General features: G+C 50.0%; 71 protein-coding genes, 2 tRNA genes and 2 pseudogenes. 27 read left to right on the top strand and 48 right to left on the bottom strand.

All coding sequences use genetic code 11. From position 1 onward, the window contains the following. From ACO1NT_RS14145 to ACO1NT_RS14135, 3 genes and pseudogenes are all read left to right on the top strand, one after another. A pseudogene (locus ACO1NT_RS14145) lies at positions 1–420 on the top strand (porin family protein); the annotation flags it as partial. A gap of 27 nt (positions 421–447) precedes the next feature. Beyond that, a complete protein-coding gene (locus tag ACO1NT_RS14140; RefSeq protein ID WP_449049357.1) occupies positions 448–2091 on the top strand; it encodes an NAD+ synthase in 1644 nt (547 codons plus the stop codon). An 87-nt stretch (positions 2092–2178) separates the two neighbouring features. Then, complete coding sequence (locus ACO1NT_RS14135; RefSeq protein ID WP_449049356.1) at positions 2179–2760, top strand: DUF4136 domain-containing protein; 582 nt, start codon at positions 2179–2181, stop codon at positions 2758–2760. Positions 2761–2791: 31 nt separating this feature from the next. On the opposite strand, the gene ACO1NT_RS14130 is transcribed toward ACO1NT_RS14135, so the two are convergent. The 9 genes from ACO1NT_RS14130 to ACO1NT_RS14090 form a co-directional block, all read right to left on the bottom strand. Then, positions 2792–3823, bottom strand: coding sequence for a GntR family transcriptional regulator (locus ACO1NT_RS14130; protein ID WP_449049354.1), 1032 nt, complete (start codon positions 3821–3823; stop codon positions 2792–2794). A gap of 112 nt (positions 3824–3935) precedes the next feature. Then, positions 3936–4250: an L-rhamnose mutarotase gene (gene rhaM, locus ACO1NT_RS14125; protein ID WP_449049353.1), complete on the bottom strand. Its 315-nt coding sequence runs from the start codon at positions 4248–4250 to the stop codon at positions 3936–3938. Between the two features lie 65 nt (positions 4251–4315). Then, a complete protein-coding gene (locus ACO1NT_RS14120; RefSeq protein WP_449049351.1) occupies positions 4316–6037 on the bottom strand; it encodes an alpha-L-rhamnosidase-related protein in 1722 nt (573 codons plus the stop codon). A gap of 110 nt (positions 6038–6147) precedes the next feature. After that, entirely contained in the window at positions 6148–8415 is a 2268-nt protein-coding gene (locus ACO1NT_RS14115; protein WP_449049349.1) for an alpha-L-rhamnosidase-related protein, read from the bottom strand. Next, complete coding sequence (locus ACO1NT_RS14110) at positions 8415–10661, bottom strand: alpha-L-rhamnosidase-related protein (RefSeq protein ID WP_449049347.1); 2247 nt, start codon at positions 10659–10661, stop codon at positions 8415–8417. Before ACO1NT_RS14110 ends, ACO1NT_RS14115 begins: the two co-directional genes overlap by 1 nt. An 87-nt stretch (positions 10662–10748) precedes the next feature. Then, positions 10749–12476: a RagB/SusD family nutrient uptake outer membrane protein gene (locus ACO1NT_RS14105; protein ID WP_449049345.1), complete on the bottom strand. Its 1728-nt coding sequence runs from the start codon at positions 12474–12476 to the stop codon at positions 10749–10751. 19 nt (positions 12477–12495) lie between these two features. Next, the gene (locus tag ACO1NT_RS14100; RefSeq protein WP_449049343.1) at positions 12496–15567 is read right to left on the bottom strand and encodes a SusC/RagA family TonB-linked outer membrane protein; all 3072 of its coding nucleotides are present in this window, start codon (positions 15565–15567) and stop codon (positions 12496–12498) included. Positions 15568–15831: 264 nt separating this feature from the next. Next, the gene (locus ACO1NT_RS14095) at positions 15832–16665 is read right to left on the bottom strand and encodes a sugar phosphate isomerase/epimerase (protein ID WP_449049341.1); all 834 of its coding nucleotides are present in this window, start codon (positions 16663–16665) and stop codon (positions 15832–15834) included. After that, positions 16665–17480 carry a phytanoyl-CoA dioxygenase family protein gene (locus ACO1NT_RS14090; RefSeq protein WP_449049340.1) on the bottom strand — a complete coding sequence of 272 codons (816 nt, stop codon included), beginning with the start codon at positions 17478–17480 and terminating at the stop codon, positions 16665–16667. The genes ACO1NT_RS14095 and ACO1NT_RS14090 overlap by 1 nt, the downstream gene beginning before the upstream one ends. 182 nt (positions 17481–17662) lie before the next feature. Between ACO1NT_RS14090 and ACO1NT_RS14085 the strand changes: the two genes are divergently transcribed. Further along, the gene (locus ACO1NT_RS14085) at positions 17663–18574 is read left to right on the top strand and encodes an AraC family transcriptional regulator (protein ID WP_449049338.1); all 912 of its coding nucleotides are present in this window, start codon (positions 17663–17665) and stop codon (positions 18572–18574) included. Here the strand turns inward: ACO1NT_RS14085 and ACO1NT_RS14080 are convergent. The 11 genes from ACO1NT_RS14080 to ACO1NT_RS14030 all read right to left on the bottom strand — a co-directional run bounded on the left by ACO1NT_RS14080 (position 18554) and on the right by ACO1NT_RS14030 (position 34483). Next, a complete protein-coding gene (locus ACO1NT_RS14080) occupies positions 18554–19906 on the bottom strand; it encodes an alkaline phosphatase family protein (protein ID WP_449049336.1) in 1353 nt (450 codons plus the stop codon). The genes ACO1NT_RS14085 and ACO1NT_RS14080 overlap by 21 nt on opposite strands. A gap of 7 nt (positions 19907–19913) precedes the next feature. Next, positions 19914–21128, bottom strand: a complete 1215-nt coding sequence (eboE, locus tag ACO1NT_RS14075; RefSeq protein ID WP_449049334.1) for a metabolite traffic protein EboE — start codon at positions 21126–21128, stop codon at positions 19914–19916. 1 nt (position 21129) lies between these two features. Beyond that, positions 21130–22290 carry a 3-dehydroquinate synthase gene (locus tag ACO1NT_RS14070; protein WP_449049333.1) on the bottom strand — a complete coding sequence of 387 codons (1161 nt, stop codon included), beginning with the start codon at positions 22288–22290 and terminating at the stop codon, positions 21130–21132. 7 nt (positions 22291–22297) lie between these two features. Continuing rightward, positions 22298–23185 carry a UbiA-like protein EboC gene (gene eboC / locus ACO1NT_RS14065; RefSeq protein WP_449049331.1) on the bottom strand — a complete coding sequence of 296 codons (888 nt, stop codon included), beginning with the start codon at positions 23183–23185 and terminating at the stop codon, positions 22298–22300. Between the two features lie 6 nt (positions 23186–23191). After that, on the bottom strand, positions 23192–24172 hold the full coding sequence (locus ACO1NT_RS14060; protein WP_449049329.1) for a TatD family hydrolase: 981 nt from the start codon (positions 24170–24172) through the stop codon (positions 23192–23194). Then, positions 24172–25092, bottom strand: a complete 921-nt coding sequence (locus ACO1NT_RS14055) for an EboA domain-containing protein (protein ID WP_449049327.1) — start codon at positions 25090–25092, stop codon at positions 24172–24174. Before ACO1NT_RS14055 ends, ACO1NT_RS14060 begins: the two co-directional genes overlap by 1 nt. Before the next feature lie 102 nt (positions 25093–25194). Further along, positions 25195–25638, bottom strand: a complete 444-nt coding sequence (locus tag ACO1NT_RS14050) for a carboxymuconolactone decarboxylase family protein (protein ID WP_449049326.1) — start codon at positions 25636–25638, stop codon at positions 25195–25197. 41 nt (positions 25639–25679) lie between these two features. Further along, on the bottom strand, positions 25680–29153 hold the full coding sequence (locus ACO1NT_RS14045) for a PVC-type heme-binding CxxCH protein (RefSeq protein WP_449049325.1): 3474 nt from the start codon (positions 29151–29153) through the stop codon (positions 25680–25682). A 31-nt stretch (positions 29154–29184) separates the two neighbouring features. Continuing rightward, positions 29185–30414, bottom strand: a complete 1230-nt coding sequence (locus ACO1NT_RS14040; protein ID WP_449049323.1) for a GDSL-type esterase/lipase family protein — start codon at positions 30412–30414, stop codon at positions 29185–29187. A 54-nt stretch (positions 30415–30468) separates the two neighbouring features. Then, positions 30469–31614 carry an FG-GAP repeat domain-containing protein gene (locus ACO1NT_RS14035; protein ID WP_449049322.1) on the bottom strand — a complete coding sequence of 382 codons (1146 nt, stop codon included), beginning with the start codon at positions 31612–31614 and terminating at the stop codon, positions 30469–30471. 58 nt (positions 31615–31672) lie between these two features. Further along, entirely contained in the window at positions 31673–34483 is a 2811-nt protein-coding gene (locus ACO1NT_RS14030) for a family 78 glycoside hydrolase catalytic domain (protein ID WP_449049321.1), read from the bottom strand. A gap of 221 nt (positions 34484–34704) precedes the next feature. Here ACO1NT_RS14030 and dacB point away from each other — a divergent pair, with 221 nt between their 5' ends. From dacB to ACO1NT_RS13995, 7 genes are all read left to right on the top strand, one after another. Further along, positions 34705–36120 (top strand): D-alanyl-D-alanine carboxypeptidase/D-alanyl-D-alanine endopeptidase, encoded by a 1416-nt coding sequence (gene dacB, locus ACO1NT_RS14025; protein WP_449049320.1) that lies wholly within the window; start codon positions 34705–34707, stop codon positions 36118–36120. A gap of 79 nt (positions 36121–36199) precedes the next feature. Next, positions 36200–38506 carry an NADP-dependent malic enzyme gene (locus ACO1NT_RS14020; RefSeq protein ID WP_449049318.1) on the top strand — a complete coding sequence of 769 codons (2307 nt, stop codon included), beginning with the start codon at positions 36200–36202 and terminating at the stop codon, positions 38504–38506. A 6-nt stretch (positions 38507–38512) separates the two neighbouring features. Continuing rightward, entirely contained in the window at positions 38513–39094 is a 582-nt protein-coding gene (gene ruvA / locus ACO1NT_RS14015; RefSeq protein WP_449049317.1) for a Holliday junction branch migration protein RuvA, read from the top strand. 99 nt (positions 39095–39193) lie between these two features. Continuing rightward, positions 39194–46189 carry a T9SS outer membrane translocon Sov/SprA gene (gene sov, locus ACO1NT_RS14010; protein ID WP_449049359.1) on the top strand — a complete coding sequence of 2332 codons (6996 nt, stop codon included), beginning with the start codon at positions 39194–39196 and terminating at the stop codon, positions 46187–46189. Between the two features lie 73 nt (positions 46190–46262). Then, a complete protein-coding gene (locus ACO1NT_RS14005) occupies positions 46263–46364 on the top strand; it encodes an AraC family transcriptional regulator (protein WP_449049358.1) in 102 nt (33 codons plus the stop codon). A 54-nt stretch (positions 46365–46418) separates the two neighbouring features. After that, positions 46419–46628, top strand: a complete 210-nt coding sequence (gene vapB / locus ACO1NT_RS14000; protein ID WP_449049315.1) for a type II toxin-antitoxin system VapB family antitoxin — start codon at positions 46419–46421, stop codon at positions 46626–46628. Continuing rightward, complete coding sequence (locus tag ACO1NT_RS13995) at positions 46625–47008, top strand: type II toxin-antitoxin system VapC family toxin (protein ID WP_449049314.1); 384 nt, start codon at positions 46625–46627, stop codon at positions 47006–47008. Before vapB ends, ACO1NT_RS13995 begins: the two co-directional genes overlap by 4 nt. Positions 47009–47435: 427 nt before the next feature. Here ACO1NT_RS13995 and ACO1NT_RS13990 read toward each other — a convergent pair whose 3' ends face one another. The 18 genes from ACO1NT_RS13990 to ACO1NT_RS13905 all read right to left on the bottom strand — a co-directional run bounded on the left by ACO1NT_RS13990 (position 47436) and on the right by ACO1NT_RS13905 (position 70542). Next, entirely contained in the window at positions 47436–48137 is a 702-nt protein-coding gene (locus tag ACO1NT_RS13990) for a hypothetical protein (protein ID WP_449049312.1), read from the bottom strand. A 134-nt stretch (positions 48138–48271) separates the two neighbouring features. Beyond that, complete coding sequence (locus ACO1NT_RS13985) at positions 48272–49501, bottom strand: DUF4998 domain-containing protein (protein WP_449049310.1); 1230 nt, start codon at positions 49499–49501, stop codon at positions 48272–48274. A gap of 22 nt (positions 49502–49523) precedes the next feature. Further along, complete coding sequence (locus tag ACO1NT_RS13980) at positions 49524–50735, bottom strand: DUF4959 domain-containing protein (protein WP_449049308.1); 1212 nt, start codon at positions 50733–50735, stop codon at positions 49524–49526. A gap of 18 nt (positions 50736–50753) precedes the next feature. Further along, positions 50754–52691: a RagB/SusD family nutrient uptake outer membrane protein gene (locus ACO1NT_RS13975; RefSeq protein WP_449049307.1), complete on the bottom strand. Its 1938-nt coding sequence runs from the start codon at positions 52689–52691 to the stop codon at positions 50754–50756. Positions 52692–52708: 17 nt separating this feature from the next. Further along, positions 52709–56122, bottom strand: a complete 3414-nt coding sequence (locus tag ACO1NT_RS13970) for a SusC/RagA family TonB-linked outer membrane protein (RefSeq protein WP_449049305.1) — start codon at positions 56120–56122, stop codon at positions 52709–52711. Between the two features lie 154 nt (positions 56123–56276). After that, entirely contained in the window at positions 56277–57446 is a 1170-nt protein-coding gene (locus ACO1NT_RS13965; protein ID WP_449049304.1) for a FecR family protein, read from the bottom strand. A 94-nt stretch (positions 57447–57540) separates the two neighbouring features. Beyond that, the gene (locus tag ACO1NT_RS13960) at positions 57541–58068 is read right to left on the bottom strand and encodes an RNA polymerase sigma-70 factor (RefSeq protein ID WP_449049302.1); all 528 of its coding nucleotides are present in this window, start codon (positions 58066–58068) and stop codon (positions 57541–57543) included. Between the two features lie 266 nt (positions 58069–58334). Then, on the bottom strand, positions 58335–59849 hold the full coding sequence (locus ACO1NT_RS13955; protein WP_449049301.1) for a GNAT family N-acetyltransferase: 1515 nt from the start codon (positions 59847–59849) through the stop codon (positions 58335–58337). A 100-nt stretch (positions 59850–59949) separates the two neighbouring features. After that, positions 59950–60174, bottom strand: coding sequence for a DUF6814 family protein (locus ACO1NT_RS13950; protein ID WP_449049300.1), 225 nt, complete (start codon positions 60172–60174; stop codon positions 59950–59952). Between the two features lie 2 nt (positions 60175–60176). Beyond that, on the bottom strand, positions 60177–61754 hold the full coding sequence (locus ACO1NT_RS13945) for an MFS transporter (protein ID WP_449049298.1): 1578 nt from the start codon (positions 61752–61754) through the stop codon (positions 60177–60179). Between the two features lie 111 nt (positions 61755–61865). Beyond that, positions 61866–62624 (bottom strand): glucosamine-6-phosphate deaminase, encoded by a 759-nt coding sequence (locus ACO1NT_RS13940; RefSeq protein ID WP_449049297.1) that lies wholly within the window; start codon positions 62622–62624, stop codon positions 61866–61868. A gap of 8 nt (positions 62625–62632) precedes the next feature. Continuing rightward, positions 62633–63823 carry an N-acetylglucosamine-6-phosphate deacetylase gene (gene nagA / locus ACO1NT_RS13935; RefSeq protein ID WP_449049295.1) on the bottom strand — a complete coding sequence of 397 codons (1191 nt, stop codon included), beginning with the start codon at positions 63821–63823 and terminating at the stop codon, positions 62633–62635. A gap of 30 nt (positions 63824–63853) precedes the next feature. Next, the gene (locus ACO1NT_RS13930; RefSeq protein ID WP_449049294.1) at positions 63854–65167 is read right to left on the bottom strand and encodes a sugar MFS transporter; all 1314 of its coding nucleotides are present in this window, start codon (positions 65165–65167) and stop codon (positions 63854–63856) included. 9 nt (positions 65168–65176) lie between these two features. Then, positions 65177–66529 carry a Gfo/Idh/MocA family oxidoreductase gene (locus ACO1NT_RS13925; RefSeq protein ID WP_449049292.1) on the bottom strand — a complete coding sequence of 451 codons (1353 nt, stop codon included), beginning with the start codon at positions 66527–66529 and terminating at the stop codon, positions 65177–65179. A 163-nt stretch (positions 66530–66692) separates the two neighbouring features. Next, on the bottom strand, positions 66693–67658 hold the full coding sequence (locus tag ACO1NT_RS13920; protein ID WP_449049291.1) for a Gfo/Idh/MocA family protein: 966 nt from the start codon (positions 67656–67658) through the stop codon (positions 66693–66695). Positions 67659–67901: 243 nt separating this feature from the next. Then, positions 67902–68975, bottom strand: coding sequence for a LacI family DNA-binding transcriptional regulator (locus tag ACO1NT_RS13915; RefSeq protein ID WP_449049288.1), 1074 nt, complete (start codon positions 68973–68975; stop codon positions 67902–67904). A gap of 120 nt (positions 68976–69095) precedes the next feature. After that, a complete protein-coding gene (locus tag ACO1NT_RS13910; RefSeq protein WP_449049286.1) occupies positions 69096–70187 on the bottom strand; it encodes an SGNH/GDSL hydrolase family protein in 1092 nt (363 codons plus the stop codon). Between the two features lie 278 nt (positions 70188–70465). Continuing rightward, positions 70466–70542: transfer RNA gene (locus ACO1NT_RS13905), tRNA-Pro, on the bottom strand. Between the two features lie 108 nt (positions 70543–70650). Here ACO1NT_RS13905 and ACO1NT_RS13900 point away from each other — a divergent pair. The 7 genes from ACO1NT_RS13900 to ACO1NT_RS13870 all read left to right on the top strand — a co-directional run bounded on the left by ACO1NT_RS13900 (position 70651) and on the right by ACO1NT_RS13870 (position 77440). Then, on the top strand, positions 70651–71283 hold the full coding sequence (locus ACO1NT_RS13900) for a hypothetical protein (protein WP_449049285.1): 633 nt from the start codon (positions 70651–70653) through the stop codon (positions 71281–71283). 74 nt (positions 71284–71357) lie between these two features. Then, positions 71358–71660: a winged helix-turn-helix domain-containing protein gene (locus tag ACO1NT_RS13895; RefSeq protein WP_449049284.1), complete on the top strand. Its 303-nt coding sequence runs from the start codon at positions 71358–71360 to the stop codon at positions 71658–71660. A gap of 80 nt (positions 71661–71740) precedes the next feature. Further along, the gene (locus ACO1NT_RS13890) at positions 71741–72979 is read left to right on the top strand and encodes a hypothetical protein (RefSeq protein WP_449049283.1); all 1239 of its coding nucleotides are present in this window, start codon (positions 71741–71743) and stop codon (positions 72977–72979) included. 135 nt (positions 72980–73114) lie between these two features. After that, entirely contained in the window at positions 73115–73972 is an 858-nt protein-coding gene (locus tag ACO1NT_RS13885; RefSeq protein ID WP_449049282.1) for a helix-turn-helix domain-containing protein, read from the top strand. A gap of 124 nt (positions 73973–74096) precedes the next feature. After that, positions 74097–75446 (top strand): amidohydrolase, encoded by a 1350-nt coding sequence (locus tag ACO1NT_RS13880; RefSeq protein WP_449049280.1) that lies wholly within the window; start codon positions 74097–74099, stop codon positions 75444–75446. Positions 75447–75515: 69 nt separating this feature from the next. Then, positions 75516–76178 carry an ankyrin repeat domain-containing protein gene (locus ACO1NT_RS13875; protein ID WP_449049279.1) on the top strand — a complete coding sequence of 221 codons (663 nt, stop codon included), beginning with the start codon at positions 75516–75518 and terminating at the stop codon, positions 76176–76178. Between the two features lie 14 nt (positions 76179–76192). Next, positions 76193–77440, top strand: a complete 1248-nt coding sequence (locus ACO1NT_RS13870) for an amidohydrolase (protein ID WP_449049277.1) — start codon at positions 76193–76195, stop codon at positions 77438–77440. A gap of 102 nt (positions 77441–77542) precedes the next feature. On the opposite strand, the gene ACO1NT_RS13865 is transcribed toward ACO1NT_RS13870, so the two are convergent. The 3 genes from ACO1NT_RS13865 to ACO1NT_RS13855 all read right to left on the bottom strand — a co-directional run bounded on the left by ACO1NT_RS13865 (position 77543) and on the right by ACO1NT_RS13855 (position 79537). Continuing rightward, positions 77543–77616 (bottom strand) — tRNA-Pro (locus ACO1NT_RS13865). Between the two features lie 167 nt (positions 77617–77783). Continuing rightward, positions 77784–78503, bottom strand: a complete 720-nt coding sequence (locus tag ACO1NT_RS13860) for a LytR/AlgR family response regulator transcription factor (protein ID WP_449049275.1) — start codon at positions 78501–78503, stop codon at positions 77784–77786. Between the two features lie 17 nt (positions 78504–78520). Beyond that, the gene (locus ACO1NT_RS13855) at positions 78521–79537 is read right to left on the bottom strand and encodes a sensor histidine kinase (RefSeq protein WP_449049274.1); all 1017 of its coding nucleotides are present in this window, start codon (positions 79535–79537) and stop codon (positions 78521–78523) included. A 224-nt stretch (positions 79538–79761) separates the two neighbouring features. On the opposite strand from ACO1NT_RS13855, the gene ACO1NT_RS13850 reads away from it, so the two are divergent. Continuing rightward, the gene (locus ACO1NT_RS13850) at positions 79762–79941 is read left to right on the top strand and encodes a hypothetical protein (protein WP_449049273.1); all 180 of its coding nucleotides are present in this window, start codon (positions 79762–79764) and stop codon (positions 79939–79941) included. A 27-nt stretch (positions 79942–79968) separates the two neighbouring features. Next, complete coding sequence (locus ACO1NT_RS13845) at positions 79969–80607, top strand: ABC transporter substrate-binding protein (protein WP_449049272.1); 639 nt, start codon at positions 79969–79971, stop codon at positions 80605–80607. Between the two features lies 1 nt (position 80608). Here ACO1NT_RS13845 and thrC read toward each other — a convergent pair whose 3' ends face one another. The 4 genes from thrC to ACO1NT_RS13825 all read right to left on the bottom strand — a co-directional run bounded on the left by thrC (position 80609) and on the right by ACO1NT_RS13825 (position 86996). Next, positions 80609–81916: a threonine synthase gene (gene thrC, locus ACO1NT_RS13840; protein ID WP_449049270.1), complete on the bottom strand. Its 1308-nt coding sequence runs from the start codon at positions 81914–81916 to the stop codon at positions 80609–80611. Between the two features lie 11 nt (positions 81917–81927). After that, complete coding sequence (locus tag ACO1NT_RS13835; RefSeq protein WP_449049269.1) at positions 81928–82869, bottom strand: homoserine kinase; 942 nt, start codon at positions 82867–82869, stop codon at positions 81928–81930. A 13-nt stretch (positions 82870–82882) separates the two neighbouring features. After that, entirely contained in the window at positions 82883–85330 is a 2448-nt protein-coding gene (gene thrA / locus ACO1NT_RS13830) for a bifunctional aspartate kinase/homoserine dehydrogenase I (RefSeq protein ID WP_449049268.1), read from the bottom strand. Positions 85331–85901: 571 nt separating this feature from the next. Further along, entirely contained in the window at positions 85902–86996 is a 1095-nt protein-coding gene (locus ACO1NT_RS13825) for a hypothetical protein (protein ID WP_449049267.1), read from the bottom strand. A 279-nt stretch (positions 86997–87275) separates the two neighbouring features. Here ACO1NT_RS13825 and ACO1NT_RS13820 point away from each other — a divergent pair, with 279 nt between their 5' ends. The 5 genes from ACO1NT_RS13820 to ACO1NT_RS13800 all read left to right on the top strand — a co-directional run bounded on the left by ACO1NT_RS13820 (position 87276) and on the right by ACO1NT_RS13800 (position 93514). Further along, the gene (locus ACO1NT_RS13820) at positions 87276–88142 is read left to right on the top strand and encodes a GLPGLI family protein (protein WP_449049266.1); all 867 of its coding nucleotides are present in this window, start codon (positions 87276–87278) and stop codon (positions 88140–88142) included. Next, positions 88135–90840, top strand: coding sequence for a carboxypeptidase-like regulatory domain-containing protein (locus ACO1NT_RS13815; RefSeq protein WP_449049265.1), 2706 nt, complete (start codon positions 88135–88137; stop codon positions 90838–90840). Before ACO1NT_RS13820 ends, ACO1NT_RS13815 begins: the two co-directional genes overlap by 8 nt. A gap of 46 nt (positions 90841–90886) precedes the next feature. Beyond that, complete coding sequence (locus tag ACO1NT_RS13810; protein WP_449049264.1) at positions 90887–91972, top strand: SMP-30/gluconolactonase/LRE family protein; 1086 nt, start codon at positions 90887–90889, stop codon at positions 91970–91972. A gap of 172 nt (positions 91973–92144) precedes the next feature. Continuing rightward, positions 92145–92486, top strand: coding sequence for a hypothetical protein (locus tag ACO1NT_RS13805; RefSeq protein WP_449049261.1), 342 nt, complete (start codon positions 92145–92147; stop codon positions 92484–92486). Between the two features lie 20 nt (positions 92487–92506). Next, positions 92507–93514: an ATP-binding protein gene (locus ACO1NT_RS13800; RefSeq protein ID WP_449049260.1), complete on the top strand. Its 1008-nt coding sequence runs from the start codon at positions 92507–92509 to the stop codon at positions 93512–93514. An 11-nt stretch (positions 93515–93525) separates the two neighbouring features. On the opposite strand, the gene ACO1NT_RS13795 is transcribed toward ACO1NT_RS13800, so the two are convergent. After that, the gene (locus ACO1NT_RS13795) at positions 93526–94386 is read right to left on the bottom strand and encodes a phosphoenolpyruvate hydrolase family protein (protein WP_449049258.1); all 861 of its coding nucleotides are present in this window, start codon (positions 94384–94386) and stop codon (positions 93526–93528) included. A gap of 290 nt (positions 94387–94676) precedes the next feature. On the opposite strand from ACO1NT_RS13795, the gene ACO1NT_RS13790 reads away from it, so the two are divergent. Together ACO1NT_RS13790 and ACO1NT_RS13785 are read left to right on the top strand one after the other, a co-directional pair. Next, positions 94677–94856, top strand: coding sequence for a hypothetical protein (locus ACO1NT_RS13790; RefSeq protein WP_449049256.1), 180 nt, complete (start codon positions 94677–94679; stop codon positions 94854–94856). Next, positions 94856–95101 carry a hypothetical protein gene (locus tag ACO1NT_RS13785; protein WP_449049255.1) on the top strand — a complete coding sequence of 82 codons (246 nt, stop codon included), beginning with the start codon at positions 94856–94858 and terminating at the stop codon, positions 95099–95101. The genes ACO1NT_RS13790 and ACO1NT_RS13785 overlap by 1 nt, the downstream gene beginning before the upstream one ends. Positions 95102–95232: 131 nt before the next feature. Here the strand turns inward: ACO1NT_RS13785 and ACO1NT_RS13780 are convergent, their stop codons facing one another. Together ACO1NT_RS13780 and ACO1NT_RS13775 are read right to left on the bottom strand one after the other, a co-directional pair. Further along, entirely contained in the window at positions 95233–96459 is a 1227-nt protein-coding gene (locus tag ACO1NT_RS13780) for a Tm-1-like ATP-binding domain-containing protein (RefSeq protein ID WP_449049254.1), read from the bottom strand. Further along, positions 96452–96822: pseudogene (locus tag ACO1NT_RS13775) on the bottom strand (gfo/Idh/MocA family oxidoreductase); the annotation flags it as partial. The gene ACO1NT_RS13780 and the pseudogene ACO1NT_RS13775, both read right to left, overlap by 8 nt.

The raw sequence follows: 96822 nt of genomic DNA, 5'->3' as shown, positions 1-96822 counted from the left end.
GGATTGCTTGTCAATACGTTGAATATCGAATCCGATTACACCGACCCCAGGGTGGATTACACACCCGGTACGGATCTGACCAGCAGCTACCGCCTGCAATACGCCGAAATCCCGATAACCATTAAACTGAAAAGCACCATGCGCTATTTCCGCAGCTATTACGGTCAATTTGGTTTCACCGGGGGCGTGAAACTCAATGCAAAGGAAAAACGGCCGGACAGCTCCACGCGGACATCGATGGGCGACGATGCCGATTTTTTCAGGCTGGCCCTGCAGATCGGCGGCGGTGTGGAATGGCAGCTCGACCACAACATGGTGATGGTAACCGGATTGAGCTTCAACAATGGCTTTACACGGGCCATCAAGGCGGGTGAACCCCGCAATTCGTACGTGGCATTTAATTTCGGCATCTTTTTCTGACCCATAACCGACAACTGCAAAGAACCCATGATCATCGCGCTAGCTCAACTTAACTACCACATCGGCAACTTTGACCGGAACACCGCAGCCATCACCGACGCCATCGATACCGCAAAGGCCAAGGGTGCCGACCTGATCGTATTCGCTGAACTGGCCATCGGCGGCTACCCCGCCAAGGATTTATTGCGTTCACCGGCATTTCTATCAAATTGCGAGTCGGCGGCCGCCAAAATTGCCAGCCATTGCAAAGATATCGCCTGCATCATCGGTTCGCCTGTCCGCAACACGAGTGGAAAGGGTAAACCGCTGCACAATGCAGCGTTGTTCATCCAAGGGGGGCGTGTGCAGCAAGTGGTCTGCAAAGGCCTGCTTCCTGACTATGATGTATTCGATGAATACCGCTATTTCCAGCCAGCCGAAGCCTTTGGCTGCGTAAACTATGGTGGCAAGAAAATCGCGCTGACCATCTGCGAGGATCTGTGGAACATTGCTTCACCTCAATTGTACCGCCGGAACCCCATGGATACGCTGGCGGAGGAACATCCTGACTTCATTATCAATATCGCTGCGTCGCCGTTTTCGTACAACCACCTCAACGCGCGGTTGGAGGTATTGCGGGCTCATGCCAAAGACAACGCAATGCCCTTGTTATACCTCAACCAGGTAGGCGCTCACGCGGACATCATTTTCGATGGCAGGTCTATCGTCCTCTCGCCCACGGGAGAACTGGTTGATATGATGGCCTCTTTCGCCGAAGCGATCAACTACTATGAAATAGGCGACAACGGCGTCAACCCACTACAGCCGGCAGATGCCGTCCACCATCCGCTGGATACACCGTTGATCCATCAGGCGCTCTTGCTCGGCATCCGTGACTATTTCGGAAAATCGGGCTTCCATAAAGCCGTCGTCGGACTGTCGGGGGGCATCGATTCGGCGGTGGTAGCAGCGCTGGCATGCGAAGCCCTGGGCCCCGAAAATGTCATGGCCGTACTGATGCCTTCGGTGTATTCGAGCGACCATTCCATTACCGATGCATTGGCTTTGGTGCACAACACGGGTTGCCAGCACGAAATCATCCCCATACAACCCATGGCTGAAGCCTTTGCGGACGGCTTGGGCACAGCATTCGAGGGATTGGCGGCGGATGTAACCGAAGAAAATATCCAGGCCCGTATCCGGGGCACGCTGTTGATGGCCTTTTCCAATAAATTGGGGCATATCCTGCTGAATACGTCGAATAAAAGCGAAGCTGCCGTGGGGTACGGCACCTTGTACGGCGATATGGCCGGTGCGCTGGGCGTCATTGGCGATGTTTATAAAACGCAGGTCTACCATTTGGCGGGCTACCTTAACCGCCATGGGGAAGTTATCCCCCAGCACACGATTACCAAGCCCCCTTCTGCCGAATTAAGGCCGGGCCAGAAAGATAGCGACTCCCTTCCCGACTATGAGCTATTGGACGCCGTGCTCTTCCAATACATCGAGAACGAAAAGAGTGCATCACAGATCGTTGCCCTCGGATTCGAAGAAGCGTTGGTACACCGGGTGCTGCGTTTGGTCAACAGAGCCGAATTTAAGCGTTTCCAAGCGCCGCCCGTATTGCGGGTGAGCAGCAAAGCGTTCGGCGCGGGACGGACCATGCCGCTGGTAGCGATGTATCCATTGTGACCCTAGCGGCTGCACCCCTATCCAATTAAACCATCGGGGCCGGGCGTTGTCTAACCTTTATAAACAAATTTTCAGGAGACTGTAGCCATGAAAAAATTCATTCTATATTTCGTCCCCCTGATGGTGTTGGCATCCTGTTCGGCCTATCAATACCATACCACAAAAATACAAAGCACCGACTTTTCACGCTACCAGACCTACGGCTGGCTGCCACCGGTGGATTCGTTGTCTAAATCGTATTTCGACAATGATATTGCCAACGCCAATATCTTGGAGACAGCCAACCGGGAGTTGGAAGCGCGTGGGTTGACATATAGTAAGGACGACCCCGATTTACTATTCCGCTACATCGCGATTGTCAATAACAAAAGCCGACCGCTTTACGGCGGGTACCCGTACGGCGCGTGGGGCATGTGGGGATACCATCCGTGGATGTGGGGGCCCCGTTGGGGGTATTACGGCTACGGCTGGAACCGGTCCATTGGAGAAGAACGCTACCGTGCTGGCCACATCATTATCGAAGCACGCGACCGGCAGTCCAACACCGTTATCTGGCAAGCTCGCGGCAGCGGACAGGTACGTTCGCCTGAAGAAGCGATCAATAAATTACCTGAAATCGTTACGGGTGTAATGGATCAATTTCCGTTAGGCAAAGGCAGGGAAAAGTAGTGGATGGGGTAGAAAAACCGTACATCTAACATCAGATCGACGGCCTTAGTGTCAGGTAAAACGGCACTTCCTCATGTTGTTTCGAATCCTCCAAAATAAGGCGGGCAGCCGTCTCCCCCATTTGCTTGAAATCGGTGGAAATGGTGGTAATCCCGTCGAGGATGAATTTTTTCAGGGGCGTCTCATTATAGGAAATGATTCCCACGTCCTTGCCTATTTTCAGCTTGAGCGAAATCACACGATCGAGCAATTTCACCAAATCGTCTTCCATCAAGTTTATATATATCTCGCCTGATGATATGGGTTCTTCCGATATATCACTCACCAACAGGTGGTTAAAGGCATATTGCTGGCAGAAACGGTAGAACCCCTTGATGATGCCCTTTGGAAAATAACTTTTGTCGGGAAAAATCAACTTTAACGTATGGTACTTGCTCAATTGTTCTTTGGCCTGTTCCAACGCTTCGTAGATATCTTTTTCGAAATTTTCATATACGGCCGCATATTCACCACCAACCCCCGGCACCAACTTATCAACGAGCACCAGTTTATCCTTGGGAATGCTGTTGATTATTTCTCCGGCCTTATCCCGTGCCTCGATAAAGTGTGGAATAATAACGTAATGGGTATAGTTCTGCTTCAGGTTCTCGAGCAGTTTACGGAAGAGTGACAGATCGTTATTATATACATAGAAATCGACAGAAGCGTCGGCGCCGATGGCATCCACAAAAGCATCGTATACGATTTTCTTGTGTGCACTCAGCTTATTAAAAAACAAGACGATTTGCAATTTCCGCTTGAAATTTGCGTCCGCTATGTAATAGCCCTTCCCTGGTACCGATCCCAGCACGCCGAGTTGTTTGAGGTGCTTGTACCCTTTCTCAGCGGTATCGCGCGATATTTCCAATACGTAACTCAGCTCATTGATGGAAGGGAGCATATCACCCTTTTTTATCTTCCCGTTTTCAATGGCGTTGATGACCGCATTTGCCAACTGCTGGTACTTGGGTGTGGCGGAGTACTCGTTGATATATATATGTTCGAACACAGATACGGGTTTCATGCTTGCATTTTTTTTATACCCGGCGCTAAAAGTAAGCGGATAAATCGATATAACGGCGATATTATCGTCATTTTTATATTACAGCAACTACAAGGCTGGCTACGGTAACGCGTTACGGCAAATAAAACACCTCGGTAAGGGGAATGCTCACCGGCGAATTATCGGCGTTGGTTTCCATCAAATCGGCCATATAAGCCCACCAACGCTGCACAATGGGATGGCTACCCATATCCTGCGATGACTGGTCTCCCTCCTGCCCCTGCACGGCAAAAAGCGTGTGGGTCTCTTCATCCAAAAAAATGGAATAGTCACAAACACCGTTTTCCTTCAACAACGCGGCTAATTCCGGCCAGATGGCGTCATGGCGTCTTTTGTATTCCGCCTGGCAACCCGCCATCAGTTTCATTTTAAAAGCTATCCGTTGCATCGTATAAGTTCATCGTTAATTTAACCGATGTTGCCGTTGGCCAGCAGGCCCACAGGTCATAACCGTTACCGGCTACGTATGATATTGACCTCTCTGGGTGCAGCAATCTCTGATACGACCTTGCCGTTTTTGTCTTTCCGGTGGCTAACGCGTATCACCCCATAAGGCGTGGGGTAGGTCCCTTCGGCATACTCCAGGTCGCCTAGGTGCGGATCGACCAGAATCGTCTTACTTCCCGGGGCTACCACTTTTATGCCCAAAACATGCTCCGTGAGCCACGAGGTAGGGCCCGATGCCCATCCATGGCACAAACTATGGCGAAATCCTACGTAACAATAGGCACCGTAGTCGCCATGGATATCTTTTTTACCGGCAGGCAGGAGCTCATCTATCCGGGCAGCATTCGGCAACCATTCCATATTGAAATCTTCCCAGAAGGTGGTTGCACCCAAATCGAGCATGGCTCCCCAGTAGTTGCGGATCACATCCAATGCACCCCCATAATTGCCCGCTTTGGCCATGGCCTGCAGCATATAGTAGCCATAAAACGTAGAGAAATTCTTCGCACCGCCTACCGCCAACACTTCGTCATTGGCTTCCTCGGGGTCTACCATACCCGTCAGTGCCATGAGCGCCGCCGCTTGCTTCGAGTGGCCCATTGGCGGGGTATATTTTTTCAACCGTTTCACGGCTTCATCGGCTATGCGACGCGTTTCCTTATCGCCCATGATTTCGCTTAATTTGGCGGCTGTCGATAATGACCAGATGCTCATCGCCTGCAGGCCGGCATGTACAGCGGCTTCATCTTCGCTGGATGGCCAATCGAGGAACCGGTTGCCGTCCATCTGTTCTTTCCCATCGGCGCCGATCTTAGAAACGATCTGTTTGACCAAACCAGCGAGATAAGGTTGCTGTTCCTTGAGATAGGCCAAGTCGCCGTGATGCAGATACCAGTCGTGATGGAGGATAATCCACCACATGGAGTAGGTGCTGATACCGCTCATCCAGCCCGGCAGGGGCGTCACATCCCGAGCTAAATCCAAGCTTTTGGGCACCACTTCATTATAGCCAAACACCGTATTTACCGTCGCCACTTCGGGATGTAGGTCACCCACCCACACGAGGCGGTCACGCTTGATGCCATCCCAAAGGTAGTCCTGCATATTGAGATGGACGGTATACGCACCGGTCTTCCAGATTTCGTTCAGCCGTTCATCGCTGCTGTTGAATGAGCCCAGGTAAGGAATATCGCGATAGGTGAAAATTGCCCTAACTTCTTTCAGGTGCAGTTCGGCATCGGGGTCGAGCAAATCGATGCGAACAAAGCGGAAACCACTTTCGCCCACCTGGATTTTCCCCAACCAAGGCACTTGGATGTTCATATCACGAATGGCGTGGTCATTTGTAGCGCCCTTTTCGCCGATTTCGGCCATCGCCTCATTTGCCGACTCACCAAAACGGACACGGATGTTGCGCGGGACGTTACCCGGCGACCACATGCCGGTAACGATTTCCAGCCCACCATGCAGTTCTTTGCCGAAATCGAGCAATATGCTCGATGATTCATTCCCCTCGTTCTTGAGCACACAGATGCTGGCATTGGTAAGATCGGCCTGCCCATTGCCGGGCTTAAGCAGTTGCTCGGTATTGGATACGGTGCCCGTGTGCCAGAGAACCTTTACAGGCGACACAAAAGTCCGTACGATCTCCGTTTCGCCTTCTGCGAAACAGGGAACTATAAATTGCCATAAAAAAAATACAGTTGAAAAGATGTACAGTCGCTTCATTAGACGTTAGCTTACAATTAAATTAACCAACGCAAGATAAGTAGGATTCAAGTAATCCCCATCCTGTGCTTACCCGATGGCAGCGATGTTGTTGGGCTGGTGGAAATCCGTCAGCGCATGTCGACCGTGATTCGATAGCTGCCGCCCGTGAGCGGTGGCAAGGCCGACAAACCATCCGTACCCTTAACGCGTACGGACTCACCATTGATGGTCATTGCGGGGCGCTTCTTACCTGCATAAGGAAGCTCCACTTGGGCCGTGGTGTTTCCGGGCACGGTCAGCTCGAGTGTATAGGTGTCGTTATCCTGTCGACATGAAAGCCGCACGCTTCCCCTGATGGTTGGCACAACCGCGGTAGCCCACGCCAGCGAACCGATTTGCGGCCGTACGCGGAAGACCCGCCAACCCGGCTCCAACGGCTCCACCCCCATGAGTTTGCGCGGAATGGTGTTGGCGGGAACCGCACCCCATGCATGGTTCCAATCTTGGTTGGGTTTGTACTTATTATCCCATGCTTCCATGGTAATGGTACTTCCAGCCCGGATCATGTTATACCAACTGCGGTCATCCTGCGAAGTAAGTAACGACAAACCATAGTTAGCATCCCCCGCCTCATAAATAGCATCCATCAGGAACTGGCTCCCGTACACGCTGCACGCCAGCCCGCGTGAGCGGATGAATGCCGCCACACGATCGGCCTTGCCATCGGGGACCAGCCCAAATGCCAATGCCATCATATTGGTATGCAAAGAAGCATGGTCGGTATCCGGCCCATCGCGATAGGCACCCGAGCGGTTATCCCATAACAAGGATTGGAAGGCGCGGTACGTTTCCGCGGCCTTCTCAGAAAACGCCTCAGCATCGGCTCCCCGCCCCAGGGCTTCCGCTAGCTTGGCCATGTCGTGCAAGGCTTTGTAATGGAACGCATTCACCACCGCATTATAATCGGTGAAGACAAATCCATCCGTCTCCCCATTGCCGACCATGCCGAAACCGCCGGTGTGTGGCCAGTCCACGATATCGCGTAAAGATTCACCCCGGTAATGGACCGCCTCCATCAACTGCGGCGTTTGTTTGCCCTTACGGGTGCTGATAAAGCCATTGGCCTCGCGTAGCGGCAACAACAACTTGGCCTTCAAATCGTCGTAATGCTGTCGGACCGAGCGCAGATCGCCGGTGTACAGATAGTCATTATAGGCCATCAGCACCGATTGCAGAATCCATTCCGTAGGCCACGTTGCGTGGTGGAGCAGATATTCATGCGACCGGCGCGCCATCGTGTATTCCTTATCCACACTGTAATGGCCGAGTTGATTAATATAAGCATCTGCCTCATACGGGATGCGCTCGCGGTCGCCATCTACGTAGATACCAGCAAACGAGGTTGCTTTGATGCTGTATTTACAAAGTTCCCATACGGCATTCAACACCGAATCGGAACTCTCAAAGTGGGAGGCAAAATCGTCGAATGGATAATGGACGGTAGCGCGGACGATATCGCCGGTTTCCATTTTGCCGGCATACCCTTCCAGTGCGACGTAGCGGAACGGCATCACTTCCCCGATATATGCGGGCATTTTGACTGCTTGCCGGCCCGTATTTCGCTTATCGGGCACAAATTGCAGCCGATACGTATGCCGTCCACGCTGCAAGGCAAGCCGGTATTCGGCGTAGCGGATGGTCCCACCCGGTCTGCGGTTGATGGTGCCATCGGCGTTTACCGCCTCACCGAGCCTTACCGTGACGGTGTCCGCATCCACAGATGTCAGCGTAAGCCGCAGTTGACCAAAGGACGCCTTTCCAAAGTCGGCCTGTATTTCGTTTGGAAGCACCGAAAGCCGTTGGGGCCACTCATCGGTTTTCTGCAACGGGTAGAAAGCGGTACGGTATTCGTGCAGGGTGTCTGCCGTGCGGAAATGCCCCACGGGCGACCATCCCGTAGGTACACCGTCTTCGTCCCAGAGCATCACCTGCCAAGCATAGTCGGTATGGGGTTCCAGCGGGTTGCCGGCATAACTGATAGCGGTAGATGCGTCAGATATGACCTTCCCCGAGTCCCAAACGTTGCCAATACCCTTTGCAAGACTATCCTTATCGGTGGCCATGATAATCCGGTAAGCGGACTGCATGGTACCTCCGCCGGTATCGGCCAATTCCCATCCGAATGCCGGCTGTTTGTTGGCAATCAGCGGCTGATTCCCGTCATTTACGTGGTAACCAACCACGGGATACCCGTTCACCACCTGTAGCATCGGGTATTGCAAAAGGTCTACCTTGAGGTTAACCGCCCGGGGGGATTCCTGTGCATAGACTGTAATCACAGCGGACGATGCCCACAAACACCATACGAAAAAGGAAACCAATCGAAATCCGCGCATCAGTAATTCAGTTTAAATTCATGCCTTCCGGCACCGACGTTTTGCAGCAACACGCGATTTCCGCTTCGTACTGCCCCATCCGTTGGCACACCGTCCCGCAACAAGGTAAATTTATCGACTTCAGCCGGTATGGGCAAATAGATGTCGCCCCGCATATTCGCCGGCAAGGATACCACCAGCATAAAACCATCGCGTTGCTGCTCGAACGCAGCCTCTATCGAACCGCGTATGGTGGGCAATTTTGCTTTGGCCCATGTTAACCCCGCCGGTTGCGGCATGATGGTTACCCGCCTAAAGCCCGGTTCCGCAGGTTCGATCCCGATTACTTTCCGCGGCAAAATATGGGCTGGAGAGGCGCTCCAGGCATGGCTCCAACCGTTGTTATTCTTGTACTTTGTGTCCCACGCCTCGGTGGTCATCGTTGCACCTACGCGCAACATATTATACCAGCTCCGATCGCTTGTCGATGTCAAAAGCGACATGGCGTACCTTCCCTCGCCGGCATTGAATAGGCCTTCCAGCAGATAATTGGCGCTGTACACACCGCAGGCCATGCCTTTTGTCTTGATGTATGCCAACACCCGCGGTTTCGCCTCCTCGGGGACAAGCCCAAAGACGAGGGGATATAAATTGGCGTGAAGTGACGCATGGTCAGTGCCGATGCCATCCATGTATACCCCTGCCCGGGCATCGAAGAAATACCGTTGGAATAGCTTAAAAAACCGCGTAGATGTTTTCCTCAATCCGTCGGCTTCACGGTCTTTGCCTATGGCCCGCGCCATCTTTTCCATCAGCTTCAACGTATGGTAGTGGAAGGCATTCACCACCGTGTTATAATCGGTGAACACGTAGCCATCGGTTTCGCCCCCTTCGGGAATAGCGGGAGACCGTTGCGGCCAATCCACGATGTCGCGCAACGTCTCGCCATTGAAAAAGATGGCTTTTTTGAATTCATCGGTAACCAGGCCGGTCGTTGTCGATACCAAACCATTGGGCATGGTCAAGGCTGTCATCAATTTCGGCTTGAGGACTTCATAATTTTGACGGATGACACTGGTGTCTCCCGTATGCAGGAAATCCATCCATACCATCATAATCGAGTGCGATATCCATTCCGTTGGCCAAGTGGCATGGTAAATCATATTCTCCAAGCTATACCGCGCGGGGGCGAATTGACGATCAACAGCATAGTGGCCAAGCTGGTGTATATATGCATCGGCCTCGTACATCATCCGTTCACGCTGGCTGGCGGCGTAATCGCCATTAAACGTATTGGCAATGATCGAATAACGGCACAGGTCATAAATGTTGTTCAGCAACGTATCGCTGCTCACAAAATAAGATGCATATTCGTCGAAGGGCACGTGCAGACTCAACTGCTCGGCCGATACGACGGAAAGGTCCAGCCCGGCACCCGAAAGTTCAACGAACCGGAACGGGATCACCTCCATCATATGTTCGGGCATGGTCTGGCTATGCGGATAATGTGGTTTGAACCGGGGGATATCCAAATAATAAGTGTGTGTTCCGGCACGGATGGACAAGGGGTATTCATTGTAAATCACACCGCCACCCGGCTCGGCATCAATGGAGTCACCGACATTTTTTTCGCCGATACGAACCTGCAAGGTGGTATCCGTACGTTCGCCCGGTGCAACCTTCCAATCCAATGTAAGTGCTACGTTGGCAAATCCGGCCCGTTCGAAAGCGATAAACCACTCGCCATCGGGTTTGCGGTCTACCCGGATGGGATACGCGGGATGGTACTGGATGGGGGGGCGGTCCTCAAATGTCCACATCTTTTCAGTCCCCCCCGTATCCAACTGTACCCACCGGCTTTCCCAGGGCCATTGCTTTTCGCGCACCGCATCGCCGATATGGAATTGTTGGACTTCGCTATAGGCGGAAGCTTTTCCTCCTTTATTCCATATCCGCACCTTCCAGTAGTAGGTATGATAAGAGGACAAGTCGGCACCTGCATAGGCAATATGAAGGCTGTTTCCGGCCTTGATTTTCCCACTGTCCCACAGATCGGCCTGCCCCTTCTCCAATTCGGCCGGAGATGAAGCGACCAACACCTGATAAGCCGTCTGGACGTCGTCAGGCTGCTGGGTGGGCACAATCCAACTAAACGTCGGCACCAAGGTGGTGATAACGGACTCTTCGGGCTTCGTTAGTAAGTTCGTCATCAAACCCGTGGGCGCTACAATGGTATCCGCCATAGCCACCTGAACAGTGACCATCATAATCACTAACCAACTCAATTTATGCAATCTATACCCATTCATCACCAATTCTCCCATTTCAATTTAGCACTGTCTTTCCCTCATTAATTACCTGTTCTTCCAACCGTCGTTTTGTTCCAACGGCACATCTTTGTTGGTGTCTATGACCGTATTGGGGATGGGCCACAGGTTATAATCAAACGTCAACGTAGCTTGCGCTTCCGGCCAAAAAGCATACGTACGGATACGGTCAACCGCGACCGTGCCGCCCATACGCAACAAGGTGTTCCAGCGACTTTCTTCGTAAACCAGTTCCCTTGCGCGTTCGTCCAAAATCAGGTTAAACTGATCATCAACATCGGCCGCGGTAACCATATAGCCACACTGTGCACGCGCACGCAACAGGTTGATATCCGCAGCCGCTCCCGCTTTGTCCCCCAGGCGTTGTTTCGCCTCCGCCCGCAACAGGATGGTTTCCGACAGGCGGATGAAATAGTCGTCGCGGAACAGGTTGCTCCTGTTTTCCCCTTCGTCCAAACCGGTGTACTGGTCGGTAGCGATTTTGCAGGAAACGGGATAGCAAAGGCTCTGGTTGGCCTTATTAGTATTCGCGTCATCGCTCCCATTATACATCACATCCCACGGCACAGGTTGGCCGAAATAGGGAGATGAAGGAACATTTCCGAGAAACTCCCGGCGGAAGACGATATCGGAATTCCTCATGTCGTCGCCCCATTTGTCGGCATAGATGGCATCGCGTGTATACATGGTGGGAATCATCTGCGCAATGCCCCGCCCGCCCACGTCTTCCAGCGTACCCGTCAGGTGATCTTTCGCACCATCGCGGAATACCGGTCCGTAAGTACGGGAATAAGGTAGTTTAGACTTGCCATCTTCCGCCCGATAGGCGGCATAGTCGATCTGGATCGCCCAAATGCACTCGGAATTCCCATCCTGATAGTTGACATTATCTTCTTGGAACAGGTCCCAGTATACGTTACCCTGTTCCTCATGCTGCCGCGAGCCGAACCGCGACGTCATCAATGAAAATGTGCCCCCGTTGATCACATTATCCGCGCTGGCTACTGCCTGGGTAAACGCGGCCTGTGCAGCGCCCCCATCCCCATCGGCCGCAAGCTGGATTCCCTGGGCAAGGTACGCCCGTGACAACATGTGCTGGGCCGCACCACGCACGAGGCGTCCGCCCTCACCGGTGGTGGGCGGTAGATCGTTTTCAATGGCCGTCAACTCGTCGATGACAAATTGATAGGTTTCCACCCGCGTGGTGCGCGAAAAATCATATTTTGGTTTCGTGGTAATGTCCGTCACAATGGGTACGCCACCGAACAGTTCGCCCAGGTTCAGGAAAGCAAAGGCCCGGAAAAACCGTGCCTGGGCCAGTGCATAGGCCTTTTCTTCGGCACTCGACCACGTAATCTGTTCCAAATCGGCCGAATAGATCGCCAGGTTTGATTTGGCAATGATCTGGTACCAGGTGCTATAGATGTTATAAAACGTGGTATTGTCGGGATTGATGTTCCCATAGTTATTGAACGAGTTCCCCCGCCGGATGCTCGGCACATCGTACATGTCTGTACCATTGCCACGCAGCACGAAAATCCATCCCTCTTCACCCGGGTTCGCCCATAGGTCGCGTAGCTGCGAATAAACAGCCACCAGAGCCTGGTCGATCTGCGCCGAGGTACTGAACGCATTGTCAACGGTATAGAACGTGGGGGGGGTCTCCGTTAAGAAATCCTTGTCCGATTCGCAACCCACCGTACCTAATAACAAGCCAAATACTACGCCGAAGCTATATTGATAGATCCTTTTCATTTCTTTCATCTGATAATGGTTAAAAACTCAAGTTTACGCCGAGCGAATAGGTGGAAAGCACGGGCATCACATTGTCCCTGATACGCGCCCCCGTTTCCGGGTCACCGCCAAACCAATTGGTAAAGGTACCCAGGTTTTTCGCCGTGGCAAACACTTTCAATGATCCGATATGTGCTGCCGACATCCACGGCTGATCAAACGTATAAGACAGCGTCACATCCTGGACACGCACGAAGCCCCGGCTTTGCAAACCAAGGAAGCGCCCATCCCCAGCAAACGTAGCCGATGGATAAACGTTGCTTGGGTTTTCTGGTGTCCAATAAGGAATGGAATGCAGGTTATCGTTAAACCTCCCCGTACCGCTGCTCATGTAGGACGATGGATTGGAACGCAGGTACCTGTTATTGCCACCGAACGTACCCGTAACCATTACATAAAAGCCAAAATTCTTATACGAAAGATTACTACTGAAATTCAAACGGAAGTTTTCCATTTCATCGCCCAGGATTTTCCGGTCGGCCGCGGTAATCCCCGGCTCGCCGTCCAAATCGCGATACTTGGGGGCACCTGGCGCTGCGCCGGTCAGTTCGATGTATTCAGTATCACCCTCCTGCACGATACCGATTTGCTCATAGCCATAGATCGCACTTATCGACTCCCCGATAAACAAGCCGTTCGCGATATCGTCGTCTTCTACCCCATCCCCATCAAGATCTTCACCATACAGGGAAACCAGTTTATTGTTGTTTTTCCAGAACGTAACGGTTGTGCTCCACGTTAAATCGGGCTTTTGTATATTGATCGAACGCACCGTTGCTTCAATACCGGTATTGTTCACCTGGCCCATGGAGGTCAGCATGGTTTTGAAGCCAGTCATCACGGGAATCGTACGAACAAAGATCTGATCGGTGGTTTTGGCGAAATATAAATCGACATCCGCAAACAGGCGATTATCTAACCAAGCCGATTCGAACCCGGCATTCCAGGACGACGTCTTTTCCCAGCCGAGCGAGGCGTTGCCAAGTGAGCCTTGATACAGCCCATAGTAAATTTTGCCCGGCTCATCGGAAAACTCATATCTGGCGCCGCCGCTGGCCGCATTGGCCACGGCAGACAACGTACCATAGGGATTCAATCCCTGATTCCCATTTTGGCCCCACGATACTTTCAGTTTCAGATCATCCAGCACGTTTACGGTCTCCATAAATGACTCATTGGTAATCCGCCACGACAAACCGGCGCCAAAAAAATCACCCCATTTTCTGTTTGCGCCGAAAACCGATGCGCCGTCCCGGCGATACGACCCCGTGACGTAATATTTATCAGCGAATGCATAGTTGATGCGGCCGAGATACCCAATATTGGAACGCTCGTAATTACGGGTGTTCATATCATTAAGGTTTGTCCCATCGTAATCGAAGCGCTGCACGGTGGCTTTATGCAATCCTTGGAGGCCAAGTATGGTATTTCCATTGGCGGCAAAGTCCCTTCCGGTAATCAAATAGCGCTCGTAGCTCAACTGGTCGCGGGTGGCGACTAACGTCACATCCAATGCGTGGCGATCGAATGTCCGGTTGAAATTAAGAATGTTATCCCATACGTAGCTGTTGCCTTTTCGCTTTTCAATCGTACCGTTGGCATTGGTCAGCAACCCTTGAATCGTCGCCGGTGCGTATCGATCTGGCGACTCGCCTTCCTGCACATAGTAATCTTCGTAATAAAAATTACCATAATGCGTTTCGTCCTGATTGAGCAGGTAATTAACCCGGTAGCTCAACCCCTCCACCCATGGCAACTTCACTACGGCATACGTGTTCAATCGGTAGTTATACAAAAAATCTTCATTATCGCGGGTATTGTCATCCACTCCCCACAACGGGTTTATGGACGATTGGGTATACGGGTATTTCTCCAGGTTGCCCTGGTCGTCGCGGTACATCACACCATAGGGCGACATCGTCTGTGCGGCGCCCACATTCGCTCGTACCCCCGAATAATCCCGCTTGGAAAAACCTGCATCGATGCCGACTTCCAACCACTTGGTGATGTCCATGTTGATCTTTCCAAGCAATGAAATACGATTGAACTGATCGCCGACGATGACACTTTTGTTATCATCGAATGATGTTGATACGTAATAGTTGATATTGTCGGTAGCACCGGAGACTGCGGCTTGGTAATTTTGCATCACGCCGGTACGGGTCACTTCGTCCAGCCATACCGTTTCATGACCGGCTTCCATATTAGCCAACTCACCGGTTTTCAACCAGTTGGTTGATCCGGGGGTATACTGGTTCCGTGCATTGACCATTTCCAGCCACTCCGCAGCCCGTAGCATTTCCGGCTGGTTCTGCCATTTCTGGAAACCCGTAGAAGCATTAAAAGTAATCACTGGCTTACCGGTACGACCTTTCTTGGTGGTTACGGCAATGACACCGTTGGCCGACTTCGAGCCGTAAACCGCCGCTGAGGTGGCATCTTTCAACACGTCGATCGTCGCAATGTCATTCGGGTTTATATTGCTCAGGCTACCCATGAAAATAACGCCATCCAGAACGATGAGTGGCGAATTATCACCACTGATGGAATTTTCCCCACGGATTTGCATCGATGGCTGTCCACCCGCCGAGTTGGTTGCACCGATATTCAATCCGCTGATGCTCCCTTTAAGCGCTTCGAGCACATTGAGGTTAGGCGCTAAGGCAACGGGTGAATTTTCGAGGTTCAATGACCCCACGGACCCCGTAAAATCCTTCCGTTTCGTAGTGCCATAACCCACCACGACTACTTCATCCAAATCGGATGACGCTGGTTCTAAAACGATATTCACCGTGCGCTGGCTGCCCACTGTCACTTCTTCCGATCGGTAGCCGACTGCGGTGAAGGCCAACACCTCCCCCGCCGACACAGGTATTTGGAATTGGCCGTTGGCATCGGTCGCGGTGCCGCGGGATGTACCCCGTACTTTCACGGAGACACCCTCCAGGGTGCTTCCTGTCGCATCGTGCACCACACCGGTCACGGGTGTCTGCGCCCTTACCCAAGCCACACTTGCAAAGAGTGCAGCCAATAGCATCAGCGTTTTCATCATGGCCGAACAACGCGATGAATGACGAACCGGCTTTTTGCAACCGGTTGATTTAACTACTGTATACATATCACTTTCGGTTATATAGTTATTTATTGGTTATACTTATTGTTGGTTTGTTCAGTACGAAATCGCCATAAAACAATCTCTTAAGTCTCAGTTAGCCATAGCGCGTCCTCCTTTATATCCCGTTTATCTATTTTTTTAAATGTCAATACAACAATATTACAAATATACACACCCATCGGCCTTGCGCGCCATGCGAAATTACGATCTGTACCGCTCTTTAAGCATCGCCATCATCCAGCAATTGATTTCCCATTGGCTGGCAATGGGATTTGTTGTGAACGGTGAATAATGCATATAGGGGTATGGGCCGAATTCCGGCGTAATGGTGGCGCGATCCGTCCCTATTTCCGCGAGGTGTGCTATCCATCGATCCCACCATGCCAGGTGATGGGCCAAAGCAGTCTCGTTTTCCGGCGCCCGTGGATCGGTAACCTGTGGCCCTTCGGGAAAGCCCACCCGGGCGTGCAGATGCTTCCCGTGCCTGATGGCGAGCCCAATGGCATCGTCTTGATCTTCGAGGTAGCTCTCCGAAACACAGACCCAATGCGAAAAATCGAGGGCAAGTTCCAAAGATGGAAATTCCACGAGGTAATCTTTGACAATATGCGCGGCGAATGACCATTTATTGCGGTGTGTTTCCTGGATTATTTTTACCGCAGACTCCCGGCTGATCCGATCACATATAGCGAAGCACTCAGCCATCTGCGCAGGCGTATAATATTCCCGTCCGGTTTGCGAAACGATAAACTGGGGTTTGACATGCGAATTCTGGTATTCCAAGAGGGCGTACAGATTACGCTCCAAGGCAGCCTTATACCGATTGAAGTCCTTTCCCTCCTGCAATTCGGCATGAAGGAGGATATAAGACAGACCCGCATCGCCAAGTGCATCGATCATGTCCGTATTGTTGGCTTTATCACCTAACGGGAAAACCTCCACGCCCACGAAACCGGCCTGCGACACATCCGCCGCAAACTGCCGCCATCCGATATGTTCGGAACCCCAACGTGGACCATAAAAATCGATCTGCATCACCTTTTATATATCAGCGGATTTTGTGCGTCGTTAGCCAGTAAATCACCCTCTTTGAGCGTTTTGAGATATTCGTCGGGCAGTATATTGGGTATGCCGTTGTACCGGTTGCCATCCGGCATGTATGCACAGGTCATGGCCCGCCGGAATCCAGGGGTCATGTTGGCGTGCGCGCCATGTATGGTTAATCCATTGTGGAACGAACAGCTACCCGCCTTCATCACGGCAGCGTGCGAGCCGGTCTGTTTGAACTCGGGGTAAACCTCAAAGATACCCCCCATATTCTTGCCAATCCCGGCATTCTCGAACGTGGTCGTCTTATGCGAGCCCGGAATAAAAAACAAACATCCGTTTTCCAATGTCGCATCATCCAATGCCACCCAGATGGAAAGGGCCCGCCGGTCGGAAAACGACCAGAACGGCGTATCGAGGTGCCAAGACGTCGGGTTGGCCCATGGCCGCTTAATCAACGCTTGGTCATGCCAGATACGGATACCATCCACCCCTGCCAAATCAGCCGCCATTTTGCCGATACGTTCATCGACCATGAGCTGTTCCATTTCTTTATTGGTTTGCCACAAGTTCAGTAACTGGTCAAACACATTATTGAAATAAGCTGCATCTTCATTGATACCGTCGTCGTCGCCAATACGGACCGCTTTGCCCGGCATTTTCACGCCATTGCGCTCGCGCACAGCTTCGGTAACCACACGTCTCCAATGCTCCAATTCATCGGCATTGAGAAAATCCTCGACGATGACATAACCATTTTCACGGTAATCGCTAATCTGCTCTTCACTTAAGTCTGTACGCATAACTCGTTTTCAATTGGTGAACTTACAAAGCAAATATCGGCTTCTGAACGGCCGGCGACATGACTTATTCCGATCTTTCTTTGCACTTTTTGATATTTCTTCTATCGATGGATGAGAACCGCCATCAGTTGCAAATACCTGTCACTTTGGGTATGTTTGATAAATGATAGGGGAAAAATCACATGGAAAATTACCACAAGTACCTACATATAAAGGATATAGATAGAGATTTAGGATTTTACATCAATACGGTCGGTTATACAAAAATCGAAAAACACACCCGTTATCCCGAGGTGGGCCATCCGGCAGACCATGTATTTTCCTGGAACAAAGGACGTATCCTGGATGGATACTACGTGGTTTTCATCACGGGCGGACGGGGTTTGTTCGAATCGGCCAAAACACCACCCCAGGTCGTCGAATCGGGCTCCTGTTTCCTGCTGTTCCCCGGTATCTGGCATCGGTACCGGCCCGACCCCGAATTCGGATGGGAGGAATATTGGGTGGGTTTTAACGGTGAATATCCCCGACAGGTGATGGACCGCTTGTTTCGCCCCGATGCCCCCTTTATCAAAACAGGGTTAAGCAAAGATCTCATCACCGCGTTTACACAGCTATTGCGTACCGTTTCACAGGTAGAAGTGGGGTATCAGCAAGTGATGGCAGGTATTACATTGCAGATCCTCGGATTGATCAACCGGATCAATCTAACCGAGAAGACAGATAATGACCCCGTATCCGTATGGGTTTCCAAAGCCATCCTGAAGCTTCAGAATGAACTCGCGAGCCCCATCCGCATCGAAGACCTCGTTGCAGAATTTCCGATGAGCTACTCCACATTCAGGAAATCTTTCAAACGCATTACGGGTGAATCGCCCAATCAATACCACCTTAATCTCCGGCTCAACAAAGCGGAAGAGTTGTTAAAGACGACCCATTTAACCATTACGGAAATCGGTTACCACACCGGCTTCGATTCGCCGTTTTATTTTTCGCGCTTGTTTAAAAAGAAGTTTGGTGTTTCGCCGAAATCCCTTCGGGCATCACATGCACGTGGCCAACGGAAAAATGATTTAGGTCAACAGACTGGCTAGGATAATATCCTTTATCGAAACGGCTTCCAACTCCGCGTCATACCGTTTCTCTTTACTGATCAGCAACGGGTAGTAGTCCTCCGGGATATCCACCGCCCCATGCGAGCCTTTTACCAATGTAGCATCCAGCGGGATCACATCCATCACATACCGGAAGCCCAGCTTTTTGCGGAGCAGTTTATAGCCGGCGCGTAGTTTAGACGACATAAACATTTCCACGGGATCATAGCCGGGCTTCTTATGGATATCTACCACACGGGCATAATCGGGAGCTACCTTATCATCCAACCAGAAGTAGTAGGTAAACCAGCTGTCGGCTTCGGCGACGGCCACGATATCGCCGGCCCGTTCGTGGTCGATGTGGTATTGCTTTTTCCCTTCATCGTCAAGCAAACGGGCTATCCCATCCTCCCGTGCCAGCAACTCCATCACCTGTTGCTTCACCTTATCGTTCGCGGTGTAGATATGGGCCACTTGGTGATCGGCCACCGCGAACGCTTTCGAAGCGCCGGCATCGAGCAGCTCTAACCCCCTTTCTATGCGGACGGCGAGTAAGCCGGCTTTGCGAAGCATGCGGTTGATATGTATGGGCCTCGAAACAGGTACAATACCATATTCGGAAAGCAATAGGACACTGGCTCCCTTGTCTTCGTAAAAACCGACCAACCTTTCCACTAATGCATCGATTTCACGCAACTCTTTTCCGATTTCCCTGGTATCGGGGCCAAACTTCTGTTGGCAATAATCGAGGTGAGGCAGGTATATGAGGTTAAGCGTAGGGTTATACTTATCGTCCACGTACATCGCCGCGTTCGCAATCCAATCAGACGATGCGATATTGGCGGCAGGCCCCCAAAAATTGAATAACGGGAACTGCCCAAAGCGGTGTTGCAGCTCGTCGCGCAATGTCGCCGGGTGCGAATAACAGTCGGGCACCTTCCGCCCGTCTGCCAGGTAATTGGGCCGGGGGGTTAGGGAATAGTCGGCACCGCAATACATATTATACCACCAAAACAGCTGGGCACAGGTAAATGTGGGGTCCATGCGTTTTGCCACCTCCCAAACGCTTTCGCCCTGCACCAGTTTGTTGGATTGTTTCCAGAACTTTATCTCACTGTCCGTACGGTCATACCACCCGTTCCCCACAATGCCGTGCTGTGAAGGCCATAAACCGGTGAGATAGGTCGTTTGCATCGCCGTGGTCACCGCCGGAAGGTGGGGCTTTATCCGGCTCACATGGGCCTTCTTTATATATTCCGTCAAAAAAGGCGTATGTTCGCCGATCACGGCCGATGACAACCCCACGATATCAATGACAACAGTTTTGTTCATAGCCACGTTATTCACCTAATTGATTGACCACCCAATGCAGTTCGCGCGATATGGATTCGGCAATGGGGAGCTGCAACCGTTTGGGAAGCACCCCCCAGGTATACGTCTCCACTTCCAAGTGCCCCGAAAGTGGCCGATCCTGGTGAATAGCCAGTACCTCGATGATATCCGACTGCGTGGATTGCAACGTCCCCAAGTCTTCCAGGAAAATCGGGATATGGAAATGCGAACGCCATTCGGTGGACTGTTCATCCAACACCGCCGCTTGGGCATCGGGCAAATCCTTGAAACGACGGACTTGACCATCGGCTCGCTTAGCGATAACCTGATGCAGGTAGGTAGGCTCATTGAAAGCCATGAACGCCTCGCCGATCACCTGCCTGGCTGTCGTGTCCGGAGGTAGTGACGCCTTTAATGCCGCGCTGATCTGGAATTTACCTACCTGTATACCGTGTTGTGCCAGTGCGTCGACGACGTGCCGGTGGTTTTCGTAGCCCAAGGCAAAATGGCACACATCATAGCATAGCCGGACATGGCGTTTAATCGCTTCCTCCGCTTCCGTAGCTGTTATCCCCAACACACTGACCAGCAGCTCCCTCCCCAGAGGAACCAACTCGCCGGTGTACCAGCCGATAAACTCCTCACCCGTTTCCAAAACACCATCCGGCTCGGGTTCGATATCCAGGTGCAAAACTTTCTGCTGTTCGCGGTGCAACTGCGTAAGGTATAACGCCACTTCCGCAATCTGCTGGGTGGCACGTTCGCGCATGGCTTGCCACTTGCTTTCAGCATCATTATACCCATGCCGGTACGCCAATGGGGATGTGGAGACACCTCCATCCATACCTTCGGGCAGCAATCGGGCTAAGATATCGAACAGGCGTTTGGTGTAGGCCAACCTTTCCGGCTTCGTCCAGTCGGGCGCATGCACGTGTGCTTTCACGACATCTTCGTGGAAATCGCCGAATGGAAATCCGTTCATCGTGAACACATACCCGCCTTCATCGGCTAGCCAGTTTTGTAATTCTTTGAGCGTGCCCCCATCAAGCAACGCCTTACTTGCCAAATCGGATAGGCGCAATCCCAACCCCATGGGGTGGTGTGGCGAAACATGCTGCTTGATTTGTGGAAAGTGCTTTCGAAGCAGTGTGAAATGGTCTTCCCATTTTTCGCCGCCATGGATATTCGTGCAATAAGTAAGATGTCCGTAACCGGTAACCATATCAATTGACTAAACTAACGCCTTCCTGTAATGCCGCGGCGGCCCGCAGTACTTGTTCCGTATCTAACTCGTGGACTTCTACTCCCTGCCCAATCGCTTGAAGCAGCATAATGGTAAGCCGCCCACCCAAATGCTCGCGGAATTCCTCTAAACCCGCCAGCAACGGATGTGTTCTCTGCTCGCCTTCCAACAGCGAATGGAAAATAGGTAATCCAAGTGCTTGCAATACCGTGAGCACCCGCTGTGCATCATGGGGTGGCAACATCCCCCTGATCGCTGAATATACGGTATCCAGTGCAATACCGATGGCCACCGCCTCGCCATGCAGCACCTCAAAATGAGAGAGCTGCTCTAGTTTATGGGCGCTCCAGTGTCCGAAATCCAAGGGGCGGGAAGAACCAAACTCAAAGGGGTCCGCTCCGGCAATGTGCTGGAGGTGCAGTTCGGCACACCGGAAAATAAGGTAGTCCATGGCTTCGCTATCGCGGCGGCGCAGACGATCGGTATGGGCTTCAATCCACTCAAAGAAAGCAGCATCTTTGATCAGCGCTACTTTCACTGCCTCGGATATGCCCGATACCCATGCGCGGTCATTCAGCGTTAACAGGAAAAGGTTGTCGTTGAAGACCGCCACCGGTGGGCTAAAGGTTCCCACAAAATTCTTCTTTCCGCGATAATTGATGCCATTCTTCACGCCCATGCCCGAGTCGTTCTGGGAAAGAACGGTGGTTGGTACACGTAGGTGGCGAATGCCCCGGTGTGCAATCGCGGCGGCATACCCCACCGCGTCGAGCACCGCACCGCCACCGATGGCCATGATGTATGAATGGCGGTCGATGCCATGCCGGTCTACGGATTCGATAATCCGATCCACACTTTCCTGTTGGTTCTTGATGGCCTCGCCCCCCGGAACCCGTATGACTTCACCAACTAATTGCACGGCGGATTCGGGCTCGAGGTAATCGCGTACCCGCTCGATGAGTGCCGGGTGGCATATGGCTACCCCTTCATCGACCACCACGAGCAATTTAGGCACCGTCGCTCCTAGTCGCTCCACAAAGAAATTGCTCAGCAAACGGTTCTCGGGTGCAAATAGTCCCGATGTAAAATGGATATCGTATTGGTAGGAAACCGAAAATTTCTGCTTAATAATAGCCTTCATAAACAATTCAAGTAACGGCAAACAGCTTTGCCAACCAAATGGACAACGGGAACAATAACAGGGTGGCCAATGTGAGTCCCCACATGCCGGCGGCCGCTGTCCAAGCGGCATTCATAAAAATCAGTCCGATTACACCATGTTTGACAGATTTACGGACATCACCCGCCTGAAGCGTTCGGATGGCCTTGACCAACGGCGGGAATACGAATGCCATAAACGGCAGTACCATCCCAACAGCCAATACGCTGCTTTGGTAATACAGACCGAACGCCGCTATACTGGCCACAACAACACCATATAATAGGACAGATAAATACAGGGGGGGGCGCCGTCCGCCATGGACTTCACCCCGACTGATGGTTGTGACTGCCGCAATATAAACAACAGGCACGAGTGCGATAAACCAAACCTGGCCTAATGCCGCCACCGAATAGCTCATGCCTAGCGCCAGGTTAAGACCACGGCACACCCCCATGGCCAATGGGCCGGCAACAGGGTGATGTTTTGCCCATTTATCATAAAACAAACACATGACCACGATGGAAAAGGCTACCACGGCCGGCAATACACCCACCATGCTAGCGGCTGCCACACCGATAAAGAATAGGGCCATCGCCAGTTTGGTGGCACCGCCTATGGAAACCTTTCCACTTGGAATGGGGCGCTCAGGCCGTTCGCGTGCGTCGAGATCCGCATCAAATACATCGTTGAAAACCACGCCTCCCCCGTACAAACCTATGGTGGCAATAATCAGTGCCGCCAACACGTGCCCATCCAACACCGATCCCTGGGGTACATGCAGTAATGCGATAGCGGTACCGGCAAGCACATCGGAAATCGCCGTAACGATGTTAGCCGGACGCATCAACTGCAGGTACGGTTTCAAATTTGCCATCCCCCGTCAGGATATAATGATTGACCCTGCGTCCCGGCGCGGCTGCTGCCCGCCCCTTAACACCGAATTACCTTCAAATTTCTGCGCCTGGTCGATTTGGACCTTTTCGGAAAACATCGATTCGTCCAACTGACCACTTTGGCCGAATGCGGCGATTGCATTTTTAAAACACACCTGCTCGATCGCTTCCCTGCTTATTCCGCTCTTGACCATAAGGGCTGCCGTTTTGGGCACCGCAAGTGGATCGCTGATCCCCCAATCGGCTGCAGAATTGACCATGATACGTTCAGGCCCGTATTCCCTGACGATTTGCACCATGCGCTCATTGCCCATTTTGGTGAATGGATAGATCGTAAATGCAGCCCAGAATCCTTTGTCGAGCACCTCCTTCACGGTCTCTTCCGTATTGTGGTCTATAATGACCGTCTTCGGGTCGAGACCATGCTCAAGTGCAATATCCATACTGCGGGAAGTGCCACGGGTTTTGTCGCGATGTGGCGTGTGCACCTGCACAGGCAATCCAGCCTCTTTGGCCAATTCCAACTGGAGGCGATAGTACTTTTCTTCCGCGGCGGTTTGGTCATCAAATCCAATCTCGCCGATGCCGACTACTCCCTCCTTATAGATGTAAAATGGCAATAGCTCCATCACCTCTTCGGCTAATGCCTCATTATTGGCTTCGCGCGAATTCAGGCCGATGGTACAGAAATGGCGGATGCCAAACTGCGATGACCTGAACCGTTCCCAGCCTATCAGGCTGCTGTAATAGTCGCGGAAGGTATCGATACCTGTGCGGGGTTGCCCCACCCAAAACGCCGGCTCAATCAACCCCACTATCCCCGCGTCCGCCATTGCTTGGTAATCGTCGGTGGTACGCGAAACCATATGGATATGCGGATCGAAAAACCGGAATCCTTTGACTAGATCTAAGTCCAACGCCACGCGCTGTCCCATAGACGCGCGATCCTGTTCATGATAGCTACACATTATCGATTTGTACGTTTGTTTTTTGTATCTTCAACATCACTTTCCCACGCTTCCCAAGGGGTGCCGCGGTATTCCGAAAACGAATCGGGGAAATTATTTTCCTTGAGATACCGTTGGGCACGCTGGCAACCGCTATGGTTGAGCGCATATGCGATTGCTTTCTGTTCGAGGGGTGAGCGGCTTTCCGCCATGATACGCTCCATCAACTCAAAGGCACGATCGGCCAAGAAAGGTCCGACCAGTACCCACAACATCGGGTTGATTTCTCGTTGGGCCGCATACCGCTCGTATGCATAATCGGTCAACGCCTGTGCCAAACGCAAATTGTTACGCCGTTTCAAGCCAGCGATCTGCGGGATGTCTTCCTCGGTGAAAAACGCTTTAAGCACCAACTGGTTCCACGCCTCGTCATCCAAGAACGCAGCTGGATAGGGATTATTCACCATTACGGCGTGCCGCACGGGACCGATATTGCTCCGAATGCCTTCTTTGCAGCGGGATTGCCAGGCTTCGGGATAATGATAAACCGGCAATGCCGAATAAAGGGCCGTCAATTCGTCCATATCGCCATACTTGAACAATTGCTCTATCAACTGTACATAATGGGCTTCATTATGTTTCGGGATACACATTAACAGCCAAACACGTGCTAGTTTTACGATGGTCCACTCCTTAACAACCAACGAAAGCCGATTGGGGCCTTCGAGCGCATCGTGGAGCGAAATCGTGGATGGCTTACTATCGGATTTGAGTCGCCTTGGCAACGAGGTAAACGTGCGGGCAACCGCACCTGGATTCGGATCGATAGCAAGATTTTCTGCCTGAGATGTTAGCCATTGCCACGCCGATGCGTTTAAGTGCAACTTTAATGCGCGACGGACGGCATCACCGACGCTGACATCGCTTGTATTTACGTCCACAGTATCCCCCTTTCAGTGAAAAAATTGTGCAATCCACAAAATTACGATTTTTGTGCGCTTCATCAAGCCCAAAAGGCAAGCGTTTTGTCACAAAACCAACACTTAAGCAGGTATCGGTTTATGCGTACTCACGGCAAGTCGGTTCCATACGTTTATCGTTGCGATGGCCACAATCGCCTGTGCCAGGTATCGTTCTCCCAATATCTTCAATGCCGCTTCATAGGTTTCCGTAGTGAGGCCCTTTTGGCTGATCAGCGTGACTTCTTCGGTGACCTGTAAAAGGATGCGCTCTTCTTCCGTAAACAAATCGGTTTCGCGCCAAGCATCCAGTAAAAAGATGCGCTGTGGGGTCTCACCGTATTTCAATGCATATTTCGTATGCATATCAAGGCAGAAGGCACAGCCGTTAAGCTGCGACGCACGGATTTTAATCAGCTCCTTATGTATGGGGGTGAGCTGCGATTGGGCCAAATATTTCTCTAACGCGCGTACCGCTTCAAAGCTTTGGGGTTCCAATTGATCGATCGCTATACGTTTTTCCATCATGTGATTGATTTTGTCATTGCACAAAGATATCGACTTTTACATTATTTGCCCATCACCAGCCGTACTTGAGCACTACCATCATCAGTTAGTTGCACCCGCAGTGCCCCGTCTTTGCGTTGATTTCGGTCTATCGCCAGCGTAAACTGGTGTATACCTTTTCCTAACGATGTGGTAAGCCTACCTTCCTGGATCGTTGCCGCGTTGGCCCCAACCCAACTCGTAACACCATTTGCATCGTCGAAACGAAGCGTAAGATTCCCCGGCGTAAGGACTTCGACCTGGAATTTCGCGAAGCTGTATGATTTGTCGTCACCGGCTTCTACCACGGGCAATTCATTAATGGGGAGAGCGCCCGAAACGGTACTGTAATGGGCCGGACCTCCAGGCACATCGTTTCGTGAAACAATGTCGATGCCCGCTTGCTGAATGTTCGCCAACATTTCATCGTTTACCGGTACCGTCTGCCACCGCCTTACGAACCGTGCCGTGGGCACTCGAAAATCACCTGTTTTACCGAGCTTAGAAAGGTAATTAACGAGGTCGATAAATTCCTGCTTATCCAAGCTCGCCGTGAGGCTTGGCGGCATGAGCGAGCCCGGTATTTTTTCCCTGGTCTTTATTTTGTCTTTCGGAACGGCAACCTCATTGCCGGTAACATCTCTCATAATGACTTCACTGGGCCGGTCGGTTACCAAATACCCCATCAGCTCGCTGCCATCTGTACGAACCACCTTTTGCAACTCAAAGCCCTCTTTGATTGATTCGGTGGGGTACAATACGGATTTAATGATGGCCTCCACAGGTAAGCTTGTGCCGAGGCTACTCAAATCGGGCCCGATCAAGCCACCCGCACCACCAATAGCATGGCACGACTGACACGCTATCTCCCGTTTACGGAATACCAGTTCACCTTTTACCGGGTTGCCGCTTTTCTCCGCTTCGGCAGCGAGCGTCTTGATTTGATCATCGTCTAGATCCTGTGGCATGCGTTCGGCCGGCAATACGCCGCCCGAGGCCTCCAAACCTTGGATGAGTAGCTTTACCTCGTCCTTTTCCCGGCGGTCCCATGGGATCGCCGTCTGTAGATGCTGGCGTGCGGCGATGGCCGTCGCTTCGGGTATGCGGGTCGATGCCAACACGGTGGCCAGTGCGTTTACACGTCCATTGTCGGCGAAAAACTCATTGAGCACGCTTTTGGCCTGCTCCATATCGTCCAACTCATTCAGGAGCTCCACGCCAACCTTCGCGGCCGCAGGTGCATTGAGGCGCACCAAATGCGAAACAGCGATTAACCGAAGATCCATCGGATATTGTGCCGTTGTCAGGTTTTTCAGCAATGTTTGTGTGGCGGTCGGGTTTATGGTGGCCATGGCTCCCATGGCCGCCTTCGCATAATCGCGGTTGCTATGGCTTAGGTACTTTTTAAGTTGGGGTTCTAGCGTGTGTACTTTCAGCGCACCGGCAACCTTGATGGCTGCAATGGCTGAGGCTTCGTTTGTCCCTTCAATAATCGTGCGGAGGCGCCCCACTTGGCGATCCACCATTAACTGCCTGTTCCGGGCTGCACTTTCCACCGCCCCGAGTTCCTCAGAAACATCACGCTGTTGGGCGTAGCCGTTGATAGCCACATCGAAAATAGCATTGAGATCTTGCAATTGCCCCCGTTTGGCGATCGCCGATAAGGCATCCTTTTGATATTTTTGCGGCACCTGCCCTTCCTTATAAAGCTGCGTTAAAAGGGTAATGGCATCTGCACCGGCTGCCGATTTTAACGCATAGGCCGTCTTTGCGGCATCGCCAAAGAATTGTGGGTCGCTTTTCACCGCGGCTAGCCATGCAGGTTCGAATTGCCTCAGCGTTTGCCACAAAGCAAAGTTAAGGAACTCGTCCATCGGCTGGTCCAACACATCAAGCGCTATCTTCGCAGGTGTTGCATCCTTTAATTCCCGGAGTGCGATAACGGCCTCCAGGCGCACCTGCGGGTGGCTATCTTTTACTGCCTTTTGTAGGATGGCATCCAAGTGCTCGACTTTGGAGTGCCAAAGTTGCAAGGCACGCAGGGCTCCGCTGCGCACCTGGGGGCTTTGTGCATTCAACAAGCTTTCCAACAGTGGCCCGTTGTACGTATCAATCGACTGGAAGACCCACAAACCTTCGAGCTTCAGCCTTTCATAATCTTCCCCTTTTTTATCAAGCCCATCAATCCATGCCTGTAGCGGGGCAGCGACCGCTTCGGCTCCTTTCTCCTTCAGTAGTCGCCGGGCTTGATCACGTGTCCACGCTTCGGGTGCTTCCAACGCTTCCAGCAGATCTTCGACCGAGGCTCCCACCAATTTCGGCTTCTTTACCAATCGGCTCTTTTTCGCTGTTATACGCCAAATCCGCCCCCGCTCCCTGTCGCGACGTGGATCGTAAAAGTCGACTTCGCCGTGCTGGATAATCGGGTTATACCAATCGGCGATGTAAATCGCACCATCAGGACCGACGGAAATATCGACAGGGCGGAAAGCCACATGGTCAGTCCACAGTAAATCAGGCATTTGTTTGGATGCATATCCACTGCCCTGTTCTTCCAATGCGAAGCGATTGACACGATGGGCACGAAAATCATTGGTAATCAGGTTCCCTTCCATCGAATCGGGCAAATGCCGTCCGGAGACGATCTCCAATCCGGAGTGTTTCGGTTGCCCGGGATTCAGTCCACGAAGTATTTCTTCGGCACCCGGCGACGCCACGAACGTGGCGCCAGGAAAGGCATAGTTAATCCCCTCACCACCGGCTCCATCGGTGAGGAACGATTGCCCATATGGGTCAAAACGCAATCCCCAGGGGTTCACGAGCCCCTTTGCATACACGTCCAGTTCGAGCGTATGGGGTTGAAGTTTCCACACACCGCCGCCTTCAAGGCGCCTGATTCCCCAGGGGGTTTCCACGTGGCTATAGATATAAATCGATTGGTTGAAATATAACCTTCCTTCGGGGCCCCAACGGAAGGTGTGGATCAGGTGATGCGTATCGCCCGTTCCGAAGCCGCTTACGATGGTTTTCCGTGTATCCGCTTTGCCGTCGCCATCGGTGTCCGACAGGTGGAGGATTTCAGTAGCATTCGCCACGTAAACCCCACCGTCGCCGGGCAATATGCCCGTTGGCTGTACCAAGCCCTCCGCAAAAACGGTTGATTTATCGGCAGCCCCATCCCCATCGGTGTCTTCGAGGATATACACTTTATCATTGGCCTCTTCGCCGGTTTTCGAGAGCGGATAGGCGGTGCTGGTGATCACCCACAACCGCCCCTCAGCATCCCAGTTCATCTGGATGGGTTTTGCGATCAGAGGCTCGGCAGCGAATAGGGTAACTTCAAACCCTTCGGCAATCTGGAAGGATGCAAGCTCATTTCTGGGGTCATCTTCCGGATATTCTTTGGGTTCTTCGGGCTGGGTAGAACAAGCGCTTATGAACAACAATGGCGCAACGAATAAACCACGGAAGGCCGATAATACACGTATTAACTTCATTTGTTTGCTTTTTGTTTATGGTGAGCCGAGGTTAATCCTTCAAAGGGCTCAATTCATACGTTTTGATTACCGGTTTCCGATGCAGGTTGATTTGTCCTTCTAACCACGCAATGATGAGGTCCAGGTCTTCAAGGCCTTGCTTGTGCCTGCCCTGCTCGTACGACCTGAATCCCAATATGTACGTTCTGTTCAATGGGCGATACTGCTCAAAAAACAATTCGTTTTTCTTGACGATATAGCCGCTGATTTTTGTTGCCTGTTCTTGCGAAACCCCATGGTCCAACACGATGCCCTTGGCCCAGTCAGCCGCCGATGCCGTAGCCACTTGCCGACCATTTTCCATCAAGGTGTAGTATCCATTTGCCAATCCGTTTACCTGAACAGACACAGATGCTTGTACCGTGGGCTTGCCCAGGCTAGGTACCGGGAGCGGAAGCACAGGTTCTTCGATACTGAAAACAACACGGTTGCCGTCGTCTGAAACGATTTTAGCCGGACCGGAAGCCGTAGCTGTCGATCTAGCGGCGTTAATCGTTACTTTTGACGCTCGTTCCGGCCACCCGAGAGATTGTTCGAGAACCTGGGCTAGGAAATAGTAACCGGCATCATTCAGATGGATGCCATTGTCGAGATAGAGATCGCCGGTATTTTCAGCTAAGGGTGTATAAAAATCAACGTACCTCTTTTTGCGTTTGGTTGCGAGCGACGAAATGGCGTCAGCATATAGCTTCAGGTTTTTGTTTTGGACGACTGTGTTTTCCGGGCTTCCTGCAAGTTTCAGGGGAATCGTAGACACGAGAATCGTCTGTGCGCCCAACGCGTCGACCGAATCGATCAGCACTTCGAGTCCTTTAACGAACTCATTCAGTCCTGCTTCTCCTTTTTGCGATTCCACACCGCCATAAGCAATCAACACGTGATTGGGGGTGGTACTTCTGATCTGTTGAAACAATTGCTGGTAGGGAGTCGGGGGGGTTGTAAAGGTGCTCCGCCCTTCGGCGAATACATTGTCGCCAGTCCAGCCAAGGTTGCGGAACGTGAGGTCCTTATCGGGCCAGCGGCTGGAAATCGCGTACTCGAGATATCCGTTTTTTAATTCATTTTCAAAAAGTGAGCCGCCCAGAAAAAGGATTCGCTCGCCTTGTTTGAATTCCAGCGCGGAGTGGGCACCCATTTTTTGGGCAGGAAGGTCTAAACAGGTACCGGCCAACAGCGTACCGATGATTCCGCTGGCAACCAAAAGCAATTTTATCTTTAACATTTGAAAATCAATTAATATTGTACAATACGGTTGTTGGTGGTGGTGTAAGCCTCGTTAATGAAGCCCCTCGTTGAAAAACACCCAGAGACCGTCTTTTCCCGCTACCACAATATCTTTCCTTCCCGTGCCTCTCAGGTCGACCACTTGCATAAATATACCGGTGCCTTTGCCGATGCCAGCAGGGCCATAAGCGATATTGTTCTTTGTGAATGACTTGCCGTCCCAAGCAAAGTAATACAAACCTACCTGATCATTCGAACCCGGGTCGCCACCGTTATGTGCCCGGTAACGTTTGCCCGTGATCAGTTCGGGTTTGCCGTCGCCCGTAACATCGGTCCATACCAGTTCGTGGTATTGCGAAGCCGTTTCGTCGATCACGTGCTTGTCGAACGACCGTTTTCCGTTGCGATCTACCCCCTGTTCGTACCAATATAGCCCATAACCGTGTGCATTACCCACTATTAAGTCGTTTTTTCCATCTCCATTCAGGTCGGTAACGATGATTGGAATGCTCGCATGTGGTCCCAGATCAACATCTTGATGAAATACCCACTGGTTGTTCCCCTTATTTTCTACCCATCCATTGCCCACGACGAAGTCACCTCTTCCATCACCATTGATATCCCCGTAGCCCAGGCCATGGCTTTTATAATCTCCCACCTCGTAGCGTACCCATTTACTAGGGCCTTCCAGTTTGAAATAATGGAGGGGGGAACCGGGCGTATTCGGCACAATTTCAACCTGCCCATCATTATCCACGTCCCACGCCCTTACGGTTTCCACGTTACCGATCTTCGCGATGACGTGGGCAGGCCATTCGCCGTCCGTCCCCACGTTTTCGTGCCAACGCAGCTCCTCCCCAAACCAACCGCCGGTGATGAAATCCATACGGCCGTCTTTGTTGACGTCCAATGGAATGGTGGCGAAGTCATCGAAGTACTCGCCGTATGCTCTCTGCTGCCCTAATCTGTGGCGCTTGCGGAAGAGGGTGCCGGCTTCGTCGCCGTTGAGATAGAAAAAATCGCCCGAAACAATATCTGGCTTGCCATCATTGTCCACGTCGAACACACCGACCGACTCGAAACTTTCGGCGGCAATGAAATACGGGGTAAACATTACTTTTCCGTTCTGTTGCGCCTGTAAAAAAGTGGTGGTGATGCCAGCGAGAAAGACAGCCAATACAAAGGTTCGGATAAACATTCTACGGGTATCGTTTAGAGATTGGAACATGATGTTATCGGATTATGGAGTATTAATTTTAGGGTGTTGTCTGGTTCAGTCGGTACGTACCGGGCAATACTTTATATTGCGACCATCCGTTTTGCTCGGTTAGTTTCTCCATGCTAGGGTACGCGGAGATATCTACGGCCTCGTCTGCCGCCAATTGTAGCAATGCCACGCTATTAGGCGGCACTGTCAGCTCTAATGCTAACTGGCCATTTTTCCGTGACCAATTCGAGATGATCATACCCACCGGCGATTCAAACGATGTGTTCGCCCATGTCAAATCCGTTGCATCGGATAGCGCCGGACGGATGATAAATTGTTTGAATCCCGGATGTTCCGGATCGCGCTTAATGCCCCCAACACCATCAATATACCATGCCCCCGGGTAAAGATATGAGCTATGCAGCAGCGAGTGGCCCGGTAAATCCTTCTCCCACATTTCCCAAATGGTGGTCGCGTCATTCGCCTTCATATACCCCCAACTGGGATACGTGGTTTGCGATACCATACGGTAAATCAGATCATCCCGGCCTTCCTTACGAAGGAGCTTAAAAAGCAATGCTCCGCCTGTAATGCCTGCATGGATATGGCCGTTCCTGATGTCGAGTATTTCCTTTTCCAGCCGCCGCATCACCTCATCGCGAAGCGATGCCGGCGGAATATCGGCTAACAGGGCAGCAGCAAGATTGGCCATAGACCCATCGGCATAGCTATGATCTTCCGCATTGAAAAAGCGAGCGTGCACCGCCTTCGCCGACGCTTCAGCTTGTGCTTCCCAAGCAGATGCTTCGGTTCCATGGCCCGTAATCTGTGCAATTTTCGCGGCCGTACGGAGGTTGAACACATAATAGGCATTATTCAAGCAAAGCGTTTCCGGTTTGTCGTTGTTCATACCTTCCGCCGTGGCATTGGGCCAAAGCCAGTCGCCCAGAAAATCCCACTGCCCCCCAAAGCGTTGCAATAAATTATCTTTTGTATGCGATTTCAAGAACGCCAGCCAACCTTGAATGAGTTCGAAATTATTTTCCAGCACACGTGTATCCCCATAATGCTGGTACATGAACCAAGGTAACGTGACCACGATGCCTCCCCACGCCGGGCCGCCCCCTCCCCAATACGTAGGAGCCGTATGTGGTAGCACACCATTATTCAATAGCCGACCGCTCGTTACTGCTTTGCGGGCGTAGTTTGTATCGAGCATATTGCCAACCATAGGCTCCGTGCCTTGCACATCACGCCAGTCTTGCATCCACTTTGTATAAAAGGCTGCCAAGTGGTAATTGAACATGCCGGTTTCACTCGTTGCATGGGCGTCGCCCCCGTATCCCATACGTTCGCGCTGCGGGCAATCGACGATGAAACCACCCAATGACAAGTTCTCGAATGTCCACCGCACGCGGTCGTATATCCAATTCTGCAACGTGTCCGACGATTCAAACTGTGCGGCATTTCCGTAATCCGTGCGAACCATCCACCCCCGGATATCATTGATATCGGGAGCTTCATCCAATCCCCTTACGGTAATCCACCGTCCCGAACTGTAATTGAAACGGTTGCGGAACGTCCCTTTTCCGGTAGCACCGATCACATATGCGCTGTGTAGGTTGAACGTCATCTCATCTTGTACACGTTCGGAGTAAAAAAACCGAATGGTATCGCCTTCCCGGCCCGCCACGTCGACTTCTGTCCACCCGGCAAAATTGACCCCCATATCTATCCGAAAGGAGCCATCGGCCCGTTCTTCGATGCTTACCGGTCTGATTTCGTCAAATAAGCGGTTGCCCGCCACCATTTGCGGCGAGCGAATCAGTTTAGTAGCGTATTCGGTTGCGGGTTTCCAAACCGTTTCATCACAAGTGGTTTTGTTCCAATCGGCAATTTCTTTCCGGGCATCCCATATTTCGCCCCCCATATTCCTAAAATCCCACTTTCCCAGCAGCCGATTAGGGCTGGGGTGCGTTTTCCAGGACGCGTCGGAGACAATTCTCATCAAAGGCTGGGCATGGTCATCGGGCGACACCTCTTCATAAATATCCACTTGTGCACTTACAATGGGGGTAAGCGGCCGGTCTCCGTGGAGAATATACCCCGGGAAAATAGACCATGAGGTCCCCAACCAAAGCCCAATCACATTGGTGCCACGTTTGAGTTTATCGGCAATGTCATAGGCCACGTACCGCGCCCGCTTGGTATGGTCCGTCACAGCGGGAGCCATCACGTCGTCCCCGATGCGTTCACCGTTTACATACAGTTCGTGGTAGCCCACGGAAGCCACGAATATCGTCGCTTTGCCCGGCTTCTTATGAAGTTCCACCGTTTTCCTAAACCACGGGTCGGTGATGTTATTTTCACTTGCAGCACGATTATATAATTCATCGCTACCCATCCATTGCGCGGTCCATTCACTCGCATCGAACAATCCCGTTGCCCAATACGCCGGCTCACTCCATGCAGATACCCTACCCTGTTCGTCTTTTACTTGTACTTTCCAGTGATAGGCCCGATCCGATCTTAACACCTGCCCATTGTATGCGATGTGTTGCGTTTCGTCCGAGTCCACCCAGCCACTATCCCACATATCCCCCTGCGCTTTGGCCAATAACCGGGCCGTTGATGCCACCAACACGCGGTAAGCGGTCTGACGCTGTGCAAATGCAGCTTTATCCGTTGCTTCCAACACCCAACTTAGTCTGGGCGATTGGACGGTCATCCCCATGGGGTTATCGAGGTACTCGCAACGAAGGTTTATCGGGACAATCGAACCCCGTATCTTAGCTGAGGCCGCCTCGGGCAAAAAGGAGCCGGAGAGCCCCAGTAAAAACAGTAACAGAACTTTTCTCATTACTTGTGAAGATCATCAAAATTGGTAAGGTCGTAAAGATAAAAGTAAAAGGCAAGTTCACCATCCTGTCCCGTTATGATGGGCCGTGTGCTTCATCTTGAAACCCGAGCAAACGATGTTACCACCCTGATGGGAATGCGGTTTACAGGTGTAAGATTGCGAGCCCATGGGGAAAGTGTACGGGGTAATCGCTAACTTAGCCCCCATAGAAATACCTGCGCATGCAACGTTTATCACTATCGATATTATTTTTATGGCTTGCGCTATCGGCGAGCGCCCAACCGTTGGCACAGCGGATAGCCACGGCATTCCGAACGTTTGAAACTCACGAGAGCCTGGCCAATGGGATCGCCTCGTTAACGGTCATCAATGCAAAGACGGGCGAGGTGATATTTGCTAAAAACGAAAAGCAGGGCATGGCTCCTGCTTCCACCTTGAAAACGGTGACCTCAGCCACTGCCTATTATATGCTTGGCGCAAACCACACCTTTGAGACCACACTCTACTATACGGGCCAAATCGATGCATCCGGCACGTTAAATGGCGACCTTGTCATCCAAGGATCGGGCGACCCGTCATTAGGTAGCGATCGTTTTCCGCAAACAGCCGATACAACCCTGCTTGCCACATGGATACAAGCCATACAAAACGCGGGTATCCGTGGAATTGAGGGCCGGGTTATCGCCGATGACCGGCTATATAATGGGCAAACAGCCCCAAGAGGTTGGACATGGCAAGACATGGGCAATTATTATGGTGCGGGTGTTTCAGCACTCAATTGGCGTGAAAATTCAGTGGGCATCAATTTCATTGCGGGAGCCTCGCCGGAAGATGCCACGCGCATAGGCAAAACCACGGCCGACCTCGGCTATGTGCAGTTGGTAAACGAAACGACTACCGGCAACCGCGGCACGGGCGATCGCGTATATGCATTTTCAGCGCCGTATTCCAGCCGTATTTACCTAAGGGGCACGTACGGCATCGACCTAAAAAAAACCATCTACCTTTCGTTACCCGACGGTGCATATGACGCAGCCTACCAACTGCAAGGCGCGCTGCAAAAAAAAGGAATTGCGGTAATGGGAGCACCTACCACGACCCACTTACTCCTCCTGGCGGGGAGTAGTGTACCCAGCGGAGGAACCACCCTCCACAGCCATCACTCTCCCACACTTGGTGAACTGATTTACTGGTTCAACCAAAAGAGCATTAACTTATATGGAGAGGCACTCTTATTGACTATGGTGCAAAGCCAAACTGGAAAGCCGACCACACGTGATGGTGCGGAGATGCTGCAGGAGTTTTGGACGGCAAAATTGGCGTTGCCCGAAAACGAAATGAAAATCATGGATGGCAGTGGGTTATCGCCCGAAAACCGGATCACGACCCATGCCCTAGCACGCATACTGACATCGATCAAGGGCGAGCCTTGGTTCGCCAGCTATTTCGAAAGCATCCCCATTTATAACGGGATGAAGATGAAAAGTGGAACGATTGGCGGCGTATTGGGCTATGCCGGATACCAAACCAGCCGAGACGGCACACCGCTGGTATTTTCGCTGCTAGTGAATAATTATAACGGGTCGGCTACACCGATGCGGCAGCGGATGTTTCAATTGTTGAACGTGCTGAAGTGAGCAACGATGAAGATAAACTATTACCTTTGCACCAATTGCTTGCTGGCAAAACAGCACACGCACAAAAAACCAAAAACGCATGAATAAGACGAATCGGAAGCAGGATGCCCTCGACTACCACGCCAAGGGGAGGCCGGGTAAAATAGCCGTCATACCTACAAAACCTACGCAATCGCAACGAGACCTTTCATTAGCTTACTCACCGGGCGTAGCCGAACCTTGCCTACGTATAGCCGAAAACAAGGAAGATGCATATAAATACACCGCAAAGGGCAACCTGGTGGCTGTGATCAGTAACGGCACCGCCGTACTTGGATTGGGCGATATCGGCCCGGAGGCGGGCAAGCCCGTGATGGAAGGTAAAGGGTTACTATTCAAAATATTTGCCGACATCGATGTATTCGACATTGAGTTAGACACCAAAGACGTCGACGAATTTGTTCGAATTGTAAAATGCCTGGAGCCAACCTTTGGCGGCGTCAACTTGGAGGATATCAAAGCACCAGAGTGCTTTGAGATAGAACGCAGGCTCAAAGAGGAGTTGAACATTCCTGTAATGCATGACGACCAACATGGCACAGCAATTATTTCGGGAGCAGCACTGATTAACGCGTGTGCGTTACAGAAAAAGAAATTGGAGAAGGTTAAAATTGTCGTAAACGGAGCGGGCGCCGCAGCTATCTCCTGCACGCGGATGTACATGGCATTGGGCGCCCGCAAGGAAAACATCCTCATGCTCGACAGTAAAGGTTGTATTCGCCACGACCGGCCGGACCTCGATGCCACAAAAGCCGAATTTGCTACAAAGAAAAAAATAGCATCACTAGCGGATGCGCTTAAAGGGGCCGATGTATTCATTGGGCTATCCAAAGGAGACGTGGTTACGGCCGACATGCTGAAAACCATGGCCCAAAACCCCATCGTTTTCGCTATGGCCAATCCCGACCCCGAAATTGCCTATCCATTGGCGGTGGAAACGCGCCAAGACGTCATCATGGCCACCGGCCGCTCCGATTACCCCAACCAGGTAAATAATGTGTTGGGATTTCCCTACATCTTCCGTGGTGCATTGGATGTAAGGGCCACGGCCATCAACGAGGAAATGAAAATTGCGGCGGTGATGGCGATTGCCGAGTTGGCCAAGCAGCCCGTTCCCGAAGCGGTAAACCAAGCTTACGATGCGCAAAACCTAAAATTCGGCCCCGATTACATCATCCCGAAACCTACCGATCCACGGCTGATCACGGAGGTGGCCCCTGCCGTGGCGCAGGCTGCCATCGACTCGGGTATAGCGCGTAAGCCGATTACCGATTGGGATAGGTATCGCGAGGAATTACGGCAACGTTTGGGGCAAGACGACCGCATTATGCGAAACCTGAGCGATTCTGCCAAACGCAACCCCAAACGTGTCGTATTCACCGAAGCAGATAATTATAAGACCCTACGTGCGGCGCAAATCGTTAAAGAAGATGGTGTGGCCATTCCCATACTGCTAGGCAATAAAAAGAAAATACAGCAGTTGATTGACGACAACCTGTTGGAACTGGCAGACGTGCCCATTATCGATCCCGTAGAGGAAAAAGGCGGGGAACGCTTCCAGAAATATGTCGATTTCCTATATGCGAAACGGCAACGACGGGGCGTTTCTTACCTGGATGCCCAAAAACTCATGCTCGACAGGAATTATTTCGGTGCGAGCATGGTGCAGTTCGGTGAAGCCGACACCCTCATTTCGGGACTCACGAAAAACTATGCGACGGCTATTCGTCCGGCACTACATGTCATTGGCACCCAACCCGGAAGCAAATTGGCGGGGATGTATATGATGCTAACAGCGAAGGGCCCTGTATTCTTTGGCGACACAACCGTCAACGCGAACCCTACCGCCGAGGAATTGGTGGATATTACCGTGTTGCTTCATGAAACGGTGACGAAAATGAATATCACACCGCGTATCGCGCTGCTTTCCTATTCCAACTTTGGGTCGAATAGCGGTGACGTGCCAGATAAGGTGCGTAAAGCGGCACAGATACTCCATGAATCGCACCCCGAAATACGTGTGGATGGGGAAATGCAGGCAAATTTCGCCATGAACAGTGATTTACTGGCCTCAAACTTCCCATTCAGTACGCTGAATGGGGCTCCCGCAAACACATTGGTTTTCCCCAACCTCGAATCGGGCAATATCGCTTATAAACTGCTCCAGGAGATTGGTGGCGCAGAAGCGGTAGGCCCTATTCTACTGGGCATGAACAAACCCATGCACATTTTGCAGCTAGACAGCTCGGTACGCGAGATCGTCAATATGGTCACCATTGCGGTCGTCGATGTACAGTCGAGAGCGCCTCAAACAAGCAAACAGATAAATAACCAGAAAAAGAAATAACACGACATGTATGAATACCTGAATGGCAAATTGGCATATAAAGCTCCTACGCATGTCGTACTCGATGTCGGTGGCGTAGGTTACCATGTCCATATTTCATTACACACCTATGCACAAATAAAGGATAACGAACAATGCAAATTGTTTATAAGCTTCCAGGTGCGTGAAGATGCACATACGTTCTTCGGGTTTGCGGAAGAGGGCGAACGCCGGTTATTTGAGCACCTGATATCGGTGTCAGGTATCGGCCCAAACACGGGCCGGATGATCCTCTCTTCGATTACACCCGAAGAAATACAATCGGCCATCATACAGGGTAACGTACCGCTTATCCAACGTATCAAGGGGATAGGCCCGAAAACAGCGCAGCGGATGGTGCTTGAGCTGCAAGATAAATTAAAAAAGCAGGGGCCAGATGCACTGACCGTGGTACACCGCCACCAAAGTGTGCCCGAAGAAGCCTTAAGTGCGTTGGTTATGCTGGGGTTTGCCCGTGCGCAAGCCGAAAAGGTGCTTTCTAGCGTACTTCTGGGTAATCCTGACCTGACCGTGGAAGCACTGATTAAGGAAGCACTGAAAAAACTTTGAGGTTTTTTACATAACTTGGGCGCGTAAATTGCTATTTCGCGGATTATAAATAACATCTACTTGGAAAGAACGATACGATTCCGTCTTTTGTTACTGCTCATGCCTCTTTTGGTAGTGGCCATAAATGGGCGTGCGTTAAGCCAAGTACGCGATTCGATTGACCGCGATAGCACCAAGCTGCGGTATCCGATAAACGACCTGCCCTTCCTCAACCTTTACCAAAAAAAGCAACCCCTAGATCTTGGTGTTCCATCAAATATCGAGCGGGAGGTGATATTTGACCCCGTGACCCGCCAATACATTATCCGTGAAAAATTGGGAAACCGGCTATACCGGCCGTCGCAATACCTGACCATTGATGAGTATCGGGAATACGAACGTAATTTGCTGAAACGGAACTATTGGCGTGAGCTTTCGGATCAGCAGCTAGCGGATTACAGGCAGGATCGATTAATTCCCACAATTTATGTGCAAAGTGAAGCTTTCGAGAAAATTTTCGGCGGTAACACGATCGATATCATCCCCCGTGGGAGTGCCGACATCAGTATCATGGCGCAACGAAACAAGAACGCCAACCCCATGTTTAACGAACGACAGCGCCGACAGTGGGGGTTCGATTTCGACCAGCGCATCCAAATGAACCTAACGGGTCAAATTGGCGATCGGTTGAAACTAACTACCAATTACAATACCGAAGCCCAATTTGATTTTGAAAACCAAATCCGGCTGGATTACACCGGCAAGGATGACGATATTGTTAAACGGATTGAGTTAGGAAATGTCAGTATGCCGCTCAATACCACACTCATCAGCGGTACCCAGGCTTTATTCGGTGTAAAAACGCAGCTGCAATTCGGTCGACTGAACGTTACGGGTATTTTCTCCCAGCAACGCTCGCAACAGCGGGAAATCACCATCAAAAACGGCGCTCAGGAAAGCGAGTTCGCATTGAAGGCAGACGAGTACGAGGATAACCAACATTATTTCCTAGCCCAATATTTCCGTGAAAATTTCAATAGGGCCATGGCCTTGGCACCTATTTTAACAACCGATGTGAACATCACCCAGATTGAGGTCTGGGTAAGCAATCGCAGCAATTCGGTAGATGACTCAAGGGATGTGTTGGCGTTGATGGACCTCGGGGAATACCAGCCTTATAATACAGCGCTCATCGGCCCAGGGAATACGCGGTACCCTTCTACGGGAATACCGGGTGAGCCCGTACAATGGTATTCCAATACACTTCTCCAGGTATTACCCGCTGATGCACGGCTCACCCAATCAAATGGCGCACAGCAATTTTTCCAAGGCAACGGCGCCAATGACAACTACGCCAAGCTCACTTATGCGCGGAAGCTCCGTGAAGGCACCGAATATACCGTTGACCGGCGATTGGGTTTCATATCGCTTAATATGCCACTCAACAACGACCAAGTGTTGGCCGTAGCCTATCGCTATACGGCCGGTGGTCGTGAGTATCAGGTGGGTGAGTTCTCGACCGACGTTCCCGTGACACCTTCCCAACCACAGATGTTGGTGGCCAAGTTGCTGAAAAACGAGATACTCAAGACCAACCTGCCCATTTGGGACCTGATGATGAAAAACATCTATTCCATCGGTGCTTATGGCGTGGGACAGCATAATTTCAGGTTCAACATTTACCGTATTGAAGATGAAAGCGGCGTGGAACGACCGGCGATGTATGAGGGCCAAAACACGCAAAACAAACTGTGGATACAACTTACGGGACTGGACCGGTTGAACCCCCAAAATGCCCAACAACCCGATGGATTCTTCGATTTCCTGCCCGATATCACGATTGACCCGGAACGTGGCCGTATCATGTTCCCGCTGGTAGAACCTTTTGGTCGTGATTTGGCCAGCCAGTTCATGCCGGGTGCTGAACAGGCATTAATCGACAAATACACCTACCAAGCGCTGTATGATTCCACCAAAGTGATTGCGCAGCAATATTTCCCCAATCAAAACCGATACCTCATCAAGGGTTCGTATGAATCTGAGGTCGGCACCGAATTCCAATTGGGAGCTATTAACGTGCCACGCGGGTCGGTGCAGGTTTTCGCAGGACCGGCCCCCTTGCAGGAAGGCGTGGACTTCATGGTCGACTATGACATTGGCCGTGTACGGATCCTTAACCAAGCACTGCTCCAGTCGGGGCAGCCTATCCGCATCAAGATGGAAAACAACCAGCTATTTGGCCTGCAGCAGCGGACCATGCTAGGTGGCCGGCTCGATTATGCGGTAAATGACAAACTACAGCTAGGTGGTACCATCATGAGCCTCACCGAACGTCCGCTCACGCAAAAGGTAAATATCGGGGAAGAGCCGATTTCCAATACCATGTGGGGACTGGACCTGTCTTATAACTCGCCCTCAAGGTGGCTCACGCGGATGGTTGATAAAATCCCATTCCTCGACACGAAAGAACCCTCCTCCATCTCATTTTATGGTGAATTTGCGCAATTGCTACCGGGACACCCGCGGGCGCTGAATTTCGCGGGCACACGCAGTGGCATCACTTACATCGATGACTTCGAAAATAGCCGCTCCTTCATCGATATCAAAGGAGCCTTTACATGGCAATTGGCGGGCACCCCGCAACTTTTTCCCGAGGCCCAATTGATGGACGACCTCCAATATGGATTTAATCGGGCACGTTTCGCCTTTTACAACATAGATCCTATATTTTACCGCGACATCAACCTCACGCCGAAAAACATTGGCGACACGGAGCTGTCCAAACATCGGGTGCGTGAAGTGCTGGAACAAGAAGTATTCCCCTTCCGCGAATCGACCACCGGGCTGCCTATTTTCCTATCTACATTAGATTTGGCATTCTATCCGACCGTACGCGGACCTTACAATTACACCACCACAGGTGTAAACCCAGACGGTACACTGGCCAATCCACGCAGCCGATGGGGTGGCATGTTTCGCAAAATAGATGCACCTGATTTCGAGGCACAAAACATCGAGTTTGTTGAAATATGGATGATGGACCCGTTCTTGACCAACCCAAATTCAGATGGTGGTGATCTTTATTTAAACCTTGGGAATATTTCTGAAGATATACTGAAGGACGGACGGAAAGCCATGGAGAACGGTATGTCCCCCTCAGGCGACCTCTCACAGATCGACGAGACCAATTGGGGGCGCGTGCCCCGCAACCAGCCCGTTATCCAAGCCTTTGATAACGACCCCGCTGCACGGGCGCGCCAAGACATCGGTTTAGATGGCCTTAACGACGTCGATGAACGTGGATTCCATGGCGATTTCCTTGGCCAAATGCAGGGCATGCTGCTATCCGGGGCTGCCCAGGAACTGGCGAATGATCCCTCAGGTGATAATTTCCAGTACTTCCGTGGGCCCGAACTCGACGGACAGGATGCCGGCATCCTCAAACGCTATGAGCGATTTAATGGACCCGAAGGGAATTCGAAGACTCCCGAACAGTCGGTGGGCGTGGAAACCTCCGCGTCGACGCTGCTTCCTGATGGAGAGGACATCAACCGCGACAATAACATGAATGAGGCCGAAGAATACTATCAATACCGGATATCACTCCGGCCGCAGGACATGCAAGTAGGGCAGAATTTCATTTCTGACATGCATACGGCCAAGGTGGAACTACGCAACGGAAGTACAACAGACGTAAAGTGGTATCAATTCCGCATCCCACTTACCCAATTTGAAGATCGTGTGGGTGATATCCGCGATTTCAAATCCATCCGGTTTGTCCGCATGTTCATGACTGATTTCGCCGACACCGCCGTCGTCCGGCTAGCGCAGTTACAGCTGGTCCGAGGCGAGTGGCGCCGATACAATGCGGAGAACAATAATGCTAAAGTAATCGCCGACCCAAGTATGGGAGCTGTGCCCCTCGATCATTCGACCATTGAAGTGGCTGCCGTCAATATTGAGCAAAACGGCAATCGGCAACCGATTCCTTACGTGGTCCCACCGGGTATTGAACGCCAACTTGACTGGGGTAACCTCAACAATAATGTACAACTCAACGAGCAGTCACTCTCGCTGGATGTGAAAGACCTCCGCGATGGCTATGGCCGTGCTGCCTATCGCACTGCTACCAATGATTTCCGGGCCTATGGCCGCCTTGAAATGTTTATCCACGCCGAGGGGCAGTATTTGGAAGATGGCGAATTCCGGGCATTCGTAAGGGTGGGCACAGACGACCAGTATAATTATTACCAATACGACATGCCGTTGAAAATAACCCAACCGGGTACCCGCGACGCGGAACTCATCTGGCCGCAGGAAAACCGTATGAACATACGGATAAGTATTTTCCAGGAAGCCAAGGAAGCTCGTAACAACGCGACACTCAATGGCCAGCCGTGGCCATACAACGAACCCTTCACGTTCTTCGATGGCGAAAACCGGGTAACCATATTGGGACAACCGGACATCAGCAAGATCCGTTTTTACATGCTAGGCGTCATGAACCCGTTGCGCGATAGCGAGGTAAGCGCGCCAGGAGACGATGGCCTGGATAAATCGGGCCTATTCTGGTTCAACGAACTGCGGCTCACCGATTTTGATGACAAGGGTGGCTGGGCAGCTACCGCGCGGATGAACGCCCAATTGGCCGACTTCGCCAATATCACCGTATCGGGCAGTAAAAGTACCATTGGTTTCGGTTCGATCGAACAGCGTATCGGCGAACGAAGCCGCAGCGACGATCTGTATTTCGACTTGGTGACCAATGCCGAATTAGGTAAGTTTTTCCCTGCGGATTTCGGGCTCAGGATACCACTTTTCTTTAGTTATACCCGCCAAGTGGGAACCCCTGAATATAATCCGCTGATGCCCGACATCGAACTGAACAGCGCACTGGCGAACCTATCACGGAATAGAAGGGACTCGTTGCTGCGTGCCACCCAAGATTTTACCACACGTAGGAGTTTAAACTTCACCAACGTGCGTAAGATACGTACCAACATCGAGAAACCGGTAAGGCCGTGGGACATCGAAAATTTCAGTGCCACCTACGCCTACTCGCAAAACTACCACCGCGATTACCTCACGGAGACCGCGCTGCAGAAAAATTACCGAGCAGCATTGGATTACACGTTTGCCAGCAATGATGACCTTACGTTTGAGCCCTTTAAAAAGTGGATCAAAAGTAAACATTTGGGTATTCTCAGCGACTTCAACTTCAATTTGATGCCCTCGTTACTCAATTTCCGAATCGATGTAAACCGCATCTATAACGAGAATACGCTGCGGATAAACAATTCCGCCGACAACTTCCTGCCGGCCATGGGCACATTGTACAACAAGAATTTCACGATGAACCGTATCTACGGCATCAGTTGGAACCTATCCCAGTCGCTGAAATTGGATTTCAATGCCACCAACTATGCCATTGTAGACGAGCCCGATGGGCATTTGAACGGCCTCAAGCGGGATACGCTCTGGGAGAACTTCTGGCGGTTGGGCCGTACAACGGATTACAACCATATGCTTAACATTACCTATACGCTGCCTATCCATAAGTTACCGGGGTTGGATTGGGTGAATGTGGATACACGCTATGGCACTCAATTCAATTGGCAAACCGAGCCCCGCCTATCCATGCTCAGCAGTGACATCAATATGGGCAATAGCATCCAGAACTCGCGTACCATACAAGTAAACCCGACCTTCAATATGGCGGGGCTGTATAACAAATTCGGATTTATCCGCAACAACACCGGGTTGGATGCCAGCGGTACGGCTGCGTTTTTCACCGGCATGCTGACAAGCATCAAAAATGTCAATGCCGCTTATACCCGTGTACAAAACACTTTCTTGCCCGGGTACACGCCAAAAACGAATATGTTTGGGTATGATTTTGACCGGAATGCGCCGGGCTGGGGCTTTCTTTTCGGAAGCCAACGCGACATCCGCCAGCGGGCCGCCGATAACGGGTGGATTACCACGGATACCCTGCAAACCCAGTTGTATATGACCTCACTAACGGAAGACCTGTCTATCCGTGCGATATTGGAACCCATTCGCGACCTCAATATCGAATTGACAGCGGTGAAGCTGAATAACGAAAATTACACCACCTCCTTCCAATACTCGGCGGCGGCAAAGGATTTCCGGAGCCTCACCCCCGTTACCACGGGCAATTATAGCGTCTCCTACCTTACCCTAGGCACTGCATTTAAGGATCATGAAGCGTTATTCCGCGAGTTTGAACGCAACCGGGAGACCATTTCCCGGCGGTTCGGTCAGCTCAATCCGAATTCCCTCGGAGAAACCGATGGTTATGCCGATGGTTACGATCGCACGGCCCAGGATGTGGTGGTTAACTCGTTCCTGGCGGCTTACCGTGGGAAGGATGCCCGCAGTTTCAAACTCGGCAGTTTCCCTAAGATACCTATACCCAATTGGAACATAACCTATAATGGCCTGAATAACATACCATTGTTCAGCGAATTCCTTACTTCGCTAACCTTAAGGCACGGTTATAATACCCGCTATTCGATAAACGGCTATAACTCACTGATCCGGTATGAAGAAACGAATGGTTTCCCGTCTGTGCGGGATGTCAACGCGAATTTCCTCCCTAAGTTCCAGTTCCAACAAGTGTCTATCTTCGAGCAGTTCACACCGTTGATCGGATTTGATGCCCGCTTCAAGAATAACCTCACTGCCAATGCCGAATACCGCAGGGCGCGCACGTTGAACCTGAGCCTGCAGAATAGCCAACTCGCCATGCTCAGCGACCAGTCGTTCGTATTTGGCGCAGGCTACCGCGCCACTGGTTTCCAAATGCCTTTCGGCTGGTTTAGTGGTTTCCGCATGGACAACGACCTGAACTTCCGGTTGGATGTCTCGATCAATGACCTGAAAACATTGGTGTATCGGTCAGACATCAACGAGTCGGAAGTTTCAGCAGGTAACAAGAGCATTTCGTACCGGCCATCGGTCGACTACGTAATCAACCAACGGTTCAACATCAGGCTCTTCTTTGACAGTAACTCCGTGCGGCCTTATACGTCGCAAACGTTCGCAACCTCGTATGCCAACTTTGGGTTTAATTTGCGGTTGATGCTGCAGTAATAGAGGCCGCCTCCATTTACATTGAAGGCAGCCTCGCTTATTTTAGCGACGCCATCGCTGCAGTGCCCAGGCCATCGGCTATGCCGAGACCAGCGTTTTCAGCAAGCAGTTTAAAAAACAGTACGGACAATCGCCACGGGCGTACATTAAGGCGTTGGACAGATCAAAGGTATAGAGTTGTAAATTAATGATTTTTAGGCTATTTTTGTGATAACAAATAATTAGTGCCATGTCAGACGTGCAATTATACACGAAGTTGTCAAGCCTCCCCTCATCACTCAAGGGCGAGGTTGCTGATTTCATCGATTTCCTTATATATAAATCGAAGCAAAAAAAAAACAAGGTGACGCCAAGGATGGCTGGGAAGGCTAAAGGATTGATTGTAATGAAATCAGATTTTGATGATCCATTACCTGGTTTTGAGGATTATACGAAATGAACCTTTTGCTGGATACACATGCTTTGATTTGGTACATCACCGATAACCATAGACTACCAGCGAAAACACGGTCATTGATTGAGTTTCCCGAGAACAATTGCTTCGTTAGTCTAGCGACTTATTGGGAGATGGCCATAAAAAACTCCCTTGGACGATTGGATTTCAAAAAACCAATTGTAACCATTTTCGAGATCGTCGAACAGTCCGGATTCGAGATCTTGCCTATCAACGTGAATCATATCCTGAGAGCCACCTCTTTACCTTTTCATCATTATGACCCTTTCGACCGGATGATTATCGGCCAGGCCATTGCCGACGATTTATCTATCGTCACCAAAGACGAAAAATTTCCACAATACGAGGTAAACCTGCTTTGGTAACCTGACTCCGACTGAACCGCTTCATCTTCACTTTATTATCCACGACAAGCCATTTGCTGCCTACAAAACTGTCAAATATTGGCACAGTTTGGGTCAACTTTTGGGCCGTAAACCATCATTAACTTTGCTACTATGAAAGTAGCGATGGCAACACACATGAGCAGCAGAAACGGCGGGTATTACCTCCTGCTGATGAACATCGGTATCTGTGTTGGAGTTGTACCGCAAATGTAGCGCCCACTTCGACGGCCATATCAAACCCGTGTTTATTGCCAGTGCGATCCGTGAGATTAATAAGCGTACGCATACTCCGATCGGAATCGGGAAGAACAGTACGGGGAGGTGGGTGTATTATTTGTTGCAATCATGAGGTTGTTTGTTCGGCAAAAGATATTAATCAGTAAACCCGTTGTGCATTATTCAAAATTTAATTACCGATAAAAACAGGCACATGATCCATGATAATCTTGGATTTGTCATTTTCGGCGAATGGTTTGTCAATTTCCTCCAAGCTGATAACGCGTTTCAATACATAGATATCGTAATGGTCGAAAATTAAGGCTTCGGGCGATACAAGTTGGAAAAAGCGGAATTTGTATGGGACAATAAAATGTTCCCATTCCCCTTTAAGCTTCCAGAATTTACCCACTCTTTTTTCGTCCGTCCAAACATAGTGTCTATTTTCGTCTCTCAAAACTCCCATATCGAAAGAAGGAGCATCGGTATTCTTAGGCGCTGGGTTATATTGGATGTACCGATAAAATTGTTCTTCTCCCAAATGAGATACACCGTCAACGATAAAATATTCATTGAAAAAATACCAATATGGCTTCTCAACAACACGTTGCAAATAAGCATCCATACCGATTCGGTCATCGTAAGGAAAAGTACCAAGTTTGAACGTATCTTCTGGGCTTCCGACATAGAAACTGGTAACGACCGTTCCGCTTTCGGTCCTGTATACATCCTTGACTATACCCGTATCTGGCCGGAAGGAGAATTTTCCGGCAATGCCGTAGACGAGCAATGCCTCGCGTTCCACTGTGCCGGCAATCGAATAGGACTGGCTAAAGGAAAGACACGGGAGACACAGGATAACGAATGCCGCACAAATAAATACCTTGTTCATTTAAATGGTTTAAATTTATCAATCAATGTTTAACTCCCGTTAAAAAATTTTTTGTTTCACCGGCGGTTATTCCAGAAAAAGAAACCGCCCCAAATTTTATTTTGAGACGGTCTCTTCTAAATTCTAAACAGGTTTTATTTCACCAATGCTCCCCAGAAACTAATTTCAGCAAGTAAAATACGTGGGGGTTGAGTCGGGTTGAAATGCTCAAGGCTTCTGAACCTAATGTACCTCACCGGCACATCGGGATTGATGCCATCGCTAGGTACAAATTCAAATTCTAAACCGCTATCAGAAAGGGCGATATCTTCACCTGTAGGTGCCTGCCAGGGATCGGCAATACCATTACCTGACGGTTGAACACATTCGAAATGCCCCAGAAGCGTCCAACTACCGTCCAGACTGCCATCCGGGTTCGGATCCAAAGACCCATATATTTCAAACACCCTCGGATGGCCCCTGTTCCAACGATCGTCATTACTATTACGCGGCCAAAGCTTCATCTTCGTCAGTTTCGCTTTCAACCCCAAATCCCATGTAAATGTACCTGGTAAGCCTATAGGATCATCCGAGTGCATGAAATTGGTTGTGTTTCCGTCCCAGAAATTCGTTAAGGGATAACTACCGTTAATACCCATATCACCCGGCATACTCTTTATGCCCCAGGTTGTCTTCGGGATCAATAACACCGGATCGATCATCCTTTCGATCGTTGCCGCTTGGAATTCATCGATGGCCAGGGAGTCCGGTTTATGTGCCGTGCTATAAGACAAAGGCTTGTCGATGTCGAAATTTGGAAGCAGCGTCTCAGTTTCCGATGTATCGACGTCCGTGGTCTGGGCATTGCCGTTTATATCTGTCCAGCTCAGATGGATACCTACCTCCGAACTTTCGACCGTTCCCCAATTCAGTCTAAGATCCTGCCCATCGTAATAGGTACTCTTCAACAAACGATTGGTCAGCAAGCCCCGATAACTGTCGCCATACACCGTACCCAATACTTCAATAGGGATAGACTCATTCCCTTCGTCGTCATAGGTATGGATCATAAACGAATAGGTATTTTCGCTGATCGGGTCGATAATATAGCTGATCGTATCGAGGTCGGCAGCGACCGCCAGCTCCACCGAGTCGGTGTAGTTATTCCAGAATATCCTTGCTTTCTGTATTCTGGGATCGGTCCCCCGCAGCCAGGATATTTTAATCCGGTTATCGCCTGGAGAAACCATGGGTTGCTGTGCCGGCCCCGGATAAACCAGTCCGTTGGGAACCACATAATCCTTGTAAATATCCGACTGGCTATCGCAGGAGGCGAATCCGACGATGACCCCGATAAAGATGACTAATATTGCATTTTTCATCATAAATTATTTTGATGATTTAACGTTAATCGATTAATTCTCCCCAGAAGCTCAATTCCAGGACGTGGACCGTCGAAAATGATGCGTTGGCATAAGTAGACACGGTTCTGAACCTGATATACCTGATGGGAGTGAACGGATCCGGAGCAAAATCAGTCACGGCGAATTCGAATTCGATGCCTTCATCGGCAAAAGCAATGTCTTCCTGGGTAATCTGTGCTCCCGGCCCCGAGGGCTTCAAGCTCTCAAATCGGCCAAGCGGTATCCAACTGTCGTCAAGTTCGCCCGTAGGGTTGGGCGAAACCGAACCCCATATTTCAAATACTTTTGCATGCCCCCGCTTCCACCGGTCATCTCCGTGCTTACGCGGCCAGTATTTCAAGCGGCTTAATTTGACGGTCCTTCCCAGATCAAATGTGATGTTATGCGGCAGCATTTGGGTTTCCAAGCCATGGAATCCATCCTGATCATAATTCTCATCCCATATTCGGGTGGTTGGGTAACCTGCATTAACCGGCGGTATGTCACCGGGCAAGGTATAAGCGTTCCAAGTAGATTTGGGGATAAACTCTTCAAACCACGGGGTTACTTCCGCGGTTACCGTATCGGACAAATTACCCCACCGGTCACGAATATACATCGCAAATTCTTGTTTAACGGGATCCAATCCGTCAACACCGCGATAGGTAAATGACCCTTTGGGCGTGGAGGTATAATAGGTGATCAACTCACTCATATAGCCCAGGTTGGCCGTATCGGCCAGCAACACAATGGCCAGGTTTTCTTCTTCCGGGTTTTCGAAATCGATCGCTACGCCACCGAAGGTATCCCGGAACTTTTTCTTCGCCAATTGTACGGGAGCCGTCGTTGGGTTAATTTGCACCGTAAAAGGTGCCGATTCTTTTTCATTTTTCCCGACGGAATACAGTTTAACGTCGTAAGCACCCGGCTCGCCAAACCCCTTCAAAACCAGGGAGTCTTTGAAATAGGACGATTTTGTTTCCCGTATTTCGCCCGTTTGAATTTCATACTCCGCACGGATATACAGCAGGTTCTTATCTACGGGCAAGGTATACCGCAACACGGCTCCGCCCGGTCTATTGTCTACCGTTACATTGGTCACCTGACCGGGGGCCGGTGCGACATCGTCAATAAAATCAATGCGCCCCTCTTCCTTGCAACTGATCCATAACATGGATGTCAGTAAGATAACGATATATATAATACGATTGTTCATGATGTAATAAGTTTATGGTTACCACCCAATATTTTGCACCAGATTCGGATTCACGTCGATATCGCTGGTCCTGATCGGCCAGAAATAGTCGCGGACGCCAAATTTTTGCTCTAACAAAAGCTGGGGCTGGTACATCATCCGGTTCACTTCTTCTTCCGTTCCATCAATGGTGGACACCATCATGTTCCAGCCTTGCAACGGGGTATGGTATTCCGTCGGTGCCGTTTTCCACCGCCGTATATCCCAAAAGCGTTGCCCTTCGAACGAAAGCTCAATCAGGCGTTCCTTTTGAATGATTCCGCGCATACCAGCTTGGGTATTGTACTTCTGGTTATTGGTATACATATCCCACGATTCCTTCACGCCTTTCAGGCCAGCACGGGCGCGGACCATATCGATGTATTTAAACAATTCTGCGCTATTGGATCCGTTAGGTCCTTCGGCTTCGTTTATTGCTTCGGCATATAACAGGTACAGATCGCTCAACCGCATGACCGGCCAAGCATAGCTCGGTGAAGAGATACTGTTGATCGCATTCAACTGGGCTTCATACGGGATGAATTTCTTGGGAAGATAACCGGTCCAGTTACCCTGTCCCTGTGACCCGTCCGTTTCGCCTACTTTAAAGGCCAGGTACCGCAACGACGACGCATCTTTGTCGTTGTATTGCCCCGCGCCGAACCATACGCCGCCGTCAAAGCCTACCCAAGCATAAAAACGGGGCTCACGGTCGAAATGCATATCCACGGTGGTTCTACCCTGCCGGATATACAGGTTATCCTCGGGCTGTGCCGTTCGCAGGTTGTAAAGATCGCCGATATTTCTTGTATTATCTTCTTCGAGGGGCACACCGTTTTCGGTATAGAACATTTCCGCTATTTTGATGGGCATACCCAGCCACTGGCAAATGTCGTTGCTATTGACATACGCTGGATTCAGTTTCGGCATGGACGCATGGATCATCCCCCCACTACTGGGGATGGAAATCATTTGTGTGTTCGCCCAAATAATTTCACTGCTTGAGCGCGAATTAAACGCATTCCGGAGGGTGACATTCAAAACGGTGGTGTCGTTGTATCGGTTAGCGGCATCGTCAAACTTGTATAACATCATCCCCGCCTCATGGCAAATATCAATGGCCTCCCTGCATGCGGCCACCGCAGCCTCCCATTTTTCGACTTTGAATTCCGTGTCGAACAGCGGGGTGCCGTCATGGTTTTTCAATGTTACCTGATCATTATTACCGTTGAACAGCGGGCTTGCCGCAGTTACCAGCACTTTTGCCTTCAGCGAGAGTGCGATGGGTTTGGTAATACGCCCATAGTCGCTTGCCGGATCAAGTACGATCGTGGGCAGTTGGTCCCCTTCGGATGCCTCATCCAGCAATTGCACGATATAGCTGAAACATTCATCCACCGGCGCCCGTTCTACCTTCACCGCATACACGTCGGCGTCGACCGGCATATTTTCGCGGATCAGGGGTACCGGGCCGTACATCTGTACCAGACTAAAATGGTAATAGGCCTTTAGCACTTTGGCTTCTGCCGTCCATTGCTCGCGCTCCCAAGCCAACAGATCTGGAACGAGATGGACATTTTCCAGAAACGTATTGCACACGCGCAGTGCCTCATACATGCTGCTCCATCTTCCTAACACGGGACTGGCTGCGTTTTGCAGTCCTTCGCTGATATCCAGACCAGCGAGGGAAAAACGGTTAGAAAAGTGGGTGGTCCTTCTCGTCCATATGTCGTCCCCCCCTAAGGTCGTGGGATCACCTGACCCGCCGTTTTTCGGCATATACGAATAACAGGTTGCCAAATACTTACGGGCTTGTGTTCTCGAATTGAATGCCATATCCAATGTGGCAATCCCGTCGGGCACCACGTCTAGCCACTCTCCGCACGCAGCGGTCAGGCTCATAATAGCGGCAAATAGTATGATTCTTATTCTTTTCATATCGCTTACTCACTTAACTAGTTAAAATTAAAATTTAACCCAATGTTAAACACCCGCTGGTTAGGATATCCCAACCCGTTGCCGGCCATTTCCACATCCCACATTTTAAATTTACTGAAAACGAGCAGGTTGGTTCCGCTGAGATAAATCCGGAGATTATTCATCGCTATCCGTTCGGTTAACCGATTGGGCACGGTGTAACCCAACTCGGTCTGCTTAAGGCGTAGAAACGTTCCATCACGCATAAACCACGTGCTTGTTGTTATATTATTTGAGTTCAACGTCGGACTTAACCTTGGCCACAACGCATACACATTTTGGTTTTCTTCCGACCAATAGCTGTCGGCATAGTCTTGAAGAATTTGGGCCTCATTAATAAATGGGGCTGTAAGAGCAGGGTCGATCCAAAACGATTGCCGTGTTGCCCCTTGGAAAAATACCGAAAGATCAAACCCCTTGAATCCAGCTGAGAACCCGAACCCATAAACAATTTCAGGAACGGTAGGATGACCTAAGGGTACCCGATCGGCTTCGGTAACCTGGCCGTCGCGGTTTACATCCAAGTACTTGATATCGCCTCCGCCGTATTCAGACGTACCGATATATTGTGGTGGCGAACTGGCCGCTTCCTCATCATCCACAAAAAGCCGCTCGGCAATATAGCCGGTTGCCTGATTCAAGGACATGCCCACCCTAGAGCGCCACGGTTCGTTGTATTCCGGCTCTTCGTACACATCGTATCGGCTGGTCGCATAGGTGAAATTCGCGCGTGCCGAAGACCAGAAGTCCTGGTTCCAGTTTTTCTGGTATTCCAGCATCATATCTACCCCTTTGCCCGATGCTTCGCCTACATTGGCCCGTGGAGTTGCCGTCAACCCCATGGTATTGGGAATACTCGACCGGGTCATCAGGATATTGTCCCTTTTTTCCGTAAAATATTCGGCAACGATATTCAGTTCATTCCACAGGCCCAGCTCCAATGCAAAATTCTGTTTATAGGATTTTTCCCAAGATATATAGGGGTTGGCGTATCGGTTAACGGTGATGCCATTATAAACCGTATTGTATTCTGATCCGAAGATGGCCCTTCTTCCGGCATTGTCCATATTCACTTCGGAAAGGTAGAAGAATCGGTCAGCGGCTGTACCGATCTGGTCGTTCCCGATTAAACCGTAGGTGTAACGTAGTTTGAGGTTACTAACCACAGGTTTGATATCTTCCCAGAACTTTTCGTTGGAGACGAGCCAAGCGACACCCGCCGAGGGGAAAAAGCCAAACCGATTCCTTTTTTCAAAACGTTCACTTCCGTTATAGCCGAAGTTGAACTCAGCAAAATAACGGGAGTCATAGGAATAGGTGGTCCGTCCAGCCAAACCGATATTTCTGGAAGGAAGCGACAATTGCAATGAGCCTGCATTGGCCGTCAAGGTCTCCCGCGCCTGGAACACCCACATATTGCTGATGTTGTGTTTCCCGAAATCACGGACATAATTTAGGCTTCCTTCAAAATAAAATGAGGAATATTGTTCCCGTTCGCCAGGTAATTCGCCGTAATCTAAATATTCGGTACCAATATGGGTTTCCATTAACTTATAATCGCCGGTTAACCGGTTATACCTGCTAATTTCATGAAAAAACGGATTGTAACCCCTATTGACGGCAAACTGCGATAAACGACTGATATTCAACATCCCCCTGCCAGTCAGTCCCTGGGTAAGGAACCCTAAATCCTGCTTCAACTCGACCTGTGCCAATATCTGCGAACGCGACTTCTCTTTGTAGCCGCGCACCATTTCGGCATAGGGGTTGATTTTGCTGTTGTCATAGTTGCCGAACAAAATATGTTGCGCATACTGGAAGTCTTCGTCGGCCGGGTAATACGCCGGGAAAAGCACCGGGTTGGAATGTACCATTAACCAATACATGTCGGCCCCCCCACGTATAGGCCCTTTGTATTCTTCGAAATTGGCACTCAAGCGTACGATCAATTCGGTGTTTTTGGTCAGATCAATATTCACGTTCGAACGCAAGTCGTAATTATTGATGGCAATGTTGTTATTGAAATTATTGCGCTTGTCGACATTCAGGATCCCGTTATCGCGATTGAAGGAACCGGCAACGTAGTAACGGGCAACGCCCCCACCTCCGCTGACATTCACATTGCTGCGCTGATTCATCGTATAGTCCTTGAACAGCATTTCTTTCCAGTCGTTTGCCGGGTAGATAAGTGGATACTTGCCAGCCTCGGTCATTTCAATCTTTTCCTGCGAATAGAGAATGCTCCCTTCCGGATCGCGGGTAAGGATGGCTTCGTTGTGCATTTTCATATACGTCACGGGGTCGGCCACATCGACCGTCCGCGTGGGAGCCGATATTGAATTCTCAACGCGGAAGGAGAATTTCGCCGGACCTTCTTTACCCTGTTTGGTCGTTACCAAAATCACCCCGTTTGCGCCACGGGAGCCATACAACGCGGTCGCGGTGGCATCTTTCAGTATGGAGAAGCTTTGAATGTCGTCTGGGCGCAGGCGAGCCAAGTCGTTTGCGGAGAGTTCGATCCCGTCAATCAATATCAACGGATTGGTGTTGGTTCCAAAGGTGGTGATCCCCCGGACAAAGAAATCGGCATTGTCTTGCCCCGGTTCGCCGCTCCGCTGATACGCGATGATCCCCGCGGCCTGGCCCGCCAATGCCGTGGTCAGGTTGCTGGAAGGCACTTTTAGATCACCGGGGCTAATGGACGTGACCGAACCGACCACCTCCTTCTTTTTCTGTGTACCGAAACCTACCACCACCACGTCGTCAAGCATGGAAGACGATATTTCGAGCACCACATCGATTTCGCGTTGGCTTCCTACGGTCACTTCTTGTGTTTCATACCCCACCATCGTAAATACAAGTATCGCAGCTTCCGGTATCTCCAATACATACCGGCCATTTAGGTCGGTACTGGTTACCATACTCGACCGATCTTTCACCGATACCGTTACGCCGGGAAGCGGGGTGCCGGACGTATCGACGACAATCCCCTGAACGGTGGATTGTTGCCGTAAGCTGGCAAGGATCCGCTCCCGGCTTGCTTTACTGGCGTTTCTTTTCAGAATAACCACCTTCTCGTCTTCCTTCACCAGAAAGTCGAGGGGAAGGCCTTTCAAGCTTTCGGCAAGCACCTCGCGGATATTATCGGATTCGATGGAAATACTGATCGCATCGAGCGTTTTGATATCATCGCGGTTATACAGAAAGGCGTATCCGGTTTGCCGCTGTATATCTTTAATTAATGCGGTTACACTACCGTTGGACATGTCCAGGCGAACGGTTTGCGCCACTCCTTTTGCATGGATTTGAAGGGAAGCGAATACGATAAAAAACGCGGTGATTTTCAAATGCAGTAAAAAACTAGTAACAGGGGATACGCTGTTTCTCCCCATAAAAGAAAAAAATTGCATAATTTTGATTTCGTTTAGCTATATAACAATAACCTAAAAGTGATCGCAAAGCTTTATAGGTGTTACTGAACTGGACGAATCAGCCACACCGGTTGCCCCCGGTGTGGTTTCTCCAGGTTTATCATGGTCGTATATTTTATGTCATAACGGTGATCCTCCTCCCATCGATTATAAATTTGACGTGACCGGTCAACTCCAGCAGCTCCAACAACCTCGAAATAGAGAAACTCCGAGGGAGCATCAGTATGCTGAATTGCTCGGTAACCTGCGTTTTGTATTCAACATCGACATCGTACCACCGGGCAACCTCCTGCATGATTGTTTTCAACTCTGCATTTTCAAAGTTGAAGTAGCCGTCTTTCCAAGAGGTCTCGGTATCCGATTCCACCTTGCATTTCAACAATACAGGGTTTGAAACACGCGTCGTCTGCTGGATTTGTTCGCCGGGCTTTATCAGCAGGGCATCCTCTCCGGCTTTGAACTTTACATGGCCTTTATCCAACGTGGTTTTGATGACGGTGTCGGCCGGATAGGCCTTCACGTTGAAGGACGTTCCCAGCACCTCTATTTGTGCACCATTCGGCAAGTTGACGACAAAGGGCCGTGCTTTGTCTGAAACAACGTCGAAGTAAACCTCACCTTGTATTTCCACCGCACGCTGTTTCCGACCAAAAAAACCGGGAAATCGAATGCTTGATGCGGCATTTAGTCTCGCCGAACTGCCATCTGGCAACACCACACGGTACTGTCCGCCCTCTGGTGTCTGAACGGTATTAAAGCCTGCCGATCTGTTCTCTTTCCCGGATGAATAGGTGATTTGACCTTCGGAAAGTTGAATCCCAGGAACTCCACTGCGCTTGGATGTATTACGTGTTGCGGTATCGTCCAGAACCAGTAAGCTGCCATCGGCCAACGTAACCGTGGCTTTATTCGAGCCCGCGCGGATGTCGTTTTTGTATCGCTCTGTCCGCGTCAACGAGTCGATTTCCCGCGTATGGCTTTTGTAAAGCCAAAACGCTGCAAAGGCGGTAAGGAATAACGCCAGGCTTGCAACCAATCGCATCGAAGAACGTGCGAAATAGGTTTTTCGATCGGAAATCTCCTTAGGTTTTATCTTGTCAAACCTAGCGAAATCAGCCCATTCCCGACTTAAAAAAGAATCATCATCCCCAAGCTCGGTATACAACGTATTCAATTCCGGGTATTTCCGTAAATACCTTTGCAATTCAATCCGCTGTAACTCGGTGAGGTTACCGTCAATAAACAACCTGAACAATTCTTCTATTCGTTCTGATTCCGGGTTCATATTTGATCTATTTCATTAGCTATAACAACTGACATGGAATTTCAACTCAAACAATCGGACTTTTTTTGTTAAAAAATAAAAACGTTTTAGCTGGCTATACCAACCCTTTGTGTGCCAGCGATTTCTTGATTGAGTTGAGCGCCCGGGTTTTTGCGTTACGAACATTTTGCTCGGAGGTATTTAGTTTTTCGGAAATTTCTTTCGTTGACAGGCCATCGAAGTAAATCAGGTTGAAGACGACCCTGACTTTTTGCGGTAACTCTTCAACCTTATCATAAACATAATTAAGAAGCTGCGCTTTCATCATTTTGGCCAAGATAAAATCCTCGGTATGTTCAGATAGATAGAGGATTTCGTCATGCGCTGTTGACCGTACTTTCAGCGATTTCAAGTAATTAAGGGCTGCATTCTTGGCTGCTTTATACAGAAAGGCCTTTATGGATGGTAATTCTTCGAAGTTCATCCGGTTGGCCCACACCTTTTGAAAACATTCGGCCACGATATCCTCAGCCTGTTGTTCATCACGTACGAGCTGGAAAACGAAGTAGCAAATTGGCCGATAATACCTTTCAAATATTTCGCTGAAGGTCTGTTGCGATATTCCCGTTTTGTTGGATAACATTGCTCAAAATTAAGTTTATACCAAAGCCCCGTTTTACAACTGCATAGCTGGTTCAGTTCAGTTGTCCAACAAGTAATGTCGACCGTGGCGGTTTGCCTTCTACGGTTAGTTTAGCAAGCAGCGGTTTCCAGCTGTTTACATTTACCAGACAAGTCTATCGAAAATGAGTCGAAAAACTATCCTGCTGTGTCCTGTAACAACGCGGCTAAGCGATTAATCGCTCGGGATTATCATCGGAAAAAAGTTGAAATGAAATATGGGATACGTTATTCTTTAACCAGCGACACACGATATAGATCTTTTCGTCGATCGAGCATATTTTTAACGGTTCCGTATTGGTTGAGTTCTTTCAATAAATTCAAATCCACATCGACAACCAGAACCATCTCGGTATTCGGAGTGGCCTCCGCTTTGATGGCATTTGTTGGAAAGGCAAAATCGGAAGGTGTAAATACCGCCGACTGTGCATACTGTATATCCATGTTGTTCACCCTCGGCAAGTTCCCTACTGCGCCTGCAATCGCAACATAACATTCATTTTCAATGGCACGGGCCTGCGCACAGTTTCTAACCCGTACGTAACCATTTTGGGTATCCGTTAAAAATGGGACAAACAAAATCTGCATTCCCTGGTCGGCAAGAATCCGGCCCAGCTCGGGGAACTCGACATCATAACATATCAGTATGCCGATCTTTCCACAGTCGGTCTCAAAAACGCCGACCTTGTCACCACCGTGCATTCCGTAATATTTCGTTTCATTGGGTGTGATATGCACTTTCCGGTACGCTTCCGTTTTGCCATTACGCTGGCAAAGCCATGATACGTTATATAGCCTACCGTCTTCCTCGGTGACCGGCATGGTACCCGCAATGATATTCACGTTGTATGAAACGGCCAGTTGTTGGATGCGTTGCTGTATCTCGGCTGTCATGTTTGCCAACTCCCGCATCGCTTCGGTGGTAGGCATATGGTTATAGGGTTCCATCAACGGTGTGTTGAAAAACTCCGGAAAAAGGGCAAAATCTGCGCCGTATCCGCTTACTGCATCCACAAAGAACTCCACTTGGTCATAAAACGCCTGGACGTCTTTAAACGTACGCATCTGCCATTGTACCAACCCCAACCGGATGGTTTGTTTGGAGGGCGATGAAGCCTTCTTTTTCGGCTCATAGTAGATATTGTTCCATTCCAGCAACGTGGCGTATTCCTTGGATTCCGTATCGCCTGCGAGGTAATTTTGCAGTATTTTCTTCACGTGGAAATCGTTCGCCAGTTGGAAGGTCAATACCGGATCGTACACTTCTTTCCGCTTAACTTTCTCGATATACTGCTTCGGCGTCAGCTCGTCAGCATATTCGTGGTACTTAGGCAGGCGGCCACCCAGCAGGATACCTTTTAGATTCCAATGTTCGCATAGTTCTTTGCGCGCATCATAGAGCCGTCTGCCTAAGCGCAGATCCCTGAATTCCGGGTGCACAAAAGCCTCGATTCCGTATAACACATTACCTTCTGGATGATGGGTCGAAAAGGTACCTTCGGCGATGATCTCCCGGTACGTGTCGGTAATATCCGTCTTTTGGGTATCGATGACAATGGCCAATGCGCAAGCCACCACCCGACCATCAACTTCAACACATAATTGACCTTCGGGAAAGAGCCTAATCAAATCTTTGATGTTTGTCCGCGTCCACAGACCGCCCACGCCACCGTAAGCCCTATTCATCGAATCGATTAGGTCATTATAGTCTCTCAGCGATAATTTTCTGACTTGAATTTTCATACCGTCCAAATTGAATCCACATTCAAGGAATGCAATGCTAAACCTAATGAATCATTTTGACGGCTGCAAATGCTTTTAACGGAAGTGGCCAACCACTCGGTTAATTAGCCTCATCATATTCCCCTTGTAACGCATACCATCCGAATATGCATAATCCGCCCGTGATGATGGGCATCAATATAAATGTATAAATGATGGCAGGCACCAGATCTTCAGGCCGGTCACTGGAAAATTGAGGTATGGCCTGGCTAACAATCAAATAATACCCCGCGGCCAAACCGAGGGCAATCCAAACGATTCCTAATATCTTTTTTATCGCATTCATGTTCACTGTACGTTTTGGTTTTTGTTTTTGATATAGAGCAGACCGATGATAAAGCTGACACCGGCGATGATAATCGGGTACCACAGCCCCTCAAGGTAGGGCTTTTCATTTGGCAGGGCATTACCTGCGGCAAACATCGCCTCATTGGCAAACTGTGCTTTGGCAACCAAGTAAGTAGCGACGGCCGGAAGCAAACCACCGAAAATACCGTTACCGATATGATACGGTAATGACATTGATGTGTACCGGATCCGGACAGGAAACATCTCCACCAGAAAGGCCGCAATAGGTCCGTAAACCATGGTGACATAGATTACCAGCACAAACACGAGCAATACGAGCGATACGAAAGCGCTTGACCCCACGTGGGTGTGTGCTACGGACGTTGGCGTTGAGAACTCCGCTTGGCCCGCTACTTTTACTTCCTCCTGCACAATCGTATGCACCGATCCGTCAGTGAAAAAACGTTCTACGGTAGTAACCCGCAACGAGTCACCCCTTTCGCCATGCATTGCCACGTGCTGTCGCGTCGAGTATTCGTCAACCAATTCCTGTTTGTTTTCAATGTCCGTCAATTGATAGATACGGTCAAATATCGGGCGGTATGTGAGAATAGCCAGTAACATGCCAGCCAACATAACGGGTTTTCGACCTATTTTATCAGACAACCAACCAAAGAACACAAAGAAGCCCGTGCCGGCCAGCAACGCCGCACCAATAATGTAATTGGTTTGGTCGAAATCCACTTTGCACACACTCTGAAGGAATGATAGGGCATAAAACTGGCCCGTATACCAGATAACGCCCTGCCCCATGGTGGCCCCGAACAGCGCTAGGAGCACGAACTTGAAGTTATACTTTTTGCCAAAAGATTCCTTAAGCGGATTGGTAGAGGTATTCCCCTCGCTTTTTGCCTTCCTAAACAATGGTGATTCATCCATATTTTTCCGGATGAAATACGACACCACGACCATAACGGAAGAAATCAAAAAGGGCAATCGCCATCCCCATTCATCGAACGCTTCCTCAGACATGCTTCCCTTTGTGAGCATAATGACCGCCAGCGAGATAAACAGCCCAAAGGTCGCCGTCGTTTGAATCCACGAAGTACGGTATCCGCGTTTTCCAGGTTCCGAATATTCAGCAACATAGGTGGCTGCGCCGCCATACTCACCACCCAATGCCAGGCCTTGCAACAGCCGTAACAGTAGGACGATGACAGGGGCCGCAAACCCGATGGTTTCGTAACCCGGCACCAAACCGATCGCGCAGGTGGCCAACCCCATTACGAGCAACGTAACCATAAACGTATACTTACGGCCGATGATATCACCGAGGCGACCGAAGAACAAGGCACCGAAAGGCCGTACCACGAAACCGGCAGCGAATGTAGCTAATGTAGAAAGAAATGCAGCTGTGGGGTTATCGGGCGGAAAGAATTTGGTAGAAATGATAATTGCTAGACTGCCAAAGATATAAAAGTCATACCATTCAATGAGTGTGCCTAACGAAGAAGCACCGATGACTTTCCATAGGTTCCTTTTGTGGGTAGCTGTGTCTACAGGGGAAGATTCTTGCATAGATAATTATTCGATAATTGGCCAAAAAATATCCCATTCTTTCAAAAATGGGATACGATGGGCCTAAATTAATTACAATTATTCAATACTGATAGCGGAATTATAAAAAAATTATAATTTCGAAGCACTCGCTTCATCCGTATACAAGACCGCATCGCGGTGTAATCGCAGGATGGTGGAGGGGTATAGCGGTGTAATATTGCCCAGCAACGTGTGGTGGACAGCGTCGGCTTTATTCAGGCCGGGCACCATACAAAAGATATAATCGGCTGCCATCAATGCCGGAATCGTTAGTGTCAACGCGTGTGTTGGGACGTCCAACAGCGTATCGAAACATCCATCATTCACCTGTTGTTGTCGGCATGTGCTATCCAGATCGACCATTTTTACCCACATTAAGTCAGCAAAGTCGGCAACATGCGGATCGTTGAATGCAATGTGGCAGTTTTCACCGATTCCCATGCATACGATGTCAATCGGGTGTTCCTGTAACAGATGAGCATAGCGTTGGCATTCGTCCGCGATATGGGTAGCGTTGCCATCCAAATAGTTGACCGATCGGAAATGCAACTTACTGAATAGACGGTTTTCGAGAAACTTACCGAAACGCTGGGAAGCATTGCTCGGCAAGCCTATGTACTCATCCATGTGGAAAGCATTCACCCGGGTCCAATCGACATCACCGCCACTCACAAGTGCTTCCAAAAATTCATTTTGAGAAGGTGCGGCGGCAAAAACCACGTTAACAGTGGATTGCACGGCCAATAAGTCCAACAACTTTCCCGTTACATCTCGAGCCGCCGCTTTCCCCATTTCCACGCGGTTACCAAACTGTTTGACAACCAACGAATCTACTTTCCTGTTCACCATTTTTCAATTCAACTGGCAACGTAGATCATCTCTCCCTTTACCATGGTCATTTTAATGTTGATGTACTCGTCAAAAATTACGATATCAGCTTCTTTACCAGCTACCAAAGTTCCGACACTACGGTCCACACCCAGGATACGCGCCGGTGTTGCGGTCATCATCCGTATCGCATCAATGAGCGGTATGTCTGCGTCGTGTACCATGGTACGTACGAGACGGTCTGCAGTTGCCGTACTACCGGCGAACGCCGACCGATCGGGTAACTTGGCCACACCGTCTTCTACCAGTACCTTGATGCCGTCTGCCAAACTACCTAAAGTGCTCGGCCCCTCCGGCATCGCAGCCGCACGCATGGCGTCGGTTATCAATGCGATGCGGTCGGGTCCTTTTATCTTATAAGCCAATTTGAGTAGCTCGGCAGGCAGGTGCCTGCCATCCGCTATGATTTCCACATCCATCTCATCGATAAGATAGGCGCTCTCGACAACTCCTCCGTAACGAAAAGCATTCCTCCGGGTGACACCCGACATCGCTGAATATAAATGGGTAACCAGTGAATAACCATGCTCGAAGGCTTGGATAACATCCTTATAGAGCGCATTGGTGTGCGCAATGGATGGTAAGATTCCGCGCTCGCGCAAGACATCACCGAACGGTATAGCACCTTTGCGTTCGGGTGCAACACTCCATCGCTTGATGGAAGAAGAACTATCCAGGATTTCCATATATTCGGCCGGATCAGGATCCCGGATGTACCGGGGGTCTTGGGCCCCTCGTTGCTCCATGGCAAAATAAGGTCCCTCGATATGCACCCCCAGGAATCTTGCTCCTTTCATGTTGGCTGCTACCGCCTGTTCATAGGTAGCTAACGACCGGATGATCGCCGACTTAGTGCTGGTCAACACCGTAGGTAACATTGCGGTCGTGCCGAACCGGGCATGCGTTTCTGCAACGTTCAGGAAGGCGTGCATATCATTATCCATGAAATCCGATCCACCGCCGCCATGGACATGGATATCGACAAAGCCCGGCGAAACATAGGCACCTTTCGCATCGATGATTTCGGCATCGTACCCTATTGTCTCATCTTCACTCACGGCTTCGACCTTACCATCGGCAATCAAGACCTCGCCGTTTCTGATCAAACGATACGGCGTAAGGATGCGGCCGTTGATGATTTTCACGTATTTTTTCGACATTGGTGATTCTAGTAAATAAACAATGGTTTTCTACCACTTTCTAAGTTTGTGCCCCCACATGGCATAATAAATGAGATAGAGGTAGCAGGGAAGCAGCACCCAATAGGCCTCGCGTAGCCCGATCGTATCTGCAAAGTACCCGTATACCATGGGCAGTATCGCATTGCCACACAAGCCCATGATCAGCAGGGATGCCCCTACCTTGGTAAACCGCCCCAGCCCGTCGATGGCCAGTGGCCAGATACCCGCCCAAGTGAGTGAATTGGGAATACCCAAGAGCACGACAAACCAAATGGATATATCCGTTTGATGCCCGAATACACTAACGTCGCCGCGCGTAAATACGATCAACAACGAGAGAACGGCACCCATGATGGTAACCAGCCGCAGCATATTCTTTTGGCTTATCCAGCGAGGTATAACCGAAATACCCAAACAATAGCCAACAATGGCCGTGCCCAAGGTGTAAGAAGGGAAAACCTTGGCCTCGATCAGTGACACCCCCATCGAACCCGCATAGTTGATGATCGTATCGATGGAGATAACCTGCGCGCCGACATGGATGAAAATCGCAACGGCCCCCAACACCAAATGCGGAAACTGGAAAATCGACGTTTTGCTATGGTTCGCGGCCGACACCTCTTCCGATTCTCCCTCGGTGTCTATTTCAGGCAGTGGCGAATAGCGCACCCCGATTCCGATCAGCAACAGGGCGGCTCCGACAATGGTGTAGGGTACGATAACCCGTGCAATGAGTTCATCCAAGGCCGCAGAGCGCGCGACATCGGTCATCGATGCCAAACTATCGAAGAGCGCTTGGTCTGTGGGTCGCAACACGGCTGCCGCAAAAAGCAAAGGCGCCACAATCCCTGCAAATTTGTTGCAGATTCCCATGATGCTAATGCGTTGAGCAGCCCGTTCTTTCGGCCCGAGAATCGTAATGTAGGGATTAGCAGCGGTTTGGAGAATGGCCAACCCGACGCCTATCGTGAATAACCCGATGAGAAAAACCTCATAGGTACGCGTCATCGCCGCGGGCACGAAGATAAAGGCCCCAAGGCTCAGTGCAAAAAAACCGACCATCATCCCCTTTTTGAAACCGATCGCCTTCAATAGGTAAGACGAAGGCACGGACATGACAAAATAGGCAATGTAAAACGCAAACGCCACGAGATACGACTGAAAATGGGTAAGCTCGCAAGCGATTTTAAAATACGGAATAAGGATGGCGTTGATCCACGACAGGAACCCGAAGATAAAAAACATCCCTGCGATGATCACAATGGAGACCGTGGTATCGCGTCTTGAAAGTGATGCGACATCTATTTTGCTTGGTGTTGTCATGGGATCCGGTTAAATGGTTGGTTCCCACCCGCGTTCATACTCCCGGCGCCATAGTTTTTTCGCTTCCCTGTTGTGTAGGATATGACCATTAGCGGGGTCTGTCTCCAACATGCCGCCGCTGCGCTGGGCAATATTGCCGAGTTGAACCAGCAGCGTACTGATGTGGCCACTTTCGATATCAGACGCCAATTGGCCACCATTTTTAATACCGTCGAAGAAATTCTGGATGTGGATGGCATCCAAGGCCTGTGAAGGGTTGGTAAGGTTGCGTGCATTAATCACTAGATCGTTTTTAACCTCTTTCACCAACTCACCCTTGAGGTCATACACTTTATAGGCATTTCCGCCATCAATTTGCAAAGAACCATTTTCACCGTAGAAGATAACGCCAACGGACGAACCTTCTACCGGTGTACCATTGCAGCTCCTACCTTCCCATGTAATCATACTTTGGTCAGCAAATTCCAAGCTAATGACCTGCGTATCGGGGGTCTGCCAGTCATCCCGATAGCGATATCGTCCACCGGTGGAGGTCACTTTGGTGGGGTAATCCACCTGTAGGCCCCAGCGGGCGAGGTCGACCATATGCGTACCGTTATTCAATGCCTCACCGGTGCCCCAATGCCAGAACCAATGCCAATTGTAATGGATCAGGTTGTCTTTAAACGGACGCCGCGGCGCGGGACCCTGCCACAACTCGTAGTCCAACCACGCCGGCACCGTTATCTCCTTGCCCACACCGATAGATGGCCGGTTATTGGAATACCACGTTTTCGCGTAATAGGGTTTACCGATGATACCGCCGTGCAGTTCCTGGATCGCTTGTGCTACATTGGGCCAGGAACGGCGTTGGTTACCCATTTGGATGACATTGCCGTATCTTTTCTGTGCCGCAATAAGCAGCTCCCCCTCATTTGGATTATGACTGGCCGGCTTTTCGAGGTAAACGTGCTTTCCCGCTTTCGACGCCAAGATAGCCGCTGGGGCATGCCAGTGGTCAGGTGTCGCGACCACCAAGGCATCAAAATCTTTTTTCTCGAGCAATTTCCTGATGTCTCCCTCGAGGTTGGGACGTGCGCCCTGTATGGTCTCCACCTGGGCGGCACACTTTTCAGCCGCCCGCGAATCCACGTCACATATATAAGCGATTTCACAATTGGGCTGCGACGAAAAATTCTTGGATAGCGCAAGCCCCCTTGCATTCACCCCCATCACGGCCACACGAACACGATCGTTAGCTTTTAAGGTATTTACATAAGCCCGAGCGTTCATCCCGGTAAAAACGCCACCTAATGATAAAGCCGCAGCGCCGATCGTTGTTTTCTTGATAAACTCTCTTCTTGAATTCGTTTTGGCATCCATAACTTAGTTAATTAAATTGATATATACTGTTTTAGTCAATCCATCCTTTCATAGCGCTGGCAATTACCAATTATTTCAAGAAAAAACCGAAAAATCACCCATGGTTTTACTCGACTACGCATTTGGGTTATGTGTTTGCTGAAATTCCCACCATGATCGCAGGTTACATTTTCAGCAGCCCGGCTACATTTACGGCTACACCGCCCCGCCGTTTACTTTCGTCTGCGGCTTCCATGAACGCAACCAATTCTGTGGTCTCCTCGGGGCTGACCGGAACGATACCGGAATTGAAAAAATCGACAATATGATAAAGTAACGGTAAATATCCCTTGTATTCACCAATTGTTTGCTGGCCTTTAGTGCCATAAGCCATGCCACCAAACCCACCTTTCCCTTCTCGGATCCCTCTAAAAACGCCAACGCGGCCATCGGTCCATGTGCCAACGACAATATCCGTTCCATCGCTATACATGCGCCTAACCTCTTTGCAACCCGTCCCTAACAATGCGTATAACATTTCAACGCCATGTATGCCATACCAAAACAAATCCGGATGGGTGGGTTCTAATGTAGCAGGTGCAAAAGCATCGGCACCCGTAATGTTACCAATCAACTTCCCCGAGGCCAACGCTGGGATGTTCTCGACATATCGCAATGAAGATGATGAAAAGGTAGGTATGCCATATTGTTTTGCCGCGTCAAAAATCGCCTTCGTATCCGACAAAGAAGCCGCAATCGGTTTGTCGATAAACACACGCTTACCCGCTTTGAATACCTGCAACACCTGCTCCAAGTGGAGCCGACCATCATTGGTTTCCAGTAGGACCACATCTACTTGCGCCAATAATGCCTCGATTGAATCCACGATAGCGACTCCGTGCTTTTTCACGTCATCTATGTATCCCGGTATACGTTTAGCGCTGCTTTCAATGGTCCTACTTCCGTAGGGATAAGCGGCCACTACCCTGTATCCCTTAAGCTTCTCATCGGAGGTAGACGCGTTCAGCTCCTTCGTAAATGCCACACTGTGCGAGGTGTCCAAACCTATGATTCCCACACGCTTCCCTGGCATCGGTTCATTTGAAAAACCCACTTTGGTCATGGACATTGCGGATAAACCGACGCCCATAGCAGTTAGGTCTTTTAAGAATTTTCTTCGATCTATTTCCATAGTAATTTTACTTACGTGTACGTACACGCACCTTCCGAAAGCACCAAGGCCCTATATATTTTCCTATTTTTCACACGGCTCTATGGTATTTATAATTGCATTGCGGTAACGTACCCGCTAAATACGCCATTATATTTTTCTCTTCCAAATTATTTAATGAAAAATTTCCCCTATCCGTCGTGATCGGCGGGCTATTAAAGATTAGTTCTTGTAAAACGCAACATTCTCGCTTGTAATGATATCAATGGGCATGTATTGTTCTTTGGCTACTTCCTGTCCGGTAACAACGTGCTGGAACAACGCCGTTATCCCGGCGTAGCCCTGTTCTTCTGGCTTCTGGCCAATCAGGAAATCGATGGTTCCGTCGTTCAGGTAGCCTACATTCTCGGCTATCGGATCGTAACCGATGAGGATGTATGGCTTGGTCGGTCGTTTGCGCAGGTATTTGGCCACACTCCGCACCCTGGAGTTAGTCACGAAGAATGCTGCGATGTCGGGGTGCCGCCCCATGCAGTCCCTCAATGCGGCGCCTATCGCTTCGTCTGTGGTATTTGTGATATCAATTCTCTCTATTTCAATATAACTATCCACCCTATTCGTCGCCTCCATATACGCGCGAAATCCTTCCTCTTTCCGCAACAGGTGATGATAGGCATCGATTTCCCTGGATATATTAACGACAAGCACCTTTCCTTGTTTTAACCCGAATCGTATCAGTTGACCTGCCAAAGACCCACTTTTGAATAAGTGCGGACCAATATATGCCAAGGCCTTTGCGTCGGGTATATCCGAATTAATAAATACATAAGGCAACTCCCTAGATTCACAAACCAAGATGAATTTCCGTGCCTCTTCTACGAAGGAAGGGGCTAAAACCACCCCGTGGAAGCCACCCTCTAAAATTGCCATGGTCTGTTTCTCAAATGATTTTTTGTCGTTGAGGTCAAAGAGAAACAACTCCAATTGGATACCATATTGTTTGATTTCGTTGTGCGCACGCTCCACCCCCACACGTAGCGCCCCCCAATAATCCGTTTCCTTTGCATTGGGTATCAGTACGGCAAATCGATTGGTTTTCTTGGAAGCCAACCTACTGGCAAGTATATTCGGCTGAAAACCGATTTCCCTGATGATATCATTGATTTTCTGCCGGGTCGTTTCCGATACCCCTTTCCGATTATGTATCACCCGATCCACGGTTGCTATCGAAACATTCGCTCGCCTCGCGATTTCTTTTACGCCCGAAAGCTGTCTCACCGGGTTATCTTTTTTCACGATCTGTTTGTTTTTTATTATCAGCACTTGTCCCGTTTTAACGGGATACTACCCTTGATGATTACGCATGAACACAAAAAACAGCCAAGGCTGCCCGATTTGTTGGCGTTTTGAATCGGGTTAAATCCCATACTGCTTTAATATCTTCAGCACGGCAGGGCGTATCTTTTGCAACATTCGGTCGAAGCCGAGATCATTGGGATGGGTACCATCTGTGGTAGCCTCGTGATCGTCACCCAACAGACCGTCAGCTGTAATCAAATAAAGGTCGTCCACCTCTTTTTGCAATTGGTCTATTTCGTACTTGAAATTGGCATTCTGGGCAGCCACGCGTTCCGCTATCGACCGATTGAAGTTCCCGCCTTCTCGCACGACGCTTTGTATCGCAATAATAGGCACTCCGGGATGGCTGGCACGGATGGTTTTCACGAGGTCGGCCGTACGCGCCGTCACCTGGGCCGGCGACGAATTGGGCACACAGTCCAAAATGAAGGCATCCATATCCATTTGAGCGAGTGCTTTGGCCACTTCAAGTTCCATCTTTGCATTGCCACTTACGCCGAAGTTCAAGAAATGATAACCCGTTTCCCGGGAAAGCCTTGCCGGATACGCCAAACCCGGACGGCTGGCCGACGCGCCATGCACAATGCTCGAGCCATAAATGACAATGTTCTTTTCAAACGGGTTCGGCCTTGCTGAAATATCGGCATCTGCTTCTATACCGATTTCCAGGGAGGTTGTTTCGTCATATAGCGGAAGATAAAGCAAACATTCCTTATCGCCCGGTTCCATATCTTGTACTAACGTATATTCGTTGCATTCGTTGGTGGCCGGCCGCGCTACGCCGGCATATTGCCAACGACCATCCCGTTTTATGTAAAGGTCCAGCCCCTCAAAAGCGATTGCCGTCATGTTATTCCCCGGCTTCCGTGCACTCGTGCACCACTTTGCCGCAATCTTTGTACTGTTGGTGCTGAAGCTGATGGCCAACCCGGCCGAATGGGTCAACAAGCGCTTTACAGTGAGGGGCATCGCTGGGAATGCCGTTGTGTCCAAACGATGGTAGAACGGTCCGTCCGGAAATGGTTTGCCTATAAGGGTGAGTTGTTGGGCATCCGTGTAACGCAAGGTATCGGCCGCTTCTGCAAACGAGCAATCCACCATGCCCATGCATACAAAGCATACCCACAGGTATTTAATTCTTCCAATCATATCGTGATTTTTAGCTTTCTAATTGGCGTTAAAAGTAAGAAAATTATCTCTACGACCAACATGGCTTGCAGGAGATCTGCCCACTATCTGGATGACAGAATTGGCTGCGTCCGGCACCCGCCATACCCTAATCCGCAGCCATCGTTATATGGAGGAAGTCTCAATCAAATCGAGCCAGCACTTCGTGCCTCATTTTTTTATGCATCGAACCCGCTCAAGCACGCTTGGCCGGACCACTCCATAAAAAAACCCTTGCGAAAGCAAGGGCTCCATTGCGTTGGTCGGGATGACAGGATTCGAACCTGCGGCCTCTTCGTCCCGAACGAAGCGCGCTACCGGGCTGCGCTACATCCCGCTTCTGGCTCGGTTGGTGTGCAAAAATATTACTTTCTCACGAAAAAATTCAACCCATTTCTTGGATATTCCATTTTTTATTTAACTTTGTGAAAAAAAGTACTTTCAGATGAAGAAAGAGAAAGACTATGTCGGGGATCTCGCCGAAATCCGCTCGATGATGGAACGGACCTCCAAGTTTCTGTCGCTCTCGGGTTGGTCGGGTGTCATGGCGGGTATTTATGCCCTGGCTGCTGCCTACATCACGTATGAGAGGCTTGGTTTCAATCCACTCGAAATAATACCGCCAACCGTTGAAGCCACCGAGGCATTGCCCATCCCCACCGAATTGCTATCATTGGCGCTCGGCACCTTGTTGCTTGCGATAGGCACCGCTATCTTTCTTTCACAGCGCAAATCCCGCAAGCGGGGCGAAAAGCTATGGAATGCGCCCTCACGTCGCCTTGTCATCAACATGGCTGTCCCGCTTATTACGGGTGGGCTAGTGATCCTTATGCTTCTTGCCCATGGAATGGTTGGTTTAATAGCGCCATTTTCACTCATTTTTTATGGTTTGGCCCTTTATAGTGCCGGCAGCTTCACTTATGGAGCAGTTAAATTTTTGGGGCTGATGGAGATTATGCTTGGCCTGATCGGCACATTTTTTATCGGTTACGGATTACTTTGTTGGGCCATTGGCTTTGGCATACTGCATATTATTTACGGAATCTATATCCATTATCGCTACGAAACCGAGCGATAATTATGGTCGCAAACAAAACCATCGTATTTACATCGAGCACCCCAGTAGTCAATAGAGAAATAATTAGCTGAAAAGTGAAAACAGCAATAGACGGATTATATAAAGCATTCGAAAGCCGGGTGAGGCTCGGTATCATGTCGGCATTGGTGGTGAATGATACGCTCGACTTCAATGCACTGAAAGAATTTCTGGGCGTTACGGATGGTAATCTGGCAAGCCACATCAAGGCGCTCGAAAAGGAGCAATTCATCGGGGTTAACAAATCATTTGTCGGTAGGAAGCCAAATACGCAGTATTTTATTACCGCCGATGGCAAAACAGCCTTCGACAGGCACCTTAAAGCATTGGAACAATTAATTAAATCACAAAGCAAATGAACATACCCTTATTTTTTATTCAATAACTTTGAAAAACAAAGTTCTTTTTCCATAACTTTGATAATCTTCACTCCAACATCATGAAAACTGAAATCCGTACCCATCTCCACGACCCGGCACATCTGGAAAGCTTATATCGCAACAATCGCGTAGCTTTCAAGCAATCGTTCAATGACCTATTCCCTACCCTCAAAGGCAACATCGTCGCCGAATGTTGGAACGCCCGGCTGAATTATGCAGACGAAACCATCCATTGGGGTAGCCGCAAAGAGTTTTTGTTTATCCTCGTGGCAGCAGCGATAACGGGCCTTATTGCCCAGTTCCCCATGCTATTCTCCATCGATGAGGAATTTTTCTACCCCAGGAACATCGGCTTTATCATTTTTTCGCCGTTAGCGGTATTCTTCGCCTGGAGGCATAATTTGCCACCGCGCAAACTTGCCTTCCTGCTTAGCGCAACGCTGATAAGCGCCGTTTTCATTAACCTGCTACCCAATAACCCAGAAAGTGACACCGTTGTGCTGTCATGCCTCCATCTTGTGCTGGTGCTGTGGTCCCTGTTGGGTTTTGCATTCAGCGGGAACACGAATCCCATCCACACACCGCGGACCGGCTTCCTCACATACAATGGCGACCTGCTGGTGCTAATGGCGCTTATTGCCATTTCAGGTGCCATACTCAGCGGTGTCACCATTGGTTTATTCGCGGCAATAGGGCTCCAAATCGAAGACATTTACTTCCAATATGTCGGAATCACCGGCGCTGCTGCCGTACCCTTGGTTGCCACCTTTCTCATCCAATCCAATCCACAATTGGTCGGAAAAATTTCGCCTGTCATCGCCCGCATATTCTGTCCGCTGGTATTGGCCATGCTCGTTGTTTACCTCATCACCATGGCCTATGGTGGTAAAAACCCATATACCGACAGGGATTTCTTGCTCATCTTCAACGTCATGCTAATTGGGGTCATGGCCATCATTTTCTTTTCCATTGCTGGCCCTTCGCCTACCAAAAACCGCTGGGAGACAGGGATCATCACGCTACTAGCTGCCGTAACGGTTGTCGTCAACATCGTCGCGCTTTCTGCCATTTTGTTCCGTATCGCCGAGTGGGGCATCACCCCCAACCGGGTTGCGGTGTTAGGCGCCAATGTATTAGTGTTGATGAATCTTATATGGGTACTCGTTCAACTCATCCGCGTGCTGCGGGCGGACGTACCTATAACAAGGGTGCAAGTCGTCGTTGCTCGCTACCTACCCATTTATTGTATTTGGGCACTCATCGTGACGTTCCTTTTCCCGATGATATTCGGAATATAAGTCTTGGTAAAATGGTGCAACGGCTGCACCTGTACTTCCCGTAAGGCGGAACTGTCTGAACTAAATGATGAAAAACTCGTTTAGTTCAGATTTTTTCATAAATTTCACAAACGAACTTCACTTGTTCATGTGGTTATGCAGAGATCGTCGTACAATCCAGGTCCCGTCATAGACTTAGGCGAATTCCGAAAAGGGCAGTTGGCCGGGTGTGATGAACTTCTGTTCAACGAATTACGTGGCGAAAAAACTATCGAGACGCCGCATATGCATGACTTTTTCATCATTATTCTTTTTGACCGGGCCTCGGGAGTACATAATATCGATTCTATCGATTACCTCATCGGCAATCAAGAAGTACATGTATTATTCCCCGGACAGATGCACAAGTGGAATATCAAAGAGGGTACCATTGGCTACCAGCTAATGGTCGAAAGGGCATTCTTCGAACAATTCGCTCCTTTTTTCAGGTTTTCTTTTACCAATTATCAGAACCATCCCGTAATCAAGCTTACCGGAACGGCATTTTCAATGCTGATGTACGAATTCAATGCAATCAAGAGCGAGCTGAATGCAGAAAACCCACTCAAGCACCTGATCAACGCACGGGCTGCCGTTATCGCAGCTATTGTAAGCAAGCAGGCAGAACATATCTTCACAGCGTTCAAGGTGTACCAATCCAACCCGAAATTGGCAGCGTACAACACGCTGATAGATAAATTTTACAGGGAACAAAAATCGGTTTCCTTTTATGCAGAGAAATTACACATTTCAGCCAATTACCTCAACACCCTTTGTAAAAGACACTTAAAGGTTTCAGCGATGCAACTTATCCATCAGCGTTTGAGTACGGAAGCAAAAAGATTACTACAAAATAAAAATCTGATGATCAAGGAGATCACTTTCAAATTAGGGTTTGCCGATCATTCCTATTTTTCCAACTTCTTTAAGGCGCAAACAGGTATAACACCAACCGAATTTCGGAAAAAAATATAAAACATCGCATCCTTTCCCGTTGGACCAATGCGCGAAAAAGATAAATCCCACAAGGATAGTCCGCTTTTACGATAGTATAATTCGCTTTATCTCACGTACTTTGCCGGTGATAAATTAAGAAGCTATGGCGAAGACCACTATTTCACGCAAAGATTTTCTGAAACATTCAACATGGGGACTAGCCGGGTTATCCATTATCCCCAGTATGGGATACGCAGGATCCGGTTTAGACGAAACCACGGAAACGGGGAACCCAACAATCGTACCCCAACAAACACGTAATTATACCCTAAAAAACGTCCGATTGGAAACCGGTTTCGAATACGAAGATGAAACCGTCATCGGAACCAAAACCGAACTATTTACTGTCGAAATAGCTGACGGCAAAATTAGGAAGATAAATGCCAACCAACCGCTATCAGACGCCGTCGATGCCAAAGGATTACTGATGCTACCGTCTTTCAGGGATATGCATATCCATTTGGACAAGACTTTATATGCCGATAAATGGCGTGCAGTACGCCAGTCCGGGGGAATAAAGGGAATGATCGAACTGGAGCAAAGAACGTTGCGAGATATGCTGAAAAATTCTACCTACAAAGCAGAACAATTGATTGAACTTTTACAATCATACGGAACAGGATTTGCCCGCAGCCACGTAAATATAGAGCCGACCTCTAAACTAGATTCATTAACAAATCTGGAATTAGCGCTAGCAAACAAAAAGGGTGTTTTCGATGCGGAGCTTGTTGCTTTTCCACAGCATGGCCTGTATTATACGGATTCCCTTCCCTATATGAAAGAAGCAGCCAAAATGGATATTGATTTTATCGGTGGCCTAGACCCCACAAACGTGGACGGCTCCATTGAAAGAACCATTGATACCACCGTTCAACTCGCCTTGGACAATAACAAAGGGATCGACATCCACCTGCATGAATCTGGCGTATCGGGGCAAAAGACCATCGAATATTTAATGGCCAAAGTAAATGAGAATCCTATTTTAAAAGGAAAAACCTTCGTAAGCCACGCTTTTGTGCTTGGAAGGTTAGATAAGGCCCAGCAGGAGTCTATCGCAGAACAGTTGGCTTTAGCGCAAGTGGGTATTGTCTCCACCATTCCGTTCGGTGGTTTGATCATGCCGATTCCCACACTGTTGAAACACGGCGTGAAGGTGATGACAGGCAACGACAGTATTGTGGATTACTGGAGCACAATGGGTACGGGGAGTGTGTTGCAGAAAACGAACCTCGCCGCTCAATTGTATGGACAGGTAACAGAGTTCGGACTGTCGAGGATGTTGAAACTGGCAACCGCCGGCCCCATTCCGCTAAATGACAAAGGCATCCAGCAATGGCCGAAAGTAGGTGACGATGCAAATGTGGTATTGATAGAGGCAAGCTGTTCCGCAGAAGCGGTTTCCCGAATGTCACCCGTTCGTTCATTAATCCATCGAGGGAATAAAGTCTATTAACGTAACATCGACACATTAGGCAATCGTTTTTTAATCGGGCCCATTACCATTATAAAAAACAACAAAGAGATGAAATCATATTTTTTAGCAGTGACTTTAATAGCAATGGCAACCTCCTGTCATTCAACCCCAAAAGCATACACTAGCAATGGCGATCGAGATGTTTTAGAAGCAGTCCGGATGAACGATGTCAAAGCGACAAAAAAATTGTTGATGAATGGTGCAAATATAAACGCCGTTGACGAAAGTAAACGTTCTCTGTTGTTGATCGCGACCAGCAACACCAATACCGAAATGGCAAGATTGCTTGTAAAACATGGTGCGGATGTAAACCAACAGGCAAATAATTTGGATAGTCCATTTCTGTACGCGGGAGCAAGCGGACAAACAGAACTGGTGCAGCTTTTTTTGAGCAGTGGGGGCCGTTTTGATGTTTTTAACCGCTATCATGGTTCGGCACTGATACCTGCCTGTGAGCGCGGGCATATCGAAACGGTACAATTGCTAGCCAACACAAAAAATTATCCGTTAGACCATGTCAATCGTTTAGGGTGGACTGCCTTATTAGAAGCCATCATTTTGGGGGATGGCAGCGAAAAATATCAAAAAATTGTCCAAATCCTGAAAAATGCGGGGGCAAAAATGGATATTCCGGACCATGATGGCGTAACGCCTTTGCAGCATGCAGAACAAAGGGGATATAAGGAAATCGCCTCCACTATAAAATCGTAAAAGCAAAACATACCATGCAAGTAAATTATGCGGAACACAAAAAAAGACATTATACGTTAAAAAATGTACGGTTGGAAACCGGCTTTATCAAGGATGAAAGTGGAGTGATAGCTACGCAAACCGATTTGTTTTGCGTTGAAATTAACAATGGGCAGGTTAGCCAGGTGTTCGCGAATGATGAACAATTAGCGGATGCCATCGATGCCAAAGGTCTATTGATGCTTCCTGCCTTCAAAGATATGCACATACATCTTGATAAAACCCTATACGGTTTGCCTTGGCAGGCGCTTTCTCCAAAGCGAAGGACAGTCGCAGATATGATTGCCTATGAGCAGGAAATAATCCCACACCTTTTAAAAACTTCTGTTGAACGTGCCGGACAACTCATCAATCTGTTGCAAAACTATGGGACAACGTTTGCCCGTACCCATTTCAACGTGGACACCACATCCGGGCTTCGCTCGTTGGAAAACCTGGAGAAAGCGTTGAACAACAAAAAGGGCACTTTTAGTGCAGAACTGGTTGCTTTCCCACAGCACGGATTGTATTACACCGATTCGGCAGCATTGATGAAAGAGGCAGCCCAGCTACCAAATGTATCTTTTGTTGGCGGACTGGACCCTTTCAGCATCGATGGGGACATAGAAAAGGCCATTGACTTTACCGTCCAGCTCGCGATCGACAATGATAAAGGGATAGACATCCATTTACACGATGCCGGTGAGGAAGGGATACGAACCATCGAATACCTGATTGAACACACGTTGAAAAATCCACCGTTACAGGGAAAAACCTATGTTAGCCACGCTTTTGCACTGGCCCATCTTTCGCAAAAAGCGGCCGAGGGGATTTCCGAAAAGCTATCCGAAGCAAAGGTTGGAATTGTATCGTCCGTTCCCTTCCGAAATAAAATAACGATGCCTATTCCCACTTTGGTAAAACACGGCGTGGAAGTATTGGTGGGCAATGACAATGTACAGGATTATTGGAGCACCTTCGGGACAGGCAACATGCTGCAAAAAGCCAAGCTGATCGCCGAATTGTACGGTTGGGAAACGGAATTTGACTTGTCCAGAACATTACGTTTTGCCACGAAAGGTACACTCCCCTTAGACAATAATGGAGCGATGCAGTGGCCTATGACCGGCGATGATGCCGACATTGCTTTGGTAGATGCCAGCTGCTCGGCAGAAGCCGTTTCAAGAATGTCGCCCGTAAATATCCTAATCAGTAAAGGCAACATGGTGCCTTTGAAAAGTTAAAGGGCACTTTTTATCTCATTGAGCGGCTTTATTGCGATAGTTGAAAACCCGTTAAAATAAAAGAGACCGCTCACCTTAAGGTGAGCGGTCTCTTTTGATGAGTCGGGTTGGCGGGATTCGAACCCACGACCTCCAGCACCCCCTGCTGGCGCGATACCTGGCTACGCTACAACCCGATTGGGAGTGCAAAGATAAAAAAATTTTCAATTCAGGTCAGATAAAAAGCATGCCGCCCCACGCTTTTTTATCTTTGTTTCTAGCTCCAATGCTTCCCTTCGATTCGAAACCTCAAAGGTATACGTCTGTCGGCAGGGGATTCGAATCGGACAAAAAACAGTGGTTGCTAACCATTTTTATCGCCGATATATTTATAGAACGCATCGCGGTAGGTATCCCCCACCGGAATAACCTTATCTTCGATAAAGATACGGCCCCGTTCGATGCTCGCTATCTTATCCAAAGCGACAATATACGAACGATGCACACGTACAAATCGATTGGACGGTAAGATGTCCTCCATCTTTTTCATATTCTGCAGGGTAACGATTCGCTCCATAGCCGTATAGATCGAGATGTAATCTTTGAGTCCTTCGATATACAGGATATCATCGAGGTCTACCCGCTGTATTTTATGCTCCGTTTTAACGAAGATAAAATCCACGGCATCACTTGGAAGCGGCGTCGGAACCGGCAGCTGCACCTGCTGTTGGGGACGATTATTCAAAATTTTCTGTACCGATCGGTAAAACCTGTCGAAGGCAATGGGTTTGAGCAAATAATCGACGACGTTGAGCTCATAGCCATCCAACGCATATTGCGGGTAGGCCGTGGTGAGAATCACGTCGCATTTCCCATTGATGATTTTAAGGAATTGTATACCGGTCAGTTCGGGCATCTGCACATCCAAAAACGCTAGGTCGACCTCTCCATTCTGCACCATGGTTAACGCCTCAATGGCATTGGTTGTACTGGCTACCAATGTCAATTCGGGAACCTTATCAACGTAGTCAGCGATGATGTCCAATGCTAGCGGCTCGTCGTCTACGGCAATACATCGTACCATGGCAAATCTTTTTGGGGTTATAAATATATGAAAAGTTCGCTACTGTAATAATTTTCAGATTCCACAACATTGATGGTATGCCGGTCCGGATACCCCAATTGCAGCCTTCGCTTGAGATTTGTCAGCCCAACGCCTTTCGTTTGGTCTTTGTTCACTTGGTTCTTGGCATTCTCGGCTTTGAAATACAACCGTCCGTTTTGAACGCTAATATCGATACGGATTGGCTGGTGTTCATCGGTGGATACACCATGCTTAAATGCATTCTCGAGAAACGAAATCAATAACAACGGCATGATGCGGCGCCCCGCTTCTTCGATGTCGACATGCAGGTCTACATGCACTTTCTCCTTGAAGCGCAGCTTCTGCAGTTCGATATAATTTTTCAGGTAATTTATCTCTTCTTCCAGCAGCACGGTCTCCTCATTGCTTTCATACAGCATGTAGCGCATAATTTCAGACAATTTGAGAATGGCCTCCGGGGTCTTTTCCGATTTCTTATAAGCCAGTGAGTAGATGTTGTTGAGCGAATTGAATAGGAAATGTGGGTTAATTTGCGACCTTAGAAATGCGAGTTCAGCATTGAGCTTTTCCGTTTCCAGGTTCTTCCGGTCCTCGCGGGTCCTGAAATTCGTTGAAATCACGTAAACAGCCGTACTCAACAGCATAAAAAAAAGACCTGAAATCAGCGCCGCCACCATATACTGCATGGGTGTTAATATTTTCTGTTGCCCATCACTATCACGATACTGCAGAATGATATCATCGTAATACAAGGCGATCCCGTACTTCACCACGATGGATACCGCCAAGACAATAGCAATATAACCGACTGCGCGCCAATATCGGCCCATACCGATCAATATCGGGTTGATTACAAAATAGTGTATATAGAAGATAATGACATTCAATGCCCCGTAAAGCAAGATAAGGATTACGGCATGGTCCGGGTGCTCCCTAACGTTTACCAAGAATAAGACCGTTAGCAGCGCCAACCAAACCAATCCATGCGTCAAAACCGCTTTATTTTTAAGCATAATTACAAATATAGGACTAGCAACCCATATCGTCGGTCCTTATCGACGAACACCCCGCTTCCATCGGCCAACACGCTATTTTGACGGACAAACTCCCCAATCCCGTTGGTCTAGAAAATCCTACCGTTGGTCTAAAACTTTTTCGCGGTTAAACTGTAATCGATTTCTTTGTAGTGTGCAAAAGGAAATTGATGTGATAGGCTAACCCTGAAACATATAGAAAGATGAAAAAGTTTCTCAGTAACATTTCCCCCTTCCTGCTCCTTGTCATTCCATTTTTCGTGGGCTTGATATTAGTAGCGAAGCAACCGCAAAGTGAAATCACACAAGAGCGTATCCAATTGAATGCGTCGTTCATTTCACTTCCCGAGGTAGATGTTTTTAACGTATTGCTATGGCGATAACGGTGCCACTTGTGTACCTTTGCCCCCATGCTCCGTACACGCTTATCTCTCCATAGTATCCTGTCTGCGCTCGACCTCGATACGGCATGTCTCCCCTTGTTGGAAGAGGCGCCCGGACACGAAGCAATTTTGGGGGCGCATACCCCCCATGCTGTATATGCCGCCATCCGTGATATAGGTAATATACTCCGTGTAGCACCAAAGGCCAACCAATTGGCCGAAGACCTTGAGGAGCGCATCAATATCATTACCCATAAATTAAAGTTCATTACCGACGAAAACAAACCGCACGTGGTGTTTATAGCGGATATTCCGCCCGTTCGGCCTGTCAACGATGCCTATCTTGAAACGATTACGCGGCTTGCAGGCGGCATTCCGGTTACCTCATTTGCAGAAGGAGCCGCCGCCGATGTAATGGTGGTGATCGGTGAAACGCCTATGCAGCAATTAATAGCTACGCTACCCACCCTGATCGCCACACCCGAATGGACACAAACCAAGGCGGTAAAACAAGGCAATGTGTATATTATCCACCACCCTGACCACCTACGGCAGCCCGGTGCACTCATCGCCGACGACATCGAAATCCTTGCTGAGATTTTTCATCCGAAACAGTTTATTTTCGGGCGCGATGGAGATGTCTGGATGAAATTCGAAGTGCAATAACTTACCGCGTATCCAGCAAGTAGCGTTTGAATGTGCTAAAATCCACGTTCATCGCCATGGCCTGCTTTTTCCGGCCCCCTAATTGATGTACCTGCACAGGGGGTATTATCTTCGTTGCAAGTTCCGGGGTAAATACCTCGGGGAATTTGCACGGATGGGCAGTCGACAGGAAAACCGATGCATAGGTACCGGGGTATTCCTTTCGGTACCGTTCGGCAGCCAACCAAGCAATAGCCGTATGGGGGCAAGCAATATAATTATACCGGTCGTATAGCACCTGTATAGCGTCGCGCGTTTCCACGTCGGTAACCGTATATGACGACACCAACCGCTTCAATGCATCCCGGTCATTACCGAACATATCCATGATACGTACCCAATTGCTCGGGTTTCCCACGTCCATGGCGTTGGCCAAGGTCTGCACTGAAGGGCGTGGTTCATAACGACCATCCTGCAAAAAGCGCGGCACGGTATCGTTCACATTCGTTGCCGCAACAAAGTGTTTCACGGGCAACCCCATCTTGTAGGCCAACAGACCCGCTCCAATATTGCCGAAGTTGCCACTAGGCACCGAGAAAACCACTTCCTGCAAGCCTTGCGCCCGCAATTGGGCATAGGCATAAAAGTAGTAGAAGGTCTGCGGGATAAGTCGGGCGATATTGATTGAGTTGGCCGAGGTAAGCCGTAATGCGGCTTTCAATTCCGCATCGTTGAATGCTTCCTTAACCAACGCTTGGCAGTCGTCAAAGGTACCGTCCACTTCTACTGCACGGATATTCCGGCCGTTGGTTGTCAACTGCAATTCTTGTACGGGGCTCACCTTTCCGCGGGGATACAGGATGGTCACCCGGGTGCCGGGCACGCCCAGGAAACCCAGGGCTACCGCCCCCCCAGTGTCACCGGAGGTTGCCACCAATACGTCGAGTACCCGCTCATCCGCTTCCGAAAGTGTTGCCATCACACGGCTCATAAAGCGGGCGCCGAAATCCTTGAAAGCCAGCGAGGGTCCGTGGAACAGTTCCAGTACAGCCATACCACTATCCAGCGGACGCACCGGTGCCTCGAAATCAATGGCGTCGTCGATGATACGGCGTAAATCAGCTGTAAGGATCGCATCGCCGATCAGTGCAGAAGCAACCTTAAATGCTATATCCTGGAAAGTAAACTGCGCGATATGCTGGATGAAATGGGCATCCAACATCGGAATGCTCTCTGGCATGTAGAGGCCTTTATCTGCCGGCAGGCTATTAAATACCGCTTCCTTGAACGGCACGCGTAAATCTCTATTGTTTGTACTGTATAGTCGCATGATGATCCAATTTAGTCACCTATCACTTTTGGCCCCGTGGCGTTGATGTCCGAAACGTAGCCGTTGCTGTCGATGCCCTGCTGCTTCAGAAGCTCCTGCACGGTGGCGGTAATACGGGCGGCCACATCTTTGCTTTGGGCGAAAGCGAAGACCGAGGGTCCCGAGCCGGAAATACCGAAGCCCAATGCCCCCGATTCCATGGCCAAGCGGCGCATCTCGTAAAACTCGGGGATAAGAATGGCACGGGTGGGCTCGATAAGCACATCGTGCATGCTCCGCCCGATGAGTTCGTAGTCGTTGCTAAAAAGCCCGGCCATCAGTCCGGCGATGTTGCCCCACTGGGTTACGGCATCTTTGAGGGCGACCTTCGTGCGAATCATCTGCCGCGCATCGCGCGTAGGCACATCCACATGCGGAAATACCACCGATGCAAACAGCGACGGCGGCACCGGCAGTTTCACCACATCCAGCGGGTCATAACCCCGTATCAAGGTAATCCCCCCCATCAAGGCCGGGGCCACGTTGTCGGCATGGCCATGGCCGCAAGCCAGCTCCTCGCCCTGCACCGCAAACGGCAGCAGTTCCTCGCGCGACAATGGGTTGCCGAGCAAGGTGTTGATGGCAAAGAGCCCCGCCACCGTGCTTGCCGCGCTCGATCCCAGGCCACTGCCGATAGGCATCTGTTTATGTAATTCGATGGCTACGCCGAGGTCGGCCCGCCCGATATGTTGCAGGTAGGTCAGTACACTGGCGCTCACCGTATTCTTTGTTGCTTCTCGGGGCAACCGACCATCGTCGCCGGTCACGTTTACCAAATGGACACCCGGTTCATCAACCTTTCGAATGCACACCTCGTCGCCCGGCTCGTCTAGGGCAAACCCCAGCACGTCAAACCCACAAACCATGTTAGCCACCGTAGCAGGCGCAAACACATGCACTTGTTCCTTTTCCATTGACTCCATTTAATTATGCACCCACATTGACCAAATCAGCAAATACCCCCGCTGCCGTCACTTCGGCGCCCGCTCCTGGGCCTTTAACCACCAACGGTCGCTCCTTGTACCGTTCCGTGGTAAACGAAATGATGTTATCGCTGCCCGAGAGGGCGAAGAACGGATGGCTGCCATCCACCATTTCCAACGCGATGTCTACCTTGCCATCCTCCAGCTTGCCAATATAACGGATTACCTTGTTTTCCGCCTGGGCTTTTTGCTTCAACGCATCGAAGTGGGCATCGGCGGCCTTCAGTTCGCGGTAAAAATCGGCCACCGAGGCCGCACTGATACAGGCATCGGGCAAGATAGCACCCAGTTGCACAGCCTCGGGCTCGAGAGGGTACCCCGCATCGCGGGCCAGTATGAGCATCTTACGCATGAAATCGGTCCCTTTCAGGTCGTCGCGCGGATCGGGTTCGGTATAACCGAGCTCCTGGGCGGTTTTCACCACATCGTAAAACGAGGCGTCGCCCGTGAAGTTGTTGAAGATATAGGAAATCGTACCCGACAGGATCGCCTCGATACGAACGATCCGATCGCCGCTCATCATCAAGTCGCGGAGTACCCGAACAATCGGTAACCCTGCACCCACGTTGGTTTCATAAAAGAAATCCACGCCGTGTCTGCGAGCCGTATCGCGCAATAACCGGTACTGGTCGAAACGGCCCGAATTGGCTATTTTATTGCAAGTCACCACAGAGATGTTCGACTGAAACAATCCCTCATAGTGTTGTATGGGCAACTCGCTTGCCGTATTGTCTATAAACACGCAGTTGGGCAAATTCATCTGCTTCATGCGCGACACAAACACTTCCAGATCAGCCTGTTCGCCCGATTCCTGCAGCTGTTCTTTCCAGTCATCCAGCGCGATTCCATCTTCATGGAAGAGCATCTTGCGGGAGTTGCTGATGCCTACCACTTTAATTTCAATATCGTTGTTATCGAGCAAGAAGCTGTGCTGCTTGCGTATCTGGCGAAAGAGCGTCGACCCGATGTTGCCGGTACCTACATTAAATACGTGCAATGTCTTATTCAATTTGGCAAAGAAAGCATCATGCACGGCATTCAATGCCTTTGCCAGATCATCATGGTTAATGATTACCGAAATGTTGTATTCGGATGAGCCTTGCGCTATTGCCCGCACATTGATACCGTTGCGGCCCAGGGCATGGAATAACTTACCCGACATACCCGGTGTCTGTTTCATGTTTTCGCCCACAATGGCAAGTACGGAAAGGTTTTCTTCGATTTCGGGCTCCGAAAGCTTATTTGCTTGCAATTCCAATTCAAACTCAGCTTCGATGAGTGCCTTCGCCCGCTGTGCATCTGCGGGGTGCACGGCAAACGTAATGCTATGTTCGGAGGATGACTGGGTAATCAATACCACATTAATCTGCTCGCGTGCCAATAGCGTAAACAACCGACCGCTGAAACCTGTACGGCCCACCATGCCTCCACCCATCACATTGATGATGCTGATTGCTGGAATGGACGAGATACCTTTAATGGGTAACGAAGTCCGGCCACTGTCGTACTGAATTACGGTACCGGCAAACTCCGGATTAAACGTATTGCGGATCACAATGGGGATTTTCTTGAGAAACGCAGGGATCATCGTTGGCGGATAGATGACCTTTGCCCCAAAATAAGAAAGTTCCATGGCTTCCGTATATGAAAGTACAGGTAATGAAAACGCCTTCTTAACCATGCGGGGGTCGGCAGTCAGCATCCCATCTACATCGGTCCAGATTTCGATGGCGTCGGCCCCCAGGGCCGAGCCGATAATAGCCGCGGTATAGTCGCTCCCACCCCGCCCTAATGTGGTTACCCGTCCTCGTTCATTGGCCGCGATAAACCCCGTAAAGAACAACAGCTCCGACTCCCTCTCGGCCACATACGCCCGGATGGCTTGCTCGGAAAAGGGCTGGTTCACATGCGCGCTGCCGAAATGGCTGTCGGTTTGGATAAGCTCCGTCGTGTCTACGAAACCCACCGCTGGGAAATATTGCTCGGCAATTTTACTCACCAACAATACCGAACAGCGCTCGCCGTAGCTTACAATCAGGTCCTTGCTCTGCAAGCTCAGCTCACGAAGGTTATATACCCCCTGCAACAGGTCTTCCAATTCATTCAGGTAAATCTTCAACCTGGTAAACACCGGATTTTGCCGTTTTACGGTAATCAACCGTTTTACCACCGAGAAATGGCGCAGTTCCATTTCCTTCAGTCCGTCGACAAAATCTTTCCCTTCCGACGCCTCCGTTGCAAGCCGGGTAAGCAGGTTGGTCATTCCGGCCATCGCCGAAAGCACGACGACCGGCCGCTCGCCGGCCTCGTGCGATTTCTTTATTATTTCGAGTACCGCACCGATGCTTTCCACGGTTCCCACGGATGTACCGCCAAATTTGAGTATCTTCATGTTATTACTGTACCTACCAGTTGAAACTAAAAGCGCCTTCCTCTACTCGAGGAAGGCGCTTTATGGTTTTTATCGTTACGACTACAACATAAACTTACTTCCTCCGTGTATTATACCCGGTGGTAATCGTTGTTGTAATGGTCGTATTTCTTCTCACTGTAATTGATATTTCGCGACAAAGAAAACCCTTTATTTCGAAATTTGCAAGAGAATTATCTTTTTTTTGCCTTGGGGCCTAGATATATCGGACTACGATTGCATTATCGTGGCTATCGTTAACATAACTACAGTTAACAATGAGAGACCAAACGTGATACCTCCCTTTAAATCAAGCCTCACTTTAAAAATCTTGTACCCGCTAACAAAAAGAGAAAATATAGTGAATAGAAGCAGAGGAATCGTCAGCAGTTCACCGAAAATTTGGAATGAATTGGGGATACCCAATAAGTGATAGGAATCTATAATCAGCGTAGAAAAATAGGCAAAAGTCAATATACTTCCAAAAAATAGTATGGTGGTTTTATCGATTGACATCTCGCGGTTGTATTACAAACATTTAGTGTAAAATTTGCTAATCAGGTACGCAACCGTCAAAACAGAACCACCTAGGCTCACAGTTAGTGCAAAGATCGTCATGAATCGTGCAGATACCATGGACATAATAACAACAGCCCTCATAGTTTCCACAGCATCCGTGATCTGACCCACATCCCAACAAACAGTTATCGCCACAGTCCGGCTCCGCAGCTGCAACGACATCTATTGGCAAACCGTCATTTTGGAACAATTTAAAAAGGGTAGATATCGAAAACACATTGGCTTGAAGCGATTTCGCGGCACCATCGACAACAATCTTTTTAGATTGGTTATTCTTTTGACTTTCCATAGCATTCTTGAAAGTGGCCTTGTCGACGTAAAGACCATAATATTCATCAAATCTAATACGCTCTTTTCTGTTGTTCAACAAATACTGCTTTAACTTTAATGCGAATTTGTCGGTATTGTTTTTTCGTAGGTATTTTTCCAAAGATTCAGCAAGCCTTGCTGCATCATAAAAATGCTCTTCTTGACAATTAAAATAAGTCTTATCCGTGAGAAAAAAAGGATGAACCGTACAGTCACAATCAGTGCCTTCCATAATTGATCTTATGGTGGTGTTGATAATCGATTTGTGATAACTAATAGAAGATATTAAAAGCGAGGAAGTGCTGCCAACCTGTGTCGCCGGCAACTTTTTAAATACAAACGTCAATAAATCAACGACCTGAGACAAAGTTGAAACGGGATAGCCGGTTCGAGTAAGATCACCGGCTTCGTGAATCACTTTCTCTGCTTGTACGAGTTTCCAGTGCTTTTCATTCAAGTCGAAAACATAATCAATTCGAACAGGTTTAAGACCCGGACTTTCAAATCGCAATTTGGTGCTGATTTGACCATTGTTATAAAGAGAATGATAAATGAGCTCTACAGAATTTGATTCTACTTCAAATCCCAACTCATCTTCATCCAGCTCCAGCTTTCTAATATCGTTTACTGATATGGGATACGATTCGATTATAGAGAAATCTTTCTGATTATAGTTATCGCTCATATCCTCTCTTGAGCATCTTAAAAATACTAGCGAAACAACCGATACCAGCACAATGAAAATACGCTTTCTTTTCATAATTTGGAGGTTATATGATGGTTTATGGGTAATCTTTTGCTATTAAATAAAAAATTAACTGCTACTTAAGACCCGACTCCAATTGGCTTTGCTAAAGGTAAAAATTAATCTGTTCAAATCCAAACCATAGTTGAGAAAGGGACAATCATTTTTTCAGTGTCTTTGATCAGGTAGTCTAATAATCCGCGTCCATATTAAGTTTCGAAGTACTTCTTAAAAAAATTCGTTCGTTTCGTAATATTACTATATGTTCGTAGAACTATTAAAAATTCGAATTTTATGAAGAAACGGTATTCTTATCTATTATGGGCAGCCACCTTGTTTGCCGTTCCGGCGACCGCCCAGCAGGACGAAGTAGCATTGGCCCGCGTCATTTATGAATTCACACATATCAATGACACCCTACAGCCCGAAAAACCGCATCAGGAAGAAATGGTGCTTTATATTGGGCAAAAGGCCACCTTGTACGGCACCTATGCCACCGAACGGATAAACCAGCAAATCAAAAAGCAACTGGATGACCCTTCGTTCGATGGCAACCTCACCATTACCGGCAATGGGCGCACCACGCGCGAATCCTATTATGCAAAGCCAGCCGAACACGTTTTCAAACAGTTGAACAACCTTGCCGGCACACGTTATGCAATCGACGAGGCATACCCCACCATTGACTGGCACCTGACCAGTGACACCAAAACCATTGGCGGTTATACCGTGCAAAAAGCTACGGGCAGCTTCAAAGGCCGGCATTACACGGTGTGGTTTACCACGGAGGTGCCGTTCCAAGCCGCGCCATGGAAACTGCTCGGTCTGCCCGGACTGGTGCTGGAAGCGGCCGATAGCCGCAATCACGTCGTATTCCAATACGCCGGTTTCGAAACGCTGGCAGCGGGTAATGTCACGGTGGCATTACCCCATAATGCCATTCCAACGACAGAAAGGGCATTCGACAAGCTGCGCAGGGCTTACGAAAAAAACCCACAGGCCGCTATGAATGCCCGGTCGCGGGCGGGTGGCCAATCAGCTGGGGGCAGCCCATCCATGGCTGGCATGGATATGTCGCGTATCAAAAGCATCAACGTAAAAAAGGACGGCACGCAGACTTCCTCTGTAACAAACAACCCTTTGGAGCTGGCACGTGATTAACAGGTGGAAAATTGCAACCGTCCGTTGGCTGGCCATTGGAATGGCAGCGGGTGTGCTGGCAACTGGAAACGCTGCTGCCCAGCAGGGTATCAGCGGCTCACTTAAAACCACCCACGGCAGACCCATAGCCCATGCCAGTGTCATCCTACGTTATCCTCAGGGGCGTGTAATAGCGTTCAACGTTAGTGACGCGGCTGGCCGCTTCCACCTTACGCTCCCTGCTAACCGACCGGACAGCCTCCGTCTGGCAATCAACCACCTCGGCTATGCCCCGGTAGACTTTCCCGTTACCCCGGGCAAGGAGCGTTACGACCTCGTCCTCGACGAAAAGGCAATCGACCTCTCCGAAGTGTCCATCAAAAGCCGACCCCGAATCGATGTTCGCGGCGATACGCTAGCCTATGACGTGGGCTCCTTTGCCAAACCCGAAGACCGTAGCATCGGCGATGTACTCCGCCGCATGCCGGGCATGGAAGTAAGTGAAAGTGGGCAGATCAAATTCAATGGACAAAACATTTCAAACTTCTATATCGACGGCGACGACCTACTCGACGATAAATACGGCATCGGTACCAAAACCATTCCCCATGCCATGGTAAAGAACCTGGAAGTGCTCCAAAACCACCAACCGCTCAAAGTACTTAAAAACAAAACCCTTACCGACCGGGTGGCACTCAACCTCGTTATCAAAGACGAGGCTAAATTGGATCTCAGCGGACAGGCCAAAATGGGTATAGGGCTACCCCATCAATATGATGGTGAACTCAATGCCATCCTTTTCAATAAGAAGTACAAAATGCTCAACGTACTGAAAGGAAACAATGTCGGAGACGATCTGTCGGCCGATTTCACGGCATTCGGCCTAACCGATCGGCTTGCCAACGCAGACAACTCACGCCCGGACGCGCTGCTTTCGGCAGGCACAGCAGATAATCCCCCACTGCCCCGCCAGCGTTATTACCTCAACCAATCGGGTTCGCTCAACACCAACAACCTCGTTAACCTGAAGAACGGTCTCCAACTCAAATCCAATGTCCATGGATTGCTAGACCACCATACGATGACCTACGGAAGCTTCAGCGAGTTTTACCTCGGTAACGACACCATAAGGTATACCGAGCGCCAATCCCTTGGCGAGACTCCCTTTCTTACGGAAGCAAGCTTTACCACCATGGTCAACGAAGCCAGTCGTTATTTCAACAATGTGCTCACCTTCGCCTACTCCGGCCAACCGGGTTCCTCCGAACTGATGGGCAACGACCAAGCAATCGACCAACAACTACACCATCGTATCCGTGATTTTTCCAATACGCTCCGATACACCCCGGCACTGAAAAACGGCGACGTCATCAACGCCAATTGGTACATCAATCATTATAACCAGCCACAAACCCTCTCATTAAACCCCGGTATCAGCGCGGATGTACTCAATAATGGAAGGCCTTTCGCCGGCATCCGCCAATTTGCAGAAACCCCGACGTGGTTCAGCCGGCTATCCGTCGACTACGGCATCACAAGGGGCTTTATCAAGCAACGCTACCGGATGGGCACCGTCCACGAATGGCAACAACTCCACTCGGCCCTAAGGCTCATGCAGGTCGATGGTTCGGAGACCCCTTACCGCGATAGCGACGACAACGACCTGCACTGGCAGCGCCACCGGTTTTTTGTTGATGGCACCTATGAATACAAGCGACGACGCATCGAAGTGTCCTTGCTATTGCCATTGGCTATCCAGCGTACCGCTTATCGCGACGATACGTTCGCGCTCGACACGAATGTCCGGCTCCTGCTCTTCAACCCTTCGCTGCGGGCGAAGCTGATGACCACCACCGAAGACTACCTATCATTTACCTACCGTTACGGTAACCACCTCGGCAATATCAATGGCGTCTTCCGCGGCGCCGTATTGGCCAACTACCGAAACATCCATGCCAACGATGCCCCATTGCAGGAGCATGATAACCATACGCTCAATCTCCAATACCATTATCAACGGGCTATCCATCTATTGTTCGCCAACGCCGGCATCTCCTATACCCGTTCCATGGCCAACACCATTGCCGCCAGCGCGCTTACCGATCACATCGCCCGCACGATACTCCTTCCCTTCGATAACGACGTAAGCAGTCTCAGTGCCCAAGGAGGTATCAGCAAATTCATTTTTGCGCTAGGGGCCACCGCCAGCCTGAAAGCATCATGGCGCATAAGCCGTTTCAACCAACTCCTCAACGGTGCGCCGCTACCTTTCCACAATCAATCGATTACGCTCGAACCCGGATTGGAAGCCCGGCTTTGGGAGCGCGCCAGCATCACTTACAATGGTTCGGGCACGTGGACCACCAGTCTGCCCATCGGGCAAGGGCCGAAGAAACAGTTAGCCAGTCGTCGCCAAATCGAGCGGTTTGATCAGTCGGTAAGTATTACCTATTCACCGTTCAACAACACATTCCTGCGACTTACCGGTCGGCATCAATTTAGCAGCCAACAGGGACAAGCACCAATTGTTTACTTCTTTACCGATGCCGACATCCGTTACACGCTTCCCAAGTGGCACGCCGACTTGGCCATCAACCTTACCAACCTTACCCATGTGACAGTTTATGAAACTTACGCCTTGTCGGCCAACCACTTTGCGGCAACCCAATATACTCTCCGCGGGCGGATGGCCGTATTGAAGGCAACGTTCAATTTATAACCCAAAATTTAATACCTTAGCTGAACAACAGATAGGAACGGAATCCATGCTTGCTACACCAAACATTGCCACAACCCACGGCCATGCCGAGCGTCAGTGCCCAAAACTCGCGAAACACCTCCGTTTTTTGGCTATCCCACTTATACTCTGCATGACCATAGCGTGCCAAAACCAACAACAATCTCAACAGCCTACCTATCATACCACCGGCCGTATTGAACGCCTCGACGCCGCGCTGGATGCCATCTTAGACACCAATGCCCCGATTGAGGTCATTGCCGAAGGGTTTGTGTGGAGCGAAGGGCCGCTGTGGGTGGAAAGCGAGCAGATGCTGTTGTTTTCGGATGTACCAACCAACACCGTATACAAGTGGACCGAAAAAAATGGAACGGAGGTTTATCTCCAGCCGAGCGGCTATTCCGGCTCTGGGCCTACCCAAAGCAAAGAACCTGGCAGCAATGGGCTGTTGCTGGATGACAGGGGAAATTTGGTGCTTTGCCAACACGGCAACCGGCAAATAGCCCGGATGGAGGCACCACTAGATAAGCCGGAAGCCATCTTTTCCGCCTTGGCAAGCCAGTATAACGGCATGCATTTCAGCAGTCCCAACGACGCGGTGTACCCCGCCTCCGGCGAATTATTTTTCACTGACCCCCCTTATGGCCTACCCGCACAAAACGATGGCGACCCCGCCAAGGAAATCCCCTTCAACGGTGTGTATAAAGTCACGCCGGAAGGCGAAGTCATTTTATTGGCCGACAATATCACCAGGCCCAATGGTATCGCTTTCTTTCCCGATGGACACACCTTACTGGTTGCTAGTTCGGACCCGAATGCGGCCAACTGGTATACGCTCGATGTCCGGGAAACGCCGAATACGCCTACCCTATTTTACAGCGCTACCAACGAACGCGCAGGCCTTCCCGGACTACCCGACGGACTGAAAATCACCAAAAACGGCACCGTCTTGGCTAGCGGGCCGGGTGGCGTGTGGATATTCAATCGCGAAGGCCGTGTGCTCGGGAAAATCGAGCTAGACAAAGCCGCATCCAATGTTGCGTTATCGGCCGACGAAAAAACAATCTATATTACCAACCACCAGCAGGTATTGCGAATAAAGACCAACCGGTAAACCCTTCCACCGTATTCCTTCAGGTTGTGCACGTGTCGGCAATCCACTACAATATCTGATTATCAAGCGGTTTATCCTTGTAAAAAAAGCCGGCATTTTTACCTTTGCCATCACTTAGCAAAGCGGGGTTGGCATTTGCAATACATGGCGCCCCACCAATGGGCAAACTAACATGCATACCGGCAAAACATATGGCATCGATATCAGTTTCGAAACACTCCAGTTGCCCCTAAAGCACGACGTATTGATCTTAGCAAAAAATGCAACCCAAGGCAAGCGCGGCTTGGGTAAGTCGCTGGAGCTTTTGGCACCGGGAACCTTTCAACCTGTCAATTCCGAGGTGGGGCACGAAGGTATCGAAGCGGTTTTCATCAATCGGCGAATCCTCACTAAAATCCCTGTGGAACGAATTATCAATATCTTGCAGCAGCATGTTTTTGAACATGTCGGTGAGGGCGAACTGATCCAGGTTGACATGCATGTGCGGATATCGTTGAGTAACCTAAATAGTTGACACGAAACAGGAACGGGGCAATGACTATACAATCGCTAATAACCAAACAATACACCATCATCGACGCCTATGCCGGGACCGTTTACGCTACTGACCTGTTGCGCACAGCGGATGTGTTGGTCGTGATTGAAAACGAGCGGCCCATCGGTATCCTCACGGCATCAGACCTAGCCATGAAACGGCACCAGGTAGTGGTCGACTGCCTGGGTCAATGGCCATCGGTGACCTCCAACGAGTCGGTCAGTTCGGTATTGACCCGCATGAAAGCCACCGGTGCCACGGCCCTGCCGGTTACTTGCAAGGGGAGTTTCTATGGTATCATCAAGCAAATAGACCTGCTTACTCACCTGCATATCGACCATGAAAAACAACGGGCCGCGCTGCTGGCTGCCGCGCACGACCTTCGTAGCCCCATTGCATCCATTACCATGCTGGGAACCATCCTCAAGGCCGATCCGGCATTGCACAAACACCAAGAACTGATTGCCAAGCTGGCTGAAAGCTGCGACTATGCGCAGGTACTCATACAAGACATCCTCAACACCGAGCGGTCCCCTACAGAAAAGCTTGTGTTAACCACTGAAAATATCGACCAGTTGGTTGAAGAATGCACCACTTCGTTGAGCGAACAGTTGGATAGCAAACAGTTGACCTTATCCAAACAATTATACAGCAACCTCCATGTCAAGGTAGACCGCCACAAGCTGAAAAGGGCCATCAACAACATGCTTTCAAACAGCATCAAATTCTCACACCCTGGCGGCACCATCACATTATCTACCCGCGCAGCACCCGGCGACCGGGTGTTTCTGGTTGTACGAGACAACGGCATCGGCATCCCAAAGCACATGCGGGAACGGATATTCGACAAATTCACGAAAGCCCGGCGACCCGGCACGGCAGGCGAGCCAACGACAGGCCTTGGGTTGTACCTTACCAAAACCATTGTCGAATCACATGGTGGTACCATCGAGATGGAAAGCGATGGAGAAACGGGCACCAGTTTTATCGTGTCGCTGCCGGCCTAACCGATGATGCGCTATTTCAACGTCAACGCTTTGAAGGAGCGCGTCAATTCCGTGAGCGACTCTTCAACACCCATCCGTTCCAACGAAGAAGCCCCCACAAAGCCTTGGACATCGGTATGATCAAGTACCCAACGGACATCCTCCGGCGTATTGATCGGGCCACCGTGGGCAAGGAAGAAAACATCGGGATTGGCGGATCGGCCTGCTTCAATGATTTCTTGTGTACGTTCCACCGCGAAGTCCATGCTCCGCGATGCATTCACCACACCGATGGAACCGCCGATGGTAGTGCCCACATGGGAAATGATGGCATCGGCACCCGCGTCCGCCATCTGCTTGGCTTCCTCAGCCGTGGCCACGTATACAATTGAAAACAGGTCCATTTTCGTGGCTAGCCTGATCATCTCTACCTCTTTGGCAAAACCCATCCCCGTTTCTTCCAGCACGTTTCGGAAATGCCCATCTACGATGGAATGGGTTGGGAAATTATTGACGCCTGAAAATCCCATGTCTTTTACTTTCAGCAGATGGTGCCACATACGGCGTCTCGGATCAGACCCATGTACACCACAGATCACGGGCACCTCATTCACCACGGGCAGCACCTCAAACTCGCCGATTTCCAGCGCTTCCGCATTTGCATCGCCATAAGCCATCATTCCAGCTGTTGAGCCGTGTCCCGCCATGCGGAAACGCCCCGAATTGTAGATGATGATGAGGTCCGCACCGCCGCGTTCAATAAACTTGGCGCTGATACCTGTACCCGCACCAGCGGCAATGATGGCTTTCCCATCGGTCAACGTCTGTTGCAAGCGTTCCCGTACTTCCTGTTTTGTATAGGGGTTACCCACCCCGGTCCATGGATTTGGCATTGTTTTTTCGTTTCTAGTCCGTGGCACGAAGGTCGGCAAGTTTCACAACATACACAAATTGCTTTGGTTAGGCTATGGAAGCCGTATTTAGAAAACGAAGGTTTTGTCTATGCACTTCCGTGCGAATGGCCGTCGTGGAGCGCGATGGTTTCTTTGTGTCCTTTCGTCGCGGGGGCGACTATCCGCTTTCCGCTCCATGCCGCGGGGGCGAGTTACTTTTTTCTTAATAAAAAAGGTAACCAAAACCGACCGAAGGGAGCTCATGAACACCGCTGAAACAAACATGCGCGGTGAATAAATCAAAGCTTGCCTGCTCGGTTGCAACCCGTTGCCGTATCATGCCTGGCGGCCGGTTGCTGCCTCCGCAGGCTAGGCCGGTGGGGTTCGATGTCATAGCGTCGGATGGCTGCGCCCTATCGTGGTTTCGCCATGGGGTATTACGGTTGCAGAATGACGATGGGCGTCCGTGATGGTCCCGTTGGTTATAAATAGCAACGTCCGTTCGGAGGTAGGACCGGCCTTGGCGCAGTTGGATGTGCAGGCCGTGATGGGGCGGTGCAGCAACGTGGGGGTAAGTACAAACGAGCGGAACCCAGCCTTAGGGCCGGCCAACAGCGCAGGCGGCCTAGGGTTCGCGACTTCGCACCGGCGCGCAGCCGGAACGACAACTGCGGCACAGCCGGAGCACCTTGGTTACTTGGGTGCGTCCAAGTAACATGCCCGGCCGGCATAGAGGCCGGAAAGCCTTGCGGGCAAAGGCAAAAGCATCTCGCGCAGCGAGCAATGACTAGACAAAACCTTCGTTTTCTATATCAATGCAAACGCGGCACCTTACGGCGATGCCCGTTAACGCCCCATGAGTCGCAGCAGCGTTTCTACCGCTTGCCGGGCAAAGCTCATGTCATTGATGTGAGCTTTCAGCTCCTTTACGACAATGTCCTTGTTTGCTGTTTCGCGGATCGCATTAAACAATATCCGATTTATTTGTGGCGCATCAAAAACACCTCCCTCGGCGTCAATCTGCGAAAGCCCTTGGGTAGGTAAGAGGATAGTGACGGGTCCGTTAGCTTGGCTTAGCTTGGTCGTAAGCCTTATCGCCAATTCGCGATTTTCGTCCGCATCGGTACGCATCAGTGTCACATCGGGCGCCCAATTGTACAATTGGCGTTGGCGGTACCTTACCGGTACGGTATCCCGATGGGCAAAATTGACCATATCCAAACATCCCGGCGCTACCACTTGCGGCACACCGTTACGGGCTGCGGCCTCCAAGCGGGCCGGGCCGGCACTGCAGATACCACCACAAAGCTCATCGGCCAACTCAGTGGTCGTGAGGTCCAATACGCCCTCGAAACACCCCTCGCCGATAAGCGACTCCATGGTTTGTCCGCCCACGCCATTGGCATGGAACACGAACACTTCATAACCGCGCGTTTGCAGCAATTCCGTGCAGGCCGTTACACAAGCCGTGGTGTTACCAAACATCGAGATTGCAATCCGTCCGTTGGTATTGGCGGCATTCCTGTCGCCAGGCACATTGGCCATGCCACATAGCGCTGCCGCTGCCTGCTTCATCAGCATTCTGCTGATGCTATTCAGTCCGGCTATATCCACCACCGATGGCATCAACGTAATATCTTTGCTGCCCACTTGACGCGACAGGTCTTTCGACGCCACCGTACTGAGGCAAAGTTTGGGAACGCCTAGCGGGACAGCCTGCATGGCGGCCAGGGCGATGTAGGTGCCTCCGCCCCCGCCCATGCCCATCACCGCTTTCAACTTACCCGCCTCATAGAGCCTTTTCAAAATGCTAGCACCGCCTAACCCCATCACGTCTACCGCATAGCCGCGATCGGCACGCGCTTGTAGTTCCGTGATCGTATGGCCGGCGGCTGCCGCCACCTCATCGGCATCGAAATCGACCGGGAAATCACCTGTACTGCCATACGTTCCTGTATTGATGGTGATCACAGATTCGCCATGGCCCAGCACGCAAGCACGGAGGAATGAAAAATCGGGGCCCTTGGTGTCCAAACAACCCAACAACACAATGGATTTTTGATCGCTAATCATCGTTTCCCGTAAAATGATCCAAAACCTGTATCACGTCGTACCCCTCCTGCACACTGCATGGATTTGGGCCGATACCACGAATATATGAAACCACGGCTGCGATCATGGGTTGTTGCACATGCGGTAACGGTTCGAAATCGAAGTGCTGTGTGCCCCCACTGTTTATCAGCTCGATAGGTCGATAATCAAATACCGAGAAAGATACCTTCCCCTCGGAACCGAGCACCTCGCAAACATCACGCTTCTCCGCTACGTTAAACGCCCACTGCCCGCTGAAAAGCACGCCACTTTCGAACCGGACCTGGCCCGATACCACGTCGGCAGCACCATACACTTTCGCCTGGTTGTGGGCCATACCCCGGC

This window comes from Parapedobacter sp. (assembly GCF_053550995.1).
Note: the sequence above shows the minus strand (reverse complement) of the source record. Positions and strands in the feature narration are given on the sequence as shown.

Excerpts from the sequence above, each read along its gene's own strand:
- ACO1NT_RS14140 (WP_449049357.1), top strand. The coding sequence starts at position 448 with ATGATCATCGCGCTAGCTCAACTTAACTACCACATCGGCAACTTTGAC.
- ACO1NT_RS14135 (WP_449049356.1), top strand. The coding sequence starts at position 2,179 with ATGAAAAAATTCATTCTATATTTCGTCCCCCTGATGGTGTTGGCATCC.
- ACO1NT_RS14130 (WP_449049354.1), bottom strand. The coding sequence starts at position 3,823 with ATGAAACCCGTATCTGTGTTCGAACATATATATATCAACGAGTACTCC.
- rhaM (WP_449049353.1), bottom strand. The coding sequence starts at position 4,250 with ATGCAACGGATAGCTTTTAAAATGAAACTGATGGCGGGTTGCCAGGCG.
- ACO1NT_RS14120 (WP_449049351.1), bottom strand. The coding sequence starts at position 6,037 with ATGAAGCGACTGTACATCTTTTCAACTGTATTTTTTTTATGGCAATTT.
- ACO1NT_RS14115 (WP_449049349.1), bottom strand. The coding sequence starts at position 8,415 with ATGCGCGGATTTCGATTGGTTTCCTTTTTCGTATGGTGTTTGTGGGCA.
- ACO1NT_RS14110 (WP_449049347.1), bottom strand. The coding sequence starts at position 10,661 with ATGATGGTCACTGTTCAGGTGGCTATGGCGGATACCATTGTAGCGCCC.
- ACO1NT_RS14105 (WP_449049345.1), bottom strand. The coding sequence starts at position 12,476 with ATGAAAAGGATCTATCAATATAGCTTCGGCGTAGTATTTGGCTTGTTA.
- ACO1NT_RS14100 (WP_449049343.1), bottom strand. The coding sequence starts at position 15,567 with ATGATGAAAACGCTGATGCTATTGGCTGCACTCTTTGCAAGTGTGGCT.
- ACO1NT_RS14095 (WP_449049341.1), bottom strand. The coding sequence starts at position 16,665 with ATGCAGATCGATTTTTATGGTCCACGTTGGGGTTCCGAACATATCGGA.
- ACO1NT_RS14090 (WP_449049340.1), bottom strand. The coding sequence starts at position 17,480 with ATGCGTACAGACTTAAGTGAAGAGCAGATTAGCGATTACCGTGAAAAT.
- ACO1NT_RS14085 (WP_449049338.1), top strand. The coding sequence starts at position 17,663 with ATGGAAAATTACCACAAGTACCTACATATAAAGGATATAGATAGAGAT.
- ACO1NT_RS14080 (WP_449049336.1), bottom strand. The coding sequence starts at position 19,906 with ATGAACAAAACTGTTGTCATTGATATCGTGGGGTTGTCATCGGCCGTG.
- eboE (WP_449049334.1), bottom strand. The coding sequence starts at position 21,128 with ATGGTTACCGGTTACGGACATCTTACTTATTGCACGAATATCCATGGC.
- ACO1NT_RS14070 (WP_449049333.1), bottom strand. The coding sequence starts at position 22,290 with ATGAAGGCTATTATTAAGCAGAAATTTTCGGTTTCCTACCAATACGAT.
- eboC (WP_449049331.1), bottom strand. The coding sequence starts at position 23,185 with ATGGCAAATTTGAAACCGTACCTGCAGTTGATGCGTCCGGCTAACATC.
- ACO1NT_RS14060 (WP_449049329.1), bottom strand. The coding sequence starts at position 24,172 with ATGTGTAGCTATCATGAACAGGATCGCGCGTCTATGGGACAGCGCGTG.
- ACO1NT_RS14050 (WP_449049326.1), bottom strand. The coding sequence starts at position 25,638 with ATGATGGAAAAACGTATAGCGATCGATCAATTGGAACCCCAAAGCTTT.
- ACO1NT_RS14045 (WP_449049325.1), bottom strand. The coding sequence starts at position 29,153 with ATGAAGTTAATACGTGTATTATCGGCCTTCCGTGGTTTATTCGTTGCG.
- ACO1NT_RS14040 (WP_449049323.1), bottom strand. The coding sequence starts at position 30,414 with ATGTTAAAGATAAAATTGCTTTTGGTTGCCAGCGGAATCATCGGTACG.
- ACO1NT_RS14035 (WP_449049322.1), bottom strand. The coding sequence starts at position 31,614 with ATGTTTATCCGAACCTTTGTATTGGCTGTCTTTCTCGCTGGCATCACC.
- ACO1NT_RS14030 (WP_449049321.1), bottom strand. The coding sequence starts at position 34,483 with ATGAGAAAAGTTCTGTTACTGTTTTTACTGGGGCTCTCCGGCTCCTTT.
- dacB (WP_449049320.1), top strand. The coding sequence starts at position 34,705 with ATGCAACGTTTATCACTATCGATATTATTTTTATGGCTTGCGCTATCG.
- ACO1NT_RS14020 (WP_449049318.1), top strand. The coding sequence starts at position 36,200 with ATGAATAAGACGAATCGGAAGCAGGATGCCCTCGACTACCACGCCAAG.
- ruvA (WP_449049317.1), top strand. The coding sequence starts at position 38,513 with ATGTATGAATACCTGAATGGCAAATTGGCATATAAAGCTCCTACGCAT.
- sov (WP_449049359.1), top strand. The coding sequence starts at position 39,194 with ATGCCTCTTTTGGTAGTGGCCATAAATGGGCGTGCGTTAAGCCAAGTA.
- vapB (WP_449049315.1), top strand. The coding sequence starts at position 46,419 with ATGTCAGACGTGCAATTATACACGAAGTTGTCAAGCCTCCCCTCATCA.
- ACO1NT_RS13995 (WP_449049314.1), top strand. The coding sequence starts at position 46,625 with ATGAACCTTTTGCTGGATACACATGCTTTGATTTGGTACATCACCGAT.
- ACO1NT_RS13990 (WP_449049312.1), bottom strand. The coding sequence starts at position 48,137 with ATGAACAAGGTATTTATTTGTGCGGCATTCGTTATCCTGTGTCTCCCG.
- ACO1NT_RS13985 (WP_449049310.1), bottom strand. The coding sequence starts at position 49,501 with ATGATGAAAAATGCAATATTAGTCATCTTTATCGGGGTCATCGTCGGA.
- ACO1NT_RS13980 (WP_449049308.1), bottom strand. The coding sequence starts at position 50,735 with ATGAACAATCGTATTATATATATCGTTATCTTACTGACATCCATGTTA.
- ACO1NT_RS13975 (WP_449049307.1), bottom strand. The coding sequence starts at position 52,691 with ATGAAAAGAATAAGAATCATACTATTTGCCGCTATTATGAGCCTGACC.
- ACO1NT_RS13970 (WP_449049305.1), bottom strand. The coding sequence starts at position 56,122 with ATGGGGAGAAACAGCGTATCCCCTGTTACTAGTTTTTTACTGCATTTG.
- ACO1NT_RS13965 (WP_449049304.1), bottom strand. The coding sequence starts at position 57,446 with ATGAACCCGGAATCAGAACGAATAGAAGAATTGTTCAGGTTGTTTATT.
- ACO1NT_RS13960 (WP_449049302.1), bottom strand. The coding sequence starts at position 58,068 with ATGTTATCCAACAAAACGGGAATATCGCAACAGACCTTCAGCGAAATA.
- ACO1NT_RS13955 (WP_449049301.1), bottom strand. The coding sequence starts at position 59,849 with ATGAAAATTCAAGTCAGAAAATTATCGCTGAGAGACTATAATGACCTA.
- ACO1NT_RS13950 (WP_449049300.1), bottom strand. The coding sequence starts at position 60,174 with ATGAATGCGATAAAAAAGATATTAGGAATCGTTTGGATTGCCCTCGGT.
- ACO1NT_RS13945 (WP_449049298.1), bottom strand. The coding sequence starts at position 61,754 with ATGCAAGAATCTTCCCCTGTAGACACAGCTACCCACAAAAGGAACCTA.
- ACO1NT_RS13940 (WP_449049297.1), bottom strand. The coding sequence starts at position 62,624 with ATGGTGAACAGGAAAGTAGATTCGTTGGTTGTCAAACAGTTTGGTAAC.
- nagA (WP_449049295.1), bottom strand. The coding sequence starts at position 63,823 with ATGTCGAAAAAATACGTGAAAATCATCAACGGCCGCATCCTTACGCCG.
- ACO1NT_RS13930 (WP_449049294.1), bottom strand. The coding sequence starts at position 65,167 with ATGACAACACCAAGCAAAATAGATGTCGCATCACTTTCAAGACGCGAT.
- ACO1NT_RS13925 (WP_449049292.1), bottom strand. The coding sequence starts at position 66,529 with ATGGATGCCAAAACGAATTCAAGAAGAGAGTTTATCAAGAAAACAACG.
- ACO1NT_RS13920 (WP_449049291.1), bottom strand. The coding sequence starts at position 67,658 with ATGGGCGTCGGTTTATCCGCAATGTCCATGACCAAAGTGGGTTTTTCA.
- ACO1NT_RS13910 (WP_449049286.1), bottom strand. The coding sequence starts at position 70,187 with ATGATTGGAAGAATTAAATACCTGTGGGTATGCTTTGTATGCATGGGC.
- ACO1NT_RS13900 (WP_449049285.1), top strand. The coding sequence starts at position 70,651 with ATGAAGAAAGAGAAAGACTATGTCGGGGATCTCGCCGAAATCCGCTCG.
- ACO1NT_RS13890 (WP_449049283.1), top strand. The coding sequence starts at position 71,741 with ATGAAAACTGAAATCCGTACCCATCTCCACGACCCGGCACATCTGGAA.
- ACO1NT_RS13885 (WP_449049282.1), top strand. The coding sequence starts at position 73,115 with ATGCAGAGATCGTCGTACAATCCAGGTCCCGTCATAGACTTAGGCGAA.
- ACO1NT_RS13880 (WP_449049280.1), top strand. The coding sequence starts at position 74,097 with ATGGCGAAGACCACTATTTCACGCAAAGATTTTCTGAAACATTCAACA.
- ACO1NT_RS13875 (WP_449049279.1), top strand. The coding sequence starts at position 75,516 with ATGAAATCATATTTTTTAGCAGTGACTTTAATAGCAATGGCAACCTCC.
- ACO1NT_RS13870 (WP_449049277.1), top strand. The coding sequence starts at position 76,193 with ATGCAAGTAAATTATGCGGAACACAAAAAAAGACATTATACGTTAAAA.
- ACO1NT_RS13860 (WP_449049275.1), bottom strand. The coding sequence starts at position 78,503 with ATGGTACGATGTATTGCCGTAGACGACGAGCCGCTAGCATTGGACATC.
- ACO1NT_RS13855 (WP_449049274.1), bottom strand. The coding sequence starts at position 79,537 with ATGCTTAAAAATAAAGCGGTTTTGACGCATGGATTGGTTTGGTTGGCG.
- ACO1NT_RS13850 (WP_449049273.1), top strand. The coding sequence starts at position 79,762 with ATGAAAAAGTTTCTCAGTAACATTTCCCCCTTCCTGCTCCTTGTCATT.
- ACO1NT_RS13845 (WP_449049272.1), top strand. The coding sequence starts at position 79,969 with ATGCTCCGTACACGCTTATCTCTCCATAGTATCCTGTCTGCGCTCGAC.
- thrC (WP_449049270.1), bottom strand. The coding sequence starts at position 81,916 with ATGCGACTATACAGTACAAACAATAGAGATTTACGCGTGCCGTTCAAG.
- ACO1NT_RS13835 (WP_449049269.1), bottom strand. The coding sequence starts at position 82,869 with ATGGAAAAGGAACAAGTGCATGTGTTTGCGCCTGCTACGGTGGCTAAC.
- thrA (WP_449049268.1), bottom strand. The coding sequence starts at position 85,330 with ATGAAGATACTCAAATTTGGCGGTACATCCGTGGGAACCGTGGAAAGC.
- ACO1NT_RS13825 (WP_449049267.1), bottom strand. The coding sequence starts at position 86,996 with ATGAAAAGAAAGCGTATTTTCATTGTGCTGGTATCGGTTGTTTCGCTA.
- ACO1NT_RS13820 (WP_449049266.1), top strand. The coding sequence starts at position 87,276 with ATGAAGAAACGGTATTCTTATCTATTATGGGCAGCCACCTTGTTTGCC.
- ACO1NT_RS13810 (WP_449049264.1), top strand. The coding sequence starts at position 90,887 with ATGCTTGCTACACCAAACATTGCCACAACCCACGGCCATGCCGAGCGT.
- ACO1NT_RS13805 (WP_449049261.1), top strand. The coding sequence starts at position 92,145 with ATGCATACCGGCAAAACATATGGCATCGATATCAGTTTCGAAACACTC.
- ACO1NT_RS13800 (WP_449049260.1), top strand. The coding sequence starts at position 92,507 with ATGACTATACAATCGCTAATAACCAAACAATACACCATCATCGACGCC.
- ACO1NT_RS13795 (WP_449049258.1), bottom strand. The coding sequence starts at position 94,386 with ATGCCAAATCCATGGACCGGGGTGGGTAACCCCTATACAAAACAGGAA.
- ACO1NT_RS13785 (WP_449049255.1), top strand. The coding sequence starts at position 94,856 with ATGGTCCCGTTGGTTATAAATAGCAACGTCCGTTCGGAGGTAGGACCG.
- ACO1NT_RS13780 (WP_449049254.1), bottom strand. The coding sequence starts at position 96,459 with ATGATTAGCGATCAAAAATCCATTGTGTTGTTGGGTTGTTTGGACACC.